This window comes from Acinetobacter sp. COS3 (genome assembly GCF_000475335.1).
In the GTDB taxonomy this organism is placed as follows: domain Bacteria; phylum Pseudomonadota; class Gammaproteobacteria; order Pseudomonadales; family Moraxellaceae; genus Acinetobacter; species Acinetobacter venetianus.
In genome coordinates this window covers 1-115343 of sequence record NZ_AXCD01000005.1, presented here as the reverse complement: position 1 = coordinate 115343, position 115343 = coordinate 1, and the positions used below count along the sequence as shown (strand labels likewise).

The 115343-nt window shown below is 39.6% G+C and carries 100 protein-coding genes, 1 tRNA gene, 2 pseudogenes and 1 riboswitch (1 of these 104 running past the window's edge); of the genes and pseudogenes, 70 read left to right on the top strand and 33 right to left on the bottom strand.

Annotated elements, in window-relative coordinates:
- On the top strand, positions 1-741 hold the 3' portion of the coding sequence (locus IO68_RS20190; protein ID WP_004878132.1) for an SDR family NAD(P)-dependent oxidoreductase. It extends 87 nt beyond the left edge of the window; the window shows 741 of its 828 coding nt (coding positions 88-828); the start codon falls outside the window, past its left edge; the stop codon is at positions 739-741.
- Between the two features lie 64 nt (positions 742-805).
- On the opposite strand, the gene IO68_RS20185 is transcribed toward IO68_RS20190, so the two are convergent.
- Both IO68_RS20185 and IO68_RS20180 read right to left on the bottom strand, forming a co-directional pair.
- On the bottom strand, positions 806-2173 hold the full coding sequence (locus tag IO68_RS20185; protein ID WP_023012720.1) for an MATE family efflux transporter: 1368 nt from the start codon (positions 2171-2173) through the stop codon (positions 806-808).
- Positions 2174-2271: 98 nt separating this feature from the next.
- Positions 2272-3426 carry a pyridoxal phosphate-dependent aminotransferase gene (locus IO68_RS20180; RefSeq protein ID WP_023012719.1) on the bottom strand — a complete coding sequence of 385 codons (1155 nt, stop codon included), beginning with the start codon at positions 3424-3426 and terminating at the stop codon, positions 2272-2274.
- 319 nt (positions 3427-3745) lie between these two features.
- Here IO68_RS20180 and IO68_RS20175 point away from each other — a divergent pair, with 319 nt between their 5' ends.
- Positions 3746-4183, top strand: a complete 438-nt coding sequence (locus IO68_RS20175; protein WP_023012718.1) for a hypothetical protein — start codon at positions 3746-3748, stop codon at positions 4181-4183.
- Between the two features lie 334 nt (positions 4184-4517).
- On the opposite strand, the gene IO68_RS20170 is transcribed toward IO68_RS20175, so the two are convergent.
- From IO68_RS20170 to IO68_RS20160, 3 genes are read right to left on the bottom strand one after another with little or no spacing between them, the layout of a single operon-like run.
- Entirely contained in the window at positions 4518-5825 is a 1308-nt protein-coding gene (locus IO68_RS20170) for a DUF445 domain-containing protein (protein ID WP_023012717.1), read from the bottom strand.
- Between the two features lie 17 nt (positions 5826-5842).
- Positions 5843-6400: a CC0125/CC1285 family lipoprotein gene (locus tag IO68_RS20165; protein ID WP_023012716.1), complete on the bottom strand. Its 558-nt coding sequence runs from the start codon at positions 6398-6400 to the stop codon at positions 5843-5845.
- Positions 6401-6437: 37 nt separating this feature from the next.
- A complete protein-coding gene (locus IO68_RS20160; RefSeq protein WP_023012715.1) occupies positions 6438-6977 on the bottom strand; it encodes a DUF924 family protein in 540 nt (179 codons plus the stop codon).
- Positions 6978-7169: 192 nt separating this feature from the next.
- Here IO68_RS20160 and gshA point away from each other — a divergent pair, with 192 nt between their 5' ends.
- From gshA to IO68_RS20125, 7 genes and pseudogenes are all read left to right on the top strand, one after another.
- Positions 7170-8747, top strand: a complete 1578-nt coding sequence (gene gshA / locus IO68_RS20155) for a glutamate--cysteine ligase (RefSeq protein WP_023012714.1) — start codon at positions 7170-7172, stop codon at positions 8745-8747.
- Between the two features lie 18 nt (positions 8748-8765).
- On the top strand, positions 8766-9263 hold the full coding sequence (locus IO68_RS20150) for a disulfide bond formation protein B (RefSeq protein WP_007481429.1): 498 nt from the start codon (positions 8766-8768) through the stop codon (positions 9261-9263).
- A 165-nt stretch (positions 9264-9428) separates the two neighbouring features.
- Positions 9429-12722 (top strand): type VI secretion system Vgr family protein, encoded by a 3294-nt coding sequence (locus IO68_RS20145; protein ID WP_023012713.1) that lies wholly within the window; start codon positions 9429-9431, stop codon positions 12720-12722.
- Positions 12712-14616 (top strand): glycoside hydrolase family protein, encoded by a 1905-nt coding sequence (locus tag IO68_RS20140; protein WP_023012712.1) that lies wholly within the window; start codon positions 12712-12714, stop codon positions 14614-14616. Before IO68_RS20145 ends, IO68_RS20140 begins: the two co-directional genes overlap by 11 nt.
- Positions 14603-15343 (top strand): lysozyme inhibitor LprI family protein, encoded by a 741-nt coding sequence (locus IO68_RS20135; RefSeq protein WP_023012711.1) that lies wholly within the window; start codon positions 14603-14605, stop codon positions 15341-15343. The genes IO68_RS20140 and IO68_RS20135 overlap by 14 nt, the downstream gene beginning before the upstream one ends.
- Positions 15344-15387: 44 nt before the next feature.
- Positions 15388-16204, top strand: a pseudogene (locus IO68_RS20130) (hypothetical protein).
- A 35-nt stretch (positions 16205-16239) separates the two neighbouring features.
- Complete coding sequence (locus IO68_RS20125; protein WP_023012709.1) at positions 16240-16695, top strand: hypothetical protein; 456 nt, start codon at positions 16240-16242, stop codon at positions 16693-16695.
- Positions 16696-16901: 206 nt separating this feature from the next.
- On the opposite strand, the gene IO68_RS20120 is transcribed toward IO68_RS20125, so the two are convergent.
- Positions 16902-18248 carry a hypothetical protein gene (locus tag IO68_RS20120; RefSeq protein ID WP_007481419.1) on the bottom strand — a complete coding sequence of 449 codons (1347 nt, stop codon included), beginning with the start codon at positions 18246-18248 and terminating at the stop codon, positions 16902-16904.
- Between the two features lie 263 nt (positions 18249-18511).
- Here IO68_RS20120 and IO68_RS20115 point away from each other — a divergent pair, with 263 nt between their 5' ends.
- The 7 genes from IO68_RS20115 (at position 18512) to urtE (ending at position 26880) form a co-directional block, all read left to right on the top strand.
- On the top strand, positions 18512-19102 hold the full coding sequence (locus tag IO68_RS20115; RefSeq protein WP_031234688.1) for a YqiA/YcfP family alpha/beta fold hydrolase: 591 nt from the start codon (positions 18512-18514) through the stop codon (positions 19100-19102).
- Between the two features lie 14 nt (positions 19103-19116).
- Positions 19117-21000 (top strand): DNA topoisomerase IV subunit B, encoded by a 1884-nt coding sequence (gene parE, locus IO68_RS20110; RefSeq protein WP_023012707.1) that lies wholly within the window; start codon positions 19117-19119, stop codon positions 20998-21000.
- Positions 21001-21260: 260 nt separating this feature from the next.
- Positions 21261-22541: an urea ABC transporter substrate-binding protein gene (gene urtA / locus IO68_RS20105; protein WP_004878113.1), complete on the top strand. Its 1281-nt coding sequence runs from the start codon at positions 21261-21263 to the stop codon at positions 22539-22541.
- A 93-nt stretch (positions 22542-22634) separates the two neighbouring features.
- A complete protein-coding gene (urtB, locus tag IO68_RS20100) occupies positions 22635-24269 on the top strand; it encodes an urea ABC transporter permease subunit UrtB (protein ID WP_023012706.1) in 1635 nt (544 codons plus the stop codon).
- A 4-nt stretch (positions 24270-24273) separates the two neighbouring features.
- Positions 24274-25344 carry an urea ABC transporter permease subunit UrtC gene (urtC, locus tag IO68_RS20095; RefSeq protein WP_023012705.1) on the top strand — a complete coding sequence of 357 codons (1071 nt, stop codon included), beginning with the start codon at positions 24274-24276 and terminating at the stop codon, positions 25342-25344.
- Entirely contained in the window at positions 25345-26172 is an 828-nt protein-coding gene (gene urtD, locus IO68_RS20090; RefSeq protein WP_007481413.1) for an urea ABC transporter ATP-binding protein UrtD, read from the top strand. It begins immediately after the preceding gene.
- A 9-nt stretch (positions 26173-26181) separates the two neighbouring features.
- Positions 26182-26880, top strand: coding sequence for an urea ABC transporter ATP-binding subunit UrtE (urtE, locus tag IO68_RS20085; RefSeq protein WP_023012704.1), 699 nt, complete (start codon positions 26182-26184; stop codon positions 26878-26880).
- 213 nt (positions 26881-27093) lie between these two features.
- On the opposite strand, the gene IO68_RS20080 is transcribed toward urtE, so the two are convergent.
- From IO68_RS20080 to IO68_RS20070, 3 genes are all read right to left on the bottom strand, one after another.
- On the bottom strand, positions 27094-27834 hold the full coding sequence (locus tag IO68_RS20080; protein WP_023012703.1) for a hypothetical protein: 741 nt from the start codon (positions 27832-27834) through the stop codon (positions 27094-27096).
- 71 nt (positions 27835-27905) lie between these two features.
- Positions 27906-28451: a GNAT family N-acetyltransferase gene (locus tag IO68_RS20075; protein ID WP_023012702.1), complete on the bottom strand. Its 546-nt coding sequence runs from the start codon at positions 28449-28451 to the stop codon at positions 27906-27908.
- 135 nt (positions 28452-28586) lie between these two features.
- Positions 28587-29312, bottom strand: coding sequence for an outer membrane protein OmpK (locus IO68_RS20070; protein ID WP_019385643.1), 726 nt, complete (start codon positions 29310-29312; stop codon positions 28587-28589).
- Positions 29313-29685: 373 nt separating this feature from the next.
- On the opposite strand from IO68_RS20070, the gene IO68_RS20060 reads away from it, so the two are divergent.
- The 6 genes from IO68_RS20060 to IO68_RS20035 all read left to right on the top strand — a co-directional run bounded on the left by IO68_RS20060 (position 29686) and on the right by IO68_RS20035 (position 35922).
- Positions 29686-30048 (top strand): HPF/RaiA family ribosome-associated protein, encoded by a 363-nt coding sequence (locus IO68_RS20060; RefSeq protein ID WP_004878101.1) that lies wholly within the window; start codon positions 29686-29688, stop codon positions 30046-30048.
- Positions 30049-30193: 145 nt separating this feature from the next.
- Complete coding sequence (locus tag IO68_RS20055) at positions 30194-30739, top strand: ankyrin repeat domain-containing protein (protein WP_004878099.1); 546 nt, start codon at positions 30194-30196, stop codon at positions 30737-30739.
- Between the two features lie 32 nt (positions 30740-30771).
- Positions 30772-31539 (top strand): transporter, encoded by a 768-nt coding sequence (locus IO68_RS20050; RefSeq protein ID WP_023012700.1) that lies wholly within the window; start codon positions 30772-30774, stop codon positions 31537-31539.
- 83 nt (positions 31540-31622) lie between these two features.
- Entirely contained in the window at positions 31623-33473 is a 1851-nt protein-coding gene (dsbD, locus tag IO68_RS20045) for a protein-disulfide reductase DsbD (protein WP_023012699.1), read from the top strand.
- Entirely contained in the window at positions 33470-34168 is a 699-nt protein-coding gene (locus IO68_RS20040; protein WP_023012698.1) for a glutathione S-transferase family protein, read from the top strand. The genes dsbD and IO68_RS20040 overlap by 4 nt, the downstream gene beginning before the upstream one ends.
- An 89-nt stretch (positions 34169-34257) precedes the next feature.
- The gene (locus IO68_RS20035) at positions 34258-35922 is read left to right on the top strand and encodes an ATP-binding cassette domain-containing protein (RefSeq protein ID WP_023012697.1); all 1665 of its coding nucleotides are present in this window, start codon (positions 34258-34260) and stop codon (positions 35920-35922) included.
- Between the two features lie 19 nt (positions 35923-35941).
- On the opposite strand, the gene IO68_RS20030 is transcribed toward IO68_RS20035, so the two are convergent.
- A complete protein-coding gene (locus IO68_RS20030) occupies positions 35942-37129 on the bottom strand; it encodes a GGDEF domain-containing protein (RefSeq protein WP_007481397.1) in 1188 nt (395 codons plus the stop codon).
- A 282-nt stretch (positions 37130-37411) separates the two neighbouring features.
- Entirely contained in the window at positions 37412-38323 is a 912-nt protein-coding gene (locus IO68_RS20025; RefSeq protein WP_004878088.1) for an alpha/beta hydrolase, read from the bottom strand.
- A gap of 155 nt (positions 38324-38478) precedes the next feature.
- On the opposite strand from IO68_RS20025, the gene IO68_RS20020 reads away from it, so the two are divergent.
- On the top strand, positions 38479-38916 hold the full coding sequence (locus tag IO68_RS20020) for a DUF2147 domain-containing protein (RefSeq protein ID WP_004878087.1): 438 nt from the start codon (positions 38479-38481) through the stop codon (positions 38914-38916).
- Positions 38917-38975: 59 nt separating this feature from the next.
- Here IO68_RS20020 and IO68_RS20015 read toward each other — a convergent pair whose 3' ends face one another.
- On the bottom strand, positions 38976-39326 hold the full coding sequence (locus IO68_RS20015) for an arsenate reductase (protein ID WP_023012695.1): 351 nt from the start codon (positions 39324-39326) through the stop codon (positions 38976-38978).
- A gap of 431 nt (positions 39327-39757) precedes the next feature.
- Positions 39758-40582, bottom strand: coding sequence for an exodeoxyribonuclease III (locus tag IO68_RS20010; protein ID WP_023012694.1), 825 nt, complete (start codon positions 40580-40582; stop codon positions 39758-39760).
- A 41-nt stretch (positions 40583-40623) separates the two neighbouring features.
- Here IO68_RS20010 and pyrE point away from each other — a divergent pair, with 41 nt between their 5' ends.
- Together pyrE and IO68_RS20000 are read left to right on the top strand one after the other, a co-directional pair.
- The gene (gene pyrE, locus IO68_RS20005; protein ID WP_023012693.1) at positions 40624-41274 is read left to right on the top strand and encodes an orotate phosphoribosyltransferase; all 651 of its coding nucleotides are present in this window, start codon (positions 40624-40626) and stop codon (positions 41272-41274) included.
- Between the two features lie 48 nt (positions 41275-41322).
- Entirely contained in the window at positions 41323-41772 is a 450-nt protein-coding gene (locus IO68_RS20000) for a hypothetical protein (RefSeq protein ID WP_023012692.1), read from the top strand.
- Between the two features lie 267 nt (positions 41773-42039).
- Here IO68_RS20000 and IO68_RS19990 read toward each other — a convergent pair whose 3' ends face one another.
- The 3 genes from IO68_RS19990 to IO68_RS19980 form a co-directional block, all read right to left on the bottom strand.
- A complete protein-coding gene (locus IO68_RS19990; protein ID WP_023012690.1) occupies positions 42040-42918 on the bottom strand; it encodes a viperin family antiviral radical SAM protein in 879 nt (292 codons plus the stop codon).
- Positions 42919-43003: 85 nt separating this feature from the next.
- Positions 43004-43201: a DUF3565 domain-containing protein gene (locus IO68_RS19985; protein ID WP_023012689.1), complete on the bottom strand. Its 198-nt coding sequence runs from the start codon at positions 43199-43201 to the stop codon at positions 43004-43006.
- Positions 43202-43654: a MarR family winged helix-turn-helix transcriptional regulator gene (locus IO68_RS19980; RefSeq protein WP_023012688.1), complete on the bottom strand. Its 453-nt coding sequence runs from the start codon at positions 43652-43654 to the stop codon at positions 43202-43204.
- 178 nt (positions 43655-43832) lie between these two features.
- Here IO68_RS19980 and IO68_RS19975 point away from each other — a divergent pair, with 178 nt between their 5' ends.
- From IO68_RS19975 to lpxC, 9 genes are all read left to right on the top strand, one after another.
- Positions 43833-44315, top strand: coding sequence for a glutathione peroxidase (locus tag IO68_RS19975; RefSeq protein ID WP_023012687.1), 483 nt, complete (start codon positions 43833-43835; stop codon positions 44313-44315).
- Positions 44316-44533: 218 nt separating this feature from the next.
- Positions 44534-45478: a glutathione synthase gene (gshB, locus tag IO68_RS19970; RefSeq protein ID WP_007481383.1), complete on the top strand. Its 945-nt coding sequence runs from the start codon at positions 44534-44536 to the stop codon at positions 45476-45478.
- 227 nt (positions 45479-45705) lie between these two features.
- Positions 45706-46803 carry an undecaprenyldiphospho-muramoylpentapeptide beta-N-acetylglucosaminyltransferase gene (gene murG / locus IO68_RS19965; protein ID WP_023012686.1) on the top strand — a complete coding sequence of 366 codons (1098 nt, stop codon included), beginning with the start codon at positions 45706-45708 and terminating at the stop codon, positions 46801-46803.
- A 13-nt stretch (positions 46804-46816) separates the two neighbouring features.
- Complete coding sequence (murC, locus tag IO68_RS19960) at positions 46817-48262, top strand: UDP-N-acetylmuramate--L-alanine ligase (RefSeq protein ID WP_004878067.1); 1446 nt, start codon at positions 46817-46819, stop codon at positions 48260-48262.
- 87 nt (positions 48263-48349) lie between these two features.
- Entirely contained in the window at positions 48350-49276 is a 927-nt protein-coding gene (locus tag IO68_RS19955; RefSeq protein ID WP_023012685.1) for a D-alanine--D-alanine ligase, read from the top strand.
- A gap of 6 nt (positions 49277-49282) precedes the next feature.
- Complete coding sequence (locus tag IO68_RS19950) at positions 49283-50140, top strand: cell division protein FtsQ/DivIB (protein WP_023012684.1); 858 nt, start codon at positions 49283-49285, stop codon at positions 50138-50140.
- Positions 50141-50202: 62 nt separating this feature from the next.
- Entirely contained in the window at positions 50203-51465 is a 1263-nt protein-coding gene (gene ftsA / locus IO68_RS19945; RefSeq protein ID WP_007481376.1) for a cell division protein FtsA, read from the top strand.
- Positions 51466-51631: 166 nt separating this feature from the next.
- Positions 51632-52813 (top strand): cell division protein FtsZ, encoded by a 1182-nt coding sequence (ftsZ, locus tag IO68_RS19940; protein WP_007481374.1) that lies wholly within the window; start codon positions 51632-51634, stop codon positions 52811-52813.
- A gap of 111 nt (positions 52814-52924) precedes the next feature.
- A complete protein-coding gene (lpxC, locus tag IO68_RS19935; protein WP_004878058.1) occupies positions 52925-53827 on the top strand; it encodes a UDP-3-O-acyl-N-acetylglucosamine deacetylase in 903 nt (300 codons plus the stop codon).
- A gap of 97 nt (positions 53828-53924) precedes the next feature.
- On the opposite strand, the gene IO68_RS19930 is transcribed toward lpxC, so the two are convergent.
- Entirely contained in the window at positions 53925-54365 is a 441-nt protein-coding gene (locus tag IO68_RS19930; protein WP_023012683.1) for a DciA family protein, read from the bottom strand.
- 107 nt (positions 54366-54472) lie between these two features.
- On the opposite strand from IO68_RS19930, the gene IO68_RS19925 reads away from it, so the two are divergent.
- The 5 genes from IO68_RS19925 to IO68_RS19905 all read left to right on the top strand — a co-directional run bounded on the left by IO68_RS19925 (position 54473) and on the right by IO68_RS19905 (position 61317).
- The gene (locus tag IO68_RS19925; RefSeq protein ID WP_023012682.1) at positions 54473-55174 is read left to right on the top strand and encodes a M23 family metallopeptidase; all 702 of its coding nucleotides are present in this window, start codon (positions 54473-54475) and stop codon (positions 55172-55174) included.
- A gap of 202 nt (positions 55175-55376) precedes the next feature.
- The gene (gene aceE / locus IO68_RS19920; protein ID WP_007481369.1) at positions 55377-58094 is read left to right on the top strand and encodes a pyruvate dehydrogenase (acetyl-transferring), homodimeric type; all 2718 of its coding nucleotides are present in this window, start codon (positions 55377-55379) and stop codon (positions 58092-58094) included.
- Between the two features lie 2 nt (positions 58095-58096).
- A complete protein-coding gene (locus IO68_RS19915) occupies positions 58097-60061 on the top strand; it encodes a 2-oxo acid dehydrogenase subunit E2 (protein WP_023012681.1) in 1965 nt (654 codons plus the stop codon).
- Between the two features lie 134 nt (positions 60062-60195).
- Positions 60196-60483: a hypothetical protein gene (locus tag IO68_RS19910; RefSeq protein WP_023012680.1), complete on the top strand. Its 288-nt coding sequence runs from the start codon at positions 60196-60198 to the stop codon at positions 60481-60483.
- Between the two features lie 34 nt (positions 60484-60517).
- A riboswitch (yybP-ykoY riboswitch) is annotated at positions 60518-60655 on the top strand.
- Between the two features lie 83 nt (positions 60656-60738).
- A complete protein-coding gene (locus IO68_RS19905) occupies positions 60739-61317 on the top strand; it encodes a TMEM165/GDT1 family protein (RefSeq protein WP_023012679.1) in 579 nt (192 codons plus the stop codon).
- Between the two features lie 86 nt (positions 61318-61403).
- Here the strand turns inward: IO68_RS19905 and IO68_RS19900 are convergent, their stop codons facing one another.
- Positions 61404-63527, bottom strand: coding sequence for a TonB-dependent siderophore receptor (locus IO68_RS19900; protein ID WP_023012678.1), 2124 nt, complete (start codon positions 63525-63527; stop codon positions 61404-61406).
- A gap of 224 nt (positions 63528-63751) precedes the next feature.
- Here IO68_RS19900 and IO68_RS19895 point away from each other — a divergent pair, with 224 nt between their 5' ends.
- The 6 genes from IO68_RS19895 (at position 63752) to recJ (ending at position 70498) form a co-directional block, all read left to right on the top strand.
- Positions 63752-64558 carry an MBL fold metallo-hydrolase gene (locus IO68_RS19895; RefSeq protein WP_007481361.1) on the top strand — a complete coding sequence of 269 codons (807 nt, stop codon included), beginning with the start codon at positions 63752-63754 and terminating at the stop codon, positions 64556-64558.
- A gap of 133 nt (positions 64559-64691) precedes the next feature.
- Entirely contained in the window at positions 64692-65057 is a 366-nt protein-coding gene (locus tag IO68_RS19890; RefSeq protein ID WP_023012677.1) for a YkgJ family cysteine cluster protein, read from the top strand.
- A 140-nt stretch (positions 65058-65197) separates the two neighbouring features.
- Positions 65198-66664, top strand: coding sequence for an IMP dehydrogenase (gene guaB, locus IO68_RS19885; RefSeq protein ID WP_004878042.1), 1467 nt, complete (start codon positions 65198-65200; stop codon positions 66662-66664).
- 127 nt (positions 66665-66791) lie between these two features.
- Positions 66792-68129 (top strand): phosphoglucosamine mutase, encoded by a 1338-nt coding sequence (gene glmM / locus IO68_RS19880; RefSeq protein ID WP_023012676.1) that lies wholly within the window; start codon positions 66792-66794, stop codon positions 68127-68129.
- A gap of 11 nt (positions 68130-68140) precedes the next feature.
- The gene (pdxH, locus tag IO68_RS19875) at positions 68141-68797 is read left to right on the top strand and encodes a pyridoxamine 5'-phosphate oxidase (protein WP_023012675.1); all 657 of its coding nucleotides are present in this window, start codon (positions 68141-68143) and stop codon (positions 68795-68797) included.
- Complete coding sequence (recJ, locus tag IO68_RS19870; RefSeq protein ID WP_023012674.1) at positions 68798-70498, top strand: single-stranded-DNA-specific exonuclease RecJ; 1701 nt, start codon at positions 68798-68800, stop codon at positions 70496-70498.
- Between the two features lie 45 nt (positions 70499-70543).
- Here recJ and IO68_RS19865 read toward each other — a convergent pair whose 3' ends face one another.
- Positions 70544-71401: a putative porin gene (locus IO68_RS19865; protein WP_023012673.1), complete on the bottom strand. Its 858-nt coding sequence runs from the start codon at positions 71399-71401 to the stop codon at positions 70544-70546.
- A 254-nt stretch (positions 71402-71655) separates the two neighbouring features.
- Positions 71656-72423, bottom strand: a complete 768-nt coding sequence (locus IO68_RS19860) for a putative porin (protein ID WP_007481353.1) — start codon at positions 72421-72423, stop codon at positions 71656-71658.
- A gap of 410 nt (positions 72424-72833) precedes the next feature.
- On the opposite strand from IO68_RS19860, the gene prfB reads away from it, so the two are divergent.
- The 5 genes from prfB (at position 72834) to IO68_RS19835 (ending at position 77627) form a co-directional block, all read left to right on the top strand.
- Positions 72834-73929, top strand: a protein-coding gene (gene prfB / locus IO68_RS19855; RefSeq protein WP_100607978.1) for a peptide chain release factor 2 whose coding sequence is annotated in 2 segments (ribosomal slippage) — positions 72834-72905 and positions 72907-73929 — 1095 coding nt in all. Because the reading frame shifts where the segments join, the coding sequence is not laid out codon by codon here.
- A 153-nt stretch (positions 73930-74082) separates the two neighbouring features.
- Positions 74083-74385 (top strand): ArsR/SmtB family transcription factor, encoded by a 303-nt coding sequence (locus IO68_RS19850; RefSeq protein WP_017196833.1) that lies wholly within the window; start codon positions 74083-74085, stop codon positions 74383-74385.
- Between the two features lie 54 nt (positions 74386-74439).
- Entirely contained in the window at positions 74440-75504 is a 1065-nt protein-coding gene (locus IO68_RS19845) for an alkene reductase (protein WP_023012672.1), read from the top strand.
- Between the two features lie 99 nt (positions 75505-75603).
- The gene (locus tag IO68_RS19840; RefSeq protein WP_023012671.1) at positions 75604-76923 is read left to right on the top strand and encodes a 3-deoxy-D-manno-octulosonic acid transferase; all 1320 of its coding nucleotides are present in this window, start codon (positions 75604-75606) and stop codon (positions 76921-76923) included.
- On the top strand, positions 76920-77627 hold the full coding sequence (locus IO68_RS19835; RefSeq protein WP_023012670.1) for a 16S rRNA (uracil(1498)-N(3))-methyltransferase: 708 nt from the start codon (positions 76920-76922) through the stop codon (positions 77625-77627). The genes IO68_RS19840 and IO68_RS19835 overlap by 4 nt, the downstream gene beginning before the upstream one ends.
- Here IO68_RS19835 and IO68_RS19830 read toward each other — a convergent pair.
- Both IO68_RS19830 and IO68_RS0116820 read right to left on the bottom strand, forming a co-directional pair.
- Positions 77607-78593, bottom strand: a complete 987-nt coding sequence (locus IO68_RS19830) for a mechanosensitive ion channel family protein (RefSeq protein ID WP_007481348.1) — start codon at positions 78591-78593, stop codon at positions 77607-77609. The two genes, IO68_RS19835 and IO68_RS19830, sit on opposite strands and share 21 nt — an antisense overlap.
- Before the next feature lie 132 nt (positions 78594-78725).
- The gene (locus IO68_RS0116820) at positions 78726-79295 is read right to left on the bottom strand and encodes a DUF805 domain-containing protein (RefSeq protein WP_031234682.1); all 570 of its coding nucleotides are present in this window, start codon (positions 79293-79295) and stop codon (positions 78726-78728) included.
- A gap of 283 nt (positions 79296-79578) precedes the next feature.
- Between IO68_RS0116820 and acs the strand changes: the two genes are divergently transcribed.
- Positions 79579-81522 carry an acetate--CoA ligase gene (acs, locus tag IO68_RS19825; protein WP_023012668.1) on the top strand — a complete coding sequence of 648 codons (1944 nt, stop codon included), beginning with the start codon at positions 79579-79581 and terminating at the stop codon, positions 81520-81522.
- A 51-nt stretch (positions 81523-81573) separates the two neighbouring features.
- Here acs and IO68_RS19820 read toward each other — a convergent pair whose 3' ends face one another.
- Positions 81574-82119: a cysteine hydrolase family protein gene (locus IO68_RS19820; protein WP_031234681.1), complete on the bottom strand. Its 546-nt coding sequence runs from the start codon at positions 82117-82119 to the stop codon at positions 81574-81576.
- Between the two features lie 104 nt (positions 82120-82223).
- On the opposite strand from IO68_RS19820, the gene IO68_RS19815 reads away from it, so the two are divergent.
- Positions 82224-82637 carry an Lrp/AsnC family transcriptional regulator gene (locus IO68_RS19815; RefSeq protein WP_023012666.1) on the top strand — a complete coding sequence of 138 codons (414 nt, stop codon included), beginning with the start codon at positions 82224-82226 and terminating at the stop codon, positions 82635-82637.
- A gap of 77 nt (positions 82638-82714) precedes the next feature.
- Here IO68_RS19815 and sfnG read toward each other — a convergent pair whose 3' ends face one another.
- Together sfnG and msuE are read right to left on the bottom strand one after the other, a co-directional pair.
- On the bottom strand, positions 82715-83818 hold the full coding sequence (gene sfnG, locus IO68_RS19810) for a dimethylsulfone monooxygenase SfnG (RefSeq protein WP_023012665.1): 1104 nt from the start codon (positions 83816-83818) through the stop codon (positions 82715-82717).
- Positions 83819-83842: 24 nt separating this feature from the next.
- Positions 83843-84583 (bottom strand): FMN reductase, encoded by a 741-nt coding sequence (gene msuE, locus IO68_RS19805; protein ID WP_023012664.1) that lies wholly within the window; start codon positions 84581-84583, stop codon positions 83843-83845.
- Positions 84584-84936: 353 nt separating this feature from the next.
- Here msuE and IO68_RS19800 point away from each other — a divergent pair, with 353 nt between their 5' ends.
- Positions 84937-85587 (top strand): response regulator, encoded by a 651-nt coding sequence (locus tag IO68_RS19800; RefSeq protein WP_004878012.1) that lies wholly within the window; start codon positions 84937-84939, stop codon positions 85585-85587.
- Positions 85588-85714: 127 nt separating this feature from the next.
- Here IO68_RS19800 and omp33-36 read toward each other — a convergent pair whose 3' ends face one another.
- Positions 85715-86581, bottom strand: coding sequence for a porin Omp33-36 (omp33-36, locus tag IO68_RS19795; protein ID WP_023012663.1), 867 nt, complete (start codon positions 86579-86581; stop codon positions 85715-85717).
- A gap of 704 nt (positions 86582-87285) precedes the next feature.
- Between omp33-36 and blaOXA the strand changes: the two genes are divergently transcribed.
- The 3 genes from blaOXA to IO68_RS19780 all read left to right on the top strand — a co-directional run bounded on the left by blaOXA (position 87286) and on the right by IO68_RS19780 (position 92153).
- Positions 87286-88119, top strand: a complete 834-nt coding sequence (blaOXA, locus tag IO68_RS19790; RefSeq protein WP_023012662.1) for an OXA-266 family class D beta-lactamase — start codon at positions 87286-87288, stop codon at positions 88117-88119.
- A 556-nt stretch (positions 88120-88675) separates the two neighbouring features.
- Positions 88676-90397, top strand: coding sequence for a GGDEF domain-containing protein (locus IO68_RS19785; RefSeq protein ID WP_023012661.1), 1722 nt, complete (start codon positions 88676-88678; stop codon positions 90395-90397).
- Positions 90398-90452: 55 nt separating this feature from the next.
- Positions 90453-92153: a P-loop NTPase fold protein gene (locus tag IO68_RS19780; RefSeq protein ID WP_023012660.1), complete on the top strand. Its 1701-nt coding sequence runs from the start codon at positions 90453-90455 to the stop codon at positions 92151-92153.
- A 24-nt stretch (positions 92154-92177) separates the two neighbouring features.
- Here IO68_RS19780 and uvrA read toward each other — a convergent pair whose 3' ends face one another.
- Complete coding sequence (gene uvrA, locus IO68_RS19775; RefSeq protein ID WP_023012659.1) at positions 92178-95009, bottom strand: excinuclease ABC subunit UvrA; 2832 nt, start codon at positions 95007-95009, stop codon at positions 92178-92180.
- A 210-nt stretch (positions 95010-95219) separates the two neighbouring features.
- On the opposite strand from uvrA, the gene IO68_RS19770 reads away from it, so the two are divergent.
- The 3 genes from IO68_RS19770 (at position 95220) to IO68_RS19760 (ending at position 97240) form a co-directional block, all read left to right on the top strand.
- A complete protein-coding gene (locus tag IO68_RS19770; RefSeq protein WP_023012658.1) occupies positions 95220-95789 on the top strand; it encodes a DUF2939 domain-containing protein in 570 nt (189 codons plus the stop codon).
- Between the two features lie 54 nt (positions 95790-95843).
- Complete coding sequence (locus IO68_RS19765; RefSeq protein ID WP_019385597.1) at positions 95844-96197, top strand: DUF1304 domain-containing protein; 354 nt, start codon at positions 95844-95846, stop codon at positions 96195-96197.
- A 308-nt stretch (positions 96198-96505) separates the two neighbouring features.
- Positions 96506-97240, top strand: a complete 735-nt coding sequence (locus IO68_RS19760; protein WP_023012657.1) for a hypothetical protein — start codon at positions 96506-96508, stop codon at positions 97238-97240.
- A 109-nt stretch (positions 97241-97349) separates the two neighbouring features.
- Here IO68_RS19760 and tenA read toward each other — a convergent pair whose 3' ends face one another.
- A complete protein-coding gene (tenA, locus tag IO68_RS19755; protein ID WP_023012656.1) occupies positions 97350-98018 on the bottom strand; it encodes a thiaminase II in 669 nt (222 codons plus the stop codon).
- Between the two features lie 171 nt (positions 98019-98189).
- Here tenA and IO68_RS19750 point away from each other — a divergent pair, with 171 nt between their 5' ends.
- The 4 genes from IO68_RS19750 to IO68_RS19735 all read left to right on the top strand — a co-directional run bounded on the left by IO68_RS19750 (position 98190) and on the right by IO68_RS19735 (position 103339).
- Positions 98190-99272, top strand: a complete 1083-nt coding sequence (locus IO68_RS19750; protein ID WP_023012655.1) for a DUF475 domain-containing protein — start codon at positions 98190-98192, stop codon at positions 99270-99272.
- A 135-nt stretch (positions 99273-99407) separates the two neighbouring features.
- Entirely contained in the window at positions 99408-100772 is a 1365-nt protein-coding gene (locus IO68_RS19745; RefSeq protein WP_019385594.1) for an MFS transporter, read from the top strand.
- A 52-nt stretch (positions 100773-100824) separates the two neighbouring features.
- Entirely contained in the window at positions 100825-101403 is a 579-nt protein-coding gene (gene ssb, locus IO68_RS19740; RefSeq protein ID WP_007482778.1) for a single-stranded DNA-binding protein, read from the top strand.
- A 493-nt stretch (positions 101404-101896) separates the two neighbouring features.
- Positions 101897-103339, top strand: coding sequence for an amino acid permease (locus tag IO68_RS19735; RefSeq protein ID WP_004877977.1), 1443 nt, complete (start codon positions 101897-101899; stop codon positions 103337-103339).
- A 66-nt stretch (positions 103340-103405) separates the two neighbouring features.
- Here the strand turns inward: IO68_RS19735 and IO68_RS19730 are convergent, their stop codons facing one another.
- The gene (locus tag IO68_RS19730) at positions 103406-104905 is read right to left on the bottom strand and encodes a PLP-dependent aminotransferase family protein (protein ID WP_023012654.1); all 1500 of its coding nucleotides are present in this window, start codon (positions 104903-104905) and stop codon (positions 103406-103408) included.
- Positions 104906-105059: 154 nt separating this feature from the next.
- Here IO68_RS19730 and gabT point away from each other — a divergent pair, with 154 nt between their 5' ends.
- Entirely contained in the window at positions 105060-106352 is a 1293-nt protein-coding gene (gene gabT, locus IO68_RS19725) for a 4-aminobutyrate--2-oxoglutarate transaminase (RefSeq protein ID WP_007482757.1), read from the top strand.
- The gene (locus IO68_RS19720) at positions 106349-107797 is read left to right on the top strand and encodes an NAD-dependent succinate-semialdehyde dehydrogenase (protein ID WP_023012653.1); all 1449 of its coding nucleotides are present in this window, start codon (positions 106349-106351) and stop codon (positions 107795-107797) included. Before gabT ends, IO68_RS19720 begins: the two co-directional genes overlap by 4 nt.
- A 73-nt stretch (positions 107798-107870) precedes the next feature.
- On the opposite strand, the gene IO68_RS19715 is transcribed toward IO68_RS19720, so the two are convergent.
- The gene (locus tag IO68_RS19715) at positions 107871-108800 is read right to left on the bottom strand and encodes a LysR substrate-binding domain-containing protein (RefSeq protein ID WP_023012652.1); all 930 of its coding nucleotides are present in this window, start codon (positions 108798-108800) and stop codon (positions 107871-107873) included.
- Positions 108801-108872: 72 nt separating this feature from the next.
- On the bottom strand, positions 108873-109499 hold the full coding sequence (gene ycaC / locus IO68_RS19710) for an isochorismate family cysteine hydrolase YcaC (protein ID WP_031234677.1): 627 nt from the start codon (positions 109497-109499) through the stop codon (positions 108873-108875).
- Between the two features lie 285 nt (positions 109500-109784).
- Here ycaC and IO68_RS19705 point away from each other — a divergent pair, with 285 nt between their 5' ends.
- The 4 genes from IO68_RS19705 to IO68_RS19690 all read left to right on the top strand — a co-directional run bounded on the left by IO68_RS19705 (position 109785) and on the right by IO68_RS19690 (position 113639).
- On the top strand, positions 109785-110648 hold the full coding sequence (locus tag IO68_RS19705; protein ID WP_023012650.1) for a pirin family protein: 864 nt from the start codon (positions 109785-109787) through the stop codon (positions 110646-110648).
- Between the two features lie 439 nt (positions 110649-111087).
- Positions 111088-112386 carry an FAD-dependent oxidoreductase gene (locus IO68_RS19700; RefSeq protein ID WP_007482751.1) on the top strand — a complete coding sequence of 433 codons (1299 nt, stop codon included), beginning with the start codon at positions 111088-111090 and terminating at the stop codon, positions 112384-112386.
- 1 nt (position 112387) lies between these two features.
- On the top strand, positions 112388-113215 hold the full coding sequence (locus IO68_RS19695) for an SAM-dependent methyltransferase (RefSeq protein WP_023012649.1): 828 nt from the start codon (positions 112388-112390) through the stop codon (positions 113213-113215).
- A gap of 7 nt (positions 113216-113222) precedes the next feature.
- The gene (locus tag IO68_RS19690; protein ID WP_007482749.1) at positions 113223-113639 is read left to right on the top strand and encodes a GFA family protein; all 417 of its coding nucleotides are present in this window, start codon (positions 113223-113225) and stop codon (positions 113637-113639) included.
- 4 nt (positions 113640-113643) lie between these two features.
- Here the strand turns inward: IO68_RS19690 and IO68_RS19685 are convergent.
- A tRNA-Thr gene (locus IO68_RS19685) sits at positions 113644-113719 on the bottom strand.
- Between the two features lie 302 nt (positions 113720-114021).
- Here IO68_RS19685 and IO68_RS19680 point away from each other — a divergent pair.
- The gene (locus IO68_RS19680) at positions 114022-114639 is read left to right on the top strand and encodes a DUF805 domain-containing protein (RefSeq protein ID WP_023012648.1); all 618 of its coding nucleotides are present in this window, start codon (positions 114022-114024) and stop codon (positions 114637-114639) included.
- Between the two features lie 423 nt (positions 114640-115062).
- Here the strand turns inward: IO68_RS19680 and IO68_RS0116815 are convergent.
- Positions 115063-115343: pseudogene (locus IO68_RS0116815) on the bottom strand (type II toxin-antitoxin system HipA family toxin); the annotation flags it as partial.

Below are 115343 nucleotides of genomic sequence, written 5' to 3'. Positions count from 1 at the left end.
GGCTGCCACTTATCGATTAGTGATATCAATGAAAAAGGCTTAGCACAAACTGTTGAGATCCTTAAAGAATATCCAGTGACAGTAACAACAAAAGTACTCGATGTTTCGAACTGCGATGCAGTAAAACAGTGGGCACAAGAAACTGTGCAAGATCATGGTTGTGTCAATATGATCTTCAATAATGCAGGGGTTGCATTAGGCTCAACAGTAGAGGGCGCGAGCTATCAAGATTTAGAATGGATCGTAGGAATTAATTTCTGGGGTGTGGTATACGGCACGAAAGAGTTCCTTCCATTTATCAAACAAACCAAAGATGGTCATATCATCAACATCTCGAGTATTTTTGGTTTAACATCACAACCAACGCAATCTGCGTATAACGCAACCAAGTTTGCTGTACGTGGTTTCACTGAATCATTACGCCAAGAGTTAGATATTGAGAAAAGTGGTGTAAGTTCGCTTTGTGTTCACCCAGGTGGTATCCGTACCAATATCGCAAAAGCTGCAAAAATGAATGACAGCTTGAAGAGCTTAGGTATGGACCCGAATAAATCAATTAAACAATTTGATAAGTTCCTTCGTACACCACCAGAAGAAGCAGCTCGTCAAATTCTCAATGCTGTATTGAAAAACAAACGTCGCCTCTTGATTGGTACAGATGCTCGCATTGTTGATACATGCCAACGTTTATTCCCAACGGGATATCAACGCATTGCTGCACTTGCAACTAAAATGATGTAAGTTGTCATCACTAAAAAAGCCATTCTCTGTGAGTGGCTTTTTTATTTTTGGTGGAAGTGAATAATTAAATCAGAACTTTAATTTTTGATTTCTTCCAAAAGAATTGATAATAACTGGCTTGAAATATACATAAGCAGACAAAGGAAAGTGCATAGGCAATCCAAATGCCCGTTAAGCCCCAACGTGAGCTAAACCAATAAGCAGATGGCACTTCGATTAAAATAATCGTGAAAATATTAATCAGCATCGGCACATTAACGGTTCCGCTGGCACGCATAATTGAAGCAAAGATCGCACTCGCGCCAAAGAATAGAATTGACCACAACACTATAAATAAAAGCTGCTGACCTAATTCAATCACACTGTGTTCAGTAATAAATAACGCCATTAAATACTTCGAGAACAGATAAGCAAGCGTGATTAAACTTCCAGTGAATAAAAGATTCATGCCTAAAGCTGTACGCGTCACTTTTGCGAGCAAATCGGATTTACCTGCGCCAATTGCCTGAGCTGCAAAAATAGAAGCCGCGATGGAAATGGATAAGGCTGGAAATTGAATATAGTTCAAGACTTGGTTCACTGCACCATAAGCAGCAGTGGCATGTGCGCCATAACGGTTGACGAGTCCAATGATGACCAGACCTGCTAAAGAGGTCGTCACCATTTGAATGCCCGTCGGGATGCCTAATTTTAAGATTAACTTACACAATTCGGCATCATAATGAATATGCTGCAAAAGTTGACGGTCAATTTTCAGTGGATGATTTTTATAGTTAAGATAAAAAGCCAAGAAAATTAGAACTGCAGCATAGCCCATAATGGTTGCGATGGCTGGTGCAATAATGCCGAGAGCAGGAAAGCCAAAATAGCCTTTGAGTAACACAGGCGTAACGGCTAAGCCAATTAAACTGGTAAGGCTCAAAGCAATCAGTGGGGTGACACTATCCCCAACACCACGCAAAATCGATGTATAAATAATATAGACAAATAATAACGGGCTACCCACGAGCATCCATTCTACATAAGGGAGTGAGAGATGCATGACGGTTGGATCTGTGCCCAATAAATTCAAAATATGTTTGGCGAAGATCAGACCAAGAACAGCAATAATACTGCCGCCGATCAAGGTCATAAATAAGGTTGAGCCTATGACAGCACGCACTTTTCCTAAGTTTAGTGCGCCCCATGCCTGACCCACTAACACCGTTGTACCTGCTGAAATCCCGATCACGAATGCCAACAAGAAGAACAAAATTGGAAAAAACACTGATACAGCAGCAATCGCATCAACCCCCATCATTTGCCCGACGAAAATGGTATTAATCGTGCCTGACAGATTTTGCAGAATGTTGGTGGCGATCAGCGGCACAAGGAAAACAAAAAAGGTTTTCCATAAATTGGGTTGCATGACGAGGGGTTGACGAGGTGTCATTCAAATTCCTTAACGCTTCATCCTAGAATGAACAGCTTTTGTTCAACATAGCACAAGCAGCGTTGAAGTGATGGTAATTCAATTTTATTTTTTGTTGATTAGCAACGCTCTAGGATTTCACCCGCTCGTTGTAAGGTTTGATCTGTCTTGGCAAAGCAGAATCGGATTAATCGCAGTGAACTCGGTGCGTGCTGGTAAAATACAGAAATTGGAATCGCAACAATTTTGTGTTGTTCGGCCAAGAATTGACACATTTCAATATCGTTTAGATCGGGGCGAATCTTACTGTAATCGAGATTTTGAAAATAAGTGCCTTGTGATGGCACAAACTGGAAACGAGAGTTTTGGATCTGTTGATTAAACAGGTCTCGTTTGTGTTGATAAAAACTTGGCAGCTCTAAAATATGCTCAGGATGCTGTTGCATATAATTTGCTAAAGCGATTTGACAGGGTGTTGTGCCACAGAAATTGGCAAATTGATAAATTTGTCTAAACAGCTGCATCAAGGCTGGAGAGGCAACACAATAACCCGTTTTCCATCCTGTAACATGATAAGTTTTTCCAAAAGATCCGATGACAAAACTACGATTACGAAGCTCTGGAAAATGAAGTGCGCTGTAGTGCTTTTGTCCATCAAAGACCAAATGTTCATATACCTCATCGGATAAGACCACAATATTTTTATCTTGAATGAGTTCAATCAGTTGCTTCCAATCGTGTTCTGACCAAATTGCACCTGTTGGATTGTGAGGAGTATTGACAATAATCATGCGAGTTTTGTCGTTAATACTGTCTTTTACTTTTTGCCAATCTACGTGAAAAGTAGGCGCTTCCAAATGGATATGGATCGATTGACCACCAGCCAGTTGAACTGCTGGGCCGTAACTGTCATAGCTTGGATCAAAGATAATGACTTCATCACCTGCATGGATACAGGCTTGGATCGCGCAAAAAATCGCAATGGTTGCGCCAGGTGTGATGGTCATCTCAGTAACAGGATCAAGTTGTTGTTGATCGCGTGCAAAGAACTGTTTCGCGAGTTGTTCTCTTAATGCCAGTACTCCATCACCAGCAGGGTATTGATTATAGCCATCTAGTGTTGCTTGGCTAAGCGCTTCAAGCAGTGCGGGTGGTGCAGGAAAATCAGGAAAACCTTGTGAAAGATTTAGGGCTTTGAGTCGCCGTGCAAGCTCAGTCATGACACTAAAAATCGTAACGCCTTGGTTTGGGAGTTTTGACTGAAGTTGCAACATGATGATTAACCTCATTCCATTTTATTTTGATGTGATTGTAGCGATAAAAAATGGCTTTTTCCAAATTGTCGATCTCAAAAATAAAAAGTGATCTGTCTCTCTCGATCTTTCGAAAAATGTGTTTCTGATCAAGAGAAATACTGGAATTGTGTCTTAATAAAAACAATACTGACGGAATTGGTCGGTTTTGATTTAAATTTGTCAAATTAATCGTTAATTTTCAATTATATACAGTGTTTTATTTTTATCTGTTAAGCGATATAATTTATAGCAAGTGATTAAAAGAAATACAAATTATTGTGAAATGGGGCATTCAGTAATGGACAGTTTCGATCTGAAAATACGCTATCCACATCATATTGATTTAAAAGATGTAGAGCAGCTTGGGGCACTCAATACCATTGGGGTGTTAACTCGTTTTGATAAAATGGGTTGGAAGCAGCAACTCAGTCGTTGGTTACAATTAGATGGTGCAAGTCCAACTTTTACCATTACAGATGGAAAGACGGAACGGACGATAGAAATTGTCTTAAATACTTATGGTTCAGAGCAAGAGCTGAAGTTTATTGTGAAAACAGATATTCCAGTACTAGTTGATAAAAAGCAGGTATTCGGATTAATTAAGCGTCAGAAAAAAGAAAAGATTCATTTTAATCAATTGTCATTAGTGCAAGTGAAAGCTTATCTCACAGCATTTTTAAAGCAAGACACAGATGCTTTAGCGCGTTATTACCAAGAAAGTAAATACGTGGTCTGATCTTCTGAAAGGGGGAGAAGTATCACTTCTTTAAATTTGGTCTAATTCTCATTGTATTTTATTTAAGTTACGCCAATCTCAACTTTAAGTGAAAATCTATAGAATCCCCCTAAATCCCCCTTTGATAAAGGGGGACTAATTCTGAAATTACTAGAGGTATTGAATTTTTGATGTTCCTCCCTTTTTAAAGGGAGATTAGGAGGGATTTTTAAACATATCAAAAAGTATGTATGTAATTGATATTAAATTATTTTTATATAAGGGTAAGATTGGCTTTTAAATTATAAAAAAGAGCGGCAAAACAGTGATATCTTGCCGCTCCTGAGTAGATCATTTACAAAACATTTTCCACAATCGCGCGAATAACTCCGAGCGCCAAACCGATAAATGCACCTACGATCACACCATTCACACGAATCATATGTAAATCACCACCAACCTCACTTTCGATTTTGGCAATCATTTCTCTTGAGTCCCATTCATGGATGCGTTCGCTGATATAACGAATAATCTTGTCGCTATATTGCTCACTAAAATTGATCGCTAAGCCGACCATTTTTTCATTCAAAACTTGGCGAACTTTTTCATTCTGAATCAAGCTTTCTCCAAGCTGTTGAATCGCAGCCTGCAAGTTGGTTGCAATGCCTGAATCTTCCTGCATTAAATCAGTTTTGATCGCATCACATAAAATAGCGATGGCACCACTGATAAAGTTGAGTACTTGTGGACTATCCAAAAGTGCATCTTTACCATCATTTAAACGCTGGCTCGCTTCACTATTGCCATCTGCAAGTTGTAACATCAGTGAATGCGTTGTCGCTTCAATGTCTTGTCGCCACGGATGCTCTGGATTCGCCAACATGGATTCCACTTTTTCAATCAGTGAATCAATGGTTCTTTGTTGTACATCAATACCGATCCAACTTGCACCTTTTGCCAGTTTCCAAACCCCCAATTCTTGAAAGAGTTTACGGGATAAATCGCGAGCTTCTTCTGGATGTGAAACCATCCATTCATGTGCAAGATCAAGACCTCGTTGTAGAACATCTTGATGGAAATCATTTTCCAAAACGGCACGTAACATTTCGCTGGCAAGCATATTGATTTTGGTACTACGCACCCATTGCACACTGTTATTTTGAACGAAATGTGCGATTTGATCTTGGCTGACAAATTCAAAAATTCTGGGCACAGTATGTTGGATCATCTGTACCACTTGTTTATTATTCTTTGGATTAGCAAGCCATTCGCCCACAGCCAAACTTAAATCTGCATTTTGCAAACTACGTTGAACGACTTGTGGTGATAGGAAATTTTCCTGTACAAAGCGACCCATAGATTCAGCGATACGTGCTTTGTTACGTGGAATAATTTCAGTATGGTCACGCAACAGCTTCGGTAACGGCATTTTCCCAAATGGGTTACGAAATAGAACGGTAACGGCATACCAGTCAGCTAATCCACCAACAACACCTGCTTCAGCGGCAAGCATGAAAATATGGATGATCCATTTATATTCAGGGAGAAAATGTGCCGCGACCATTAAGCCAATCCATGACACCACAGCGATGATTAAGGCCATAGTGGCAAAGTATTTACTTCTTTGCAGGCTAGGTACGTGGATCTCTTCAGCTGAACTCATCTAGTCATCCTTTAAATTCATTTTTTGTTTTCAGGTGGCACAGGTGGTTGTAGAACTTCACCTGTTGGACTCAACCCGTATTTTTGTCCCAAGGATTGCAAGATCAACTGAGCATCAAATGCATCAGGGGATTGTTCCTGAGTCTTGAAACATTCAATAGTATACGACACTTGGATTGGATCAATATTGACCACTTGTGGCATATCATAGAATGGATCAGGCCAAAAGGCTGGATGACGACGATAATAACCATAAGGGTAGTAATTAGGTGTTGGATAAATAACGGCCTGACGTTGAGCCTTGTGGCGTGCATTACTTGGGTCATCCATAACGGTGAAGTAACGGAAGCCATTTTTCACCGTGGTTTGTGCAGCTTTTAATAAGGTAATTTCCTCTGCTGTACCATAACTCAAATTATTATCAGCTTGAAAACCGACTCGGAAAGTTTTGTTATTTAATGGATAAGCGGTAAATTGCCCGAGCTGATCAAAGGTTCTCGGTTGAGTGGGTAAGCTTGCACATCCTGCCACTGTCAAAGCAACAAGGAGTGGGGTGCACATCAATAAACGTTTCATATGCAATTCCTATGGTTTAAAGCCGTGGGAGTAAGGCTTAAAAACTACTATTCGGTTGTGTTAAAAACTCAAGTTCTTCTGCTGAAGAGTCGCGACCTAAAATTTTATTTCGATGTGGATATCGACCAAAACGGTCAATAATCACCTTATGTTTTTTTTCAAAACTGAGATTAATTTCATTGCCTAAGCGTTGAAACAGTTGCAATGCAAATTCATGAATGACTTTTGATTCACTATGCATAAACGGCATATATAAAAAAGAGCGCTGTTCAGGGCTTAACTGAGCATCAAGTTGTAAACTAATTGCTTCTTGTGCCAGTATCAGGGCAATTCCATCATAAGCAAAGGCTTGAGCCTGATCTCGATATAGATTACGAGAGAACTGATCAAGGATAATAATTTCAGCGAGCCGTCCTTCTGCTGTTTTGCGCCATGACCAAAGTTCCCCTTGGCTTGCTTGTTGGTGAATTGTTTGAAAAAGCGCATGAATTTTTGCATCAAATTCATCACTTTTCGCATACCAAAGTGAGCGATGATCTGGATCAAACCAAAAATCTAGAATATCTTGCGCTTGCATGGGTGAGTACTCTTCGGAAGGTTTATTTTCAATAAAATCACAATTTCAGCGTGTCTTATGTAACAAGATTGTGATAAAAATTGCCAAACTAAATCAGATGACTAGCGCAGAATTGTCGTTATAATTGGCATCACAATGCAGTCGTTCCCTTTGATTTGGTCGGCTGATCTTGAATAAGCGAGCATATAAATTATGAATCAACCCAGCACACATTCTTCCTCTGTGATACCAAATTGGGTAGATGCTTCGCTATTAACAGGGATGCTGCGTGGTATAGAGCGTGAAAGTTTACGCATGCAAAGCAATGGATTTTTATCACAAAAAAATCACCCTAAAGCTTTAGGTTCAGCGCTGACGCATCCACATATCACCACAGATTATTCTGAAGCGTTGATGGAGTTTATTACCACGCCACACAACACCATTGCTGCTGCATTAAATGAATTACGTGATATTCATACGGTTGTACATCAACATTTGGAAGCAGGTGAAAAGCTGTGGCCATTATCAATGCCATGTATGCTGGATGATGATGAAGAAAATATTAAATTAGCCCAATACGGCACGTCTAATATTGGGCGTTTTAAGACCTTGTATCGTTATGGTTTAGGTGTGCGTTATGGTCGCCGTATGCAGACAATCTCAGGCGTACACTATAATTTATCTTTCCCTGAAGAATTATTTGCCGAATTAAAGCAACATGAAAGCAATCCTGAGCTAAAGCAACTTAGCCTACAAGATTATCGCAGTCATCGTTACTTTGGTTTGATTCGTAACTTTATTCGTTTAACGCCATTGGTTATGTATTTATTGGGGGCAAGTCCTTCAGTTTGTCGTTGTTTTTTAACCAATCGCCAACATCATTTACAGCCGTTGGTCAAAGGTACACTTTATTTACCAGAGGCAACGGCATTGCGAATGGGGCGTCTGGGGTATCAGAATTCAGCTCAGAAACAATTAGGAATTCATTATAACGACTTGCATGATTATTTAGAGGGATTGCAAAAGGCAGTGCATACGCCGTATCCACCCTTTACTGATTTAGGTTTGAATGATCAAAATGGCGAACCTATTCAGATTAATGACCATGTTTTACAGATTGAAAACGAGTACTACAGCCTTGTCCGTCCAAAGCAAGTGCCTGAAGCTGGAGAGACACCGTCACAAGCATTGAAAAATCGTGGCGTGGGATATGTCGAACTTCGTGCAGTAGATGTGAACCCTTACAGTGAAATTGGGATCGACGAAATAACTGCAGGTTTCTTGGAAAGTTTAGCGCTTTATTGCTTACTGCAAGATAGTCCAGATTTGTTTGATGAAGAACAAGAGCAAGTTGATCGTAACCAAACTGAAGTGGTCAATCGTGGTCGCGCAGCGGATGCCAAAATTGAAGAAGGGCATACAACAACTTCATTACAAGCTTGGGCGCAAAAGCATTTAGATGCCATCAAAGATTGTGCTGTTTTATTAGATCAGATGTCGGCGACATCATTGTATCAAGATGCGCTGAATATTATGCAACAGCGTTTAGATCATGTTGATGAAACACTTTCATCGCATGTGATTGAAGATACTTTGAAGCATGGCGGTACTTGGAATTTTGGTAGCATGATGGCTGAGCAGCATGTCCATCGTTATGATCAACATCAGTTAAGCCAAGAACGAGCTGAATATTTTGAACAGTTAGCGCAAACTTCTTTGCAAAAACAGTCGCAACTTGAACAAGATAACGACACGAGTTTTGAGCAATATCTTGCACAATACCGTTAAAATTTTAGAGGACTTCCCATGCGATGGAATTACCGTTTAGTTAGTGCACTTCTGGTACTGACCAGCATTATTGGTATCTCGTTTGCGTTGTATTTAGAGCATGTTCAAGGTTTAGAACCTTGCCCGCTGTGTATTTTCCAACGTATTGGTCTCATTGGAATGGGGCTAGTGGCGCTGATTGCATTTATTCATAATCCTATTTCAAATGGTTTTAAGCGGTTTTATGCATTATTGGCAACTTTATCAATTGGTTGGTCTGTTGGTGTTGCCGCTCGCCATGTTTGGTTGCAGCATTTGCCACCAGATAAGGTGCCTAGCTGTGGTCCAGGCTTAGACTATTTAGTTGAAGCATTGCCAATGAAAGCAGTTTTCCAAGAAGTGCTTTCAGGTTCTGGTGAATGTGCTGCAATAGATTGGACTTTCTTAGGTCAATCGCTACCTGTTTGGTCGTTTATCTATTTCCTTTTGATTTTATTGGTTTGCTTATGGCAGTTATTTAGAAAGTATCCAAAATAAATATGATTTAGATATTTTAAAGCCCTAGAGATCATGGTGTTTCTAGGGTTTTATTTTTGGTTGAAGATTGAGATCCAGAATTAAAAAAACTACGCATAAGATGTAGACAGATAGGTCTGTTTTTTGTAAAGTGCCGCTGATTATTTACACTATTGATTATAAAAAATGCTTTTTAATATATTTAATGTATTAGAAAAAATGGGGCTAAGTGCACAGAAGCGTGCGATACACGTACAATTTTCTAATAACCTTCTGAATAGTCAGATTTTTCTTCAGAGAATACAAGGGCAGCATCAACTTAATTCAGGTTTAGAGGCTGAATTAATTTGCCTTTCAACCAATGCTCTAATTCCCTTAAAACAATTTATTGGGACGCAGGTTGCAGTTGATCAGGTTACCGACTCAGGACAACTGTTTCGAACCACGGGAATTGTGACAGAGGCCAGTTATGGACAAAGTGATGGTGCTTTAACGCTATATAAATTGACTATAAAAGATGCGACTAGTTTATGGTATAAACGTCGTAATAGCCGAGTTTTTATGAATAAAACGATTGTGGAAATCACAGAAGTTTTATTCAAGGAGTGGCAAGGACGAAGTCCACTTTTTGCAACAAGTTTAAGTCTTGATTTGAGTGGCTTAAGCCAAAATTACGACATTCGTCCATTTGCGATGCAACATAATGAGTCAGATTACGACTTTCTTACACGTTTATGGCGCAGTGAGGGTGTGAGTTGGCTCGTTGATGAAGCTGAACTTTTTGTACTTCATTCGAATATACCTATCAAAGCCCAAAAGCTGCGATTGATTGATGATAATAGTCATTATGAAGCTTTAGCTCGACGTAGTATTCGTTTTCACCGTAGCAGTGCAACAGAATTCCAAGACAGCATTACGGATTTTGTTGCGATACGCAGCTTGCAACCGACTGCGGTGCATGTGCAACGTTGGCAGCCCGATGCTTTAGCACAAGACGAAGGTGCAGGCTCAGTGGATACAACTCATAATCATTCGGAAAGCTTTGATTCTGCCAGCTTAAGCCTTGAGCAAGCATGGCATATTAGCCCAGCTTGGATGCAAGACTTGCAGGGGGAAGACCAAGCCACTCCTTCTGGGAACAGCCAGTTAGAAAAACTGAATCAACAATTCAATGACATGTATGCCAGCCAAGCCAAATACTTTAAGGCTTATAGTACGGTGCGGGATAGCCAAGTTGGTTATTGGTTCAATTTTAGGGAGCATCCTGAAATTGATCTGCATAATGGGGTTGATCAAGAGTTCCTAATTATCGCCAAAAATTTCTATAACCAAAATAATTTACCGAAAGATATTCAGCAACAAGTTAACCAATTATTAAGTCATAGTCGTTGGGAACAACAACGTTATGTGGACGCTGAACGTCAAGGTAATGAACTGACTTTAATTCGTCGTCAAATCAAAATTATTCCTGAGTATGATCCAGAACAGCATCGTGCTATAGCCTATCCACAACGTGCCAAAGTGGTTGGCCCTGAAGGCGAAACCATTTATGTAGATGAGTGGGGGCGTATCAAAGTCCGCTTTCTATTTACCCGTATTGACGATCATGGACATGATGGTGGGGCAGGTAGCAATGACAATGACACTGATTCAGCATGGATCGATGTCCTCACGCCTTGGGCTGGGGAGGGGTATGGTGCACGTTTCTTACCGCGTATTGGTGAGGTGGTAGTCATAGACTTCTTTGATGGCAATATTGACCGGCCTTTTGTCACCGGGCGAATCCATGAAGCGCAGCGTTCACCGACCAAGTTTGATATTAAAGGACAGCTTCCAGATACCAAAAAACTCAGTGGTATCCGTAGTCAGGAAGTTAATGGTAGTGGTTTTAACCAGTTACGTTTTGACGATACGACAGGGCAAATCAGTACGCAGTTACAAAGTAGTCATGCTGCGACACAATTGAATTTAGGTAATTTAAGTCATCCTAAAATTCAAGAAACTAGTAATGGTCGTGGAGAGGGCTTTGAGCTTAGGACCGATGCTTGGGGCGCTGTACGTGCTGGCAAGGGTATGCTGATTAGTACTTATGCCCAAGAACAGGCAATTGCTGATCATTTGGAAGCTGCTCAAGCACAATCATTGCTTTCACAGGGCTATGAAAGCATGAAAATGCTCAGTGAAGTCGCCACTAAGCAGCAGACAGATGCGCTCAATGTCATTAACCGCTTACCGAAGTTTATTCAGTCTTTAGAACTTAAAACCACAGGTCAAGCTCTCGGGAGCACCTTAAATCTATTTAAAGAGGGAATGAGTAATGATCCGATCCATGCCTTGAAGGATTGTGGTGGTTTTATTGAGGATATTGGCGCTCTTGGGGGTGATGCTAAAGGTGTGGTAGAGGAGTTTAATTCATTCTTTAGTGATGCCAAAGATGCGATTGAAAACCTAAAAGAATTTATCGAAAACGTAGAAGAACATGGTGCTGATATTGTCAAAGGTCAGCTTGCTAGTATCAAAGATCGGATTCAGCAAAATCCGTTTGAGGGCATTAAGGAAGTTGGAAAAGTCTTGGCCAATGTCGATATTAAAGATTTTGATCTGATGAGTACTTGTGGGACTTTTAGTAAAGGTAGCAAGCTAGACATCACGCCATCTAAAGCGTTTAGCTCGTTACAGGGCTTTATGGAGGGTTATACCCAAGGCTTAGAAAGTAGTTCTGACGTCAAACAACAAGAGCAGGGCAAGATTTTTCGACAGGCGTTGATGTTGTTAGCATCGCCAAATGGCATTGCTTTGACGACACCTGAAAATATTATTCTGCAAGCTTCGCAAGATATTGCTGAAAGTGCCAGCGGTTCAATTAATTTGAGTGCGCAGAAAAATATTATTGGGCATGCACAAGACAAAATCAGTTTGTTTGCTGCGCAAAAAGGTTTGCGTGCTTATGCAGCAAAAGGAAAACTCGAACTACAAGCGCAGGATGATGCGATTGAAGCAATTGCGAAAAAGGTCATCAAGCTCATTTCTACAGAAGATAAAATCGAGCTTACGAGTCCAAAAGAGATTGTATTAACAGCTGGTGGTTCTCAACTCAAAATTAATGCGAATGGCGTATTTTCAACAACAGGGGGTAAGTTTGAAAGTAAAGCTGGGCAGCATTTGTTTGCGAGTGGAGCCAAGGTTTCTTATGAGGTTCCACAGCTTCCAAATACTGCTATGTATAGTAATAAGTTAGATGTTTATGATTTATTTTGGGAGAGCGGTTTTAGTCAGTTTACTTATAAAGCCTTTATTCAAGAAACAAATTCATTTATCTCAGGAGCCTTAGATGAACATGGACGAACAGGGAAAATTACAAAAGAAGATCCTTACAATATAAAATTTTTAGTTGGAAAAGAGCAAGAACTGTGGGATGTAATTGTTGATGAATGGGATAGTGAGGATTTTACTTTAGGAGTAAAAAATAATGAAAAATAAGTGTTTAGTAACCTTTATTTTATTAGACTTACTAGGGCATCCCATTAAAAATGCTAAATATCAAATAAAAAATGGTAATAATCTCATTGCTGAAGGATTAACAAATTCTAAAGGAGCGATTGTTGATATAAGTAGAGATAAAGGAGTTGTACTTGATGTTTATTTCCAAAATATTTTAAATCAGATGCAACTTATCAGCAGAGTTTGTCTTGAAAAAAGCCATGCTATCGTCAAGTTATATAGTCCATCAGTTTTAATAAAAACTCAGCTGAGAGAGAAAGGGAAAACTGGTCAATATAGTAGAAAAACATATAAAGTGAAAAAGGGTGATACTTTATTAAAGATTTCAAAAGATACAAATTGTAAAATTGAAGAAATTCAAATAATAAATAAAATTAAAGATGCAAATAAAATTTCGGAAGGACAAATACTAAAGTTACCTTTAAACAAAGTAAATAATGGAGAACCAAAGAAAGTAAATAATAGTCCTAACATTAATAATAAAGTTGCTATAAAGGATAATCATGATGATAAAGATGACCATTGGTTTGGTACAATAGTGAAAGCTCCGGATTGGATGCCAGATATTAGTGCAGATAAGATCTATAATCATATCAAAGATCAGATTCTTAATAGTACTGCACCGGAATTAAAAAATATGAATGCTGAAAGTCAAGATACAGGGAATCCAAAACAGAATATATCTAATTATAAACCAAGTGTTATTTTCCCTTTTAAAGTAAAACCTATCAATGATATTGATGGAGAGCTATCAAATTATTATTGGGGTGCTAAACTCAATGATACTAATGCTTCAATGGCAATCTTTGGAAGAAATAGAAGTGGTAATAGAAAGCATGCGGGAAGAGATTTATATAGTAATTGTAAACCTGTCAGCAAAGCAGAAAGTGGCTTTGAAGTAGTTGCTATAGCATCAGGTAAAGTAATAGCTTCGCAAGGATTCTATCTACAAACTAATCAAGTAAGTATTAGGCATAAAACTGATGATGGTAGAGAGTTTGTAATTAGGTATGGTGAATTAGATCCAAAATCAATAACATTAAAAGTGGGTGATCCCGTTAAGCAAGGTCAAATATTGGGCAAAACAGGTGTAATGAAAAATAAGAATGGACCAGCTGCTATACCTATTGCTGGAAAGACAGCACATAATGTTTCAATGCTACATTTTGAATATTTTACAGGCAATGGTTTTTCATTAGATGATGCGTCAAATCTTACAATAAAAGAACATGGACTTTATTCGAGACGTGATGATGTAGCTGATCCTTTAGCAATATTGTTAGAAGGATATAGAAATAGTTTTGATTTACAGTTGCCTCAAACTACTTCTCAGAAATCAATTGGAAATAGAATACCTATAAGCAATTTAACAACAAGTGCAAATGCAAGATTATTTATTCAAGAATGGGAAGGAAAATATTTAACTCCTGATGGGCAAGGAACATACTATTACGATGATTCTAAAGGATATTGTACAATTGGCTGGGGGCATCTCGTTGGTCAATCATCATGTAAAGCTTTAGGTAAAAAGGCTTTAAAAGATTTTATCTCAATATCTCAGGCTAAAACTTATTTTGAAGAAGATGTTTTGAAACATGAAGCTTATGTGAAAAAAGCTATTCAAGTTCCTCTATATCAATATGAATTTGATGCTTTAGTATCGTTAGCATTTAATATCGGGAATATTGCTATTAAAGCTCCAAATTTATGTAAGCTTATTAATGAAAGTAATTATAAAGATGGGCCTAAAGAAATGTTAGATATAAATAAAATAACTGTAAATGGAAAAAAAGTTCCAGATCTCGGTTTAACGAAAAGACGTAATAGTGAATATCAACTGTTTATTAAAGGAACGTACGATGCAAGGCATTAATTTCAATTTTGTTAGTGTGCTATTTGTCTTTAGTTTGAGTTCTTGCTCAAATGCTGCAGATTATAAGCCACAACGGTTAGATGAGAAAACAGCATATAAAAATAGTGAGTATGACCTGAATAGTACATATTCTGATATAAAAAGCTATATTAGTGATAATAAAAACGAAGTTAAGTATCTTGTTGATAATCAACGTTCTTGGTTGAAAAATAGAAATTTAAAATGTAATTTTAATGGGAGAGAAGCAAATAATGAAAATTATGAATGTCTGAGTTATTTTAATAATTCTAAAATTAAAGATTTAAGAATATCATACCTAGGCTTTGATAGTTTAGAAGGCAACTTAATAAAGCCATTTAAGTATAAGGATGGTGTTATAAAAGAGTTAGAAGTAGGTGGGTGTTATTGTAGTGAAAGTACAATTAAAATTTTGAAAAATAAGATTTATATATATCAAGCTTGTAATCAAAAGTTAAATGAACCACGTATATATAATGTGGTTGGTAAGAAAAAAGGTGAATTTTCTGTAGAGTATCAAATTGATACTAATAATAATAACGTACCAGAATTTAATTTAGTTTTTGTTACTAATGGGAAAAATGTTTGGAATATTGTTCCAAAAGTTTTTAGAAAAGAAGACTTGTTGAATTTAAATTTTACAATTGGCTATACAACTGATAAAAATTTGAAAAACAAGAAAATCGATTGCAGTGATTATGAGGAGTAATTCTCTAAATTTTAATTTATTTTGTCTGAGATATAATGAATTTTATGATTAAATATACATGGTGCTTGATCAGTTTGTTAGCTTTTTCAACAGGGGCTAATGCTGAATTTAATATAGAAAATAATAAGAATCAGCCTGCCTATATAAAAATAGGATATAGGAATGTTTTGAACTCAAGCTTTATTTATCCTGATAGTGATAAGAATGTTAACTTAAAAAGGAATACAGTTAATATTCCATGTGAAGATGTTTTAATTGTATTTCAGCCACTATTGAAAAATGATAATAAAATAAAAGGATTGGATTATTATTTTTTAAACTACGAATGTTTTTTGCAATTTGGTGGTGTTAAATACAAACTCCCCTTTATTATTTCTGATGTGGCTGCTGTTGGTGCAAGTATACTTTTTAATGATGATAATATAATTATCTTTTCAGTAGAAAGTTATACAAATCCAGTTTCAAATAATAATTCAAAAAAATTTAAAAGTGATGTTTATGTCCTGAATAAGAAAAATTCAGGCTTATACGCACCTTCTTTTTTGTCTTTAAATAAAAAATTAAAAAATTTGAATGATGTTTCTACGGAGTTTAGTAGATTTATTTCTGCTAAATATGATAAGAATGAAAAAAAATATAATATTTTGTATGAAATTAATAATGCTTTAGAAGATTTTAGCTCCACTGGGAGGGTGGTTTATGAAAAGGCTCCAATTGAATATTCATTCATACTAATTCCTGATAAAAAAACCATTTTTGATAAAAAAATTTTCTGAAAAGAAAAAGGGTAGTAATAATGTTATTTCAAATGATGATAGAGGTGGAATGTATTCTTCTTTTTTAAAGAAAGATATTAATTGAGTTTTTGAAAATTGTTGGTGGTTTTGAGGTAAATAATGAATAAGAAAATAATTTTTCCACTATGCTTAATTTTTATTAGTACTTTACTAGCATGTAGTGATAAGCAGGATACACCACAAATTGATTTAAAGAGCGAACAGAATGTAATGCGTATAGAGGATAATGAAAAACTTCCATTCGCCACAAGTGAACCAAAGGTAACTAATGATAAGTGGTTTGAGAGTAATGATAGTTCTAAAATTGATCAAATATCATGTTCAAATAAGAATATTAAAGAATGGTATACTTTTGATGAAAAGTTAGAACAACCAAAATGTAAGAGTTTAAGTGGTTATAAAATAAAGAATTATCAATGTTCTGTTGAAAAAAATGTATTAGGTTTAAATTCCGATGCAATTAGAATTACCTTAAAAGATAATAGAGTTTTTGCATTCCATTCTCTTGAGCAATGCCAAGATGCTGTTGAAATGTGGGAATCAAATGGGATATAAAATTATAAAAACTGATTAAGGTTTTTAGTTAAAATATTTATATAGAAAATATAATATTATTTATTAAAAATCAAGATTTTAAAGCTTGCCCTAAAATGCATATCCGCAATGCTGTATTGTGAATTATTGTTACTTAATCAGCTGTAAAAATAAACTTTATTTAAAAAGCCCAACTATTTCTTGTTTAATAGATGGGCATTCTCATTTTAAGTCTCAACAATTCCTTCTAGATCATCAAAGGTATAATTATTTGGGACATTGATCATATGTGTTTGAACGCCATCCTCAATAACTTCACCGACTTCTGGATACAACCAACGGGTGATTTGTTCAGCTACACTTGAATGATATTGAATTTCAAAATGATTCAAACCATAGAATACGGCTTTATGCGTGTCAGGTAATTTCAGTTGGAAACGAGGATTAGGGTGTTCACCTAAAGCGCTTTTTACACTGACGAGATAATCCCCAATTACTTTAAGTGCTTTATTTTTTACCTTTTCAAACTCTAAAGTTCCAGCAATCAGGAATGTGTTGATATGTGAGGGTAATGGCGCTGGCTTACGATTGTCATCTGCAAAGCCGATACGTGCGTCATTATGTTCCCAATCATCATCACGAACACTACCATAACGCAGATCGAGTATCCCATTACTACGGACATTCACCAATTGACCGATCAGACTAATAAAAGGGAAAGCACCCAGTTTATCTTGTAAAATAAATCCAAAGCGTTCAAGTACCGCACCATGATGAGGTGAACCGATACAAACGAGGTTCTCAACCATGTGAACCCATTGATATAAGTTCTGTTTTCCATAAAACAATGCACTACGAGAGACTAATCCACCCATACTGTGACCGATTAAATCGATACTGGTAATACGTGGATTTCGTTGTACTAAGTCTTCCAAAACATTTGCAAAACTACGACCATTCGCAGAAATACGACGACCTGTGTTGTAGTTAAGGTACAGCATCGTATTATTGTCACGTTGTGCTAAGAGGCGTTCACCAATCCCACCATAACGTTGATTTGACCAACTTAAATGGTTCATACATAAACCATGTGTCAAAATCACAATACGACCCGTGAGTTCACCTTGTTGTAATGATCCATAATGATCATAAAGCACCATTGGTAAAGCCATTGGATTGTGTTGTTTTAAAAAGAAATCACCAAAGATTCCATTGAGTGCACCAACTACAAAATGAAGGGTTGGATTCAATGGTTTATCATGCAAAACAGGAAATTTCTCAACGATATGGCGTAAACTTGGTGCAAGAAAACTGCTACCGTATTTTTGCAGTGCATCATAAGAAAATTGATAAAATTTCTGTAGTTGCGGCAATTTTTGTAATTTTTTTGCTTTTTGTGCGCTTAAACCAAGTGTAGTCCTTAACACTTCAGTTTGCACCAATTGCACCAATTCGTGAACACCGCTTAAACTTGTGCTCACAAGTTGTGCCAAACCTTCCAAAACATCTGCCTGACTTGGGGGCGTACTGTCCCATTTGCAGTAGGTTTCATGCAGAGGTGTTAAACTTGGCATTTTTATTTCCCCATCCTTGATATATATACCGAAGGTTTGAAGTTATTAACTTATCATTGTTTAGATAAACTACAACAAACTCTTACATCTTATGTCTTTCATAAGTAATTTTTTTAGAATACTGATGAACGGAGTACAGTATCGTTATTTGTGTCGGACAATATTGAGCTTAAATGTAATTTATATTGTTATATGTTTATCTGTTAAGCAGAATAATGTGATTTATTTCACAGCAAGTCAAGTTGTTGTCTATTTTGGTGCGTATGGAAATTATATATTTACACGGCTTCCGTAGTAGTCCGATGTCTATAAAAGGGCAACAATTGAAACATTATTGTGCAAAATTAGGCGATGTGCATGTTCATCTCCCTGATTTAAATCTTTCTCCAGATCAAGTGATTAAACAAGTTTCTGCCTTGATTGAGACATTACAAAATCAAAAAGTTGTGTTGGTAGGGAGTAGCTTGGGAGGTTTTTATGCGACATACTTTGTCGCCAAATATGCTTGTCCAGCTGTACTGATCAATCCTGCTATGCAACCATGGCAATTATTTCAAGATTTATTTGGGATTGAGCAAATACCACTCAAAGTCACCGAATCATGGACACTTGATCATGATCAATTGCAGCAATTACAATCGATTGCTGACACGAAGTTACATCATGCTGATAAAATTCTCGTGCTATTGCAGCAAGGCGATGAGGTCTTGGATTATCGTCAAGCACAACGTTATTATAGTGCAGCACGTCCATCCTCATTGATTTTAACCGACGCTAATGGTAATCATGCAATGGATGATTTTGAAGAAAAATTACCCTTAATTCTCGAATTTTTATCGGCAGCCATCCAATAAGGAAGTCAGACCCAGTGACACAATACACGGCACAATCCCTTGAAGTTCTTTCTGGTTTAGATCCTGTTCGTCGTCGACCAGGCATGTATACCGATACCTCGCGTCCAAACCATTTGGCGCAAGAAGTGATCGATAATGCTGTGGATGAAGCACTCGCAGGACATGCAAGCCAGATTTGTGTCACGGTTTATGAAGATGGTTCTTTATCAGTAGAGGATAATGGGCGTGGCATGCCTGTTGATATTCATCCTGAATATGGGCAAAGTGGTATTGAGATTATTCTGACCAAGCTGCATGCAGGTGGCAAATTTAGTACCGATAATTATCAATTCTCGGGTGGTCTACACGGTGTTGGGATTTCCGTGGTCAATGCTTTATCTACGCGTGTTGAAGTTGCCGTTCAACGACAAGGCAATTTGTATCAGATGGCCTTTGAGCAAGGCGAACCTGTTGCCCCTTTATCCGTATTGGAAGGTAAAGTTGCAAAACGTGCGACGGGAACAACAGTACGTTTCTGGCCAGAAGCCAAATATTTTGATAGTCCAAAATTTGCATTAAAAGCACTAAAACATAATTTAAAGGCCAAAGCCGTTTTAGCGGCAGGTCTCAAAATTACTTACGACGATAAGATTAATAAAGAAAAGATTGAGTGGCAGTTTGAAAATGGTCTAGTTGACTATTTAATGGATGAGTTGGAAGACCGAGAGATTTTACCAAGTCCTGCATTTGTGAGCAGTGGGCAAGCAGAACGTGCTGCATGTGAATTTGCGATCTGTTGGAATGTCGAAGGTGGTGAACAAATTCAAGAAAGTTACGTCAACTTGATTCCAACAGCACAAGGTGGTACTCATGTGAATGGGTTACGTTCAGGTGTAACCGAAGCTTTACGTGAGTTTTGTGAGTTACGCAGTTTGTTACCACGGAACGTCAAACTTTCTGCTGAAGATGTTTGGGATGGTGTGAATTTCATTTTATCTTTGAAATTTCAAGAACCTCAGTTTTCGGGTCAAACCAAAGAGCGTCTATCGAGTCGTGAAGCATCGAATATTGTTTTGAATATTGCCAAAGATGCCTTTGCTTTATGGTTAAACCAACACCCCGAGATTGCGACACAATTGGCTGAGATGGCGATTGCTAAAGCTGGGCGTCGTCTAAAAGCTGCAAAGAAAGTTGAGCGTAAGAAAATTGTTGCAGGGCCAGCCTTACCTGGAAAATTAGCAGATTGTGTGGGCTTAACGCGTGAAGACAGTGAATTATTTATTGTCGAAGGGGATTCTGCGGGTGGCAGTGCCAAGCAAGCGCGTGATAAGAATTTCCAAGCGATTATGCCGATCCGTGGAAAAATCTTAAATACATGGGAAGTATCTTCAGATGAAGTATTAGCTTCACAAGAGGTACATGATATTGCCATCGCCATCGGTGTTGATCCAGGCAGTGATGATCTTTCGGAATTACGTTACGGTAAGATTTGTATCCTTGCTGATGCAGACTCGGACGGTTTACATATTGCGACGTTGCTTTGTGCCTTATTTGTGAAACATTTCCCTGCCTTAGTCGAAGAAGGTCATCTTTTTGTGGCGATGCCACCGCTGTTCCGTATCGATATTGGTAAAGATGTGCACTATGCCTTGGATGATGACGAACTTGAAACCATCTTGAAAAAGATCAAAGGCAATAAGAATCCACAAATCACCCGATTTAAAGGATTAGGTGAGATGAATGCCAGTCAGCTACGTGAAACGACAATGGACCCGAATACACGTCGTTTGGTGCAATTGGATTTAGATGATGCACATTTAACTGCTGGTTTGTTGGATAAGTTACTTGCGAAAAAACGTTCAGCCGATCGTAAGCATTGGTTAGAACAAAAGGGTAATTTAGCGGATATCGTGGTGTGATACCGGATCAAAAATAACTTTTAAGAGCCAAGCACATGCTTGGCTTTTTTTCTTATTAATATTATTGAGTCTTTTATTGAATAAATTTGCATCATTTTAGTTCATCACGTATTTTTTGTATGCAGTGTTGTATACAAGATTGGATTTTCATCCAAAAATTATAGTTAATATTAATATAAAACAATAATTTAAATTGTTGGCATAGAAATTGAATAACTCCATTCAGTAAAGATCAAAATATCAATGGGTGGAGAAAAAAGATGCAAAATAAATTCATGTCAATGTCTGTGTTAATGGCAGCGATGATGGGGGTAGGCTTGGTCGGTTGTTCTAAGCCAGCGGAAAAAACAGAACAAACAAAAACAGAATCCACAGCGACACCAGCAGCTGATGGTGACACGATTAAAGTGGGTATTCTTCATTCACTTTCAGGCACGATGGCAATTTCTGAGACATCACTTAAAGATACTGCCCTCATGACCATCAATGAAATTAATGCCAATGGTGGGGTATTAGGCAAAAAATTAGAACCTGTTGTTGTTGATCCTGCATCTGATTGGCCTTTGTTTGCTGAGAAAGCACGTCAGTTAATTACTCAAGATAAAGTGGCTGTAATTTTCGGTTGTTGGACTTCAGTTTCTCGTAAATCTGTTTTACCTGTTGTCGAAGAACTCAATGGGTTGCTGTTCTATCCAGTGCAATATGAAGGTCAGGAACAATCTAAAAATATTTTTTATACAGGTGCTGCGCCGAACCAACAAGCGATTCCAGCTGTTGAATATTTAATGAGTGACGAAGGTGGTAAGGCTGAGCGCTTTGTATTACTCGGTACGGACTACGTTTATCCGCGTACCACCAACAAGATTTTACGTGCTTTCTTGAAGTCTAAAGGCGTTGCCGATGCAGACATCATGGAAGAATACACACCATTTGGTCATAGCAACTATCAAACCATTGTTTCAAATATCAAAAAATTCTCTGCGGGTAAAAAGACTGCGGTGATTTCAACCATCAATGGTGATTCAAACGTTCCTTTCTATCGCGAGTTGGGTAACCAAGGCATTAAAGCATCAGATATTCCAGTGATGGCATTCTCTGTCGGCGAAGAAGAGCTACGTGGTATTGATACTAAACCGTTAGTCGGTCATTTAGCATCATGGAACTATTTCATGTCAGTTAAAAATCCGAAAAATACGGATTTTGTGAATAAATTTAAGCAATACGCAGTCGAATATAAATTGCCAAACGCAGACAAAGTTGTGACCAACGATCCAATGGAAGCGACTTATGTCGGAATTAATATGTGGAAACAAGCGGTTGAAAAAGCAGGCACAACCGATGTTGATAAAGTTCGTGATGCAATGGCTGGTCAAACCTTCGCAGCACCATCTGGCTATACCTTAAAAATGGATGAGAGCAATCACCATTTACACAAGCCAGTGATGATTGGGCAAATCCGAGCAGATGGACAATTTGATGTGGTGTATAAAACCCCTGAGACCATCAAAGCAGAGCCTTGGAGTCCTTACATCCCTAAATAATTTCTTTCAAACCTGCTGTTTTAAGCAGCAGGTTTCTTTATTTTTATTTTCCGCTTCAATCATTTCAAAAATACAGTAAATAAGGGGAGTCATATGGCGAAACAATATGTTTTGGCGCTGCTCTGTGTCATGGCGCAAGTGATTTTTAGCCCTGTATGGGCAGAGCAAGCCACATCGACGATAACACCAACAACAGTGACGCCTACAGCTTCTCAAGATGCAATTCAAACCTTTGTTCAAGCAGATTTTGCAACACGCCGAGCGATGTTGAATCAATGGCCTGCAAGTATTGAGGAGCTTGATCTATTGGTTGCTTATATTGATCAAAATCAGCTCTATACTGATAGCGCAGGACATACTTATATTCTGCAAGATGATGAAAAATTATTAAGCTACCCACAACAACAAGTCATTGAAAATTGGCCTGCGGACTTATCACAAGTGACGCTGGTCAATACTTTACGCAAAGCTTTAAATTTCGGACAAGCTAAAGTTAAGCTCAATTCAAATGACGCATCGCAACGTTTAGCAGCGGTTGATATTTTAGAAAATAATTTGGATGAGCTAGATATTGCAACGGTAAAACAACTTTATCTGAATGAGAAAAATGATCAGGTCAAAGCACGTTTGGCGCAATTGAAAGCGCGTTTAGATTTTAACAGTACCGATGAGTTCACCAAGATTGAAGCAGTTAAAGTTCTTTCAGATTCTAATCGTCCTGATGTGTTGGCATTGATCGAACAGAGCTTAGCTCAACCCCAAAGTAATGCTGTATTAAAAACAGCTTTAGTCGATGCGCAAAAGAAAATTAAAACACGTATTCAAATGAGTGAATGGTCTGGGCATGTATTTTCAGGTTTAAGTACTGCAAGTATTTTACTTCTAGCGGCGTTGGGACTTGCGATTACTTATGGTTTGCTTGGTGTCATCAATATGGCGCATGGTGAGCTGATCATGATCGGCGCGTATACCACTTATGTAGTGCAAAGCTTCTTTAAAACCCATTTTGCTGGCTTAGTCGATTGGTATTTATTGGCTGCGATTCCTGCTGCATTTTTAGTGAGTGCTTTAATTGGTATGTTGATTGAACGCACTGTGATCCGTCCGCTTTATGGTCGGCAACTCGAAACATTATTGGCAACTTTCGGGGTCAGTCTGATCCTCATGCAAGCGGTACGCATGATTTTTGGTGCTCAGAATGTTGAAGTTTCCAATGTGGCATGGCTCAGTGGCGGGATTGCCGTTACTCCAAGTTTAATGCTGCCATATAACCGTATTGCCATTATTGGCTTTACTATTGCGGTGTTGCTGTTGTTGCTGTTCTTACTCAATAAAACCCGTTTCGGATTATTTGTCCGTGCAGTGACGCAAAACCGTCAAATGGCGCGTGCGGTGGGGATTCGTTCAGCGCGTATCGACATGATGGCATTTGGTTTGGGTTCTGGTTTAGCAGGTCTTGCTGGTTGTGCTTTAGCTCAAGTGGGCAATGTCGGGCCTGACTTGGGGCAAAACTACATTATTGATGCCTTCCTTGTTGTTGTGGTGGGTGGTGTCGGTCAAGTTTGGGGTGCAGTACTTGCTGCGTTAGGTCTTGGGATCAGTGGTACGGTCTTGGAGATCGGTCTAGGTGCTGTTCTTGCAAAAATTATTCTCTTGGTTCTTGTGATTTTGTTTATCCAAAAGCGTCCACAAGGTTTGTTTGCCATCAAAGGTCGTTTCGTGGAGTAAGCCAATGAAAATCACTTCTCTCTTTGCAGATAAACCGTATAGCGCCATAGCGATTGCAATTTGTTTTGCAGTGTTGATGGCACTACCGTGGTTACATTTACTTTCTCCAGATTCTGCATTTTATTTGTCTGCTTACTGGATCACCTTGATTGGCAAAATCATGTGCTTGGCCTTAGTCGCATTGGCATTGGATTTGGTTTGGGGTTATGCAGGCATTTTGAGCTTAGGGCATGGTTTGTATTTCGCTCTAGGTGGTTATGCGTTTGGCATGTACTTAATGCGTGAATCGGCAGGTGATGGCTTGCCTGATTTCATGCGCTTTTTGAGCTGGACAGAATTGCCTTGGTATTGGATCGGAACAGAGCATTTTTTATGGGCCTTGGCTTTAGTCGTACTGGTTCCAGGCTTAATTGCTTTTATCTTTGGCTTCTTTGCTTTCCGCTCAAAAATTAAAGGCGTGTATTTCTCAATTATTACCCAAGCCATGACCTTTGCGGCAGCGTTATTGTTCTTCCGTAATGAAACAGGCTTTGGTGGCAATAATGGTTTTACTGGTTTTAAAACGATTTTAGGTTTTGACATCACCTCAGCACCGATGCGTGCCAGCTTATGTTTTATGACTGCTTTGGTTCTGATGTTGTGTTTTATTGGTTTACGTCAATTGATGAATCGCCCTTATGGTCGTGTGCTTGGCGCGATTCGAGATAGTGAAAATCGTTTGCAATATCTGGGTTATCGCACGCTTTGGTACAAGCTGTCTGCATGGGTGCTTTCTGCGGTGATTGCAGGCATTGCAGGGGCGCTGTATGTCCCGCAGGCAGGCATTATCAATCCAAGTGAAATGAATCCTGTGAATTCGATTGAAATGGCAGTTTGGGTGGCAGCAGGTGGTCGTGGCACATTGATTGGACCAATCTTAGGTGCTGGTTTGATTAATGCAGTGAAAACTTATTTTACCGTGGCAGCACCAGAAGCATGGTTACTCATCCTTGGCGGATTGTTCATTGTGGTGACTTTATTCTTACCAAAAGGTGTGATTGGTTTATTTGACCGTTTTAAAAAGGAGAGCAATTAAATGAGTGATTTATTAACAAACTCTGCTCAACATGGCGGTCAACTCGGTGAGGGCTATGGTCGTGCTAAACCTCAAGGCGCTGACTTTAGTCATGGTATCGCACTTTATTTAGAAAAAGTCAGTGTTTGGTTTGATTCGTTTCGTGCCTTGAATGATTTATCGCTGTATATCGCAGAGGGTGAATTACGCTGCATCATTGGCCCAAATGGTGCAGGCAAAACTACCTTAATGGACGTGATCACAGGCAAAACTCGTCCGACGACAGGCACGGCCTTTTTTGGGCAGAATTATGATCTTGCCAAAATGAGTACTGAACAGATTGCGGAAGCAGGAATCGGTCGTAAATTTCAAAAACCAACGGTATTTGAAAATTTCACGGTGATGGAGAATTTACTTCTCGCAGCGCCGCGAGACAAAAGAGTGAAGAAAAGCTTTTTTAGTCGTTTAGATCCAGAAGCGCAGTTGGCATTAGATGAGAGTTTGCAGCAAATTCGTCTGCAAGAATTCATTCATAAACCCGCAGGCTTATTGTCACATGGTCAAAAACAATGGTTGGAAATCGGTATGTTGTTGATGCAACGTCCGAAACTGATTTTGTTAGATGAACCCGTCGCTGGCATGACCGATGCAGAGACAGAGCGTACTGCTGAACTCTGTTTAGAATTAAAAAAGAATCATACCTTGGTGGTGGTGGAGCACGATATGAGCTTTATCGACACCATTAGTGAAAAAGTCACAGTCTTGGCACAAGGTGCAATTTTGGCAGAAGGCACATTGGCAGAGGTTCAAGCCAATGAAGATGTAATTGAAAAATATTTAGGACGATAGGAGACTGCCATGTTAGAAGTTAAACAAGTCAACCAGTTTTATGGTGGCAGTCATATTCTTCGTGATGTGTCTTTGTCAGCCCCAGTCGGTGAATGTAGCGTTGTGCTTGGACGTAACGGGGTGGGAAAAACCACATTGCTCAAGTGCTTGATGGGAATTCTGCCGATTAAGTCGGGTGAAATATTATTGGATGGTAAAGACATCGCAAAAATGACACCTGAGCAACGTGTTCGAGCGGGTTTAGCTTATGTCCCCCAAGGTCGTGATATTTTTTCGACATTAACCGTTGAGGAAAATATTTTAATTGGTATGGCTAAATTTTCAGGGGCTAAAACACGTAAAGTTCCAAGCCATTTATATGAGATTTTTCCTGTTCTTGATGAAATGAAACATCGCCGTGGTGGTGATTTATCGGGTGGTCAGCAACAACAACTTGCGATTGCGAGGGCTTTGGCATCAGAACCTCGTGTGTTGATTTTGGATGAACCCACAGAGGGTATTCAGCCATCCATCATTAAAGATATTGGTCGAGTGATTCGTAAACTCGCCGATCAAGGGGAAATGGCAATTATTTTGGTTGAGCAATTTTATGATTTTGCCGAAGAGCTCGCGGATGCCTATATGGTAATGGCGCGTGGGCAAGTCGTTGCTCATGGGAGAGGTGAGGAAATGCCTGAAAAAGGGATTCGGGAGTTGGTGGCGATTTAATATTCTTCAACTAATGATTTTTTAGCTGTTTTCTAAGTCATGTGCCTGAGTGATATATTTTACTTTTGAAAGATCAAAAGTAACAAAAATCTTTTGTTCGACTGACGGTACGTCCTTGTAACCGCAGGCGAACAAGGCGACATCCATGTCGCCTGTCACAATAGTGAATGGTGGGTAAATACAATTTAGAAAATTAAATGGTTGGTACTAGATTTATTTGCTTTCAACCTTATAAAACGTGCCACCAGCATAAACATTGTGTCCAAAGCCACAGGTTGAATCACCATTATTTTGTTCAACCTCGATTTTTTGACCATTTTGTAGGTCATTTAAAAACTGTAGTTTGATGGTGCAATCTTCATAACGATAGCTGGCTTGCTTTGATGTAACAGGCATGTTGGTGTCAAATTGTCCCATATTGGGACCATAAATTAGACCTCTAAGCCCAAAGTAATAACCATCAAAATCGATTTCATATTTATTTTGCTTTTTACTCACCTTGATGTAGTCCCATTGCCCAAAACCATTGGCTCGGACATAAGTACCTTGTAAGTCTTTGGTGATCTGAGGTTTTGGGAGCTGTTTTAAGTTGTATTGACTGGTTTTCGAGTCTTTATCTCTTAGAAACCAAACTCTGGCCCATTGTGGTTTTCCAAGTTTGGCATAGCTTAAACCGACATTATTATTGGCGATTTCTATATCACGATCATTGACTTGGATACCACTTTCATCTGCATTTAATTTACAGAAATGTGCCCACGCTGCTTGGTCTTCAAATTGCTTTACTGCCTTAGCATACTGCTTTTGATCGTAGAACTTCTTACCTTGCTGGGCGTATTGTTTTACTTTGGCACAACCTTGCTGTAACTCTTCTGTAAAAGAAGATTCAGCAAAACTGCTTGCGGAAATAATGGCAGTGATGGCGATTAAACTGAGCTGAGATATTTTAATCATTTTCAATATTTTTAAAGTTGCTTTGGCAATAGTTTATCCAATGATGATGGATTTGCGCTGTGATGAAATTGTTAGTTGCTGAGCTGTAGTTGCATCCAAACTAAGTCTCGCCAAGTTCCCTTTTTTTGTCCAACTTGGGGCATATAACCCGTTTGTACAAAACCAAGCTGTTCGTGTAGCACAATTGAACCCATATTTTCACTATCAATTGCGGCAACCATGATATGCATCTGTTGCTGTTTTGCCAGATGAACCAATTGTTGCATGAGCGCTTTTCCCATTCCTTTTCGGGCATAATTTTGATCGATAAACACAGAGTGTTCAATTGTTTGACGATAGCCCGAAATATTCCGAAAACTTGCATAATAGGCATAGCCTGCAATTTTTTTGAGCTTTAAATCTTCAACCACAATCATTGGAAATTGTTGTTCTTGTAAGGTTAGAAAACGTTGTCGGTAGTCTACAAAGGAAACCGCTTGATCGTTCCAGTTCGCTGTTCCATTTAAAATCTCTGCATTATATATCGCGAGAATTTGTTCGAGATCATGCAAGTTAGCAAAACGAATTTGATAATCTGATGAGAGTGTTGTTGGAGCAAGTGAAAGCAGAGCTGACATGGGTGAGACCATCAAAGCAGATTAAAAATATAGATTAAATCATATTTCAATACGAGAAATATCAAGTGATTCCAATATGATGGATACAAACAAAAACAGCAAGGAATCCCTTGCTGTTTTTTCATTCTAATTGGCTTAGAAATGATATTTGATCAAAGCACTGACGTTGTTTTCGTCACGGTTTTTAAGACCAAATTTGTTATTCCAAACAGAATGTTCAATACCTAAATATAAACGAGTGTCTGGTGAAATGTGTTTACCGACATTCCACTTATATTGTGTTGTCCAGTTGAGTTCGCTCGCGTGATCTTTCTCACCCGTAGACCAGTCAAGGAAACCATCAACCAAGAAATCTTCGTTAGATACTTTGAATGGCAATGCATATGCGATCGTCATTTGATAGTCATCAGCAGTTTTTTCGTTGTTTGCACGATAGAAATTTACATTCGCATATTGGAAATATGGAATTGCAAGATCGAAACCTACGCCGTATAAGAAGTTATCAAAACTAGAGAAATCATCATTGTTGCTTTCCCAAGTTGTTGAGATTAAAACATCTTTCACTGGACCAAAAGCAAGTTTTTGACCTGAAATTTCGCCTAGGCTTAAACGTGGAGAAAGTTCGAAATAAGTGCTTTTATGATCGTCGCTACCACGCATGCGATCCATAAAAAAGAATACATCGGCATATTTAACTTTTGCCGCATATTCAACAGTCAAAGTTGTTTGTTTTTCATCAACAACTTCGTAATTTTCACCATATAAACCAGTTAAGCTGAAATCCTGCCAAATTGGTTTCGCCTGAGCGAAAGCTGCTGTAGATACCAATAGACATGTAGCCGCAAGTTGCTTCAATTGCATTTAAAAAATCTCCCCCACAAAAGGCGTGTAAAGCATACAAGTTATGAAGCAAAAATAAAGCCAAATTTGACCAAATGCTCAAAAGAATTGTATACGACAAAAATCAACTTAAAAGACAAGGCTTGAGCGCTGACATTTTAATCATATTTCGATGAAAATCTGCAAAATCAGCTTGCATATTTATAAGGAAAGACAGATATTGGAATGAGAGAAGATCTTCTAAATGACTGAAACGCAACAGATGTGAAGCAAGGAGACGACAAGCATTTACATAATCAAAATATACAACTGCACTGAATGAATGCATGCTCAAAGTGTGCTGAATAAATAAAGTTTCGTAGAACCGTCTCACAGAAAAGAGAGGAAGATATTTATGAATATTGAAATCCGTACAGATAAAAACATTCAAGGTAGCGAACGTTTAATTAGTTATGTCCGTGCAGAACTTACGCAAGAATTTCAACGCTATAGCGAGCGTATTACACATTTTTCGGTTCATATTAGTGATGAGAATGGGGAGAAAACGGGCGATCATGACAAACGCTGTATGATCGAAGCTCGTCCAGCTGGAATGAAGCCAATTGCTGTGACTCATAAAGCAGCCAATATTGATGCATCTATTCATGGTGCAATCGATAAGCTGAAACGTAGTTTGGAACATTTATATGAGAAAAAAGACCATCATCGTGGTGGTTTACCAGAATATGTCGATGTTGAGGTCGATGACGAAGCGTAAATGTCGGTAAAGACATAAAAAAAGCCCTTAGCTGGGCTTTTTTTATGTGTGTATCAAATTTATACATGATTTTTGGGTCGTTTTATAAAAACCTGTCAGGATATTCGGCATAATAGAACCATTAAAAATATTGAGAGAATTGGTCATGTTAAGTAACCAACAGCAGACCTTGGTGCAAGCCATACAACAACTCGACTTAAACCAAGTGCAATCTTTGCTTGCTGAAGGACTCGACCCAAATTTTATTGATCCTGAACAAGGTCCTCCTGTCTCAATGATTTGTGATGGTTTATTTGCTTGGTGGGAAAAGATTTGCGAAGCATATGAAGCTGGTGAACCACTCAGTGAGACAGAAAAACAACAAGAACTCCAAGTCTATTTAGATATTTTAGATGCACTGATTAAAGCAAAAGCAAACCTGCATTTATGGGATGCCGAAGAGTTTTATGGCCCACTTTGGGATGCAGCAAGTTCAGCATGTGTACCAGTTGTACAACGTTTGTTGGATGAAAAAGTTGATCCAAATACCCGCGATGAAGAGGGCTTAACTATTTTATCGTCTATTAGTCAGCTATTCTTTGATTGTGAATTTGATGAAATTGATTGGTCAGAGTCATTAAAAGAAGAGCGCGAAACGCTAGAGTTGCTCCGTCAAAATGGTGCGAAAATGTCAAAAGAGCTAACGGCATAAGCTTAGCCAACAGAATGAAACAGGGGATAATGATGAAAAAAATTCAGACATTGGGCGTCGTAGCCGTATCAATGATGGCAAGCACAGCTTTTGCGGCAGACTTTTCTTTTGACCGTCCAGGTTCAGGGATCAGCACGGGCATTACACCTGTAGGTCAACTCGCTTGGGAGCAAGGTCTACCATCTGCGAGTTACCAAGAAGATACGATTGATGGTGAGAAAACCAAAACAGTTACTTTAAATGGCGATATGTTGCTGCGTACAGGTCTTGCGGATGGGCTTGAGTTACAACTTGGTTGGCAGGGTCCAGTTTGGCAGCAATATAAACGTGCGGGTAAAACTAAAGAAACGAATGGTTTAGGTGATGTAAGTGTTGGTTTAAAAAAGGCAATTGATTTAAAAGATGATCGTTTAACGATGGCTTTGTTGGCTGAAGCAATTATTGCGACAGGGAACGATGAATTTACAGCGCATGATGACATTTATAGCTTAACGTCTGCGGTTGCTTATAAGTTTAGCGATCTCATCGGAACATCAATTACCATGCGTTACGAAGCACAAAATAGTGATTGGGCTGTAACCGCAATTCCAACGATTGATTATAAAATTGCAGGTAAATTATCAGGTTATTCTGAATTTGTTTACCGTAAAGCTGAAAGTCAAGACTATGAATATGGCTTAGGTACAGGCCTTGTTTACGCGATTAATGACCGTGCACAGTTAGATGCAAGTGTTGGTGTCGATTTAAATGGTGATGCACGCAGCTACAACGGTGGCTTAGGCGTATCTGTTTTATTTTAATGAAAAAATGCTCTGAGTTATTCCTGTTTCTATGATTTTTGAAGCACTGAAATGAGGTCTCGGAGCACATCAGAGAGAAAATAATGAAAATGTGTGTTCAGGGTGAACGCAGTTCCCAATGGATAAGTTATTTTATTGGAACGTTGCTATTACTCTGCGGGTCTTTGACCTATGCGCAAGACAATTCAGCAACCTTACTAAGCCCTGAAGATGCATTTACATTTTCAGTTGAATCGACCAAGACCAATCAAGCGCGTTTACATTGGACGATTCAGCCGAACTATTATTTATATCAGCACAAATTTGAAGTACAGCAAGGCAATCAAGCGGTTGCACTTAATTTTCCAAAAGCTGTTGATCAATATGATGAAAACTATGGTCATAGCCAAGTTTATTATCAACAAGTCGAATTTGATATTCCCACTCAAGCATCACAACACTATCGTGTCACATGGCAGGGCTGTGCCAAAGATCGTATTTGTTATCCTCCGCAAAATATTGAATTTCAAACTGATGTAGATGGTTTGGTCAGTGTACAAAATACCAATCCAAATGCACAAAAACGATTTTTGGATCTCGCACGATCGTCCAATGCTTTAGACACTCAAACCACTTCGTTAGAAACAACTGAACAAGCACCGAATGTAACCTCATCTGAGCAAGTCGATGGTGCGGTTATGGCTCAAGACCAAAAATGGTCAAGCCGTCTGGAACAACACTCTTTGGCTTATAGCCTATTATTATTTCTTGGCTTAGGCATATTGCTGGCTTTTACCCCATGTTCATTGCCGATGCTGCCAATTCTCACGTCGTTGCTTGTTCGTGAGCATAGAGGCGTTCGCGCTTGGTCGATTGCACTTACTTTTGTGGTGAGTATGGCGCTGGTTTACGCTGTTTTAGGTATGATCGCATCAGCAGCAGGTTTGAATTTTCAGCGTTGGTTACAGCAACCCGCAACCCTCATTGCTTTTAGCTTATTGTTTGTGGTGTTTGCACTAAATTTGTTTGGTTTGTTTGAAATCAAATTACCGCAAAAATGGGTCAATCGACTGGATCAAATGCAGTCAGCACAACAGGGTGGTACCTTGGTGGGCGCAGGCATCATGGGGATGATTTCGGCGCTATTGGTCGGACCCTGTATGACCGCACCTTTGGCAGGTGTACTGCTCTTTATTTCCCAAACTCAAAATCAATGGCAGGGAGCTTTACTGCTTTTTGCACTGGGTTTTGGAATGGGGATTCCTTTGCTGTTGGCAAGTGTGCTTGGCTCTCGTGTGTTGCCAAAAGCAGGCGATTGGATGAACCAAATCAAGATCATTTTTGCCTTTTTGATGTTGGCGCTCAGTCTCTATTTCATTCGTCCAATCCTGCCAGAATTAGCGATCCAAATTTTGAGTCTGATTTTAGGCCTCGCCTTTATTATTTATGCGGTTTATCGCTTATTTGGTCAAAAAAACAAACTACAATGGCTGTATGTTGTATTGCTGGTTTTAGTAATTCCAGCGCTCGCATTCAATCAATATCAACATTACCAAAATCTGAGTTCGGTACAAGCAGACAAGTTAGCCGAATGGCATGTTGCCAACAGTGCTGATCAATTTAATCAAATTCTTGCTTCAGCACCGACTGATCGTATGATTGTGATTGATGTTTATGCAGATTGGTGTGTGGCATGTCAGCCGATTGAGCATCGTATTTTAAAAGATGCAGAAGTCCAAAACGCGCTTGCGCCGTATTATCTGATTAAGCTTGATCTGAGCCACTATGATGCATCACATCAAGCTTTATTGAGTCAGTGGGATATTCTAGGACCACCTACTTATTTGTTCTTGGATCAGCAACATAAAGAAATACGTACTTTACGTTTAACAGGTGCATTTCAGAAATCTGAATTACTGCAACAGCTTGCACAATTAAAAGAGAAATCATCATGAGTTATCAGCTATTTATAGGAAATAAAAACTACTCAACATGGTCGATGCGTCCGTGGATTTTATTGACACAAGCCAATATTGCATTTGAAGAACATTTAATTCGCTTTGATAGCTTTGAGCCAGACAGTGAATTCAAAACGGAAATTTTTAAGCTTAATCCAACAGGTAAAGTGCCCGCTTTGGTTGATGGTGACATAGTAGTTTGGGATAGTCTGTCGATTTGTGAATATGTCGCAGAACAAAATCCTGAAAAAGCATTATTACCAACAGACCAAAAATTACGTGCAAGAGCGCGGACAATTAGCGCTGAAATGCACAGCAGCTTCCAAAACCTACGTAATTTCTGTCCGATGAATGTCGAAGCTGATTTGGCGCATATTGGACAACAATTGTGGAATGAGAATGCTGAATTACGCGCAGAAGTTGCACGAATCGACCAAATTTGGTCTGAACGTCCAAGTGAAGATAGCTTCTTGTGTGGTGATTTTAGTATTGCCGATGCATTTTATGCACCAGTGGTCATGCGTTTCGTGTGCTATCAGCTACCGATTTCTCAGTCGAGCCAAATGTATATGCAAAAAATATTAGCGCTTGCATCAGTGCAACAATGGATTGACGAAGCCAAACAAGAGCAAATGTACGTACCTTTTGACGAACCGTATCGTCAGAATCGTGAGGAATATCTACAAAAATAGATAAAATTACATAAAGGTTCAGGTCTATATTTAAAAACTAAAATACTATTATGGTTTAAAAATAAGCCAATAATAGGAGAGGTTACGCGATGTTTTTTAAGATATTTAAAGAAATATGGCGTGCTTCTAATTTATTTTATAAAAATGAAAGGCAACATTTAATTTTTTTGAGTATTTTGGTTGCACTAACAAGTTTAGTGAGTGCAATTCTGCCTTATTTTATAAAATTGATTATTGATAATACCCACCAGAATCAGAATATAAGTTTTATTTATCTTTTAGTGATTTCTTATTGTTTTGCATGGTTACTTTCACAAGTGTTGGAGTGGGTTAAGAATGCTTTAGCAGGACTGATTACAGCAAAACAAGAAACTTCTATTTTAATTACAGGATTAAGTAACTATTTAAGAATAGAAAAGACACAGCAAGATAAGATTGATATCGGTATTTTTAATGCAGAGGCAGTCCGTGCAAGCAAAGCATTTTCCATGATTATCTTTGCAATATTGTTGGTTTTTGTGCCTGTTATTCTTCAGTTATTTTTTATAAGTTATATCTTATTCTTAAATATTGGCTTTGCTTTTTCTGTTGGATTTATTAGTGCAGCGGTATTACTTTTCTTTATTTCAAACTTTATTAATCGTAAAAGTAAAGCTTACTATGAACCGTTATATTCGATTGGAAACACCTTACAGGGACGGTTTCTAGAAAAGGCTAATCATGCTTATGAAATTAAAGTGAATAATGCTGTTGATTTTGAGGTTGCTCATTTTGAAAAGAGCGTAAAAAGATTTGTTGACCAAAGTTTTTATAGCCACTCACGAATTGCGGCATTAATGGTGTTGCAAATTGGTTTTATTTTCTTATTTTTATTAGGTTTTCTCTTGCTTTCAACCAAATTATTTTCAATAGGAGCAATTACCACTGGAGACATGGTCATGATTAGCTCTTATATCATGATGCTCACAACGCCTTCTCTAATGATTTCTCAGCAAATTAATTTGCTCGCTGGAAATATGGTGGCGATTGAAAAATTTTATCACTATTTCAAATTGGATAAGGATCAATTGAATGATCAACGCTTCGCAGAAGCAGAGAAAGAAAGATTATTTTATTTTGATCAAGCCATCTTGCAAATTGGCGGAAAACCAACCCAAGCAATCAATCTCAAATTCTATAAGCATAAAATGTACGCTGTGGTTGGCAGAACGGGTACGGGTAAATCAACTTTAATTCACTATTTACTAGGCGCTTATAAGCCGCTCAATGGGAAACTATTTTATAAAGATCTTGATGTTACTGGTGGTTATTCAAATAAAATTTTTGATGAAGTTGCTTTTGTTGGTCAGAGTGCAACAATTACAAGTGGCTCTCTTAGAGAGAACTTAATTTATAACTCCACCCATCAATATACAGATCAAAAGCTGATTGAATTAATACGTTACTTTGATTTGGAAAACATTTTAATTGATCACAAACTATCGCTTGATAGCGAGATTGATGAATGTATAAAGAGTTTCTCTGGTGGGGAAAAACAACGCTTGAATATCCTACGGGCATTTTTAAAAAAGCCTAAGCTCATGATATTGGATGAACCAACCTCAGCTCTAGATACTAAAACTGCGATGAAGATTTTAAATTTTCTCCATGATCAAATAGAGACCCTTATCGTGATTACACACTTCAAAGGGTGTATTGACTTAGCTGATGAGGTCGTTAATGTTGAGAAACTGTTTAAAATTGAGTCATCATAACTTGGTTTATATATCATTTTTAATTCGCCACTAAATCCGTAAATATTTTTACTTGATTACGCCCAGCGGCTTTTACCGCATAAAGGGCTTGATCTGCCTGACTGATCACTAAATGTGGCTCGTCTGCACTCAATGAGCTACTAATACCAAAACTGGCACTCACTGAAAACTCCTGATGATCTTCGGTAGTGAAAATCAGCTGAGAAATCGCCATGCGGCAGCGCTCAGCAACATTTTGTGCATGGGGTGTGGTGGTATTGGGAAGCAATAAAATAAATTCCTCACCGCCAAAGCGACCAATCATATCCTGATCACGAATATTATCTGAAAGACATTTGGCTACTTGGACCAACACTTGATCTCCCATATTGTGACCAAAATGATCATTAATACTTTTAAAATGATCTAAGTCCAACAGAACAACGGAATACAGTTGATCTGGCTGTTGATATAGCTTCTCTAAGTGATTGCTAATACTTCTCCGATTCATCACGTTGGTCAGTGGATCAAGGCGACTTAACACCTGAATAGCTGTTTCGCGAGTACGCCACTGGGTGAGTAAGCTTTCAAAAAGATATAAACAAGCAATTAAAATAGGCAGTAAAAAGAAAAACATGCTGCCGACCCAAAATGGGTGCATTTGCGCTTGATTTAACACTTCAGGCTTAAAGATTGGCGCGTAAGTTAATATGCCAAAAATACTTAAAAAACTACAAAATAAGAGCGCTATAGTTGCAGGTACGAGGGCGCAATAAATCATTCTACGATCAAACAAGACCAATCCAACACCCACTACACTGACATAAGCAACCATGGTTGCTGGACTAAAACTACCGATTAAATAGCCTGTGTGGCAGAGCAGTACCGTAAAAACCTGTACGCTTAGAATAGGAATAATATTCTGAACCCATTTTTTGTCTTTATAGAAATAACAAGGGATAATCATGCTCAGAAATACGCAGAGCATAATAAGATTGGTCCATAATTTAGAACGAACCAAAGGTAAATTAACCCATTGCCATGTCGCAGAATTCAGTAGAACAAAACTGTCCCAAATAATCCCAAAAAGGCTCATTAATGAAGCAAGGATTAGCAGCAAAATTGTTTTTCTTAACATGTTCCAATTGATTAATGGTTCATGTTCCCAAAGCTGCGAAAAATTCCATTTTTCTGTATTTGCTAAATCCTTAAATCGAATCTTTATCATTGGCATGCATCCTTATATGCAATGAGATTCCTAAGAAACTTTATAAGTGTAAATTCGTCATCAAAATTATCGAGAAATGACTGTTAAAATAACAATAACATCTTTGGAATGAGAATGAAGTCTAGCTAAAGACTTTTTAATGCAAAATAGAAAGGGAAAAATTCTTTGAAAAACGGTCTATTATCTAAATATCCGATGATTTTTATTTTATTATGACAAAAATGAATTAAGAGTGACAATGGTCAGACATAGCTGACCATTTTTGCATATATTTTGATCAGCTTAGTCTAGGTCAAGCGAATGTGCGAATTCCGCAATATCTGCCAATGCTTGCTTAGCTTCAGGAAACCATGCATTAAACATTTGGAAGTTGTGCCACATCCCTGTGTAGAGTTTGAAGTGAACTTTGACATCTGCTTGTTCAGCTTTTTCTCTAAAACGCTTTGAGTCATCCAGCAGAATTTCTTTAGAACCGACCTGAACCAGTGTTGGTGGTAAGCCATCAAGATCATCAAACAGGGGAGAAACTCTCGGATCGCCAGGTTGGATATCATCGGTTAGATAATGCTTGATACCTGCTTGTAGAGCTTCAATCGATAACAATGCATCGTGTTTCTGATTGAAACGTAGCGATTCACTGGTCAGTGTCAGATCCAAATAAGGCGACATCAATATCAAACCACTCGGCATGAGTTCGGGTTGCTGTTTCAGGCGTAGACAGAGTGCAAGCGCGAGATTGGCACCACAAGAATCACCTGAAATAATAATATCCTTTGGTTTAATCCCTTGAACGAGTAGTGCTTGATAGACATCAAAAATCGCATCAATCGCTTCAGGGTAAGGATGTTCAGGTGCAAGAGGGTAATCCACATGAATCACTTGCATCTGAGTACGCGCAGCAAGATCAGTCATCAGAGCACGATGAGTATTTAAGCTACCAAGAAAAAATGCACCGCCATGAATATGAAAGATCAATTGCGTTGCAGATGCTTGAGCTTTAATTTCTTCACCACGTACACCAGCCAAACGAATTGGTCGAATTTGTACTGTTGGATTTTGTGGAAATAAGCGACAAAGTTGATCGAGAACTGGTCGTAAAGCATTCGGTGCTAAATTCAACTGACTTGGCGTGCGAATGGTCGCCTTTAGTAACGATTCAGTAAAATAATATTTCCAAACAGTACCAAATTTCATAATTTTTCCATATTGTTAGATCAGTATAATAATAAGTAGAGTTAGTTCATGAACTCGTCAGGTTATACCAAATAGTCATAATCAAGAATTGCAATATTGATTGAAGTTCCCAATACTCTTGGTCTTGAAAAGACCCCCTTAAGGATATTACAAAAATGAAGAAAATTGCTTTAGCATTTGGATTGCTCGGTTTAACAACTTTTGCCAATGCGGCGGATGCGCTGAATGGTACAGTTTGGCAAACAATTGATGATGAAACAAAACAACCAAAGGCAATTGTAAAGTTTACGGAACAAAAAGATGGATCGTTAACCGCATCGATTCAAAAATATTTAGTTGCTGGTCAGGAAAATGCCTGCTCTAAATGTGAAGGCACTTACCATAACAAACCCCTAAAAGGCGTGACGATTGTTCATAGCTTGAAAAATGTCGGTGGTACGAACTACGACAATGGTTCAATCATTGATCCTAAGAATGGTAAGACATACAAGTTAAAAGCTGAAATGATCGAAGGCGGTAAAAAACTGAAACTACGTGGTTATATTGGTATTGCGGCTTTAGGTCGTAACCAAACATGGATTCGCGTGAACTAAGATTTCATAGCACTAAAAACCGAGCTAAAAAGCTCGGTTTTTTTATCTTTATATTCAGCTTAGGCTGATAATGTCTCATAGCTCGCCTCATCAAAGCCAATCACAAAACCTTGTGGGGTTTGTAATACAGGGCGTTTGATTAGGCTTGGCTGAGCCATAAGCGTTTCAATGAGGTTCTGTTCATTGCTGGTAGCGTGAGCTTGCTCATCTGCTGTGAGTTTACGCCATGTCGTGCCCTTTTTATTCAGAACTTTGTCAGCGCCAATCTCTTTTAACCAGACCGCTAAAGTGCCTGCATCAATGCCTTGCTTTTTATAATCATGAAATTCGTAGTTGATGCCTTTTGCCTGCAATGCATCAAAGGCTTTTTTCATTGAATTACAATTTTTAATACCATAAATTTTAAACATGCGAAAACCATAGAAAATAACAAAAGATATGCCCAAAGCCTAACGTAAAAAGGCTGCGCTGTGCCAGTTGAAATTTTTTATTCAGTTGATCGATGAAAGAGATAAAAGGGGTGACCAAATTGATCAGTTGAATTGAATAAAAATGCGATGGATAAAGTCAGTAAAAAATATTTAGTATCTAAAAAAGAGAAAACCCGCATTTAATCTTCCTGATCATGCGGGTCTCATTTCAACGTCCAATGTCTCATCCTTGCAAATAAACTTAAACTAAGTTTATTTTTCCTTCCTACGGCGTCCTATCCCTTTGTGGTCATCCTGACCGCTTCCCTGTGCCGTGGTGCTATAATGCCGTTACAGGGGGTAAATAAAAATACACAAAAAACGACACGGGATGTAAGCTAAAGAAGCGGTCAAAGTGAACACTTGTTCACTTATTCGTGTATTTTATAGTCGATAATCACGGGTGCATGGTCACTAAACCATTGTTCTTTATAGACCCACGCATTTTCAGTACGTGATTTCCAGTCTGGTGAGCAAGCATGGTAGTCGATACGCCAACCTACATTTTTCGCACGCGCTTGACCACGATTTGACCACCATGAATACAATTCCGCTTCAGGTCGTACTTCGCGGAAGGTATCGACATAGCCTAACTCATCATAAATGTGGTCGAGCCATGCACGTTCATGTGGCAAAACACCTGATGACTTCTGGTTGCCTGACCAGTTTTTAATATCGATACGCTTATGTACGATATTGTAGTCACCACACACAATGATTGATTTATTTTCATCTCGCCATTTTTTTAGTATTTGCGCATATTCTTGTAGAAATAAATCTTTGCGTGCTTGTGCTTCATCACCACTTGAACCTGATGGCAAGTATAAAGAAGCAATATGAACAGGATGTGACAGTCCTAAATCAAATTCTGCAGTAACAAAACGACCTTGAGAGTCCGCAAGTTCAAAACCTAAACCATTTTTGACTGAGACAAAGGGCAAGCGGCTATAAATCGCCGTACCTGCATAGCCTGCACGTTCAGCAGGGAAGAGGTGAGTGTACCAACCTTCAGGTTTAAATTTATCAGTCCATTGTTCGTGGGTAATGCGGCTTTCTTGCATACATACCACATCGGCACCAGACTGTTCTAACCATTCGAGCAAGCCTTTGGTGACTGATGCGCGCAAGCCATTTACGTTAATTGAAACGACTCGAAGAATTTTTACATCACTTGGATAGCTATCCTTTGGTATCATACGTCTGTTTAACCTCAATTGAAGAATTTGGAGCACCTTATATGACAACGCCTGTGTCATTTCATCCGCAAGCTTTTATCGAACTCGCATTATCACGTGGAGTGCTTAAATTTGGTGAGTTTACCTTAAAATCAGGCCGTGTCAGTCCTTATTTCTTTAACGCAGGTTTGTTAAACGATGGTGAAGCATTGTCTTTGTTGGCACAAGGCTATGCCGATAAATTGGTTCAGTGTGATAATGTTGGCGTGATCTTTGGCCCTGCGTATAAAGGTATTCCTTTTGTTGCAGCGACTGCGGTGGCGTTGTCTCAAGTACATTGCAAGAGTGTTCCTTGGGGTTTTAACCGTAAAGAAGCCAAAGATCATGGTGAAGGTGGTGTGTTGGTGGGTGCATCGGTTGCAGGTCAAAAAGTGTGGATCATTGATGATGTGATCACTGCGGGGACTGCGATTCGTGAAGTTGTGACTATCTTAAAAAATGCGGGTGCGACGATTGCAGGGGTGTTAGTTGCGCTAGATCGTCAAGAGCGTGGTCAAGGCGAGCTTTCTGCGATTCAGGAAGTACAAAAAGAACTTGAAATCCCAGTGCATGCTTTAATCACGATGAAAGATTTGATGGATTATTTGGATGCAAAAGGCGAGAAAGAAGCTTTGGCAAATATGCAGGCTTATCGTGAGAAGTATGGTATTTAAATTATTCTTTCTTGTATAAAATAGGGTGTTTAATCACCCTTTCTTATTATGTCTGAATTAGAAAAGTATGCTTACATACGTTGCCCTGAGTGTGGGCGTGATAATAGGTTAATCATTGACTCTCAAAAAACAGGTCGTTATCAATGCGGTGATTGCCAATCTCATTTAATGTTTTATGGTACAGAAAAACAACACAAGTATAAACATTGGATCTGGGCTACATTAATCGGACTACCAGTAGCTTTTATTGGATATAAAAGTTTGATGGATAACAATTCGTGGACGGATAAAAATTTTAAAAAATTCGAAAAAGCATGTGAGGCTAAAGTATTTCAAACGTCTAATTTAAGTTTGGCAGAAACAGAGCAATATTGTGGGTGTGTAATGAACAAGCTTGTTCAAATTGATTATGATAAGGTGATTAAATCCACACAATACTATATGAATCGATCAAAAGGAGAGTGTCGTAGTGGTATGCAGCAGTATAGAGGTTACTGATAAATTTAATATTCTTCTAGAGCAATGTTATAAAGGTAATTTGAGAGAATTCTGTTCTGAATTTGATATAAAAGATCGAGGCGAGAGTTTCTATAAACGAGTACAAAAAGCTAGACATCGTATGATGAGCCAGAGTGTAAGTCAGGAAACAATTGATGAGTTTAAAAAATATATCATATTCATGGAATCAAAATTATTAGAACGTGAATGCTCTTGGGAAGAAAAAAAAGCTCTTATGGAATTTAAGAGTTTTTTTATGAAAAGTTACTAAATAATCCTGCTATAACGGGTTATAAATTTCTGGCAATCGAAGTTAATTTGCTGTAAAGCCTTTTCTGCTGATATTTCATGTAATGGTGAACTATAGTGATAACCTTGATCTAGACCATTTTGAAAAAATCTACCTAATGGGTCGATCATCAAATATGATTCGGTCATATCATCATTATTTTCTGCACTAATTATGCATTTAAAATTTGAGTGTTGGATTATAAATTTGGAAAATTCTTCATCCAAAATTTCTAATTTGCTCGAATAAATTGGCAATAGTTTAAAGATTTTCCACTTAGTTGGTTCTATTTGCTTTATAAAAGTACTCAAATCCTCTGAAAAATTTAGTTTACTTACAACAGTATTAATTTTGATTTCAATATTTGGATTTATATTTTTAATTTGACTAATCGCAGTTAGGACATTTGAAGGGTTAAAAATATTTCTTTTAGATGCACGTCCTATTGATAAATTGGTTTGTTCATTTAAAGAGTCAACACTAACTCCTATAGAGGAAAAATTTTGAGCAATTAGTTCTATATTATTTGGATTAAAGAGACTGCCATTTGTAATAGCTGATAATTTAAAGCCATATTTTTTTGAAAGATTGACAATTTTTTTTAACTGTTTTTCATATAGAAAAGTTTCTCCTCCTACTAAATTTAAGCGTATTGTCTCAAAGAAAATAGTGCTAGATTTTTCATTTAATAAATGTCTAATATTTTCAATTTGTCTAAGTAGAGCATCGATTTTCCACTCAGAGTGAATGATATCTTTATCATTACGATTCCATTTTGCAAAGCAATAGTCACATTTGTAGTTGCAGGCTTCCGTAATATGCCAATTGACAACAAGCTCTTTAACTGTATTCATCATTTCAGTTTCCTTTTTAAATTGTTTCTGATAGAAAAAATTTAATTGAGAAAACTGAGTTATTAGGAGACACTTTGGAGACAATAATTCAGTTAAAATATTGTTTCATGCACTTCTTACATTCTAACATTACTCCTAATTTTTCATTTCGCCCTTGTTCGGTTAACACCCAAGGGCGATTTTGCCACGGTGGGTCATGGCGCACATGTTGCGTATGACCACAAGCGAGATCAGCAACCCAATGGTTTTCTTCATCGAGATGAAAAGCTACAATCGCTTGTTGCATTTATTCACTCAAACTATCAAGCTTAGAATCCTCTAAACCCTTTAAAAAACGATGGCATAGATTATGAATCGCCACCAAATCATTTGGATCAACACCCAAAGAGCAGGCGAGTTTAAACGGAATTAAGGTAATTTCATCTTTTTCAGACAGTGCTTTTTCCAGCAAGATCACCTTTTTCATACGCTCATCTTCTTTGACCGCAACGCGCTTTAAGAACTGCTTTTCTTCAAGTTTTTTAATAATTGGCGTCAGCGTTCCCGAATCAAAAAAGGTCTTTTGACCAATTTCGGACAAAGTCACATTGTCTTTTTCATACAAAGCCAACAGTACGATAAATTGCGGATAGGTCAGGTCGTATGCCTGAAGCAAAGGACGATATTGACGAATCATCGCATTGGTCGCGGAATACATGGCAAAACACACTTGATTATCCAAGTAAGAAAATTCAGTCATGCTTTGCTCCTCAACGTCATTTTTGCTAGCTCACAGTATAGTTTGATTAATTGCAAAAGTATATTGTGCATAATAAGCTTGCACACAAGATAATTGTGTGCAATATTAAATAAGCAAGCTGAATGATTAAGCAAACTATTTTGAGCAATCCCACAATTGGATAGTTGAGAGAACACCTATGAGCAAAATTTATGATTTTCAGGCTGAACTTTTAGAAGGCGAGCAAAAGAACCTAGCCGACTATCAAGGCAAAGTTTTATTGGTGGTGAACACTGCAAGTCAATGTGGCTTAACCCCACAATTCGAAGGTTTGGAAAAGCTATATCAGGACTATCAACATCAAGGTCTGGTGATTCTCGGTTTTCCATGTAACCAGTTTGCTAACCAAGACCCATCAAGCAATGAAGAAATTGGCAGCTTCTGTCAGCGCAACTATGGCGTATCATTTCCAATGTTTGCCAAAGTCGATGTGAATGGTTCAAATGCGCATCCTATTTATAAATATCTCACCTCGGAAGCTAAAGGCATTTTAGGTAGTGAAAGCATCAAATGGAATTTTACCAAGTTTTTGATTAACCAAAATGGTGAAGTCATCAAACGCTATTCACCAACGACTAAACCTGAAAAAATTAGCAAAGATATTGAAAAACTTTTGGCTTAATTCGATGCTGAAATTGAATGTTGCACGAATTACTGGTGATGGATTCATTTGCCAGTAACTTTTTTAATCAGTGATAAAATGCATTATTTAAATAAAATTAGTCTAGTTGTTTGAATAATTTATATTTTTTTAGATCGAAGAATTACACAACTAGTTTAAACATCATCCTTAAACTTCGCTATACTTTTTGCCAAGATTAAGAATACGAGCGTCAGATTATGCGTGTACTTGTAGTGATGGACCCGATTGAAACTGTGAATCTCAAAAAAGATTCAACCATGGCAATGTTATGGGCGGCAAGCCGTCGTGGGCATGAATTGGGTTATGCATTACAACACGATTTATATATTGATCAAGGTAAAGCCTTTGGTTTGATTTCGCCGCTTAAAGTCTTTGAAGATTACGATCATTATTATGAGTTGGGTGACAAGCAAAAAGAGTCATTGGCGGATTACGATGTGGTGTTGATGCGCAAAGACCCACCGTTTGACATGAATTTTGTCTATACCACTTATATTTTAGAACAAGCCGAACGTGAAGGCGCATGGATTATTAACAAACCACAATCGCTACGTGACTGTAATGAAAAGCTGTTCGCAACCCAGTTCCCAGAGTTACAAGTACCCACTTTGGTCACGTCTCAACAAAGCCTAATTCGTGAATTCATCAAAGAACATGGTGATGTGATTGTAAAGCCGCTTGATGGTATGGGCGGAATGGGGATTTTCCGTTTGTATCAAGATGGGGTAAACATTGGTTCGACTTTGGAAATGCTCACTGAAATGGGCACACGTCCAATCATGGCACAACGTTATATTCCTGAAATCGTGGAAGGTGATAAACGCATTTTGATGGTCAATGGTGAGCCGATTCCATATTGCTTGGCGCGAATTCCACAAAATGGTGAAGTGCGTGGAAACTTGGCGGCGGGTGGCTTAGGTCAAGCACGTCCACTGACTGAAAATGATAAATTAATTGCTGCAAAAGTGGGTCCTTTTTTACGTGAAAAAGGTTTGGTCTTTGTTGGTTTGGATGTGATCGGTAACTATGTGACGGAAATTAACGTGACTAGTCCTACCTGTATCCGTGAGATTGATGCCCAGTTTGGAACATCGATTGCGGATGATTTATTTAATGTGTTAGAAGCAGGTCGCTCAAGCTAAATAAGAATCATTATTTGACCGAATTGCCCGTTTGAATTTGTACCAAATTGACAATCAAATGGGCAATTGGATATCGACAGAACCTTGTTTTTAACAAAGAATCGAAAAAAGCACTGCTTTCTGTTGTAAACAAGTGAAATTCGCTTTTCGTGAATGAAGCTTTAGGATTAAAATAACTCCCGAAAACAATAGACGATAACCTTCTTTTTGAGTTGAAGAATTAGACCGTGACCAATTCACCACAGAACAAACCCAAACATGTCATGATGATGGCCGCTGGTACAGGTGGGCATGTTTTTCCTGCGCTTGCTGTTGCCAAACAACTGCAACAAGAAGGCTGCCAAGTGTCTTGGTTAGCGACGCCTACAGGAATGGAAAATCGGTTACTCAAAGATCAAAATATTCCGATTTATCAGATTGATATCCAAGGTGTGCGTGGCAATGGTTTATTACGTAAACTGAGTGCACCCTTTAAAATTTTAAAAGCCACTTTAAGCGCGATGCGCTATATGAAACAACTTAAGATTGATGCTGTTGCTGGCTTTGGTGGTTATGTCGCAGGGCCGGGTGGTTTAGCTGCACGTTTATTGGGTATCCCTGTATTGATCCATGAACAAAATGCTGTTGCAGGATTTACCAATACCCAACTGGCGCGTGTTGCAACAACAGTTTGTCAGGCTTTTCCAAATACTTTCGCAAATAGTGATAAAGTCGTGACCACAGGCAATCCTGTGCGTGCGGAAATCACTGCGATTTTAAATCCATCTTGGCGTTATCAAACGCGTGAACAAGCGCAGTTGCCGTTGAATATTTTGATTGTAGGCGGTTCATTAGGCGCTCAAGCGCTCAATGAGCGTTTGCCAGAAGCCTTGAAAAAGGTCAATTTGCCACTGAATGTTTTTCATCAATGTGGTCAAAATCAGCAAGAGATTACGCGTGAACGTTATCAGGGTGCATCTGCAAATTTAAATATTCAGGTTGAGCCATTTATTCACGATATGGCAAAGGCCTATAGTGAAGCAGATTTAATTATTTGTCGTGCTGGTGCTTTGACGGTGACAGAGGTTGCAACAGCAGGTTTAGCCGCTGTGTTTGTACCTTTGCCGATTGCCGTAGACGATCACCAAACTGCAAATGCAAAATTCCTTGCCAATGTCGGCGCTGCAAAGATTTGCCAACAAGCAGAAATGACACCCGCTGTTTTAGATGAGTTGTTAGCCACATTATTAAATCGCCAACTGCTCTCTGAAATGGCAATCAAAGCACGCCAACAAGCACAACCGAATGCAACTCAGCATGTGGTTGATCTGATTAAAAAATTGTAATTCGAGTTTATCTATGTCTCCAACGAATCCAAACCAAGCCAAAAAGCTGATCAAAGTGCCTGAAATGCGCCGTATTAAACATATCCACTTTGTTGGTATTGGTGGTGCGGGGATGTGTGGTATTGCCGAAGTATTAAGTAACCAAGGTTATAAAGTTTCAGGTTCTGATATTAAAGCGTCAAAAACCACAGCTCAGCTTGAAGCAAATGGTATTAAAGTATTTATTGGACACTCTGCTGACAATATTAAAAATGCCAATGTACTGGTTGTTTCAACGGCAATTGACCCTGAAAATCCAGAGATTAAAGCGGCCATTGAGCAACGTACTCCAATCGTGCGCCGTGCAGAAATGTTGGGTGAGTTAATGCGCTACCGTCATGGTATTGCAGTTGCGGGAACGCATGGTAAAACTACGACTACAAGTTTACTAACAACCATGTTGGCAGAAGAAAACCTTGATCCAACTTATGTAATCGGTGGTTTGCTGAATAGTACAGGTGTCAACGCTGCATTGGGTGAGAGTCGTTTTATCGTGGCTGAAGCGGATGAATCAGATGCTTCTTTCTTGTATTTGCAACCGATGGCTGCGATTGTGACCAATATCGATGCAGATCACATGGATACCTATGAAGGTAGCTTTGATAAATTAAAAGATACTTTTATTCAATTCTTACATAACTTGCCATTCTATGGTTTGGCCGTAGTGTGTGGTGATGATGCCAATATCCGTGAAATCTTGCCGCGTGTAGGTCGTCCAGTATTGACCTATGGATTTGATGAAGGCAATGACATTCGTGCGGTCGATGTTGAACAAGAAGGCATGCGTTCGCACTTTACGGTATTGCGTAAAGATCGTGAGCCATTACGTGTCACGATTAATCAACCGGGTTTACACAATGTCCTAAATGCACTTGCTGCGATTGGTGTTGCGACAGATGAAGGTGTTTCTGATGGTGCGATTTGCCGTGCTTTAGCAGGCTTTAGCGGTGTTGGTCGTCGTTTCCAAGTTCAGGGTGAATTTGAAGTCGGCGAAGGCTTAGTGAAATTAGTCGATGACTATGGTCACCATCCAAAAGAAGTTGAAGCAACAATTAAGGCAGCGCGAGCAAGCCATCCAGATCGTCGTTTGGTGATGATGTTCCAGCCACACCGTTTTAGCCGTACTCGTGACTGTTTCGATGACTTTGTCGATGTGTTATCGCAAGTCGATCAGCTATTATTGCTTGAGGTATATCCTGCGGGCGAAAAACCGATTGTGGGTGCGGATAGTCGAGCATTGGCACGCAGTATTCGTCTACGTGGTCAGGTTGAACCGATTCTTGTTGATCCAGTTGAAGGCAATTTGCCAAGTGTTTTACAAAAAGTGTTACAAGCGAATGACCTGTTATTAACACAAGGTGCAGGTAACGTTGGTGCAATTTCGGTAGAATTGGCTCAGCATCGCTTGTATGCCGAATAGTTTTAGAAAATCTCTCCCGATCTTCCTTTAATAAATAGGGAATAGGGGGAGATTTAGAGAATTTAGAAAAGTTTTAAGGATATAAACGTGTCAAATGCTGCAAAATTCGGCAAAGTTGCCGTGTTATTGGGTGGGAAGTCGGCTGAACGTGCTGTGTCATTGGACAGCGGTCAAGCCGTATTAGAGGCATTATTGCGCTCGGGTGTGCAAGCAGAAGCATTTGACCCTCAAGATCGTAGCGTGACAGAGCTGGTTGCTTATGACCGTGCTTTTATCGTGTTGCATGGTCGCGGTGGTGAAGATGGCCAAATCCAAGGTGTCTTGGAATGGTTGAACCTACCTTATACAGGAACAGGTGTGCAAGGCTCTGCGATTGGTATGGACAAAGTCAAAACCAAGCAAATCTGGCAGGGTAGTGATTTACCAACAGCGCCGTATCGTATTATTACCAAAGAAACTGATTTAGATTCAGTGATTGCCGATCTTGGTCTACCTGTGATTATCAAACCTGTTCACGAAGGCTCAAGTGTGGGCATGAGCAAGGTTGAGAAAGCAGAAGATTTTGCTGCTGCGATTGCAAAAGCGACCGCACATGATGCTGTGGTTATGGCAGAAAAATGGATTACAGGGCGTGAATTTACGATTTCATTTTTAAATGGTCAGCCATTGCCAGTCATTCGTTTACAGCCACCAGCAGATGTTGCTTTTTATGATTATGAAGCAAAATATCAACGCAATGATGTCGAATATGGTATTCCTTGCGGCTTGAGTGAAGCTGAAGAGAAAAACTTGCAAGCATTATGTCTACGTGCATTCCAAGCAGTCGGTGCAGAGGGCTGGGGACGTATCGACGCGATGCAGGATGAACAAGGGAGTTTCTGGTTATTAGAAGTAAATACTGTACCAGGTATGACCAGTCATTCTTTGGTACCGAAGGCAGCACAAGCAGTTGGTTATAGTTTTGATGAGCTTTGTGTTGCGATCTTAGAGCAAACATTAACTGAGTCGGTCTAACTATTTATGGCTCAACTTCCTGCATCAATGCGTCGTAAAACACGACCAGCGATTAGCTCGATTCACGAGAAACCGCCTTCGCCAAAACAAAAAATGGTGAATGCGGGCGGCTGGGCATTGTTGATTATTGCATTTGCTGTTCTTGCCATTGGTCTTTATGGTTTATATAAAGTCATGACTGATGCAAAAGTGGCGGAATTGCAGGTGGTTGGTACCCATTCAGATGTTGAAAATCAACAGATGATTCAACATTTGGATCCAGTCATTAAAGATAACTATTTCACTTCTGATTTAGAACAAATTCGAGATCAAGCATTAAAGGTCTCATGGGTTGATCGAGTGGTTGTATCACGAGCTTGGCCAAATGCAATTCGAGTGCGCGTCATGCCGCGCCATGCGATTGCACGTTGGGGAACAGGGCGCTTGCTCAGTGATAATGGGGATGTATTTAGTGAGGCTGTGTTAACCGCACATCCAAACTTGCCGCTTTTACATGGTCCAGTCAGCCAATCCAAAATGATGATGCGTCGCTATAATGAAATTAATCAGCTTTTTCATCCTGCAAATTTGCGTTTAAAAGAGTTGTATTTAACTGAGCGTATGACGTGGTTTATGCAGTTTGATTCTGGCTTGCGTATTATCGTTGATCAGGATCAGACCATGAATAAATTACAACGCTTAAGCCATTTGGCACAAACAGATCTAAAACCTGTATGGTCAAAAATTTCGTCGATTGATTTGCGATATCGGAATGGCTTAGCGATTCAATGGAAAAATGCAGCACCGCCCAAGATTGTGAATGGTCAGTTTGTTGTAACGATTGATGACACAAGCCTTGCAGGTGCAATTCAGGCAAAGCCATAATACGTGGCTTGAAAATAATAGGCAGTGGTCCTAAACAACATTAAAGAAATGGTATTTAAGTAATGAGTGAAGCTGTTCCCTCAGTTGTTGCGATTGATATTGGGACTCATAAAGTCTCAGTTTTGATTGGTAAGATCCATGCACCGGATAAGATCCAAGTCATTGGCATGGCAACTGCTCGCAACCGAGGTATGGTTAAAGGCAAGATTGTCAGTTTAGACAAGGTGATTGCTGCGATCAAAAATGCAGTCTCCGAAGCAGAGGATATGGCTGAATGCCGTATTCATAGTGCGTGGGTGTCGATTCCAAGTACAGAATTACAAAGTTTTTATGCTTCAGGTCGTACGCCTGTTGCTAACCATGATCATATTATTACAACAAATGAAGTGGTTAGAGCATTAGAATTGGCGAAAGCAAGTCATGTTTCGCCTGATTATTATTTGGCGAGTGCAGTTCCTTTAGGCTTTGAACTTGGTGACTCTGCTGAATGGGTACAAAACCCAGTCAATATGTCTGCACATAGTATGACGGGTCATTATCAGTTAATGATGATGCCAATTAGCACTATGCAAAACCTTGATCGCGCCATGAAAGGTGCCAATATCGGGGTGGAAAAAATGGTGGTGTCTTGCTTGGCAACAGCTGAAGCAAGCCTGCTTAAAGATGAAAAAGAATATGGCGTTTGCCTTGTAGATATTGGAGCGGGTATTACCAATCTCGCTGTGTATTTAGATGGTCGATTAGCTTTAGCACGTACCCTCGCGCGCGGTGGTGAAAATGTAACGCGCGATATTGCAGCGGTGTTACAGACTACAACCGAAGAAGCTGAGCGCATCAAGATTTTACATGGTTGTGTTGACCTGAGTGTTGTGAAACCAGATCACATGATTCAAGTTCAAGGGATTGATGGTACTCAAACCATCAGTCGTATTGAGCTTGCAGAAATTATTATTGCGCGTTATGAAGAGATCTTTGCATCAATTCGTGAAGAACTAGAGCATAGCGGTGCAATTCACGGTTTATATCATGGGGTGGTTTTAACTGGGGATGCATGTCAGATTGAAGGTATGGTCAATTTGGCACGTCGTATGCTTGGGGTATCTGCACATTTAGGAAATCCACCATTACAGGTTTATGCTGATGATCAACATTTACCAGCATTACGTCGTTCGATGTATGCAACGACGGCTGGATTGTTGATGTTTAGCCAAAGTGATCTACAAGATGCAGTAGAAGAGCCAGAGGAGGCAAGTGATCGTAGTTTTATTGATCGTGTCTCAAATGGCTGGAATGCATTAAACAGTAAGCTGAAGGCGATATTCTAAGTTGTAGGCATTTTGGGGAAAAATTGTTAGGAAGTTGTAATACTAAGTCACTGGACTTGACAAGCTGACGAATATTGAACAGCATCCTAAACATCAGGTGTTTTAAAAATCAAGGCAGTAACGGGCTGAAGTAACTGCCATTTATATATTAGGAAATCTAAAGGTCATGGCCTCATTTGAATTTATAGAAGATGAACTAGACGATGGCAACGGTCAAGCCCGTTTCACAGTATTTGGTGTTGGTGGTGGTGGTGGTAATGCTGTCCAGCACATGGTGCAATCTGATATCCAAGGTGTGAAATTTGTTTGTGCGAACACCGACAAACAAGCTTTAGATAGCATGAATGCGCCATTTAAAATTCAATTAGGCGAACAAAGTACGCGTGGCTTAGGTGCTGGTGCAAACCCAGAAGTGGGTCAAATTGCAGCGGAAGAAAGTCGTGAAGTCATCCGTCAGCATCTTGAAGGTACTGATATGGTATTTGTCACTGCTGGTATGGGCGGTGGTACGGGTACGGGTGCGGCACCCGTAGTTGCTGAAGTTGCCAAAGAAATGGGTATTTTGACTGTTGGTGTGGTGACAACACCATTCAATTTTGAAGGTCGCCGTCGTCAAAAGTCTGCAGAAAAAGGTATTGATGCTTTAGAAGCACATGTTGACTCGCTTATCATCATTCCGAACCAGCGCTTACTCAGTGTTTATGGCGATATTTCAATGAAAGATGCCTATAAAAAGGCAGATGATGTATTGCTCAATGCGGTACGCAGTATCTTTGACTTGGTTGTAAACCGCGGTCATATTAACCTTGACTTCGCAGATTTGAAAACTGCAATGAGTACTCGTGGTTACGCAATGATGGGTGCTGGTTTAGGTCGTGGTGAAGATCGTGCTCGTCAAGCAGCTGAACAAGCGATTCGTAGTCCGTTGCTTGATAACGTCAACATTATCAATGCCAAAGGCGTGTTGATTAATATCACGGGTGGTGATGATATTACCCTACGCGAAACTGAGATTATTACGGATGTCGTTAACCAAATCGTTGATTTGGATGAAGGTGAAATCTTCTACGGTACCGTATTTGATCCTGATGCACGTGATGAACTTCGCGTAACTGTTATAGCGACAGGTTTAACGCGTAATGCAACTGAAGTTGAACATAAGAAACGTACTGTTCCTTCACATCACGCATCAGCTCAAGTTGCACAGCAATCTGTTGATGAAGATGATGTACCAGCGATCAGTAAACGTACAAATACTGAAGCACCAGTTAGCTCTGCACCAAGTTCTACGCCACGTTCGTCTCCGATGAGCATTCAGGACTATCTAAAAAATCAACAGCGTAAATAATAAAATCAATTATTTATGAAAAGGGGGCAAGTAATTGCCCCCTTTTTTATTTTTTTAAAATGGCAAAATATGCTAAGTTATATCGGTTTTTGCAAATGAAGTTAGCATGGCATGGTGAAACAACGAACTCTAAAACGTGTGGTGAAAGCGAGCGGTATTGGTCTGCACAGTGGTCAAAAAGTGCTGATTAATTTTGTTCCGCATCATATTGATGGAGGAATTGTATTTCGCCGTATCGATCTCAACCCACCCGTTGATATTCCTGCCAACGCTTTATTGATTCAAGAAGCTTTTATGTGTTCCAATTTGGTTCGAGAAGACATTAAAGTCGGCACAATTGAGCATGTCATGAGTGCGATAGCTGGTTTAGGCATTGATAATCTCATTGTCGAAGTCTCTGCTTCTGAAGTACCGATCATGGATGGTAGCGCAGGACCATTTATTTACTTACTCATGCAAGGTGAGTTAGCGGAACAAAATGCCCCAAAGAAGTTTATTCGTATTCTTAAGCCTGTCGAAGCTTTGATTGAAGATAAACGTGCGATTTTTACCCCTCATTCAGGTTTTCAACTGAACTTTACTATTGATTTCGACCATCCTGCCTTTGCTAAGGAATACCAGTCTGTCACCATTGATTTCTCCACTGAAACATTTGTCTATGAAGTCAGTGAGGCGCGTACCTTTGGTTTTATGAAAGATTTGGATTATTTGAAAGCCAATAATCTTGCATTGGGTGCAAGTTTAGAGAATGCAATTGGTGTAGATGATACGGGTGTCGTCAATGAAGAGGGTTTACGCTTTGCTGATGAGTTTGTGCGCCATAAAATTTTAGATGCTGTGGGTGACTTATATTTGCTTGGGCATCAAGTTATTGCCAAGTTTGATGGCTATAAATCTGGACATGCGCTAAATAACCAGCTTTTGCGCAATGTTCAAAACGATCCAAGCAGCTATGAAATTGTAACATTTGTTAACGAGAATGAATGTCCAATTCCATACGTGAGTGTGACATAAGTCATTGTCTTTCAGTGGGTATGTTATATTATAACAATATAATCTGAGATTTTTGTCACAAAATTTGTGTACGTTTTCTTACTGTAAAGCTAGGTTATTATTTTTTATTGCTTGCCAAACGTAGTAAAGCTTGGCTAAGCTTAGGGTCGCTCACATATTCAGCGGCACTGCGTAATAGCTCTTGTGTCTCTGATGAAAGTGCTTTAGATGGGGGAGAGGGTTCACGAGAGACTGTGGTTTTGTTTCTCAACCGGACTTGTATTTTTCGTAATTCCTTGAAACCTTCAAGCTGAGCTAACTGCGCAACATAGTGACTTTGTAAATAACTCAGTTGACTGATCATTGCTTGATTTTCACCTGTTATGATCAAAATACCATGTTGATAACAAACAACCTGCCATTGCTCTGGTTGGGGCAGTAATGGTTGAATAATTTTCGTAAGTTGTTTCCATTGTGTGACTTGCGTAGTGAGAAACGTTAAGTTTCCAGTTTTTATGTGTTGTCCTTTCTGTTGAAAAACGTTGGTAGGTTCAGACATGTTAACTTCCTCAGAGGTTATGTGTTCATCTTAAGCGTTCAGTTCAACTGTTATCAAGGAAGAGATGATAAAGGAACTTTAGTAAGGACGGTTTCAAGAGGTTTTTTATGCATCATACGCGTCGTATTTTACTCGCATTTTCATTGGCTGCGTCAGCTGCTTCGGTTGCTTTTGCAGATTATCAAAATATCAGCCAAACAACGGACACTGACCGTTTAGAACAGTTATCTAAAACCTTAGCTCAAGGTTCTTATAATCACCCAGATGATATTGATCTGCCAGCAGTTTCAAATGTTTCAGTTCAATTCCGTGAAAAAACTATTGAATTGAATAATGCGACGATTGAAAAGAAATACGGCCGTTCTGCAATTTCAAGCAAAGACAATGCACCGTCATTCTCTGCGAATACAGGTTATTCTTGGTTGGTGAGCCATCCTTTACAAGAAGGTCGTGTAAGCTCTTCTTGGGGTAATCGTACGCTACTTGGTTCAACGCGTCATCATTCTGGTCTTGATCTTGCTGCACCATCAGGCACGCCGATTTATGCGACTGGTCCAGGTGTTGTTACCAAATCAGGTTGGGGTACAGGCTACGGTCAATATGTTGAGATTGATCACGGCAATGGTTACATCACTCGTTATGCACACGCATCTCGTTTAATCGTGAATGCTGGTGATCGTGTAAGCGCTGGTGAGCATATTGCGAATGTTGGATGCACAGGTCGCTGTACAGGTCCGCATTTACACTTTGAAGTTGTAAAAGATGGTCAACGCAAAAATCCTTCACCGTACTTAGCGATGTTGCCATAATATAATTTGTTAACAGTTGTATAGAAATATTAAAAAATCGCCTTTATTGGCGATTTTTTGTATTTTTTGTTTCATTTGGGTCAATGACTATTTAGTGAGAAAATATTAAGGGATTTTGTATTCATTTGGGGCAATACCTTTATGAAGTGAAAACATGATAAATATATAACGTCAAAATAACTTAAGGGAAAAGGTGAATTGTATGGCGTTTTATGGCGACTCCGACGCGCAGGAAACCCAGGAATGGCAAGAAGCATTTGATTCAGTATTACAACATATGGGCACGGAACGCGCTGCATTCTTACTCGAAAAATTGTATCAAAGAGCAATTGCGAAACATGTTCCAATCCAACGCTTAAATACACCTTATCTCAATACCATTTCAGTTGAAGAACAACCTGCAATGCCGGGTGATCAGGACATGGAGCGTCGTATCCGTGCTTTGATTCGTTGGAATGCACTGGCAATGGTATTGCGTGCGAATAAAACCGGTGATGACCTAGGCGGACACCTTGCAAGTTTCGCTTCTTCTGCGACTTTATATGATGTTGGTTTTAACCATTTCTTCCGCGCTGCTTCAGATAACTTCGGCGGCGATATGATTTATTACCAAGGTCATTGCGCCCCTGGTATTTATGCACGTTCTTTCTTAGAAGGTCGTTTAACTGAGGATCAGCTCAATAATTTCCGCCGTGAAGTTGGTGGCAATGGTCTCCCAAGCTATCCACATCCTTATTTAATGCCTGATTACTGGCAGTTCCCAACGGTATCGATGGGTTTAGGCCCTATTATGTCGATTTACCAAGCACACATTCAAAAGTACTTGATGAATCGTGGTTTGATTAAAGAGGAAGATCGTAAAGTCTGGGCATATCTGGGCGATGGTGAGATGGATGAGCCAGAAAGTACGGGTGCAATTTCACTAGCAGGTCGTGAAAAATTAGATAACTTGGTTTGGGTGGTGAACTGTAACTTACAGCGTTTGGATGGTCCAGTACGTGGTAACGGTAAGATCATCCAAGAGCTTGAATCATTGTTCCGTGGCGCAGGTTGGCGTGTGATTAAAGTGGTGTGGGGCCGTCATTGGGATCCATTGCTTGCACAAGACGCTTCAGGCGCTTTAAAAGCGGTCATGGAAGAAACGGTTGATGGTGAGTACCAACGCTATCAAGTGAAAGGTGGTGCATATACCCGTGAGAAATTCTTTGGTAAGTACCCAGAAGCTGCGGAACTTGTAAAAGATTTAAGCGACGAAGACATCGATAATCTTAATCGTGGTGGCCATGATCCGTACAAAGTTTTTGCTGCTTATGCAGAAGCGATGAAAGCCAAAGGCCAACCGACCGTTATTCTTGCGAAAACGGTTAAAGGTTACGGTTTGTCTGAAGAAATTGAAGCGGTGAACAAAACGCACCAAATCAAAAAAATGCAGATCGACTCTTTGAAATATGTACGTGACCGTTTTAATCTGCCATTTACAGATGACAAGTTAGAAGAGCTTCCGTTCTATCGCCCAAGTGAAAACTCTCCAGAAATGAAGTATATGAAGGCGCGTCGTGAAGCATTAGGTGGCTACCTACCTGCACGTCGTAAGGAGAGTGAAACTTTACCGATTCCTGAATTATCTGTATTTGATGCTGTGTTAAATGGTTCAGGTGGTAAAGAGCAATCGACTACGATGCTGATGGTGCGTTTAATTGCTGCCTTACTGAAAGAAAAAGCCATTAAAGATCGCGTTGTACCAATCGTTCCAGATGAAGCACGTACTTTTGGTTTAGAAGGGATGTTCCGTCAGCTGGGTATTTATGCCGCTCACGGGCAAAAATATACTCCAGAAGACCAAGAACAGTTAATGCATTATCGTGAAGCAAGTGATGGCCACATGCTTCAAGAAGGGATTAACGAAGCGGGTGCGATGAGCGCTTGGGCTGCGTTGGCAACTAGTTATTCAACCAATAACTTGCCAATGATTCCAATGTACATGTACTACTCAATGTTCGGTTTCCAACGTATTGGCGACATTGCATGGGCTGCTGGTGATGCACAGGCACAAGGTTTCTTGTTAGGTGCTACTGCTGGCCGTACCACTTTGAACGGTGAAGGTTTACAGCACCAAGATGGTCATTCACATATCTTGGCGAACACCATTCCAAACTGTGTATCTTATGATCCATGTTTTGGTTATGAATTGGCTGTGATCGTACATGATGGTTTGCAACGTATGTATGTGAACCAAGAGCGAGTGTTCTATTACTTAACTGTAATGAACGAAAATTACGAGCATCCTGCAATGCCAGAAGGCGCTGAGGAAGGCATTAAACGTGGTATGTACTTGTTCGAAAAAGATGAAAAAGCAACGGTTCAATTACTTGGTTCAGGTGTCATTCTGCGTGAAGTGATCAAAGCAGCGAAAATCTTACGTGATGAATACCAGATCCATTCAAACGTTTGGAGCGTAACAAGCTTCAATGAGTTGTCACGTGATGGTATGGCATGTGAAGAATACAACCGTTTACACCCACTGACTGAAGAAGTGAAAGAGTCTTGGGTATCTAAACAGTTACGTGGTACAGAAGGTATCGTTGTTTCAGCAACAGACCATATGCGTGCATATAGCGAACAAATCCGTGCATATCTTCCAGATGGTCGTCCATTTGTTGCATTAGGTACAGATGGTTATGGGCGTTCAGATACTCGCGCAAACTTACGTAGTTTCTTTGGTGTTGATGCTGCACATATCGTTGTTGCGACTTTGAAAAAATTAGCTGACGAAGGTGAAGTAGACGCACGTTTAGTCAAAGATGCAATTTCTAACTTTGAGTTAGATACGGATCGTCCAGTGGCTTGGGCGCCACAAGCGCATCCAGAAGTTCAGGCCGTTGCTGAATACCATGAAACACAAACAGGTGAGGGGAAATAATCATGCAAATCCAAGCACCTGATATTGGCGTAGATAAAGCGCTCGTTGCAGAAATCTTGGTCAAAGTAGGCGACCATGTTGCAGTTGACGATAGCCTTCTGGTGTTAGAGTCAGATAAGGCAACGGTCGAAGTACCAAGCACTGCGGCAGGGATCGTAAAAAGTATTCTGGTGAAACAGGGTGATGAAGTTACCGAAGGCGTAGCATTGATCGAACTAGAGTCTGAGACTGCTGCTGAAGCGCCTGCGAATGACGCACCGAAAGCAGAAGCGCCAAAAGCAGAAACAAAACCTGTTGAAGCTGAAACAAAAGCACAACCAGCTGCCGCTCCAACAGCGACAGCAAGTCAGATTGTGGATGTAAAAGTTCCAGATATTGGTGTAGAAAAAGCATTGGTTGCAGAAGTACTGGTCAAAGTCGGTGATCAGATTGAACCTGAACAAAGTATTGTGGTGGTTGAATCGGACAAGGCGACTGTAGAAGTACCAAGCTCGGTTGCGGGGATTGTCGAAGCGATCCAGATTAAAGAAGGCGACAGCATCAAAGAAGGCGTGGTATTGATTCAGGTCAAGACTGCGAGTACTGCAACCTCATCTGAACCGCAAGCAGCCCCAGCTCAAACAGAAGCGCCAGTCGCAACTAAAGAAGCATCAGTTGCAAGCAATACCTCAACAGGTAATGTCGAAATTGAAGTGCCTGATCTAGGTGTAGAAAAAGCACTTGTTTCAGAAATTTTGGTCAATGTCGGTGATCGCGTTGAAGCTCAACAAAGCCTATGCGTGGTTGAGTCGGATAAAGCGTCTGTTGAAGTGCCAAGTTCAGTGGCGGGGATTGTAAAAGCAATCCATGTGTCTGCGAATCAAGAAGTTCGTCAAGGTATGGCTTTGGCAATGATCGAGGTAAGTGGTCAGGCTGCTGCTCCAGCAGCACCAAAAGCTCAACCAGCCGCTGCGCCTGCTACGCAAGCAGCACCAGCAAAACCGCAGGCAGCAACGACAGCAGCACCAAGTGCGCCAGCGCAAGCTGATAAGCTGACCAAAGAGCAAGAAGCAGAAAATGCGAAGGTTTATGCAGGCCCTGCCGTGCGTAAACTGGCGCGTGAATTAGGCGTTATTCTCGGTCAGGTCAAGGCTTCTGGTGAACATGGTCGTGTGATGAAGGACGATGTTTTTGCTTATGTAAAAGCACGTCTCACGACGTCACAGCCAGCACCTTCTGCTCAAGCAGCACCAGTAGCTTCGGGCTTACCGAAGTTGCCAGACTTTGGTGCATTTGGTGGTGGTGAAGTGAAAGCAATGACGCGTTTACAGCAAGTGTCTGTACCACAGTTGTCATTGAACAATTTCATTCCGCAAGTCACCCAGTTCGATGTGGCGGATATTACTGAACTCGAAGCGTGGCGTGGTGAACTCAAAGATGGCTTTAAAAAGCAGGGTCTGAGCTTAACAATTTTGGCTTTTATTGCCAAAGCGGTTGCACACTTGCTCAAAGAAGAGCCTTATTTTGCTGGGCATTTGGCCGATGATCAGAAGTCAGTGTTATTGCGTAACGAAATTCATATGGGGATTGCAGTTGCGACTCCAGATGGCTTAACCGTTCCGGTATTACGTAACCCAGATCAAAAATCGATTAAGCAGATTGCGACAGAACTGGCTGAATTGAGCCAGAAAGCACGTGACCGCAAATTGTCGCCGAAAGATTTACAAGGTGCCAACTTTACCATTACCAGCTTGGGTAGTATCGGTGGCACAGCATTTACACCATTGGTGAACTGGCCACAAGTTGCGATTTTGGGTATTTCACCTGCAACCATGCAACCTGTATGGAATGGTAAAGACTTTGATCCGCGTTTGATGTTGCCATTGTCATTGTCTTATGACCACCGTGTGATTAATGGTGCGGATGCAGCTCGCTTTACCAATAAGCTGACCAAACTGTTGAAAGACATTCGCACATTACTACTGTAAGTGTTTAAATTATATTTGGAATAACCTCGCAAATGCGGGGTTTTCTTTTCAGTGATACATCAAAACTTAAGCTTTATTTGTAGCCAATTTTATTTAGAATAATTCTCAGTATTGAGATTAAAACAGGAGCAAGGATGTTTGCCATTTATCGAGTGATGCTACCGATTTTGCTGGTCGTATTTGTAGCGATGGGGCTGTGGGTAAGTTTTTTGCACTTTCCTTGGGAATGGGTAATGTACGCGGTGATGGGTTTAGAAGTATGCGTTGCTACAGTGGTGATGGCTGTTGAATATCAAGCTCAGCATGTAGGAAGTGCGAGCGGTTGGGTAAGTTTTGGTTTTCTTGGCTTGAGTGCCTATTTTGCATTTCTTCTAGGTATATTCCGTTTGCTGTTATGGGGTTATCAAAAATTCTGGGTCTAAAGATTCAAAATGATATCTTTATTTGTTAGAATAGTATCACTTCATTGGGGAGTAGCCGCTCTTTACGCAAAGTAAAGAGGTGATGATCAACATAATTGTTCAACAGAACATGGTCATCATAGCAAAGAACCAAAGCAGCTTAGGCTGTGCTTTTGTTGGCAAGACCTTTGATTTATCACTCTGCATCAATCTATTTGATTTTGGCTAGCAGGAGGGATAAGTCATCGGTATATATGCTAGCCAGAGCATTCAATTATGTATGAATTTCTCATCTCAACTTCAATTGTTGCCCTTGCAGAAATGGGTGATAAAACTCAGCTTCTTGCCTTACTCCTTGCCGCACGTTTTCGAAAACCTGTTCCAATTTTAATTGCCATTTTACTTGCAACAACCATTAACCATGGTATTTCTGCGGTGTTTGGTCAATGGATCACAACTGTATTAAGCTCTGAGATTTTGATCTGGATTCTTGCACTTGGATTCATCGGTATGGCGATTTGGATGCTGATTCCTGATGAGCTTGGCGATGAAACTGAAAGCATTAATAAGTGGCAACGTTTTGGTGTATTCGGTGCGACTTTTATTTTATTTTTCTTAGCGGAAATCGGTGATAAAACTCAAATCGCAACTGTCGCACTCGCTGCTCGTTTTGACAGTGTATTTTGGGTGATGTGTGGTACGACTGTGGGGATGATGATTGCCAATGCGCCTGCTGTTTTTATTGGTAATAAACTTGCTGATCGTTTGCCAATTTCTTTGATTCATAAAATTGGCGCTGCGATTTTCTTAATTGTCGGTGTTTCAACATTGGTTCAGCATTATTTCTTTGCTTAACCGCTGCATCAACGAAATCTAAGTTAAATAAATGCCAAGTCTATTTTGATGAAATTCAAAGTAGGACTTGGCATTATTCTTTAATTTTAGTAGTTAAATTTCACTGTAAAATTGATTTGGCGTGGGTTGCCTAGCGTAATCAGATTTTCATTGAGTGCGCCAGCATAGTAGTCTTTATCAAACATATTGCGGATTGAAAGTTGTGCACCCCAATGTTCTGTATCATAGCCTGCTTCAGTATCAAATACTGTGTAGCTCGGAATATCCAACGTTAAACCATCAACGCTTTTTTTCGTTTCGCCTCGAAGTCCTGCACCCACATACCAGCCTAAATTTGAATTTGGTTCAAAGCGATAGCGTGTCGATAAGCTATAGCTCTGTTTTGGAATATTGTCGATGCGAATACCAATATTTTCAGCTGTTGTATCCTGAGTAGTTTTTGCATCAGGTGTATAGGTATATGCTGCGGTGAGTTTGAGCTGATCAAACAAATGCGCCGTGACTTCTGTTTCAATCCCCCGTGTCATTTGCTCACCACGTTGTACTTTAAATCCACTGTTGATTGGATCTGATACTGAGACATTTTGGCGACGTAAATCAAACCATGCGATGCTACCTTGGATGCGTTGATCTGGGCTTTGTAGTTTTAAGCCGACTTCAACTTGCTTGCCTTTCTCTGGTTTAAATGCATTGTCATTAGCATCTGTTCCGCTGACAGGAAGAAATGATGTTGCATAGCTAACATAAGGGGCTGCAATATCATTGATGATATAGAGGAGAGACGCATTGCCTGTAAATGCATTATCTGATTGGGTTGATTCTGTATTTTTCACCAAATTTTTATTTTGTGTTTCAGCCCAATCGTGACGACCTGCTAGATTTAAAACCCATTGATCATTGAGTTGAATTCGATCACGTAGATATAAGCCTGTATATCTGAGGCGATTGATATCATGATTTGTGGGTGACTCAGGACAACTCACCTTGGTGTTGTATTGCGGATGATATAAATTTAAATTGCCCACGGTACAACGGTTATTGATGTAATCGCTTTTTTCTTGCATGGCATCGACACCAATCGTGAGTTCATGCGACATATTGGCAAGGTTAAAGCGTCTTTGTAGTTGATTATCGATTGAAAAACTTAAATTATCGACATCTTGATAACGTCCTTGACGTTGGATTGTGGTGTAATCGATCGTCCCATCAGAATTTTTCGCCCAAAAGTTCTTGCCTGTTGCAGCAAATACGGCAGGACCAACCATTTCTGTTTTTTGTACGGCAAAATTTTGTTTGAACTTCCATTCATTTTCAAAAGTATGTGCAAAATTATAGCCACTCCGATAAACATCCGCATTGTAGCCGCCATGAGCTGGTTCGCTCATGAATAATTTTGAGTCTAATGCGCCATTTGGATTTGTTAGCAATGTACCTAAGATAGGTAAGCCTTGTTGGCGCATATATTCACGATGTTGATAGCTTGCAATGACCGAAAGATCAGTATTGTCACCTAAGTCAAAATTATAAGAAGTTGAAATATAGTAATTTTTAAAATACACGAAATCGGTTGGATCATTTTGATCTGCAACACGCCCGTTAATGCGGAAAGCGCCTTTTTCACTGTCATTCGGACTATAGTTTAAATCGAAAGTGCCTTGTTTAAGTTGATTAGAGCCGTAGGTCACAGATCCTTGGTAGAATGAGTCAGCTTGAGGTCGTTTAGTGACCATATTGACCATGCCACCGGGTTGAACGAGGCCGAAATTAACCGATGCAGGCCCTTTGATGACTTGTACTTGATCCATACCAGAGAGTTCTGTTGCAACAAAAGTACTTTGCCCTTGCCGTAAACCATCAATAAAAACCTGATCCGATGAATTTTGTCCACGGATAATAAAATCGTCCCAACCCCGTCGTCCAAGTTGTCCCGAAACAACACCTGCAACACCATCAATCGCTTCTGCTAAAGTCTGTGCTTGTTTTTGCTCTAGCTGTTCTTGAGTAATTACACTGACGGATTGTGCTGTTTTAAAAAGTGGAGCATCTGACTTTAGTGCTGAAGTTGCTTGAGTAGCAACATAAGTGTCAGTTTGATCTTGCTCTGCTTGAATTGAAATGGTGGGAAGGGTATTGGTTGTATCGTCTGCATAAGCGGTTGTCATAAAGCCTAAAACAAGTGTTGCTAGCAGCGTTCGATGTGGAGGGAGCATAGAAGATTCCAAAACTGAGAGATATCTCAGATCGAGGTGATATTAATGAGAATGGTTATTATTTTAATTGATGTAAATAAAGATACTCAAGTTTTAAATCAGTAAAATTTACATAGATAAATTACGATAAAAGTCCAATATCTGATTGAAACAGCGACTAAATCCCATTATTTTATTATGGAATTAAAAATATTTCATATTTAAAGAATTTTTCTGGGGTTGCTATGAGCTTTGATCGGACTACATCACAAATATTATTTGATAATGGTACTCATAAATGCATTAGTTTTACCAGTTTGGTAAAGGGCGAGGGTATTCAAGCCAATCAATTTTTAATTATTGATCATGATCGTGCTGCTGTTTTAGATCCAGGTGGGGACTTAACGTATGTTCCTTTGACGATGGAATTGAATCGATATACGAAGCTTAAAAATTTAGATTATGTGATGGCTTCGCATCAAGATCCTGACATTATTACCTCGATGCCGCGTTGGTTGGTTTATACCGACGCAAAAGTTGTCGCTTCAAAATTATGGGCACGATTTTTACCACATCTGAATTCAGCTTTTATGAGTGATCGTATGAAGGGCAATTGGGAGGAGCGTCTGATTGAATTGCCTGACACAGGACAAGTAATTCCACTGGGTGAATCATCTATTGTTGCCGTACCTGCACACTTTTTACACTCGGTTGGCAATTTCCAATTTTATGATCCAACGGCAAAAATTTTATTTTCTGGTGATATGGGGGCATCGATTGTTGAAGATGCCAGTCTACCGATCACTGATTTTGAAGCCCACATCAAAAAAATGAAAGGCTTCCATCAACGCTATATGTGCTCAAACAAAGTGATTCGTTTGTGGGTCAATATGGTTCGTCAAATGGATTTGGATATGATTGTTCCTCAACATGGCACGGCATTTGTCGGTAAAGAGATGATTAATCAATTTTTGGATTGGATTGAAAATCTAGAATGTGGCGTAGACCTTATGAATGAGTATGTTTTCAGCATTCCAACGGAAATAAATTAAAGCTTGATAAATCCTTAAAATTTGAACGAATAAATCTATCGAAAACAGATAAATATATATTGTTTTCGGTAGTGAATTTTCTTAGGATTCGCGCTATAAAAAATTTGATTTGGTCGCGAGAATTTTAATAAAAATGTTGTCTCAAATTGCTACGCCAGATGCATGCATTAGTTGTGGTGCATGCTGCGCAAATTTCCGTGTCTCATTCTATTGGGCTGAAGCTGAAAGCATGCCTGAAGAAATGGTTGAACCTCTTACAGCGGTTTATTCTTGCATGAAAGGAACCAATCAATCACAACCTAGATGTGTAGCCTTACAGGGTGAAGTTGGTGTCAATGTAAGTTGTTCTATTTATGAAGCGCGTAGTTCCAGTTGTAAAGAAGTACAAATTGCAGATGAACAATGTAATAAAGCACGAATGAAACATAATATGATTCCACTCATTTGTGTCGAACCACAAGATTCTGAAAATAATGATAATTTTGATCAGGTCTGTTAATTCTGTTTTGATAAACTCAATGTAAAAAGCATTTATTCTGATGAAGAAATGCTTTTTCTCAAATTATTTTCTTCATAGAAAATGAAAATCACATCGAAATTTGTTTATAATAGCTCACGGAAATTACCAGTGAGATTGTTATGCTGACCATCGTTCAAGAAGCCTTGACCTTCGATGATGTCTTATTACTTCCTGCCTACTCTACTGTTCTCCCAAAAGATGTCTCCTTAAAGACACGTTTAACTCGCGGAATTCAACTTAATATTCCTCTCGTTTCTGCTGCAATGGATACGGTGACTGAGTCTCGTATGGCAATTGCGATGGCGCAGAATGGTGGTATTGGTATTTTGCACAAAAACATGGACATCTCAGCACAAGCCGCTGAAGTTCGTCGTGTGAAAAAATTTGAAGCAGGGATGGTGAAAGATCCTATCACTGTGACACCAGAAACAACTGTTCGTGAATTGATTGCAATCACAAGTGCCAACAACATCAGCGGTGTGCCTGTTGTTAAAGATGGCAAAGTTGTCGGTATCGTAACAGGACGTGATACACGTTTTGAAACGAACTTAGAACAGCCTGTGAGCAACATCATGACAGGTCAAGATCGCTTAGTTACTGTACGTGAAGGCGAATCTAAAGAAAATATTCAAGCATTATTGCAAAAACATCGTATTGAAAAAGTCTTAGTTGTTGGTGAGCACAATGAACTTAAAGGCTTAATTACGGTCACTGACTTCCGTAAAGCTGAAAGCTATCCAAACAGTTGTAAAGATGACCTTGGTCGTTTACGTGTAGGTGCTGCTGTGGGAACAGGTGCCGAGACACCAAGTCGTGTAGAAGCATTGGTTGATGCTGGTGTTGATGCGATTGTTGTAGATACTGCACATGGTCATTCGGCGGGTGTAATTGAACGCGTTCGTTGGGTAAAAGCAAACTACCCACAAGTTCAAGTGATTGGTGGAAATATTGCGACAGGCGATGCGGCATTGGCATTGCTTGATGCTGGTGCAGATGCCGTTAAAGTCGGTATCGGTCCTGGTTCGATTTGTACAACACGTATTGTGGCAGGTATTGGTATGCCACAAATTTCTGCGATTGACAGTGTTGCAAATGCATTGAAAGACCAAATTCCTTTGATTGCTGATGGTGGTATCCGCTTCTCTGGCGATATGGCAAAAGCAATTGGTGCGGGTGCGAGTACGATCATGGTGGGTTCACTGCTTGCTGGTACTGAAGAAGCGCCGGGTGAGGTTGAGTTCTTCCAAGGTCGTTATTACAAAGCATATCGCGGTATGGGTTCTTTAGGTGCGATGGCAGGTGCGACTGGTTCAGCTGACCGTTATTTCCAAGACTCGAAAGCAGGTGCTGAAAAATTAGTACCTGAAGGCATTGAAGGACGTGTTCCATATAAAGGCCCAATGGGCAATATCATCCATCAAATGATGGGCGGTCTACGTTCTTCTATGGGTTATACAGGTTCATCGACCATTGAAGACCTTCGTCAAAATGCGAAATTCGTGAAAATTACTTCAGCAGGTATGTCTGAATCACACGTACATGACGTAACGATTACTAAAGAAGCGCCAAACTATCGTGTTGGTTGATTTTTGGTAATTTTACCGATAGAAAAACCGTCAGTTTACTGACGGTTTTTTTGTTTTTGGTGTAAAGTGAGCGTGATGAGAAATATATGGTGATAGACCATATAAACGATAAGAAAGTGAGTAGAAGATGAGTTATTTTGGCACTGATGGCATTCGTGGAAAATTTGGACAAATGCCAATTACCCCTGAGTTTGCATTAAAACTTGGCTTCGCCGCAGGAAAAGTACTAAAAAGAAATAGTCCGAAAAATAAGCCAATCGTGGTATTAGGTAAGGATACACGTTTATCGGGATATATTTTAGAAGCTGCACTACAAGCAGGTCTAAACGCTGCGGGTGTTTATGTTCATTTATTAGGTCCATTACCAACACCAGCGATTGCTCACTTAACTCGTGCACTACATGCCCATGCGGGGATTGTGATTTCTGCGTCGCACAACCCTTACTTTGATAATGGGATTAAGTTCTTCTCAAGTGAAGGTAAAAAACTTCCTGATACCTTACAGGATGAAATTAACCAAGAATTAGAAAAAGATCTTGTCATTGATGACACGGCAAACCTTGGTAAAAGCGTACGTGTAACAGATGCCAATGGTCGTTATATCGAATTCTGTAAATCCACTTTCCCATACCATTTCAACTTACATAATTTGAAAATTGTCGTAGATTGCGCCAATGGTGCAGCTTATAGCGTAGGACCTTCTGTATTCCGTGAGTTGGGTGCGAAGGTAATTTCATTATTCAATGAACCAGATGGTTTAAATATTAATGAAAATTGTGGTTCAACTCATCCTGAACAATTACAGAAAGCAGTTGTAGAACATCAGGCTGATCTTGGCATTGCTTTTGATGGTGATGCTGATCGTGTAGTGATGGTGGATAAAAATGGTGATCTGATTGATGGTGACCATATCTTGTATATTTTAGCGACGCAAGCTAACCACAAGCCAAAAGGTGTCGTGGGTACAGTCATGAGTAATATGGCGCTTGAACTGGCATTGCAAAAAGCAGACGTTGGTTTTGTCCGTGCCAAAGTAGGTGACCGTTATGTGTTACAAGCACTTGAAGAAAACGCTTGGGTAACGGGCGGTGAGCCATCAGGGCATATTCTCACCTTGGATAAAAGCACAACAGGTGATGCGATTATTGCTGCATTACAAGTGCTGACGGTTATGGTTGAGCAGGGTAAAGCCTTACATGAGTTAGTGGAAGGTTTTGTTTTATTCCCTCAAGTTCTCGTTAATGTGCGTTTACAGCAAATGATCGAACCGTATTCTATTCCAGCTTTAGTGGCTGAATTTGATAAAGCAGAGCAGCAACTCAAAGGCCGTGGACGTATTTTAATTCGTAAGTCAGGTACTGAGCCTGTGATTCGTGTGATGGTCGAAGGCGATCAACAAGAAGAGGTTGTGAGTCTGGCAAATCATTTAGCTGATGCAGTACGTGCACAGGCGCAAGTTGCTTAAGGAGATAAATAATGAGTGATGTCATTAAGGATCTCAGCGAGCTACGTTTAAGTTACGAACAAGGCGAATTACACGAAGCGCAAATCAGCAATGATCCACATGTGCAATTTTTAAACTGGTTTAATCATGCGCTTGATGCAAATCTGCATGAACCCTATACCATGTCACTTGCGACAGCAAATGCACAAGGTCGTCCGCATGTTCGAACCGTCTTGTTACGTGGTGCGACTGAGGCGGGTTATGATTTTTATACCAATTATGACAGCCAAAAAGGTTTAGATCTTGCTGAAAATCCTTTTGCTGAGTTGTTATTTTATTGGCCGAGCTTAGAACGTCAGGTGCGTATCAGTGGTAAGGTACTTAAGATTTCTGAACAAGAATCGACTGATTATTATCATAAGCGCCCTCGTGATAGCCAAATTGCAGCGCACATTAGTACTCCACAAAGTGGTGCGATTTCGAGTCGTGAAGAATTGCAACAACGCTTTCAACAACTCCAGCAGAGCATTGGTGATCAAGGTGAGTTAGCTAAACCTGAATTTTGGGGCGGTTATCGTCTCGAAGCAGATTATTATGAATTCTGGCAGGGGCGACCAAACCGCTTGCATGATCGTTTAAGTTATGAAAAACAGAATGATCTCTGGACGATTCAACGTTTGATGCCATAAATGACACAGATACTTATTCAAAAGAGACCATTACTCACACGCCCTGAACAGTTTCAGGGCGTGCCTCTGTTTATCGCAGAGATTTTGGCAAGACGAGGTGTTCAGTCTGAACAAGAGCTTGAATTAAAGCTTAAACATCTACTTGCTCCGCATTTGAAAGGTTTAGATCGAGCAGTTGAACTGATTGATCAAGCGATTGATCAGCAAAAGAAAATCATCATTGTAGGTGACTACGATGCAGATGGTGCAACCAGTACCGCGCTGATGGTATTAGTCTTAAAAGAAATGGGTGCATTGGTCGACTATCTGGTACCTGACCGTTTTAAATATGGCTATGGGTTAACTCCCAAAATTGCTGAATTGGCACACGCAACCTATCAACCTGATTTATTGATTACTGTCGATAATGGGATATCAAGTCATGCGGGTGTTGAAACGGCGCAGTCACTTGGGATGCAAGTGATTATTACGGATCACCATTTAACGACTAAGCCAACACCATTTGCTGAAGCTGTGGTGAATCCAAACCAATTGGATTGTGAGTTTTCGAGTAAGGCCTTGGCAGGGGTTGGAGTCGCATTCTATGTCTTGGCAAAACTGGCAAGTTTTCGCAGTCAGCACAATAAAACGAGCAGTAAAGTCACTCAATATTTAGATCTAGTTGCTTTGGGTACTTATGCTGATGTTGCAACTTTAGATTATAACAATCGCATTTTGATTGATGCGGGTGTTAAACGCATCCAACAGTATCAGTGTCGTGCTGGAATTTTAGCGTTACTCGATATTGCTGGTCGTGATGCAGCTCATCTACGTGCGCAGGATTTGGGTTTTGTGCTTGGTCCGCGGATTAATGCCGCAGGTCGTATGGAAAGTATGCGTATCGGAATAGAATGTCTACTTGCTGAAGACATGGCAACTGCTTATCCGATTGCTCAGCAGCTCAATCAACTGAATGTTGAACGTCGACAAGTTGAAAATGAAATGAAGCAACAGGCTCTCACGGCTTTGCAACAAATACAATTAACAACCGAACATATTCCTCCTGCTTTGGTAATGTTTGAGGAACAATGGCATCAAGGGGTGATCGGTATCGTTGCAGGCCGCTTAAAAGAGCAGTTTCATCGACCAAGCTTAGTGTTTGCGCCCGATGAAGATGGGATACATATCAAAGGTTCTGCTCGTTCAATCGAAGGAATTCATATCCGAGATATGATTGAGCAGGTTGCTGAACAGTATCCGCATTTGGTCAGTCATTTTGGTGGGCATGCAGCAGCAGCGGGTTTAACACTAAAAAAAGAACATTTTGAAGAATTTAAAACCGTGTTTACTCAAATGATTGCGGAAATGGATTCTGATTTATTTCAAGCAACTTTATGGACGGATGGTGAGTTAGATGACTCCGCTTTGCATTTAGGAACTTTAGATTGGATAGAGCAACTTGGCCCTTGGGGGCAAAAATTTCCTCTACCTCAGTTCGAGGGTCGGTTTAAAGTGATTGATTATCGTTGGCTCAAAGATCAGCACTTAAAATTAAAACTTGCTGTAGGGCAACATGTGATTGATGCGATTGCTTTTAATGCCATCGATCGTTATGAATTTAATCCAATGTTGGGTTATGTCGATTTGGTGTACACCTTAGAACGTAATGTTTTTAATGGGAATACCAGTTTACAATTGCAGGTCGCCTATTTAAAGCAATAAAAAATCCGCTCTGTTGAGCGGATTTTTTGTTTTATAGAAACTCAATTAAAAGCGGAATGTACCGTTGATGCCATAAGAGTCAGCACCATCAGTTGTCGTGTATCCCACACCTAAAGCAAATTGAGGGTTAAAGAATTTTTGTGCACGAATGTTGAAAATACTATCCGAGTCGTCAGCTGTAGAGTCTGCAAAAGAAACACCAACGCTTAGTGTTTGATCTAAATACAGATCAGCAGCTAAACGATAAGATGTTTCGTCACCGATGTAAGTTACACCTTCAAAATTTGTATAGAAGCCAGCGACTTCTGAAACATATTTTGCACGAAGTGAAACGGCTGTATCGTCGTTATCACCAGAAACAACGGCAGCATTACTGACATTAGTAACAAAACCATATTTTGCGACTTTTACAGGGTTGATACTTTCTGAAAAATCAGCCACACCTACAGCAAGTAATAAGCCATTTACTGGAAGGAAACCTGCTTCAAACTCGTATCCATTGCCATTATCTGACTCTGAACCAAGTCCATTAATGGTGGCTTTAATATTCGTGCGGTGTAATGCACCAGAAACATAAAACTGAGTATCAGGAATAAAAATTTCGCCTTCTACACCAATAATATTAAATTGCAAATCACCAAAATCTTCATCATCTTGAAGTTTGCTATACGCATATCCACCGCCGATACTTGATGCTTTATCAAGGAAAGCTGCTTCTGCAAGAGGCGCATTACGAGTTTGCACAGGATTAAAGTAATATTTACCGCTGATTGCTGCGCTATTCGTTTTACCACCGTCCATGTCGACGTATTCATAAGCACCAGTCGCTTCGGTTTGATATGCATTCGCATTTAAAGCAACACAAGAACTTAAAAGTGCTGTAATTAAGCTTAATTTTTTCATTTAATAACTCCCCTTTATTAAAATAATGCATCGTAATAATTTGTTGCGAGTTGTAGTGTAGTCAAAATTTGAGAGTCGTCAATTATTAAATGAATGATCAAAATATTTAGCTGTTTCTGTTTAAATAATCAGATATTGAATTCAATATGAATCAGGGTGCTTATTTTTATATTTATAAATATTCATTATAAAAAAACCGCCCTGAAAATTGATTTCAGAGCGGTTTTTTGAATCTAAAAGTTAGGATTTAACAATTAGAAACGGTATGCAGCACGAACACCATATGTGTTGTAATCATCGCCAAAACCGACACGACCTTCTAAGCTTACTTGCTGATTTAGGAATTTCTTCGCAGAAATACCCCATTCATCACGATTCGTAAGATCGTTATTGTAGTAATCTGCACCTACACTGAGTGTTTTATCTAGGTAGTAATCACCTTTTACTCGGTATTCATCTAAATCACCGAAAGCACCATATGCTTCTAAGTTAATGTCATTTCCACCAACTTGAGTGACGTATTTTGCGCGAACGGTTGGGTCTGCACCGTCTTTACCATCTTTTTCGTCATACCCTTTTACACCTAAAGCAAGTAATAAACCTGGTGCAGGTAAGTAACCCACTTCAGCAGCATAAGTTGTAACTTTTTGATCGATAGATGTATTGTCTACTTCTAACTCATTACGACCCAAATTACCGCTTAAGTAAAAGTCACTATTCGGGACATAATATTCTACACCTACGCCATATTGTGAATCTTTTATACCGTTATTGTCTGCGTAATTCACTTTTGCACTAACATTACTTGCGCGGTTTACAAACGCTGCTTCAGCAAGAGGTGCATTACGGGTTTGCACTGGGTTGAAATAGTATTTTCCATCTACACCAAAGCTATGTGTTGCATCGAAATCATCCCAATCAGAATAAGTATATGAGCCGCCTACTTCAGCTTGATAAGCATGTGCAGTACCTGTCACTGCCAATGCAGATAAAAGTGCCGATGCAATTGCTAATTTTTTCATGGTTACTTCCCTCTGAAATAATGAGAACTAGCTAAATCTTAATTACATGTTTTGTTACAAGTCCCAGTCTATTTAAAATTTGATGAGGGTCAATCATGAGAAAGTAATTAAACAGTACGAATGTAATTAACTTGTAATTTTGACATTTTATATATTTGATTTTTATTTAAAAAAATGGATTGTATTGATTTATTAAAACTTAGGAGGGATTGTGTATTTTCGTATATTTAGTCTAATTTTTACCCAATTTAAGTTTAAATTGTTTTAGTGAAATCGTTGGACAAGTATGAAAAGATGAAAGTGAAACATTTGTCTTCGTTTTCCATGACGTACAAAATAAGACGGCTGTGTCGTAAAAACACTTATGTTAAAATAGTCGATTAAGTGAAAAAGAGTGTAGGAAAAGACACGTGGAAATTAATCCGTATTTAGTTCAATTGAAAGATTTATCTGATCGTAGCCAAACACTACGGGGGTATCTTTGACTACGATCTAAAAGTTGAGCGTTTAGAAGAAGTTTTAAGAGAATTAGAAGACCCTGCAATTTGGAATGATCAAAATCGTGCTCAAGCGATTGCCAAAGAAAAGGGCAGTTTAGAAAATACCATTAGTGTATTTGATCGTTTGGCTGAACAGCTTGATGACGCGAAAGCGATGCTTGATTTGGCTGTTGAGGCTGATGATGAAAGTTTATTGGTCGATGTACAAGCTGAACTGGATAGTGCTGAACAGGCTTTAGGTAATCTTGAATTCCGCCGTATGTTTAGTAATCCAATGGACCCAAATCCATGCTTCCTTGAAATCCAATCGGGTTCTGGTGGTACAGAGGCACAAGATTGGGCATCGATGCTGTTACGTATGTACCTGCGTTGGATTGAACGTCATGGCTTTAAAGCTGAATTGATGGAAGTTTCTGACGGTGATGTTGCAGGAATTAAATCTGCAACGATTCGTGTGGATGGTGAGTTTGCTTATGGTTGGTTACGGACAGAAAGTGGTGTACACCGTTTAGTGCGTAAATCGCCATTTGATAGTAACAACAACCGTCATACATCATTCTCGGCAGTATTTATCTCGCCTGAGATTGATGACAATATTGAGATCGATATTAATCCATCGGATGTTCGAACAGATACTTATCGTGCTTCGGGTGCAGGTGGTCAGCACATTAACAAAACTGATTCTGCGGTACGTTTAACCCACGCACCAACAGGTATCGTGGTGGCGTGTCAGAACCAACGTTCACAACATGCTAACCGTGATCATGCATGGAAACAGTTACGCGCCAAGCTCTATGAATTAGAGATGAGTAAACGTAATGAAGCGGCTCAAGCTTTGGAAGATTCAAAGTCAGATATTGGTTGGGGCAGTCAAATTCGTTCTTATGTCTTAGACGATTCACGTATTAAAGATTTGCGTACAAGTGTAGAAACATCGAATACCAAAGCAGTCTTGGATGGTGATTTAGACAAGTTCATTGAAGCAAGTTTGAAACAAGGTTTATAAGTTTAAAACGGCAATTTCGTTCAGCATCTTTTGGTTAATCGGAAAAATATGATATTAATATCGATAAAAACAGATATTAATATTTATAAAATTCGATATACTGAGTTTAGATGCTGAACAAAGCTTTTGCCTGTTGAGAAACGTGGTGAGTCTATGGATATTGATGTTATAAGCAAAGCCTTAGCCAACCCATTACGTCGACAAATTTTGCAGTGGTTAAAAGAGCCAGAGCAATTTTTACCTGTACAGGAATGTGGTGGTAGTTTTGAGCGTGGTGTATGTGCTGGGCACATCGAACGTTTAGGCAAAGTTGCGCAATCGACGATGTCGAATCATTTGTCTGTGTTACAGCAAGCGGGTTTGATTAATGTTGAAAAATATGGGCAATGGTCTTATTTCACACGTAATGAAGCTTTGATTCAGCAATACATCGAACATTTAAAACAAACACTCTGACGGCGAGGATAAGGGTAATCTTAACCCGCTGAATAGAGTGAAGTTGAGGCGATCATGGCTGAATTAAACTCTACCTTACAAGTAGGTGACTTTAAGATTAAAAACCGTTTGGTTTTAGCTCCTTTAACGCGTGCACGTAGCGATGCGTCTCGTGTTCCAAACGATTTAATGGTGGAATACTATCAACAACGTGCCAATGCGGGTCTAATCATTACCGAAGCAACGGTGATTAGTCCAAAAGCCGCAGGTTATGCCAATACCCCAGGCTTATGGTCACAAGAACAAGCACAGGCTTGGAACAAGATTGTTGATGCAGTGCATTCACAAGGCTCAAAAATCGTGGTTCAGCTTTGGCATGTTGGTCGAATTTCACATCCCGATTTGTTAGATGGTGATACGCCTGTTGCGCCAAGCGCAATTCAGCCTGCTGGTGAAGTGAGTTTACTTCGTCCAAAACGCCCATTCGTTACACCGCGTGCATTATCCCATGAAGAAATTCAGGAAATTGTTGCACAATATAGAAATGCTGCTGAACAAGCGAAAGCGGCAGGTTTTGATGGTGTAGAGTTGCATGCTGCCAACGGATATTTGATTGACCAGTTCTTGCAAAGTTCAACCAATCATCGTGATGATGAATATGGTGGTTCAATTGAAAACCGTGCACGTTTACTGTTACAAGTCGTTGATGCATTTATTGACGTGTGGGGTGCGGGTCGAGTGGGTGTTCATTTAGCGCCACGTGGTGATTCACATGATATGGGCGATGAAAATCCATTGGCAACTTTTGGCTATGTTGTTGAGCAATTGGATCAGCGCAATGTTGCTTTTATTTTCACGCGTGAATACCAAGCCGAAGACAGCTTAATGCCTGCACTACGTTCGAAATTTAAAGGTGTATGGATTGCAAATGAAGGTTTAACGGCTGATTCTGCAAAACAAATGTTGGCAACAGGTCAAGCAGATGCAGTGTCATTCGGCAAAGCTTATATTGCCAATCCAGATTTGTTAGAACGTTTACAAAATGATTTACCTTTAAATGCTATTCAGCCTGAAACTTTATATGGCTCAGGTGCAGAAGGTTATACAGATTATCCTGCTTTTGAACAGTTAGAAGCTTAATCTGATCTAAAAGACTCATGCTATTTACCAAAATGGCATGAGTTTTTTATTGAAATTCCGCATAATAAGCTCACATCAAATCGTGAAATATGGTCTAGGATGGCGCAGAAAAACGCAGTGCAGCAAACACCCTTTTGGTATAACTTTTTATTAACCTGTATCAAGCCGTTATATCGTTGGAAAATAAAACAACGCGCTGAAAATGATGCGGCATTTCAACAAGAGTGTATCGAGCGTTTTGGCCCTTTTCAGCCACCCCAAAACTTAGAAACGATTTGGTTTCATGTGGTGTCTGTTGGGGAAACTAATGCAGCACAGCCTTTGATCGAGCATTATTTAAAATTAGGCCATCCTGTGTTGGTAACCAATACGACGAAGACGGGTCAGGCGCGCGCCAAATCGCTGTTTCTGAAAGCACCTTATCTCGATTTATTTCAAGCGGTTTATTTGCCCGTTGATCAAAAGCGATTGCTCAAGCAGTTTTTTGATGTATATCAACCCAAACTTTTGGCATTGGTTGAAACTGAAATCTGGCCAAATTTGATTGCGGAAGCCAAGCAACAACAGATTCCCTGTATTTTATTGAATGCCCGCCTTTCTGAAAAATCGGCGAAAGGCTATGGCAAAGTGGCACGATTGACCAAGCCGATGTTACAACAACTGACGTGGATGCTGGCACAAGATCAAGCGACGCAGCAACGTTATGTCGCTTTAGGACTTGATCAAAACAAAAGTCAGGTAGTTGGAAATATTAAATTTGATATTACCGCACCAGAGCACTTTGTAGTGCAAGCACAGCAACTTAGACAAGATTGGCACTTGGCGGATCGTCAGATCATTACTTTGGCCAGTACGCATGCGCCCGAAGAACAAAGTTTACTCAAACAATTGCAGCCGCATTTAAATTCAAATCCAGCTTTGCTGTGTATTGTGGTGCCTCGTCATCCGGAACGTTTTGATGAGGTGTACCAAGTTTGTCAAAGTTTAAATTTAAATACGCAACGCCGTAGTCTTAAGCAAACGATTCAAGCGGATACACAAGTTTTTCTTGCTGATAGTATGGGGGAAATGTGGTTGTGGTATGGCTTGAGCCAAGCGTGTTTTGTTGGCGGTTCATTGAATGAACCGGGTGGTGGTCATAATATTTTAGAACCTATGGTACTCGATGTGCCGAGTGTCATTGGACCGCGCTATTTTAACTTCCAAAGCATTGTCGATGAGTTTGTTGCAGAGCAAGGCATTTTGATTGGAGATGATGCAGCACAGATTGTGCAACAGCTGTTGAGCTGTTTAGAAAATACTGCTCAAAAACAACGTTTAGTTCAGCAAGCTCAGTTGGTTTTACAACGAAATACGGGTTCTTTACAAAAGCATATTCAGTTAATTGATCATTATTTACAGCAAACCGCATCCTCATGAATATTGTGTTACTTAAACCAGAACAGACACAATCTGAGCTTTGGAATATTGAAAATCCAAGACAATTGCAACATTTACGTCAGCATTTACAACTTCAAGTAGGTGATTCGCTGAAAGTCGGTATTCGACACGGTCTACGCTATTTGACAGAAGTTGTTGCATTGAATGAGACGCGAATTGTGGTGCGCCCGATTGAGACCGAAGCTGTACCTGCTAAGCATCCTGTACATTTGATTCTTGCCTTACCTCGTCCCAAAGTGTTGCGTCGAATGATGATGGATGCAGTGACTTTAGGGGTAGAGCGCATTAGTTTGATTCATAGTTATCGCGTAGATAAAAGCTATTGGCAGACGCCTTTTATACAGCAATTGGATGATTATGTAACTTTGGGCTTAGAGCAGGCGGGAGACACCATTGCGCCAGAGATACAATTGTACAAACGCTTTAAACCTTTTGTAGAAGATGTTTTGGCAACTTTAATCACAGAGCAGCAGCCAGCTTATGTGGCACACCCGTATGCTGAGCATGTGATGCCTCACGCAATACAACATCCCTGTATTGTGGTGGTCGGGCCAGAAGGCGGATTCATTCCTTATGAAATTGAATTGCTCAAAAAAAATGGTTGCCAAGCTGTGAGCTTAGGCAACCGAATTTTGCGAACTGAAACTGCTGTTCCGTCTATTTTAGGAAGGCTGTTTATCTGAGTTTTGTGTATCAAAAGGCAATTGAGCATTGTTCTGCTGTACTTTAAGCTCTTGAATTGGATATGGAATATTAATTCCTTGAGCATTAAAGGCTTGTTTTACTTGAGCTTGGATTGAACTGGTCGATGATAAAATATCGGTTTCAGTGGTATTAATCCACCAACGAACCGTTAAATTGACAGAGAAATCGGCTAAAGCAGTAACATTGACTGAGAATGTCGGTTGACTGAGCACATTACGGTCATTATTCAAGATATCCAAGACAATTTGCTTGGCTTTTTGTTCATCGTCATCGTAACCAATACCAACAATAAACTCACAGCGACGCTGCTGATAAGCGGTATTGACGGTTACAGGACTGGTATAGACCGTTGCATTGGGAATCACGATACGACGACCATCATAAGAACGTAAAAAAGTCGCTCGAATCTGAATATCTTCGACCACACCTTCCATGCCATTCACGATGATTGCATCACCGATACGGAATGGTTCACCAAGTAAAATCAGAACACCTGAAAGTAAATTTTGGAAAATATCTTTAAATGCGAAACCAATGGCAACAGAACCAATTCCTAGAGCACCGATGAGTTGGCTCGGTGTAAATCCTGGAATTGCAATCACCAATGCGATTAGGAAGCCAAAGAATAAGATAAATGTTCCACCGACACGGTGTAGAACTAAAACCAAATTCTGTCTTGCATAAGAGCGATTGGTTAATGTTTTATTCACAAAAAATTTAAATAATTTAGTGAGTAACCAGAAAATGATAAAAACAACAATCGCAATACAGATATAGGGAACACGTTCCCAAAAGCTGTCGATGATTTTATCAATCGTTGTATAGGCATCGTGATATTTCTCAGTATGCGCAAGTACCGTCTGTGTGGTTTTCGCACTGGCCTGATGCAATAGTTCGCCTGTATCTTTCGCGACATTTGTCAATGTTGTTTGTTCGTTAGCCACTAGAAATCTCTATTTCGCAAAGAAAGGAGTAATAAGGTGTTGCATGATAATGAAATTATTGTAAACACGCTTGGCAAATTCAGTAATCAATTGATTTCATTAATGCTACAAACGCATAAAAATTACTCACAATCAAAAATACTCCGTTGTGTTTTGAATAATCTGTGTTGGTGCATCCCAAATATCGGGACTAGCGAAGTAATACATAAAGACAGACATACTAAATAGTATGAAAATACTCAGAATAATCATGATCCAAGCCAATAATTTTTCCCATGCTTTGGATGGACGTACATCTCCATAGTCATTGCGATACGGTGTGCCCGGCGCAAGTAATACATATAAAGTGAAAAAGAGTTGTATCAATGGCACAAGTAACAGTAGGCATAACCAACCTGTTTTATTGAGATCATGTAGGCGTCGAATCAAAAAAACAATTTGAAAATAAAACCCTGCAAACCACAGCGCAATAATGGCAAATGTTGCAATACCTGAAAATGCTGAGAACATTGGTTCGTTCATATTGACATTGTTTATGCTGACATTGCCTGCGATTGATACCAATAGCACGAATATAAGTATGAATCCGATACTGATTAGTCCATGCCAGCCTAAGTAGCTAAGTCGATTAAAACGTCCTCTCGATGAGAGCGGATGATCTTTGCTGGGTTGCGTCTGCGGTGCAATTGTAAAATCTGACATAGATGGATTCCTATTTTTCTGCTTATTAAATCTTTTAAAGAGTTTACATTGATCAAAATAATCACTTATTTTAAAAACAAAAAGCATAGACAAGCAGTTAAATTTTAAATTATTTTGAGTAAAATTTTGAAAATATGCGAATCGTAAAATTGCAACAGTTCTACGACCAAAGCCGCATTGTTTGCTCTTGTTGTTGGTGACCATACTGCAAGAGACAACAAAAAATACCGAAGCATTAGATGGTATATCTACGGTATGAGATAAAAAACCAAGGAAGTGAACTATGAAAGAAATCTACCCAGTGCCTGACAAATTCAAAGAAACAGCAAGAATCTCTGAAGCAGACTATTTCAATCGTTATCAGTATTCAATTGAACACCCTGAAGCATTTTGGGCAGAAGAAGCGAAAAAGATTGATTGGATTAAACCTTTTACGCAAGTTAAAAACACCAGTTTTCATCCAGATAATTTCAAGATCGAATGGTTTGCAGATGGCGAACTGAATGTTTCTGCTAACTGTTTAGATCGTCATCTTAAAGATAATCCTCTCAAGCCAGCAATTATTTGGGAAGGTGATCATCCATCACGTCATAAAATTATTTCATTTGCAGAATTGCATGATGAAGTGTGTCGTTTTGCCAATGTCTTGAAAAAGCAAGGTATCAGTAAAGGTGATCGCGTAGTTCTATATATGCCAATGGTGCCTGAAGCAGCAATTGCTATGTTGGCATGTGCGCGTATCGGCGCAGTACATTGTGTGGTGTTTGGAGGTTTCTCACCAGATTCATTGGCCAGTCGTATTGAAGATAGCCAAGCAAAATTAGTCATTACTGCTGATGCGGGAATGCGTGGTGGGAAAATTATTCCACTCAAAGAAAATGTAGATGCTGCATTGGAGATTGATGGTACAAGTAGTGTTCAGAATGTGATTGTGGTGCACCGTACAGGTAATCCTATTCAGTTTAACCCTGAGCGAGATGTTTGGTATCACCTTGCCATTATGGAAGTGGATGAGCACTGTCCACCAGAACCGATGAAAGCAGAAGACCCATTATTCATTCTGTATACCTCAGGTTCAACAGGTAAACCGAAAGGCGTGCTACATACCACAGGCGGTTATCTAGTATATGTCAATACAACATTCAGAGAGGTCTTTGATCTTCGTGAAGATGATGTGTACTGGTGTACTGCGGATGTCGGTTGGATTACAGGGCATAGTTATTTACTTTATGGCCCACTGAGTAATGCAACGACGACGGTAATGTTTGAAGGGATTCCACAATATCCAACTTGGGCACGTATTGGTCATGTCATTGATAAGCACAACATTACTATTCTCTACACTGCTCCAACCGCAATTCGCGCCATGATGCGTGAAGGTGATGCCTATGTCCGTGAAAGTGATCGCAGTAGCTTACGTCTACTGGGTTCGGTTGGTGAACCGATTAATCCTGAAGCATGGAATTGGTATCACGAGGTGGTTGGTGAAGGTCGTTGCCCAATTGTGGATACTTGGTGGCAAACAGAAACGGGTGGTATCTTAATTTCACCATTGCCGGGTGCAACCGCTTTAAAACCAGGTTCAGCAACACGTCCATTCTTCGGTGTTCAGCCAGCCTTGGTTGATGGTGAAGGCAATGAGTTAGAAGGTGCAACCGAAGGGAATCTGGTGATTAAGGATTCATGGCCGGGTCAGATGCGAACCATTTGGGGCGATCCTCAACGTTTTATCGAAGCATATTTCTCGACCTTTAAAGGTTGCTATTTCACGGGTGATGGTGCACGTCGAGACGAAGATAATTATTATTGGATTACAGGACGTGTTGATGATGTGTTGAATGTTTCTGGTCATCGTCTAGGAACTGCCGAGATTGAAAGTGCGCTAGTGGCACATGAGGCAGTTGCTGAGGCTGCGGTGGTTGGGATGCCGCATGATATTAAAGGTCAGGGTATTTGTACCTTTGTGACTTTACAAGCTGATGTGGCAGAATCTGAAGAGCTACGCAAAGAGTTAGTGAATTGGGTGCGTAAAGTTCTTGGACCTGTGGCAACCCCAGATGCATTGCATTGGGCGCCTGCTTTACCAAAAACCCGTTCAGGTAAAATTATGCGTCGTATTTTAAGAAAGATTGCGGCAAATGAATTGGATAGCTTAGGTGATACCTCAACATTAGCTGAACCAGCTGTGGTCGAGCATTTGATTGCGACGGTTTATCCAAACAGATAATCGTTTTTTACTAAAAGAGCGTTCTGTAGAACGCTCTTTTTTTTATATGGTTTATTTATGTGAGGCTAAAAAATCTGCCGTGTTTTGTACTGTAGCGAAGAAGCCTAGTGCTGATAAAAAAGCAGTTTGTACATCTGCTGCTTTGACTATTTTGCCCTCATGTTCTAAATCGCGAGTTGCAGTCGCATCTGCAATCACAATCGGCTGATAGCCGAGTTCTTGTGCCGCTCGTGTTCCTGCATCAATGCACATATGTGTCATCATGCCTGTAATCACTAATTGCTCAACTTGATGTTGTTCAAGGATGGCTTGAAGTTTGGTTTCTAGAAAGCTATTTGGAAAATGTTTTTCAACAATCAGAGAATCATCAGTGATTTGAAGTTGTGGGTGTAATTCAACACCAACGGTATTCTCCTCAAAGAAACTGGCCGAGGCTGGACTAATGTGCTGGATATAAATGATTGGTAAATTGTTTCGAATAAAATAGTCTTCTAGTTGATTGGTATTTTGCAAGGCAAGTTCAGGATTGACCAACTCCATTTTGCCATTTTTAAAATAATCATTCTGTACATCAATAATTAGTAAAGCCTGTTTCATCATATTTAGCTCTAAGGTTAAGATAAAACAAGCGTAGGGTGAAACTGAAAAATGGGCTATATTTTGGTGAAAGCATTGTTGCTGGTTTTCTTTCGTAATGAAAAATGAATATTGAACTTGATTCCATCGACTTAAAAATTCTTGAATTATTGAGACAAGATTCTCGTCTGAGTCATAAAGAAATTGGACAATTCGTGCATCGTACAGGACAGGCAGTGGGGGCACGTATTGCTCAGTTGATGGATGCAGGTATTATCAAAAACTACACTGTGGCGATAAAGTATGAGCATAAACAGTTCATCCAACTTTTTATGAATGATCAGCAAGCTTTTATCGAGGTTGAGCGTTTAGTCAAACAATATGAGCAAGTGGATGAATGTTTTAAGGTTCTCGGCAATGCTTGTTATATGATCGTCAGCCACTTTGATCCGCCACAATTAAATGAATTCATTGAGCAGCTGTCGCAGTGGTGCCGTTATTCGGTTGAAACCGTCATGCGAGAAATTGAGACCCGTTAAAATAAAAAAGCCCCAAGCCGAGCCTTGGGGAAGTATCTGCTATTAGTTTTGTTTTTCTTCTTATTTAATGCTGAAAACTACGCTGATTTTGCTGAGAGATGATGCTCCTGTTGTTCAAGTTGACGGACTAGCGGTAAAACTTTTTCTCCAAAATATTCAACTTCCTCAATGAAATGAAGAAAGCCAGAAAGAACTAGATCTACCCCCACATTTTTTAAAGCAAGAATGCGTTCTGCAATTTGATTTGGTGTACCAATCAGATTAGTTTTAAAGCCATCGTTATATTGCACCAAATCATCGAAGGTCGATTTTGCCCAATTTCCTTCACCTTCTGGAGCTGCTGCACCCGCTTCACGAGTTGCATCACCGAAGGCATTCACCGCTTCGATATTGGCTTGCGCAATGATCTCATTCAGTACGGCTTTAGCTTCTTCTTCTGTATCACGGGCGATAATGAAAGCATTAACCCCGATCTTGACGTGTCTATTAGATAACTTCGCTTTGCTGCGAATGTCATCAATCTGTTTCTTAATTTCTTCGACACTATTGCCGTTGGTAAAATACCAGTCGGATACACGTGCTGCCATATCACGAGCGGCGCGAGAACTACCACCTTGAAACACTTCGATGGACGGTTTTTGCAATGGTTTTGGTTTAAGTGTGTAATTTTGAAATTGGTAATATTTACCATCAAAGCTGTAATGGTCAGTCGTCCAAATCCCTTTGAGAGTACGAATAAATTCTTCCGAGCGAACATAGCGTTCGTCATGCTCAGGCCAAGGTTCGCCAATCGCATCAAATTCACCACGGAACCAACCACTGACCACATTAATTGCAATGCGCCCTTGAGTAAGATAGTCAATGGTCGCCAATTGCTTAGCAGCCAATGCGGGCTTCCAAGGGCCGGGTAGGATCGCTGCAATTACTTTGAGTTTTTCAGTCTTTGCTAATAAAGCATGACTAAAACTGACAGATTCATGTTGGTTCTCTGCACCATAGCCAGCGGTAAAACGAATTTGAGTGAGAGCATATTCAAAGCCGCTTTGTTCCGCTGCTTGAGCTAAGCGCACATTATAGTCATAGCTCCAGTCAGTACGTTGTTCAATATTGCTGACAACGAGACCGCCACTCACATTGGGAACCCAGTAGGCAAATTTAATTGCGGATGCTGTTGTTGTCATTGTTGTATCCTCCATTAAATCGGTTTATGCAACGTGAGTTAGATTCTTAGTTGATTTGGAATGCAATCGAGATTCCGCTGCATCCAGATCAGGAACTGCTGCGGATGGAAGTACCTCCGCTTGTTCAATCTGTTTATTGATACCAAGATTTTGATTAGCTTGTTCGGTTTTGGTTTTAATGGCAGCCGCACGCTGACCTTTGGCTGGTGCCCATTCTAAAATTGGTAAAGCACGTGCAACAGCGAGCTTCACGCGATCAGATAATTGCTCGCTTTTTACCGTATATTCAGGGGTGAAGTCGCGGTCTGTGGCATAAACGCCAATGGGTAAGGTTTGTGCTTGAAAGAAACTGAATAGTGGACGTAATTGATGTTCTAAGACCAATGCATGGCGGTCACTGCCACCTGAGGCTGCAAGTAAAACTGGCACATCAACCAAAGCAGTTTGTTCTACAAAATCAAAAAAATGTTTAAATAAACCTGTAAACGAAGCACGATAAACAGGAGTGCCGACAATCAGTGCATCAGCTGCTTCTACTGCTGCGAGGTCATCTTGAACACGTTGTGGCAGTTGATTACGGTAAATTGCTCCACCAAGCAAAGGCCCAATTTCACTGAGTTTGACAAAATGTACTTGGATGTTGATGGCTTCTGCTAGTTCATCGAGAATGGCTTGAACTAAACTTTCTGTTTTCGAAGGGCTATTTAAACCACCAGATACAGCAACAATATTCAGTGGAGTTGATAAAGTATTACGATTGGACATAGTCACAGCCTAAAAGGTCATTACGAATTACTATTTATTTATCTATAGCTCGACCACAGCTGTAAAATAAGGAAAAGCTGCAAGCTTATCTGTTTTGTAGATATATCTGTTCTAAGTATTACGAGAAAAATTAAATGAATTTAATACTCTGTTTCTTCTCGTTATTTCTGTATAGTGTTTATTGATTAGTTGATGTTATGTGACTTATATCAATATTTGTATTGTTTTGCATTTATGCTGAAATACACAACTCTTGATGCTTGACCAACAGTTTATTTTAAAAATACGCTAAGATAGAGTAGATTTGAATAAACTCCGTACAGTGACGTACTTGAAGACTGCATAAAGCGCTTATGAATATTTTAATTGTAGATGACCATCCTTTATTTAGACATGCTTTGATTCAAGCGGTTCGTTATAGCATTCCTCAGGCTCAAATTCAGGAAACTGCGGATGTTGATGAATTCTATGAACGATTAGAGCATGGTGCAGAACCAGACTTAGTGCTGTTGGATTTAAATCTTCCAGGTGCTTCTGGATTTTCAGCCTTAGTGTATGTTCGCGCGCAATATCCAGCGATTCCGATTATCGTTGTATCTGCACATGAAGAACTTTCAATTATTCAACGTGCAATTGCACATGGTGCGATGGGATATATTCCAAAGTCTTCACATCCTAGCCATATTGGTGAAGCGATTAAACAAGTGTTGGAAGGTGAGATTTGGTTACCACCAAATTTACCAACACATGCAGGCTTTGATCCTCGTGCTGCGGATGAAACGGCTCTTGCTGAGCGATTACAGTCTCTTACACCACAACAATTTCGTGTATTAATGATGGTTGCGGAAGGTCTATTAAATAAACAGATTGCTTATGAGCTGGATGTATCAGAGGCAACGATCAAAGCGCATGTGACTGCGATTTTCCGTAAACTTGGCGTACAAAACCGTACTCAAGCAGTATTGGCGATTAGTGCGCTTAATATTGAAGATAAAAAGATGTAAGTAATGACTTGAGTTTCTTTTATAGATGAAAGTTAATCAATGTTGTTAAAAACAAAAAAACCAGTTCTGATGAACTGGTTTTTTTGTTATGAATTAAGGGTTCTAGGTTTAGAGCCCGAATTCAATATTAGAAACGGAACTTCGCGTTCACGCCAACAGTTTGCATATCAGCTGCATTAACACCATTAGCATTTAAGTAGCTTGCACCTACAGCAACAGCTGGAGTGATGAAGTAATTCACGTTCACGCCCCAAGCTGAGTCTGGTGAACCAGCAAAACTAGATTTAGCGTAAGAAACACCAGCGCTAAGCTGAGAGTTTAAATACAAATCAGTTTTTAATTCGTATGCAGTGTCTTCACCATAAACGATACCTGTTTCGAAACCGATTGACATTGGTGTACCATCGATTGCACCAACGTACTTCGTACGTGCAGTAATCGCATCTTGGTCTTCAGCAATAGTAGCTGTTTCACCAACTGCTTTGCCAAAACCTTTATTCAAAATTTTAAAAGTATCTAAAGAAACTTGTTCAACAGTATTTGTATAACCTACAGCAACAAGGAAGTTTGGAGCGATTACCGAACCAAATTCAACAGCCCAACGTTGACCGCGGTCATCATTAAGACCATATTTACCGTCATTGTCAGTCGCACTGTAGCTTAAGCTTGCATATGCTGGTGTATATGGTGTTGGTACATAAGCCTCAGCTTTAACACCTACGTTTTGAGATTTAACTTCGTCAAGATTAGCAAAGTTATAACCAAGAGATACGTTAGACGCTTGGTTAACAAAAGCTGCTTCAGCTAAAGGACCTTTAGAAGCATCTACATTTTTGAAGTAGTAAGTTGCTTGTGCGCCAACTGTGTAACTATTAAAATCTCTGTTCTCGTCATTCGAATCTAGAGCTTCAGACTGACCTTGTAATTCAAATTGGTAAGCGTGAGCACCGGTCATGGCTAATACTAAAGCAGTGGCTAAACCGAGTTTTTTCATAGTAATTTCCAGCATTGATATAAAAGAAATATAAATCTGGTGTCATTCTATTGTAACAAAATATGAAGTCAATGTAATAAATTCTATGATCCGACAAACGTGTGTTTGATTTATATGGTGTGTATAAAAAATAGACAAACGTATTTTATTTTGTCAACCAATAATGAAAATTATAATTTACAGTGAGATAGAAGCATTTTTGATATTCTGATTTTATTTAATAATAGGCTTTTATCTATATCTTTTAATTGTTTTATACGATTGTTTTGATCGGTTTTTTCTTTTTTATTGGTCTTAAAATTGTAATATTTTGAGTTTTCAGCTGATAAATACATCTCATTTTTTTAATTTTTTGTAGGGTATATCTGGTTTTATTTAGTAGTAGTCTTAAAATTTGTGTAATTGTAACGTATAAATAATCAACAAAAACGATAAAAAACACAATTCCGATCTATTTAATCAACTTTACTTTTTGAGACTTAGTTCGCATAATTGGTGTCAAGAGGTATTTAATTTGCATTATGCCTTTATAACATTTTCTTGAGTATTCGATGTTTATACATCTCTGTTTACTAGCTCGGCTTTCCCCAAGGCTGAGCTTTTTTTTGCCCTTTTTATAGTAAATGAAAATAGAATAATAATACAAATTTGATGAATAAATAGGCTTATATTAAAACTCCATACTCTGCCACATTCCTATCATTATGCGAAAAAAACTCAAAGTTGCTCTGCTATGTAGTTCGTTATGCTTAAGTTTAGGCTTGGTTGCTTGTCACAGCTTAAATTCAGAGCTGCAGATTGCAGAACAGCAAAAGCAACAACAAAAAATTTCTGAGCTATTTGTGAATGCCAAAACAGAAGGCGTATTTGTCACTTATGACGGTCAAAAGATACATGAATATGGGAATGCCTTAAATCGAGCTCAAACCTCTTATATCCCTGCATCTACTTTTAAAATGCTCAATGCTTTGATTGGCATCCAACATCATAAAACGACACCCAATGAAGTTTTTAAATGGAATGGAGAAAAGCGCAGATTTAAGAGCTGGGAAAAAGATTTGACCTTAACTGAGGCGATTCAAGCATCCGCTGTTCCTATTTACCAAGAATTAGCCAGACGAATAGGTTTAGATTTGATGGCATCTGAAGTTAAAAGAATAGGCTTTGGAAATTCAGATATAGGCAATCAGGTCGATAATTTTTGGTTGGTTGGCCCATTAAAAATCACACCGATTCAAGAAGTCAGATTTGCCTACGCGTTGGCAAATGAGCAATTGGCGTTTGACATTCCTGTTCAGCAGCAAGTTAAGCAAATGTTATTGGTGGATCAGGTGAATGGGACAAAAGTTTATGCGAAAAGTGGTTGGGGAATGGATGTTGAGCCACAAGTGGGATGGTGGACAGGATGGGTAGAGCAACCTAATGGTAAAGTAACTGCATTTTCTCTAAATATGGAGATGAATAAAACTGAACATGTGGAGGCTCGGAAAACGATTGTTTATGAGGCATTGCAGCAGTTAGGTTTAATTCAGCATTAGATTAATATTCACATAAAAAAAGACCCAACCGTTTTATTTGGTTGGGTTGAAAAGGATGTTTAGCTTGGGGGAGAAAACATCCTAGAGGGTTAACTAAAATCTATAAGTCTGTGCTTTAGTAAAGTATTACTCTTTTTAATAAACGTGTGAAATTGATAATTTTTATCTAAAAGATTTGGTTTTTCGATTAGACGTGGAATGATTTTATGTGAAAAAAGTGTTATATCTCTAATAATTAAAGATAATTTTGAATATATAGCAATTTATTTAGCTCATAAATCATTTATTTATTCTTTTGGCTAATTTAAATAATACAAAAGTATTTTATAATTCTTCGAAAGATCAATTTGATGAAAATTGTTTTAATTATTATTAATAATTAAAACAAATAGATAAATATAAATTAACAAACCAAAAGGAAAATTGGTTTTGCTTGTATTTTATCTGTTTAAAAAAACAGCTTTAATTATGACGGTATAATTTTAAAAATCAGGTAAAATTACATACTGTTTGAAAATCAATCTGGATGAGTTTTTGAAACAAGCAAGGTGTGTGCATGGGACGTAGTTTAAAAAGTGCGAAATTACGTTCTGAGCAAATCAGTCTCCGGCTTTTTCTATGTATGGTCGTTATTATTTCTTCGATCCTATATATCTCTATCCCTCTGATTATTCAAAGCTATCAAGAATATATTAAGACAAATCAAGTATTAACAGAAATTACGAGCCTGCGTGCCTTAGTAAAAACAGCCAATAAAATTTCTCGAGAACGCGCACCTGCCAATAAGGTTATGTCGAGTACCGTTGAAGAATTAGCAGCCAATCAAAAAGAGTTAGCTGAGTTTAGATTGGTTGTGGATGATCAGATTGATCAGACCATAGCGACGTTAAATCAAGGTGGATTTGAGTCGATTGCGACACATTTACAAACTGATTTCAAAGCAAAGTTGAATCATGGTCGTGAGGTTGTAGACGCTTATGCAAATATTCCCCATGCTCAGCGAACGTCTGCTCAATTTAATCATGTAATTTTTACGATGTTTGATGTTTGGGATGAGAGCCGAAAATATTTAAATGATTTGATGAAACAATCCAAAAGTAAAGACAGCAAAATGTCGAATTATTTTATTTCGATTTTGGTTCTTACGGATATGCGAGATCAAGCAGGGCGAGTTGCTTCAAATATTATGGCACCTGTGACGTTTGGTGAAAAAATCTCAGATATTAATCGAGCACGTTGTTTACAAACCCAGCATCAATCTCAATATTTATGGGCTTTGGTTGATACGATCCAACCTGAACAAACCAAGACAGCTGAATATGTCCATTTACATCAACGAGTAAAAACAGAGTTTTTAGATCAAGGTTTGCCTTTAATTACGAAATTACTCGATCAAAGTCAAAATAATCAAACTTATTTTCTCACGGGTACGCAATTAACGAATCGGATTGTAGATAAATTTACAACGGTTATGGATTTGCAGAACTATATTTTAGATTACAGTATTCAAGTTGCGCACGAACAGAATAAAAAAGCCAAGCAACAATTCATTTTTACTTTGTGTATTTCTTGTCTGTCCTTGCTGACAGCTATTTTTATTATGATTTATACAAAGCGGAAAGTATTTAGTCCGTTAATCAAAGCACGAGAAATGATTCTACGCTTATCAAATGCGTCAAAAGAAGAGTTAAAAACCAAACAATCCAGACAGGAGTTTTTATCTTTATTTGAGGCGATTGATCGTCTAAAAGTGATGTTGAATCAACGTGACATGATGGAGACGCAGCTTAAAAAGATTGCCAACTCGGATGTGTTAACAGGTGTCGCGAATCGTTTGGCTTTGGAAGAATATGTTCATGCTCTGGAGCGTAAGCCGAGTGGTTTTTTAAACACGGGTGTGGTTGTGGCGGATATTGATAATTTTAAATTTGTGAATGATCAGTATGGGCATATTGTGGGTGATCAAGTCATTTCCACGATTGCCGATCATCTCAAACATAATGTCCGAGCATCTGATTTAATTGTTCGTTATGGTGGTGATGAGTTTTTGGTTGTCATTGAAAATATTACGATAGAGGCTGCAAAGGTTATCGCAGAAAGTATCCGTTCAGAAATTGCGAAAGAGCCTATCGCTATTTCCAACTCTGATGAATTGCTTTGGATTTCGGTCAGTATTGGTGTAGCTGTTGGGGCAGAAAATTGGTTGGAATTGTTAGAAAAAGCGGATCAGTCAATGTTAAGAGCGAAGGCAAAAGGGAAGAATATTGTTGAGACTTGATTAGCTCAATTATTTAATTATTATAGAGTTTTATAACTATAGTGTTTTAAAGCTAATGAATCTCGTAGAGAAAGAAGAAAGATTAAAAGACATATTAGAACATAATATAAAAAATGAGAAAATTGGTACCGCAATTGCGATTACTGGACCTTGGGGTGTTGGTAAGACTTTCTTTTGGAAAAGATTTATCGACGGATGCAATTTTAAAAAGAAGTACGTCTATGTTTCTCTATTTGGTCTTGAGTCACTAAGTGATTTGAAAACGCACATTTATAGCAATATTGAAAATAATCATTCAAATTTAGAGATTCCTCGATGGATTAGGGGTTTGCCATCTATTTTAAAGGACACACGAGTTTCACAGTTCGGTTTAAGTGCTTCTACTAAGATTTTTGATAGTCTAATGTTCAATCAGGTCAAAGATGCGATTATTTGTTTTGATGACTTTGAAAGAATGTCAAAGAAGCTAGAAATAAAAGATGTTATGGGTTTAGCCAATTACTTAAAATTAGAAAAAAATTGTCAAATCATTTTAATTTTGGATGAAGATAAAGCTGAAGGAGACAATAAGAAAAAGTATGCTGAATACAAAGAAAAATTGGTTGATGAGACAATTATTGTACATTCTGTTGAACCTTTAATCCGAGAAAATACCAAAGATATTGATGATCAACTTATTGATTTGATGATTGAGTTTGCTAATAAATTAGAGATTCATAATTTTCGATTTTTTCAAAAAGTAATTAAGTTATATCGAGAGTTTAAGGATTCCTTGCCTCCTGCAATCGCTGACTCAACAAAAAAAATAATTTTAGTTCGTATTCTTCAAGGTTTTTTCATTCTTGATTTTGGGGCGAAATATGAGGTTACATGGGAAGATTTCACTATTAAAAGCTCGGTTAGAAATCTTATAAATGAGAAATATCATCCTGAGAAAGCAAAAAGTGAAAGCTTAGTTTTAGATAAGCTTGAAAAAGTCTCTTACTTATTTGTAACAGATGACTTATGGTCAATCGAGTTTAGAAAATGGTTTGATCAACGAGATAGTATCAATTTCTTTGAATTAAATAGAGTTGCTAACTTAGAGCTAATATCAGAACAGAATAATAAAAACAAAAATGATTTGTATGATTTAATGAAAATATGGCGAAATTTAGAAGTTAATGAATCTTATTGTGAGCAGATCTTTAGCCTATCAAAAGCACTTGTAGGTGTAGAAATTTTAGAAAATTTATACTTTTATAGTGATTTGCTGAAAAAATTTGGTAGACATGATTTGTCACGAGCATTGAATCTAATAGTTAAAGAAAATTTAAAGGACTCTTTAAATCTAGATGTCATAGGAACGATTAATCAAGCCTTTGATTCTGGTTTTAATAAGAAAAACTTATTTCATCGATATCTTAAGTATTGGCAATATCACAACCATGATCTAGTTTTACCTAGTCTATTTAATGTTATGAGCAACTATTTGCTAAGTAAAAGTTGGAATGATAGCGATGCCGTGATTCTAAAAAATGCAACTAAAAATGATTGGGAGGATTTGATATGGAACAAAATTCCTAATGATCCTAGATTTTTCCAAACTCATAAAATGTCATTAATCAAAAAGATATTTGAACAACGGATCGATAGTAGTCTAACTCCTCAAATTAAAAGCATGATTTTTGAGGTTTTAGAAGAGAAAGCATTTAACGGTGATATTTATCTTAGAAAAAATATTGAATTTCTAATAACGATACTCAAGGAAAATTAATGGGCTCTTCCGAGCCCATTAAAATCACTTCAACATTGCTTTTAAGAACTTACCTGTATGTGAAATTTCAACTTTAGCAACTTGTTCAGGTGTGCCTTCCGCAATAATTTGACCACCACCAGAACCACCTTCTGGGCCGAGATCAATCACCCAATCGGCAGTTTTGATCACATCCAAATTATGCTCAATCACCACAATGGTATTACCCTTATTACGCAGCTCATGCAAGATGTCGAGTAACTTCGCAATATCATGGAAATGTAAACCTGTGGTCGGTTCATCCAAGATATATAAAGTTTTACCCGTATCACGTTTTGCTAACTCACGCGCTAACTTCACGCGTTGTGCTTCGCCACCTGATAACGTTGTCGCAGCTTGACCCAAACGAATATAACCAAGTCCAACTTGAGTCAACGTCTCTAAACGACGATGAATGACAGGAATGGCACTAAAGAATTCAGCGGCATCTTCCACAGTCATTTCGAGCACATTAGAAATATTCTTGCCTTTATAGCCGACTTCCAACGTTTCACGGTTATAACGCTTGCCATGACAAGCATCACAAGGCACATACATATCTGGCAGGAAGTGCATCGCGACCTTGATCATGCCATCGCCTTCACACGCTTCACAGCGACCACCTTTTACGTTAAATGAGAAACGACCTGCGCTATAACCACGCGCTTTGGCTTCAGGTGTCTGAGCAAATAATTCACGAATCGGCGTAAATAAACCTGTGTAGGTCGCTGGGTTTGAACGTGGTGTACGTCCAATAGGACTCTGGTCAATATCCACCACTTTATCCAAATGCTGTAAACCATCAATCGAGTCAAACTTTTCAGCAGTCAGTGTGGTTGCACCATTCAATTGTGTTGCTGCTAAAGGCAATAAAGTACGGTTAATCAGGGTTGATTTACCAGAACCTGAAACCCCAGTCACACAAGTCATGATGCCGAGAGGAATCGTTAAATCGACATGTTGTAGATTATGCCCATTTGCACCAGAGAGTTTGATGACTTCATCAGGACGTGGTGATTGAGTACGCTGTTTTGGCACTTCAATTTTAAGTTTGCCTGATAAATATTGACCTGTGAGTGAATCGGCATGATTGGCGAGTTCATCATAAGTACCTTCGGCAATGACTGCACCACCATGAATACCCGCACCTGGACCAATATCAATAATATGATCAGCAGCACGAATCGCATCCTCATCATGCTCAACCACCAGTACAGTATTACCCAAATCACGTAAGCGAATTAGGGTTTGCAGTAGGCGATCATTGTCACGTTGATGTAGACCAATCGACGGTTCATCAAGCACATACATGACGCCCATCAAGCCAGCACCAATTTGTGATGCGAGGCGGATACGCTGTGCCTCACCGCCTGAAAGTGTTTCAGCCGAACGTGCTAAGCTGAGATAATTGAGACCAACACTGACCAAGAAGTGCAAACGTTCACGAATCTCTTTAAAGATTTTATCCGCGATTTCGCCTTTAGCACCTTCGAGATTGAGATCCTGATAATAGCTTTCAGCATCACCAATCGACATTTTGGTAATTTCAGCGATGGTTTTATCTTTGACGCGAACATGACGAGAAATTTCATTCAGACGAGAGCCACCGCAGGCATCACACGCGGCATTCGACAGGTATTGCGCCAAATCATCACGCACATAATTCGATTCAGTCTCGCGATAGCGACGTTCTAAATGCGGCAAAATTCCTTCAAAGGCTTGTACACGACTGTGCTTGCGACCACGTTCATCAATATAACTGAGGTCAATTTTCTCTTTGCCAGTGCCTTGTAAGAATTTCTTTTGTGTATCTTTGTCGAGGTGATTCCACGGTGTATCAAGTGGAATATCAAAGTGATCAGCCACTTTCTGCAACATCGTGTAGTAATAAGGACGTTGTCTGTCCCAACCACGAATTGCGCCTTGGCTAATTGAAATTTCAGGATTTGGAATGAGTTTATCTGCACTGAAATGGCTACGCGTTCCCAAACCATCACAGACAGGACAAGCACCGAATGGATTGTTAAATGAGAATAAGCGTGGTTCAAGCTCCGCAACAGCTCGATCACATTCAGGACAAGAGTGTTTTGCTGAAAATACGCGTTCTGGGTGTTCGCCATTCATCCACGATAAAATTGCAATATCACCACCTAAACGTAAAGCCGTTTCAAAGGATTCTGCGATACGATTACCGAGATCATCACGGACTTTAAAGCGATCGACGACTACTTCAATCGTATGTTTTTTCTTTTTGTCTAATTCTGGTGGAGTATCTATATCAATGATTTCACCATCGACACGGGCACGAACAAAACCTTGACCTTGAAGTTGCTCAAACAGTTGAGTGTATTCACCTTTACGCTCACGCACGACGGGTGCGAGCAGCATGAGAGCAGTTCCTTCTTCAAGCGCTTTCACTGCATCGACCATTTCTGAAATGGTCTGCGCCACCATGGGTAGATCATGTTCAGGACAATACGGTGTCCCTACACGCGCATACAACAAACGTAAATAGTCATAAATTTCGGTAATGGTGCCCACGGTTGAACGTGGGTTGTGGCTGGTTGACTTTTGTTCAATGGCAATCGCAGGAGAGAGGCCTTCAATCGAATCAACTTCAGGTTTCTCCATTTGTGAAAGGAACTGACGCGCATAGGCAGACAGTGATTCAACATAACGGCGTTGACCTTCGGCATACAGTGTATCGAAAGCAAGTGATGATTTGCCTGAGCCTGAGAGTCCCGTAATCACCACAAACTTGTCACGTGGAATATCGAGTGACACATTTTTTAAATTATGGGTACGTGCGCCTCGAATACGGATATGACTTTGACTCATAAATACATCTCGGAATTGTGCGAATAAAACGTGTATATAATAGCGATTTAAAATTGTTCAAGCTGTAACAAAACGATTTTAAACGTCAGATTGTGTCGGATTAGTGATTTTAAGTAAGTTTTAACATGAATTTTCTATATTGCCCAAGCCTTTATCAATGCAATTTAAATACCATTAAGTAAAAAATAAATTCCTGAAATCGAGGATCGTATGTCGAAAACGTTGAAGATTTCTATCTCGGCTATTGTGCTGACTGCTTTAGCTTATTTAATTTTGTCGCCATATTTTGTGATTTATCAAATTCGACAAGCGGTAGAACGAGATGATGCGAATGCTGTCGCAAGTTATGTGGACTTTCCCAGTGTACGCCAGAGCTTCAAGGATCAATTCAATAATGAGCTGTTGCAAGAGTTTCCATCACGAGAAAATGAAGGCAGTTTTGTTGCATTAGGGGCCATGTTGGCATCTTCGATGGTCGATAAAATGGTGGATTTGATGGTGACACCTCAAGGCATCTCTTTATTATTACAGGGCAAAAAGTTCAAAGAAGGCTTGTCTTTTCAAGGCGAATCGGCACGACAACCTCAAAATAAAGCACTGACAAATCATCAAGATGATGCTGAGAAAGTGACTTATCACAGTCGTTATCAGTCATGGAATCAATTTAGCGTTGAAATAGATGATCCAAAAACTCAATCTTCAGTCAATTTAATCTTACATCGAGAGGGTTTGAGCTGGAGAGTCACGGAAATCATGTTACCTATCACGCAATTCAAATAGATCAGTGATAAATTGGAAAGCATTGCACGATAAATAAGATCAGGAATAAGTAAAATGTTAGGAACGACTCTCGTTGCGTTGATTGCGGTATTACATGTTTATATTTTAGTGTTGGAAATGTTTTTATGGGATAAACCTTATGGTTTGAAAGCATTTGGCAATACACCCGAAAAAGCACAACTCACCAAAGTTCTGGCTCAAAATCAGGGTTTATATAATGGCTTTTTGGCGGCAGGTTTATTTTGGTCGCTCTGTGCTCCTGAAACGTATGCATTAGCGCTCGCCAATTTCTTTTTAGGTTGTGTATTGGTTGCAGGGATTTACGGTGGACTCACTGCCAGTAAAAAGATCATCTATATCCAAGCCGTACCTGCGTTGCTCGCGTTAATTGTGGTGAATGTTTTTTAGTCCAAAGATAAAAGTAGGCAGCGTCTCTAATTTATGCTTTAATGCGCCCAGTTTGAGATGAGCCTCATACAGTATATTGGCGATACAATATACGACTAAGCCCCTTAATTGGGGCTTTTTTACGCCCTTAATAAAGAGAGTCAAAGATTTATCAATATCAATTTGACGACGTAATTTGTAAGCATCGCAAGTGTTAGGTTAGAAGCTGTCATTTTCAGTCAGTTCAGCGAAATTAGTGCAAGAAATGCTTTGTTGATAATGAAATAAGTAAATTAAAATTAAAGACTTATAAATACAGAGTAATAATAATGTTAAAAAATCTGATTTTATTGTGCTGGGGGATCTGTGCAAGTTTTAGTCTATATGCGCAAGAAACAAAGATTACGGGATTTGATCAATTCTTCAATTTAGATGTGGAACATCATTATGAATTGGAATTAAAAAACTTAAATCCTAGCGCGCAAATCTGGACGGCATTTTATATTGTTGGCGTGCCTAAATCGGCAGGCATGCAGACCAAAGCTGATTTTACGGTAATGGGTGATGGTTTACTTTCACAAGCGCATCCGACAAATCCAACTGAAGTCATGAGCTTGATGGCAAATGATTTACCGATTCGTCAGAACTATTCTCTTAAAGTATTTGATGATTTAGCCAGTGAAATTGAAAGCCAAACAGGTGTTAATATTCAAGATCCTGACGTAAATGGTGCAGCGAATGTCCGCGTATATGGGCGCATTTTGGACTGGATTCCTGAATATAATTTGCAAAAGCCCGCTGTGATTTCTTTCGGTATTACAGATGCACAAGATTTTGATATTAAGGCAGCTTATGTCATTGTTGGTGAAGGAGAGAAAACCCCGCAGTTAATGCAGCTGAATATTCAGGAAAAAGTTGATCCAGAGCAAGTTCAGCAAGCATTTCAAGAGACCACCAGAAGTTCAGCGTTTAGATTAGCTCGCTTTGAGACCAAATTTTTAATCTTCTTTGTGATACTCGCAGCGACAATCTTTTTAAATTGGCACAGATTCCGCAGAGGTTAAGACAGAAAAAGTGCTTAAAAAGAAAAATATTAGGTGGTTGAATCTTTGGCTGATAGCAATTCGCTATTTGCACCTCGCTTGTTGAAGTGAGGTGCAATTTATGACTCGCTTAATCCAATCCTAACCATTGACGTTGTTGGTAAGCACTGTCCCAAAATAGCCATTCTAGTTTGGCTCCCATGGTATAAGCAGCGTGCATTTTGGCTAAGGTATCTTCATCACAACGCGCGGCCACTTTATCAATGGTTGCAATCACATTGCTTACGGCTGTATTGAATTCCTCTCCAGCATAGGTATCAATCCAAGCTTGGTATGGGTTATTGGAAACTGATTTATCGACGATGTCTTTACCAACTTCTGCATAAATCCAGAAACAAGGTAACAGTGCTGCCAAAATCACAGGATAGCTTTCTGACCAAGCTGTTGCGGTGAGGAATGAAGTGTAGTGATGACAAGCGAGTGTTAATGGCGTTGATTCAAATTCTGTTTTGCTGACATTAAATTCCTGCATAAAATCACTATGCAAACTACGTTCTACGATAATTGCGATTTTAGCGGCTTCAGAAAATTGAATAATATCATCAGCGTCATAGGCTTTTGCAGCAGCTACAGCAAGTGCACGACCATAAGCCACAAGATAATGCGCATCTTGAATTACATAATGACAAAAGACCTCACGGTTCAATGTGCCTGCTGTAAGTTCTTGATTAAAAGGAAGTGCAAGAATTTTTTGATATAAGTCTTGATTTCGTTGCCATACATCTTGTGAAAAAGTCATGTTTTGAACCTATGAAAAACATAAAAACGATTTTGGCAAAACTATAGCAGAGATCGTTGCAATCTCTATTCTTCTCACAACAACAGCAACAATCTTTTCTATCTTTCAGTCAAAACTCGCCTACAATAGTCTCATTTTTATCACTCGACGATTTCGAATAAAAGGCTGCTCATGAAGCATTTTCGTTTTTCAATTTTCTTTACAGTGGTGTGTTTAGCACTATCTGCCTACTGGGGTTATACGCATGGCCCAGAAGCAGGCGTGGCAACGATGCTGAAAGCATTGACGATTACTGCAATTTTGGCGGTGATGGAAGTTTCACTTTCTTTCGATAATGCGGTTGTGAATGCTTCAGTTTTACGTAACTGGGATCATTTCTGGAAAATGATTTTCTTAACGGTAGGTATTTTGGTTGCCGTCTTTGGTATGCGTTTAATTTTCCCTGTTGTGATTGTCGCAGTGACAGCAGATATGGGCATGATTGAAGTTGCGAAATTGGCTTTGAATGATCCAAAAACATATTCGGAACGTTTAATGGCACATCATGCTGAAATCTCAGCTTTTGGTGGTACTTTCTTACTGATGGTGTTCTTAAACTTCTTCTTTGATGACGGTAAAGAAACCCATTGGTTTAAATGGTTAGAGTCTAAACTTGCGCATCTCGCAAGTGTCCCTGCGATGTCGGTATTTCTCGCTTTGATTGCCATGATTATCATGGCGGCAAATGTTGATGAGTCTGCACGTTTAGCCGTGACGATGTCGGGTATTTGGGGAATTGTGGTCTATATTGGGGTACAAGTCCTGAGCCATTTATTAGGTGGCGAGCCAGAAATTGATGACAATGGTAATGCGGTTATGCATGATTCTAATGGTGCAGCTTCTGGGGTAGTGAAAGCCGGAATCGGGGGGTTCTTGTACCTCGAAGTACTTGATGCATCGTTTAGTTTTGATGGTGTGATTGGTGCATTTGCGATTACCAGTGATGTCGTGATCATCATGTTGGGTCTTGCGATCGGTGCGATCTTTGTGCGTTCGATGACGATTTATTTGGTCGAGAAAGGTACGCTCGATGCATATATCTTCTTAGAACATGGTGCGCATTATGCTATCGGTGCTTTGGCATTCATTATGATTGCCAGTGGTACGGGCGTGCATGTTCCAGAAGTGGTGACGGGATTAATCGGTGTTGCATTCATTGTTTGGGCCGTGATTGCGTCCATTCAATATAGTAAGCATGAACAGCGAATCTCTTAAGCTTGCTTTCAGTTTAATGATCTAAGATCAGAAAAAGGGACGGAAACGTCCCTTTTGATTTTTTAGCTTGTGATTTTTCAGCGCATTCTAAGCGAATGGCTTATAATTCGCTGAGCCAGTAATAGTGTCTTGCCAATGATGAATGCTTTAGAACGCCGTTCAACCTTTGCCTTAAGTAGCATTTTTGCCTTACGCATGTTGGGCTTGTTCATGATTATTCCTGTCTTTTCAGTTGCAGGACAGTCTTATCAATATGCAACGCCAGCATTAATTGGTTTAGCTGTGGGGGTTTATGGTTTAACGCAAGCCATTTTGCAAATCCCATTTAGCTTGTTGGCAGATCGTTTTAGTCGTAAACCTTTGGTGGTGTTAGGACTATTACTATTCGCGATCGGCGGTGCGATTGCTGGGATGTCGGATACGATTTATGGTGTGATTATCGGGCGTGCCGTTGCGGGTGCGGGTGCTGTTTCTGCTGTGGTGATGGCACTACTTGCAGATGTTACTCGTGAGGAGCAACGTACTAAAGCGATGGCTGCCATGGGGATGAGTATTGGTCTGTCATTTGTGGTGGCATTTAGTCTAGGGCCTTGGCTCACCAGTTTGGTTGGGATTTCTGGACTATTTTTCGTGACTACGATTATGGGCTTGGCTGCAATTTTAATGTTGTTGCTGGTGCCGAAAGTGACACGCCATCATAAGAACTTTCAGCAAGGCTATTTGTCTCAACTCAAACAAATCATACAAATTGGCGATCTGAATCGTTTGCATGTTTCTGTCTTTTCGTTGCATTTATTATTAACAGCGATGTTTATTTATGTGCCTTCGCAGTTGATTGAGTATGCGCAGATTCCACTGGCAAAGCATGGTTTAGTGTATTTGCCATTGTTGTTAATTAGTTTATTTTTTGCGTTCCCTAGCATCATCATTGCTGAAAAATATCGCAAGATGCGTGGCATTTTCTTAACCGCGATTGCAGGCATTATTGCAGGTTTATTGATCCTGATTTTTGGCTATGAATCTAAATATGTACTACTGGCGGGATTAGGTATTTTCTTTATTGCATTTAATGTGATGGAAGCACTTTTACCATCATGGTTATCGAAATCTGCACCCATTCAATCGAAAGCAACTGCGATGGGAATTAACGCAAGTAGCCAATTCCTAGGTGCATTCTTCGGCGGTACGTTGGGTGGACAATTGTTAATGTTACACAACACCTCGCTTGGGTGGAGTGTGTTGGCTGGTATTGCTATAATTTGGCTGCTCGTAAGCTTTGGTCTGGCTCAGCCGAGGTATTTGTCTTCGATTGTATTGCGTTTACCTGAAGCGCAACAAACAGATGAATGGACTTCAAAATTACTGGCGATTCGTGGTATTGAAGAAGTGGTGGTGATGTCTGAACAGCAAGTTGCTTATATAAAGGTCGATAAACATCAAATTGATGATTCTGCGCGACAAGATTTAACGCACTTGTTAGGGAAAGAGGTAGCCATTTAAGCATAACTCTTATAAAGTAAAACATAGAAATAGATAGGACGTAGATAAGCTAATGCGTGGTGTAAATAAAGTAATTTTAGTCGGAACTTTGGGCCGTGATCCTGAAACAAAAACTTTTCCAAATGGTGGATCTTTAACCCAGTTTTCGATTGCAACAAGTGAGTCTTGGACAGATAAAAGCACGGGTGAACGTAAAGAACAAACGGAATGGCATCGTATCGTGTTGCACAACCGTTTAGGTGAAATTGCACAACAATATTTACGTAAAGGTTCGAAGGTTTATATCGAAGGTTCATTGCGTACACGTCAATGGACAGACCAAAATGGTCAAGAGCGTTACAGCACGGAAATCCGTGGTGATCAAATGCAAATGCTTGATTCACGTCAACAAGGTGAGCAAGGTTTTGCTGGCGGTAACGACTTCAACCAACCGCGTTTTAATAACAACAATAGTAATCAGGGCGGTGGTTACCAGAACACAGGTTATAACAACAATAATCAAAATGGTTATGGTCAACAAGGCGGTAACTACGCAGGTAGTCCGCAAGCTGGAAATGGTTTTAATACACCTAAATCATCGCCACAGCCTGCGGCAGCACCAGCTGATTTAGATGATGATTTACCGTTCTAAGACTTGGAACTAAATCTAAAAAGCCTCTTTTCAAATCTTGGAAAGAGGCTTTTTTATGTGCATCACATTTTTATCCTAAAACAAAATAAGACTTAAGTTATGGATCAATAATGATTCGCTTTCAATAAAAAGAACCAATCTATAGATCATAAAATATGTAATAAATTTTGATTTTATCGGTATTTAGTTGGTTGATTTTAAATATAAAAATAGCTACCCATTATTTCATTGAAAAATATAAAGCTAGCCAGTGTTGCACATAATTTTTACAATTGGCTCTCTCCTTTATCATAAAAATGGCTCTCGTTTCTTCAGGGCCAAAACGACAAATTAAAGCCATAGGAAGTATGCATACGGAAGCGTTGTTTGGATCACTCTAGTTTTTCTGTGAGAACAAGAGCAATTCAGCGACACAATTTTTAGGGGGATATATTGAGCAGTGAGGCAAGAAGCCTCGGATTGCTGGTATCCCTCATAGGTTAAGGAAAATGATATGGCAGCACATCAAGATGGTTCTGAAGCCAATCCCTCCCAAAATTTAAAACATGGTCTGCAATCACGACATTTGACGATGATCTCTATCGCTGGAGTGATTGGTGGCTCTTTATTTGTCGGTTCAGGCAGTATTATTTATAACACAGGCCCCGTGGTCTTTCTTACCTACGCTTTGGGTGGTTTGTTGGTCTGGTTCATTATGCGTATGCTCGGGGAAATGGCCGTTTTAAACCCTGACAGCGGTTCATTTTCGACTTATGCGGACCGAGCGATTGGTCGTTGGGCTGGTTTCTCGATTGGTTGGTTATATTGGTGTACTTTAGCCATGCTGATGGGGTGGGAAGCTTATGTTGCAGGTAAAATTTTAAATAATTGGTTCCCGTTTATCCCGATTTGGGCTTATATGGTTTTAGTGATTGGTGGGTTGGTCGCGGTCAATTTACAGAACGTTAAGAACTATGGTGAGTTCGAATTTTGGTTTGCATTGATCAAAGTCATCGCAATTGTGATATTCCTCGTAATTGGTAGTCTTGCGATCATGCACCTATGGCCGTGGGGTGATGTTTCAGCCGCAGGTGTGACCAATCTAACTGCCCAAGGATTTATGCCAAATGGCGCATCGTCCGTTATCACGGCTTTACTTGGGGTCATGTTTGCCTACATTGGTGCTGAAATTGTGACTGTAGCAGCGGCAGAGTCAGAAAATCCGTCGAAAGAAATCCGTAAGGCATCTAATTCAGTCGTGTGGCGAATTGTCTTATTCTATGTCGGATCGATGTTTGTCGCGGTATGTTTGATTCCTCACAACAATGAGCTTTTAAAAGATTCAACTTGGGGAACCTATAGTGTCACGCTCAGTGCGCTTGGCGTTCCTGAAGCACGTCATATCGTCAACTTTGTGGTACTGACATCGGTTTGTAGCTGTTTTAATTCCGCGTTATATACTTGTTCCCGTATGCTCTTTTCACTTGCGAAGCGTGGTGATGCGCCGAAAAGTTTTGCTTCTGTGAATCGTAAAAGCAGCCCATGGGTGGGTGTATTGGTGTCGTGTTTCTTCTCAGTTATTGCTGTGATTTTAACAGCGACCAAGAGTATGGATGTCTATGATTTCTTCATGTTAACCACTGGTGCAGCGACCTTGTATGTATATTTGACCATTGCTTATTCACAGTTGTGTATGCGTAAAAAGCTTGAGGCTGAAGGTGTTAATATTGAATTTAAAATGTGGATGTTCCCTTATTTAACTTATGTGGTGATCTTTGCAATTATTGCTGCCATCCTGACCATGTTGATCGAAGGGACATATTTTAAAGAGGTGATCTATACCACAGCATTGTTTGGCATCATCGTGGTTTCAGGATTATTGTCGCAAAAACTCGGTTGGGGGAAGGAGCGTAGAGAAACGCATTTAGCCCAAATCCATGAAGAAAAATTAGTCTAAAGTTTAAAAAAAGATAAGAGCCTCAATCTGGAGGCTCTTTTTTATCTATGCTTAAAAATATAGGACTCAATTGAGTGTTGGTACGCCAGCTTCACGTAGACATTGCAGCAATGTCCCAAATGCCATCACCATATCTTTCTCGTTGACGCAGGCAAATCCCATCAGTAAACCACGTTGAGCATGGGCATGTGAGCGCATGTAGTATTGAGACAGCGGACGGACTTTGACTCCGCGCTCTAATGCAGTCGCGGCAACTTCGACATCATCACACGTAGCAGACAACTTTAAAACCAGATGCAGACCCGCTGCTTCATCATATTCATGTAGAAATTCAGGTCCTAAATAGCGATGAATCAGACTGACTAAATAGTCCCGTCTTTTGCCATAGAGCAATCGCATTCGGCGAATGTGGGCTTCATAATGGCCTTCACGAATAAATTCAGCCAGTGCTTTTTGTTCTAATAGATGCCCGCCACGATATAGCTCTGCTGCAACTATACGCAGTGGTGAAAACAGTGGCTTAGGCACAACTAAATAACCAATCCTCAAAGAGGGATAAATCGTTTTGCTAAACGTACCCATATACAGGACTGGGGCATTATTTTCCAAGCCTTGTAGGGATGGATAAGGCTGTCCAGAGAAGCGGAATTCACTATCGTAATCATCTTCCACGATCCAAGCGTTGTGTTGGCGCGCGATTTGAAGCAGTTGCTTACGACGATTTAAGCTCAGATGTGAACCTAAAGGATACTGGTGTGATGGCGTGACAAAAATCAGTTTGGGTGGTTGGGTTGGATTTTGCTCAGGAATGATCCCTTCTGCATCAACAGGCATTGGCTGAATATCTACGCCGTTAATTCTTAAATTATTACGCATTCCCCAATATGCAGGGTCTTCGATCCAGACGCGATCGCCAATGTCACTCAGTGCGCGTGAGACTAAATCTATCGCTTGATGAATGCCTTCCGTAATAATAATTTGATCAGCATCGCATTGAACTGAGCGCGCTACCCGTAAATAATCAGCTAAGGCACTGCGTAGCTCAAGACATCCCCCAGCATTGCTATAAATCAATCGGTTAATATCAGGTTCACGGCTTAAACGGGCTTGGATACGACTAAAAATATGATGAGGAAATTCGGTGACATCTGGTGCACCAGGCACAAAAGCACCCCATTGATGTGGTGAAGCTGCGGCATAACCTAATAGGTTGGAACCTCGCTGTGATAACGCATATGAACTTTGAGTAACTGGTAAATCGGGTTCTTTCTTTTTATTTTTGGTATTTAAAAATTTTTCAGGTAATTGCTCCGCTACCCATGTGCCGTGACCTGTACGTGCCTCTAAATATCCTTCAGCCTGTAATTGTTCATAAGCACTGAGGACGGTATTTCGAGAGACATGAATTTCGCTTGCTAAGTCACGAGAAGCAGGTAGGCGAGTCATCGGTTGAACCACACCATCAATGATTGCACCACGCAGACAACGGAACAGGCGTTGATGTAGTTTTCCCTCAGTGTCCTGTTGGAGTCTTTGTAACAAATGATCCCCAAGTAAACTGCGCAATTGGCTCTCTCCTACAGTTTAAAAATGGCTCTCGTCAGTTGTCATCAGACGAGCGAAATTACAGTTATAGGCAGTCATTGTATCGCATCCTAAAAATCGACCCCTAGGATGTACGACCAAAGCTGTAACTGATGATGAGATATGAGGGAATAAAATGGACACTCAACATTCTGCACTGAATACACGTAAACAGCAAGCAACTCCACGTGGCGTGGGTGTGATGTGTCAGTGGTATGCAGAGAAAGCTGAAAATGCAACGATCTGGGATAAAAACGGTAAGCAATATACAGACTTCGCTGGCGGTATCGCAGTGCTAAATACAGGGCATCGTCATCCTAAAGTGATTGCAGCGGTGACAGAACAATTAACCAAGTTTACGCATACGGCTTATCAAGTTACCCCATATGAAAGCTATGTGTCGCTTGCTGAACGTATCAATGAGCGTGCTCCAATTGCAGGTGCTGCGAAAACAGCATTTTTTACGACAGGTGCAGAAGCAGTTGAGAATGCCGTGAAAATTGCACGTTCTCATACAGGTCGTCATGGCATTATTACCTTTGGTAATGGTTTCCATGGTCGTTCATTTATGACTATGGCAATGACAGGTAAAACTGCGCCTTATAAACGTGATTTTGGTGTGATGCCAGCAGGTGTATTCCATGCGCGTTATCCAGTGCCAGAAAAAGGGATTTCAGTTGCAGCAGCGATTGAAAGTGTTGAGGATATTTTCAGTGAAGATATTGCTCCGCATGATGTGGCTGCGATTGTGCTTGAACCTGTACAAGGCGAGGGTGGTTTTAACGTTGTTCCTGCTGAGTTTTTAAAACGTTTAAGAGCTTTGTGTGACAAACACGGGATTTTATTGGTTGCTGATGAAGTGCAATCTGGTTTTGCACGCACAGGCAAATTATTTGCGATGAATCATTATGAAACCAAAGCAGATTTGATCACTATGGCGAAAAGCTTGGGTGGGGGGTTCCCAATCTCAGGTGTAGTGGGACGTGCCGAAGTGATGGATGCACCAAACCCGGGTGGCTTAGGCGGAACATACGCAGGTAGCCCAATCGCAGTGGCTGCTGCGCATGCAGTGATTGATGCAATCGAAGAAGAAAACTTATGTGAACGTGCCAATGAGCTTGGGGCTGAACTGGTATCGGTTTTGAAAGACATTCAGCAGGCTTCAGGCGATGTTGTGACTGAGATTCGTGCGTTAGGTTCGATGGTTGCTGCCGAGTTAGAAACAGCGGAACAAGCAAAAGCTGTACAAACTTATGCAATGGACAATGGTTTATTGATTCTAACTTGTGGTAAATACGGTAACGTAATTCGTTTCCTTTACCCATTAACCATTCCTGCTGAGCAATTCCGCCAAGGTCTTGACATCTTGAAGCAAGGTTTTGCAACTTTAACAGCAGACAGTGTGAAAGCAGTGGAGCAATCTGCATGATTCAAGACAATTTGCAGTATTTATTAAAACATCCTGATATTTCATTCGATGCACCGACCTCGAATGACTATATCCAAGTCAATGATGCTGCGACAGGTGATACGTTAGCATGGGTAAAAACCTATGACCAAGCGGGTGTTGAAGCTGCGATTCAACGCTCAGCCGATGCCCAATCTGCTTGGAAAAAGCAAACAGCTTTAGCTCGCGCAGATATTTTACTGGCATGGTACAACCTGATGCTTGAGCATAAGGAAAACTTGGCTCAGATTTTGACTGCTGAGCAAGGCAAACCTTTAGCTGAAGCGCGTGGTGAAATAGGGTATGCGGCATCATTTATTCGTTGGTTTGCAGAGCAAGCACGTCGTATTGATGGTGAGGTTTTAACTCCGACATTGCCAAATCAACGGTTACTGGTGATTAAGCAGGCGATCGGTGTCACTGCAGCGATTACACCGTGGAATTTCCCAGCGGCGATGATTACGCGTAAAGCAGCACCAGCAATTGCTGCGGGTTGTTCAATGTTGGTGAAACCTGCGGAACAAACACCGTTAACGGCGTATGCATTGGAAGTATTGGCATTACAGGCAGGCTTACCTGCCGATGTACTCCTCAATATTAGTGGTGATGCGATTGAAGTGGGTCAAACGATTTGTGCGAGTGATATTGTTCGTAAATTGAGTTTTACGGGTTCAACTCAAGTGGGTCGTATTTTGATGCAGCAATGTGCACCAACCATCAAGAAACTTTCTCTTGAGTTGGGTGGTAATGCCCCTGTTCTGGTATTTGAAGATGCCAATTTAGATCAAGCCGTTCAGGGCATCATGGCAAGCAAGTATCGTAATAGTGGGCAAACTTGTGTCTGTGCCAACCGTATTTATGTGCAAGATGGCATTTATGATGCATTGGCAGAACGATTAGTTGATGCTGTATCTAAATTACAGGTAGGTGATGGTCGTCATGAGGGTTCAACGCAAGGACCATTGATTGATGAAGATGCGATTGCCAAAGTACAGTCGCATATTGCCGATGCGACTGCTCAGGGTGCGACTGTACGAATTGGTGGTCAGCGTTCAGCATTGGGTGGTACATTCTTCGAGCCAACAGTTCTCACAGGTGTAACACAGGCAATGAAGGTAGCGAAAGAGGAAACTTTTGGGCCGCTTGCACCATTATTCTGTTTCACATCAGAAGAAGAAGCGGTTGCGATGGCAAATGACACCGAGTTCGGTCTCGCTGCTTATTTATTTACTCAAAGTACTGCGCGTCAATGGCGAGTGGGTGAAGCACTTGAGTATGGTATGGTCGGAATCAATACGGGAGCCATTTCAAATGAAGTTGCACCGTTTGGTGGTGTAAAGCAGTCTGGTTTAGGTCGTGAAGGCTCTAAATTTGGTATTGAGGAATATCTGGAAATGAAATATCTCTGTGTGGATTTATCTGAATAATCTGATGATCTAGCCGCGATCATACCCCAGCTTTATTAAAACGGTCATGCCCATTCATGACCGTTTTTTTATTTTAAGTTGCGAGATAGCCTTTATGACTTTCGGGTAAGCGTCGTAAGGTCTCAACCAAGGTTTCAATCAATTTTTCCACGACTAATCGCTGTCCTTTTCTTGAACCATAAACCAGTTGTAAGGTTCCGATATTGGATTTCCATTCAGGTAGAATATGAATGAGTCGACCTTTTCGAATGTCAGCTTCTACAGTTAAAAAAGGTAGATCGGCAATCCCTAAACCATCGGCAACCGCATAGTAAACTCCTGCCAAATCATTACTTTTCACTCGAGGCTGATAGGGAATCTCCATGGTTTCACCAGTGCGTGTATTACACAGATGCCAAAGATAGTTTTGCTTTTGATTGCCCAAACTGATACTTGGATAATTTTGTAATTCTGATGCATCCAAAATGGTGTGCCCTTGTAGCAACTCAGGTGCGGCAACTAGACAATGATCGGTTTTAATTACATCACGAACAATTAAACTGGAATCTTCATTTGGTTCGAAATTGGTACGGATTGCCAGATCAATATCATCATGCAAAATATCCACTCGGCGACTGGTTAGCTCTAGTGAAATTTCGACTTTGGGATAGGCTTTAAGAAACTGATTTAAAATTTTTCGAATCTGAAAATGCATCATCAGCGGTGGGCAACTGATTTTTACGACACCTTGTGGCTCGCTCTTTTGCTTTAATAAAACATTTTCGGCGCATTCCACTTGAGCAATGACTTTGCAGCATTCTTCATAAAATTCTTGCCCTAATTCAGTCACCTTAAAATGCCGTGTTGTGCGTTGTATTAGGCTGACATTAAATTTATTTTCTAAATCAATAATTCGACGGCTGAGTTTTGATTTACTGATATTTTCAGCCTCACTTGCAGCACTAAATCCGCCATGTTTAACAACGAGATAAAAGTAATAGAAATCATCAAATGAATTAATCAAGGTCGATAAATCCTGTCGTGAGTAATCAGCTCAAAATAGCATTAACGATTTTGAGCTGATTGTGCAAGTAGTTTACTTTTGCGAGGTATTTTGATTGTAACTATTGATCAGGTTGCGATAATCAGGAATATGATTTGAGAATAATGCACCTAAACCTTCAATATCATTACGCCAATCACGATGTAGCTCACATGCCATACCAAACCATGTCATCAATTGAGCACCTGCTTTTGACATACGATCCCATGCCGCATCACGGGTGAGTTCATTGAATGTGCCTGAAGCGTCTGTGATGACAAATACTTCAAATTCTTCTGCAAGCGCTGATAACGCTGGGAAAGCAACACATACTTCGGTCACAACACCTGCGATGATGAGTTGCTTTTTGCCAGTCGCTTTAACGGCTTGAACGAAGTCTTGATTATCCCAAGCACTGATTTGACCAGGACGAGCAATGTACGGTGCATCAGGAAACATGTCTTTAAGTTCTGGGACAAGAGGGCCATTGGGACCATTCTCAAAGCTCGTGGTTAAAATGGTTGGTAGATTAAAATATTTCGCAGCATCAGCCAGTGCCAACACATTGTTTTTGAATTTATCAGGATCAATGTCTCGAACGAGGGACAATAGACCAGTTTGGTGATCAACCAATAACACCGCGGCATTATTTTTATCTAAACGAATATAGTCTTGGCTCATGATTTTATCCTCATGTTTTTGCATTTCTTTCTAAAAAAGATGAGTCGGATGAAACACCTTGTAGATGCATGCTATTGAAAATTTTCATGAGCCAGAAGATCAATAAACGAGATTAACAATACTAAAAATAGGACGATCTTGATCAAATGTTTCAGTGAATAAAAGCAAAAAGTTGATTGTCCTATTTCTAGAATAATGTGTTGTGATCCTGTAGCTATAAGCTGAAACGTTGCAAGCGTAAAATGAATTTCAAGATCAAAGCTTCTACCTTATAGGAGTACATAGATGAAACAGATTGTTGGTATTTATCAAAACAAACATATGCATTGGGTTGGAGATGGTTTTCCTGTCTATAACCTGTTTTCATATGATCGTTTAGGCCAAAGCATCAGTCCATTTTTACTGTTGGATTATGCAGCGCCGTATCGCTTTGAGCCAACTCAAGCACAACATGGCGTAGGCTCACATCCACACCGTGGTTTTGAAACGGTGACAATCGCTTATCAAGGTGAAGTCACACATAAAGACTCGACAGGTGGTGGCGGAACGATCAAAGCAGGTGATGTGCAATGGATGACCGCAGGTGGTGGTATTTTGCATCAAGAATTTCATTCGCCAGAGTTTGCACAGCAAGGTGGTTTATTTGAAATGGTGCAGTTGTGGGTGAATTTGCCAACGCATTCCAAAATGACCCCAGCAAAATATCAAGCGATTGACTCCGAGCAGATACAGCGTATTGCTTTAGATGATCAGGGCAGTGAGTTACGTATTATTGCTGGTCAATATCAAGAGACAGCGGGTGCTGCAACTACATTCAGTCCAGTCAATGTTTGGGATGGAACATTAAGTGCTGAGCAAACTCATACATTTTATGTGACAGAAGGGCATACCACTTTATTTGTACTACTGTCTGGCGAAGTCACTTTAAATGAGCAGGTGATCGGAGCGCCAAGTTTAGTGGTTTTGAGCCGTGAAGATATTGATTTTACTGTGACAGCGACGCAAAACAGTAAGTTTTTGATTTTAACAGGTCAGCCACTCAATGAGCCGATTGAAGGCTATGGTCCGTTTGTGATGAATAACAAAGCCGAGATCATTGATGCAATCAACGATTTCAATAACGGTAAGTTTGGTGTGATGGAAAGTTAATGTTCATTATTCCACTTAGTCATTGATAAATATAAGAAAGCCCATAACTCCTTTAGAGTTATGGGCTTTCGCTATAAGGTCCTCTATTGATTTTTTTAATATTAGGTCACTTATTATTGTACAGTTTATTATGTGACTGCTTTCTCATTCTTGTTCGATCAGAATAGCGCTAATTTTTTGCTTTGCAAACCCTTTCAAGCCGCAAAAATGGAAAAATAAAGAATGTTCTGTATATTTTTGTGATTAATAATCTAATAAAATTAATTTTTTCATGTGCTTAAGCTTAAAAAATGCAGTATTCTAAAATGTAACAATAAATGAACAACAGCATTACGACAAAAGTCTGACTTTAATGCTGAATCTGGTATTTTTTAATACGGCGTTTGAGTTAAGGATCAGTCATAATCAAGAAAAATCATCAACTGATGGGACATAAATTTTGGATATTGCAATTATTGGCAGTGGAATGGCAGGACTCGCTGCCGCCAGAATCCTACATGATGCAGGACATAAAGTTACTATATTCGAAGCACTCGCTGGTCGGGGCATGGATAGTCATAGTATTGATTTTGATGGTGGCATAATTGATGCTCCATTGCGGGTGATGAATCCGAAACTTTGGAAAAATACCTTAAGCTTGGCAAGTTATTTGGGCATTGAAACTTTTCCAGTGCGTACATTTATGGCTTGCAGTTGGTTATTTGAAGATAAAACAGATACATGGTTAACGACTTCACGCAGCCGTATCGGTAATTTTCCAATTATCAATAACCGTAAAGGTATCCAGCAATATGGTTGGCGCTTAGTTAAAGGCATGTTGCAGTTAAAAACAGCGGTGAATCAGTTCTTTAAATCTGAAAATCAAGATATCACCCTTGCGGAATTCATGAATCAATATCATATTGAGGAAGTCTTTTGGCATGGTACGGTGATGCCTGTGCTTTATACAATTTGTACATGTCATCCAAAAACTATTGGTGAATGGCCAGCTAAGCCTTTGCTTGAGTTCATTCGTCAGCTCACTGAAGGTGAAGCACTATTACGAATGAAGGGTGGAACGCCTGCACTGGTAAATCGTCTGATTGATGGTATTCATATTTTTAGCGGTTCTCCTGTGAAAAACGTTGAAGAACAAGGTGATAAAGTCTTGGTCGAAAATGGTCAAGGTGAGAAAAAGCTATTTGACCGTGTCGTGATTGCAACACCAACCCCTGTCATTGAAAATTTCTTGAAGCAACCACAGTTCGCTGAGGATCTGGCTTTATTGAGAAAGTTTAGATTTGAAGAGGGTGATTTGGTGATTCATACCGATCCAGTGGTGATGCCACCACGCCGTAAAGATTGGGCTGTGTTGAGCTACATGATGGACCGTAAATTTATTCGTCAACAATTCACGGTATGGATTAACGCCATTGAGCCAAGTTTAGTCGGCAAAAATGCCGTATTCCAAACATGGTGCCCAGTGATTGATATTGATCCGAAGAAAATTATTTCTAGAGTCAAACTCACACGTGCAGTTGTGGATTCTGAGACGGTAGCTTTAAATAAACAAATCCAGCAGCGCCATTTAGAACAAGACCGTAAAGTATTCTATTGTGGTTCGTGGTCATGTGATGGTTTGCCAATTTTAGAATCAGCCGTGACCTCAGCAATGCATATTTCTGAGATTTTAGGTGCGCCGTCGCCGTTTGTTGGTTTAAAACCTAAAGTGAAAGTTGCACCAGAACTCGGCTACTAAAATGGCCAACTTCAAGCAGGCATTAATCGAAAAAGTCATTGGGCATAAATATGCAATTGATGCTAAACGACTAGGTGATGATGCTGTGCTTGCTTGGAGTAATCTCGGATATTGGCATAATCAATATCATGATTATCCTCTCGCTTGTCAGCATTTAGCTGATCAAATCGCGGGTTCAATTCAACTCAAAAAATCCGATCGCGTTTTAGATTTAGGTTGTGGACAAGGTGCCAGCCTATTGCGTTGGTTACAACATTATCAAATCGAAAATCTTACGGCTGTCGAGCTGCAATCCGACTGTGTAAAACGAATTCAAAAACAATTGCCGCAAGTTGCCATATATTGCGATTCATTTTTGAATTTAAAACAAATCAATTTTTTAAATTCATTTGATGCCGTGATTTGTATTGATGCTGCATATCACAGCAATTTGAATTCATTTCTTAGTTCCACACATTCTATTTTGAATTCAAAAGGACGTTTAGCTTTTCACTATTTAGTTTGGGCTGATCTTTGGCAAAGTTGTAGTTATGCACAGAAGCAACGTTATCAATATTTATTAAAAGCTGCCGATGTGAAATGGCAGCATATGATGAACGAGCAGCAACTTGACCATGCGTTAGTAGAACATGGCTTTACTGAAATTGAAATTCAGGATTTTTCAAAGCCTGTGTTTGATGGATTCGCTCGATATATCGAAACAAGAGAAATGCAAAAAAAAGCTTTCGACTTTGCTCAATTAAAAATAGAGATGACTGCCAAGTTGTGTCGAAAACTCTATCAAGATGGTTTAGTGCGCTATATTCAAGTAAGTGCAGTTAAAAAGTGAATATAAAATGCCAAATCAATATAAAGGGTCTTGCCTATGTGGGGCTGTGACTTATTCTGCGGATGTAGAACCACGTTATCAATTTAATTGTCATTGTCGAGACTGTCAGAAAGCTACAGGTGGAGGCTATGCGCCGATTGCTTTTTTTCAGCAATCTGAACTCAATATTCAAGGCGAATTACACTATTTTGAATCTTTAGGTTCATCTGGAAAACCTATACGCCGTGCTTTTTGCCCAAACTGCGGTTCACAAATGTTTGGTTTGCCGGAGCTTGTACCAGATATGATTTCTATACGTGCAGGAACACTCGATGATCCAAATATGTATCAACCGAAAGCAGAGATTTTTGTCAGTCATGCAAATAAATGGGATGTGTTAAATCCGAATATTTCGCACTTTAAAGAAATGATGAAGAAAAGGTAGGAAATGGTGCCGGCACACGGATTCGAACTGTGGACCTACTGATTACAAGTCAGTTGCTCTACCAACTGAGCTATGCCGGCAACGTGGCGAGAATTTTACAGAATCTAATTAAAAATACAAGCGAAAAAATGAGCAAACAGATAAATTTAATTTAAATGTTAGATTTTCGCCAATCTCAATTATTTTTCATGAGTGCATATACATAAGAGTCAATGAGTTCGTCTGTATTTAAATAGGCTGTGATAGGAACGCCTTGATAATCAGCTCCCTCAAATTCTTATAGTACTAGACAGAACTGTCTGAAATTTCTTTTTATATATCATTAAGTCGATTAATATTCTGAATCCTAACTATAAATTTGAATATCAATAGGTAATATATAATGAAAGGTACAGTATTAACTTTTAACGCGCAGCTTGATGAGGGAGCAATTTCAGGGGAGGATGGAAAACGTTATAGCTTCTTTGGTTCTGAATGGAAAGAGCAATTGGCACCTGCACGAGATTTACAAGTTGATTTTGTCGTGAATGAATTAGGGCAGGCAACGGCGATCTATTTAGTGAGTTTTTCGCAGCAGACCGCAAGAGAGAAGTTATCTTCTAAAGTGCAAACTAATAGCCAACTGGATGAAGAAGCAAATTATGGTTTTTTTGATTGGGCAATGAAATGTCTAAGAAATTATGTCAATTTTTCAGGTCGTGCGCGTAGAAAAGAATATTGGTACTTTTATCTGTTTCAAATATTAGTTGGTTTTATTCTAGGTGTTGTCTTCGGCATAATTGGAATAAGTGATAGCGGAATGGATGCGATCTCTGGGCTAGTCTCTTTGGCATTCTTTTTACCAGGTCTTGCTGTGGGTGTACGACGTTTACATGACGTTGATCGTTCAGGATGGTGGGTGTTAATTGCATTTACGATTATTGGTCTTATTCCTCTCCTTATTTGGATGGTCAGTGAAACAAAGCCAGAACGAAATCAATGGGGTCAGCCTGCAAAATAAATATAACTTATTTTTTTCAAATTTTATTCTTTTACGTCACTTGTAAAAAGTTTGGGGGTATAAAAATGAGGGTAAATTATTTTACCCCTAGTTATACCCCCAACTATCGTATGATTCAATAGTCATTATTGGAAAGCATAAAGCAATAAAAAAAGCTTAAACCCTTTAGATTTAAGCTTTTAGGACTCTATGAGACATCATAGAAATTAAATTTGGCGAGAGAGGGAATCACATTTTTTGATTAATATATTGATAATATTTAAATAAAATATAAATAGTCTTATTTGATCCCCCAATCGTCCCCCAGTTAGAAAAAGCTGAATTCAATGAAATGAATTTTCTCAATTGATTGGCAGAAAGATGACAGCAAACTTTCGTTGTCCTTCATAGTACATCAATTTCTATTCTATCTAAATACAACCATTATACGTTAAAAGCTTCCTGTTTGATTAGCTGTTCACTACGACTAATGCCCAACCGATTTGCAATGCCTTGCCATTTTTTTACCGCCAATAATACTTCATCATAAATCTGAGTCGCTTCCTCTTGAGATAAGCGGAAAAAATCAATCACCTCAAATGCCAAGTTGTAATCAAGTGCATTAGCTGTATCTGTAATATTAAGGTGTAAACCTCGGTTCCCTACAATAGGGTTAAGATCATATGCAGGTGATAACTTCCATCCTTTGATATGTGCTGAATTAG

Bases quoted from the DNA above. Each gene is read 5' to 3' on its own strand.
- IO68_RS20185 (WP_023012720.1), bottom strand. From the start codon at position 2,173: ATGACACCTCGTCAACCCCTCGTCATGCAACCCAATTTATGGAAAACC.
- IO68_RS20180 (WP_023012719.1), bottom strand. From the start codon at position 3,426: ATGTTGCAACTTCAGTCAAAACTCCCAAACCAAGGCGTTACGATTTTT.
- IO68_RS20175 (WP_023012718.1), top strand. From the start codon at position 3,746: ATGGACAGTTTCGATCTGAAAATACGCTATCCACATCATATTGATTTA.
- IO68_RS20170 (WP_023012717.1), bottom strand. From the start codon at position 5,825: ATGAGTTCAGCTGAAGAGATCCACGTACCTAGCCTGCAAAGAAGTAAA.
- IO68_RS20165 (WP_023012716.1), bottom strand. From the start codon at position 6,400: ATGAAACGTTTATTGATGTGCACCCCACTCCTTGTTGCTTTGACAGTG.
- IO68_RS20160 (WP_023012715.1), bottom strand. From the start codon at position 6,977: ATGCAAGCGCAAGATATTCTAGATTTTTGGTTTGATCCAGATCATCGC.
- gshA (WP_023012714.1), top strand. From the start codon at position 7,170: ATGAATCAACCCAGCACACATTCTTCCTCTGTGATACCAAATTGGGTA.
- IO68_RS20150 (WP_007481429.1), top strand. From the start codon at position 8,766: ATGCGATGGAATTACCGTTTAGTTAGTGCACTTCTGGTACTGACCAGC.
- IO68_RS20145 (WP_023012713.1), top strand. From the start codon at position 9,429: ATGCTTTTTAATATATTTAATGTATTAGAAAAAATGGGGCTAAGTGCA.
- IO68_RS20140 (WP_023012712.1), top strand. From the start codon at position 12,712: ATGAAAAATAAGTGTTTAGTAACCTTTATTTTATTAGACTTACTAGGG.
- IO68_RS20135 (WP_023012711.1), top strand. From the start codon at position 14,603: ATGCAAGGCATTAATTTCAATTTTGTTAGTGTGCTATTTGTCTTTAGT.
- IO68_RS20125 (WP_023012709.1), top strand. From the start codon at position 16,240: ATGAATAAGAAAATAATTTTTCCACTATGCTTAATTTTTATTAGTACT.
- IO68_RS20120 (WP_007481419.1), bottom strand. From the start codon at position 18,248: ATGCCAAGTTTAACACCTCTGCATGAAACCTACTGCAAATGGGACAGT.
- IO68_RS20115 (WP_031234688.1), top strand. From the start codon at position 18,512: ATGGAAATTATATATTTACACGGCTTCCGTAGTAGTCCGATGTCTATA.
- urtA (WP_004878113.1), top strand. From the start codon at position 21,261: ATGCAAAATAAATTCATGTCAATGTCTGTGTTAATGGCAGCGATGATG.
- urtB (WP_023012706.1), top strand. From the start codon at position 22,635: ATGGCGAAACAATATGTTTTGGCGCTGCTCTGTGTCATGGCGCAAGTG.
- urtC (WP_023012705.1), top strand. From the start codon at position 24,274: ATGAAAATCACTTCTCTCTTTGCAGATAAACCGTATAGCGCCATAGCG.
- urtD (WP_007481413.1), top strand. From the start codon at position 25,345: ATGAGTGATTTATTAACAAACTCTGCTCAACATGGCGGTCAACTCGGT.
- urtE (WP_023012704.1), top strand. From the start codon at position 26,182: ATGTTAGAAGTTAAACAAGTCAACCAGTTTTATGGTGGCAGTCATATT.
- IO68_RS20080 (WP_023012703.1), bottom strand. From the start codon at position 27,834: ATGATTAAAATATCTCAGCTCAGTTTAATCGCCATCACTGCCATTATT.
- IO68_RS20075 (WP_023012702.1), bottom strand. From the start codon at position 28,451: ATGTCAGCTCTGCTTTCACTTGCTCCAACAACACTCTCATCAGATTAT.
- IO68_RS20070 (WP_019385643.1), bottom strand. From the start codon at position 29,312: ATGCAATTGAAGCAACTTGCGGCTACATGTCTATTGGTATCTACAGCA.
- IO68_RS20060 (WP_004878101.1), top strand. From the start codon at position 29,686: ATGAATATTGAAATCCGTACAGATAAAAACATTCAAGGTAGCGAACGT.
- IO68_RS20055 (WP_004878099.1), top strand. From the start codon at position 30,194: ATGTTAAGTAACCAACAGCAGACCTTGGTGCAAGCCATACAACAACTC.
- IO68_RS20050 (WP_023012700.1), top strand. From the start codon at position 30,772: ATGAAAAAAATTCAGACATTGGGCGTCGTAGCCGTATCAATGATGGCA.
- dsbD (WP_023012699.1), top strand. From the start codon at position 31,623: ATGAAAATGTGTGTTCAGGGTGAACGCAGTTCCCAATGGATAAGTTAT.
- IO68_RS20040 (WP_023012698.1), top strand. From the start codon at position 33,470: ATGAGTTATCAGCTATTTATAGGAAATAAAAACTACTCAACATGGTCG.
- IO68_RS20035 (WP_023012697.1), top strand. From the start codon at position 34,258: ATGTTTTTTAAGATATTTAAAGAAATATGGCGTGCTTCTAATTTATTT.
- IO68_RS20030 (WP_007481397.1), bottom strand. From the start codon at position 37,129: ATGATAAAGATTCGATTTAAGGATTTAGCAAATACAGAAAAATGGAAT.
- IO68_RS20025 (WP_004878088.1), bottom strand. From the start codon at position 38,323: ATGAAATTTGGTACTGTTTGGAAATATTATTTTACTGAATCGTTACTA.
- IO68_RS20020 (WP_004878087.1), top strand. From the start codon at position 38,479: ATGAAGAAAATTGCTTTAGCATTTGGATTGCTCGGTTTAACAACTTTT.
- IO68_RS20015 (WP_023012695.1), bottom strand. From the start codon at position 39,326: ATGTTTAAAATTTATGGTATTAAAAATTGTAATTCAATGAAAAAAGCC.
- IO68_RS20010 (WP_023012694.1), bottom strand. From the start codon at position 40,582: ATGATACCAAAGGATAGCTATCCAAGTGATGTAAAAATTCTTCGAGTC.
- pyrE (WP_023012693.1), top strand. From the start codon at position 40,624: ATGACAACGCCTGTGTCATTTCATCCGCAAGCTTTTATCGAACTCGCA.
- IO68_RS20000 (WP_023012692.1), top strand. From the start codon at position 41,323: ATGTCTGAATTAGAAAAGTATGCTTACATACGTTGCCCTGAGTGTGGG.
- IO68_RS19990 (WP_023012690.1), bottom strand. From the start codon at position 42,918: ATGATGAATACAGTTAAAGAGCTTGTTGTCAATTGGCATATTACGGAA.
- IO68_RS19985 (WP_023012689.1), bottom strand. From the start codon at position 43,201: ATGCAACAAGCGATTGTAGCTTTTCATCTCGATGAAGAAAACCATTGG.
- IO68_RS19980 (WP_023012688.1), bottom strand. From the start codon at position 43,654: ATGACTGAATTTTCTTACTTGGATAATCAAGTGTGTTTTGCCATGTAT.
- IO68_RS19975 (WP_023012687.1), top strand. From the start codon at position 43,833: ATGAGCAAAATTTATGATTTTCAGGCTGAACTTTTAGAAGGCGAGCAA.
- gshB (WP_007481383.1), top strand. From the start codon at position 44,534: ATGCGTGTACTTGTAGTGATGGACCCGATTGAAACTGTGAATCTCAAA.
- murC (WP_004878067.1), top strand. From the start codon at position 46,817: ATGTCTCCAACGAATCCAAACCAAGCCAAAAAGCTGATCAAAGTGCCT.
- IO68_RS19950 (WP_023012684.1), top strand. From the start codon at position 49,283: ATGGCTCAACTTCCTGCATCAATGCGTCGTAAAACACGACCAGCGATT.
- ftsA (WP_007481376.1), top strand. From the start codon at position 50,203: ATGAGTGAAGCTGTTCCCTCAGTTGTTGCGATTGATATTGGGACTCAT.
- ftsZ (WP_007481374.1), top strand. From the start codon at position 51,632: ATGGCCTCATTTGAATTTATAGAAGATGAACTAGACGATGGCAACGGT.
- lpxC (WP_004878058.1), top strand. From the start codon at position 52,925: ATGGTGAAACAACGAACTCTAAAACGTGTGGTGAAAGCGAGCGGTATT.
- IO68_RS19930 (WP_023012683.1), bottom strand. From the start codon at position 54,365: ATGTCTGAACCTACCAACGTTTTTCAACAGAAAGGACAACACATAAAA.
- IO68_RS19925 (WP_023012682.1), top strand. From the start codon at position 54,473: ATGCATCATACGCGTCGTATTTTACTCGCATTTTCATTGGCTGCGTCA.
- aceE (WP_007481369.1), top strand. From the start codon at position 55,377: ATGGCGTTTTATGGCGACTCCGACGCGCAGGAAACCCAGGAATGGCAA.
- IO68_RS19915 (WP_023012681.1), top strand. From the start codon at position 58,097: ATGCAAATCCAAGCACCTGATATTGGCGTAGATAAAGCGCTCGTTGCA.
- IO68_RS19910 (WP_023012680.1), top strand. From the start codon at position 60,196: ATGTTTGCCATTTATCGAGTGATGCTACCGATTTTGCTGGTCGTATTT.
- IO68_RS19905 (WP_023012679.1), top strand. From the start codon at position 60,739: ATGTATGAATTTCTCATCTCAACTTCAATTGTTGCCCTTGCAGAAATG.
- IO68_RS19900 (WP_023012678.1), bottom strand. From the start codon at position 63,527: ATGCTCCCTCCACATCGAACGCTGCTAGCAACACTTGTTTTAGGCTTT.
- IO68_RS19895 (WP_007481361.1), top strand. From the start codon at position 63,752: ATGAGCTTTGATCGGACTACATCACAAATATTATTTGATAATGGTACT.
- IO68_RS19890 (WP_023012677.1), top strand. From the start codon at position 64,692: ATGTTGTCTCAAATTGCTACGCCAGATGCATGCATTAGTTGTGGTGCA.
- guaB (WP_004878042.1), top strand. From the start codon at position 65,198: ATGCTGACCATCGTTCAAGAAGCCTTGACCTTCGATGATGTCTTATTA.
- glmM (WP_023012676.1), top strand. From the start codon at position 66,792: ATGAGTTATTTTGGCACTGATGGCATTCGTGGAAAATTTGGACAAATG.
- pdxH (WP_023012675.1), top strand. From the start codon at position 68,141: ATGAGTGATGTCATTAAGGATCTCAGCGAGCTACGTTTAAGTTACGAA.
- recJ (WP_023012674.1), top strand. From the start codon at position 68,798: ATGACACAGATACTTATTCAAAAGAGACCATTACTCACACGCCCTGAA.
- IO68_RS19865 (WP_023012673.1), bottom strand. From the start codon at position 71,401: ATGAAAAAATTAAGCTTAATTACAGCACTTTTAAGTTCTTGTGTTGCT.
- IO68_RS19860 (WP_007481353.1), bottom strand. From the start codon at position 72,423: ATGAAAAAATTAGCAATTGCATCGGCACTTTTATCTGCATTGGCAGTG.
- IO68_RS19850 (WP_017196833.1), top strand. From the start codon at position 74,083: ATGGATATTGATGTTATAAGCAAAGCCTTAGCCAACCCATTACGTCGA.
- IO68_RS19845 (WP_023012672.1), top strand. From the start codon at position 74,440: ATGGCTGAATTAAACTCTACCTTACAAGTAGGTGACTTTAAGATTAAA.
- IO68_RS19840 (WP_023012671.1), top strand. From the start codon at position 75,604: ATGGCGCAGAAAAACGCAGTGCAGCAAACACCCTTTTGGTATAACTTT.
- IO68_RS19835 (WP_023012670.1), top strand. From the start codon at position 76,920: ATGAATATTGTGTTACTTAAACCAGAACAGACACAATCTGAGCTTTGG.
- IO68_RS0116820 (WP_031234682.1), bottom strand. From the start codon at position 79,295: ATGTCAGATTTTACAATTGCACCGCAGACGCAACCCAGCAAAGATCAT.
- acs (WP_023012668.1), top strand. From the start codon at position 79,579: ATGAAAGAAATCTACCCAGTGCCTGACAAATTCAAAGAAACAGCAAGA.
- IO68_RS19820 (WP_031234681.1), bottom strand. From the start codon at position 82,119: ATGAAACAGGCTTTACTAATTATTGATGTACAGAATGATTATTTTAAA.
- IO68_RS19815 (WP_023012666.1), top strand. From the start codon at position 82,224: ATGAATATTGAACTTGATTCCATCGACTTAAAAATTCTTGAATTATTG.
- sfnG (WP_023012665.1), bottom strand. From the start codon at position 83,818: ATGACAACAACAGCATCCGCAATTAAATTTGCCTACTGGGTTCCCAAT.
- msuE (WP_023012664.1), bottom strand. From the start codon at position 84,583: ATGTCCAATCGTAATACTTTATCAACTCCACTGAATATTGTTGCTGTA.
- IO68_RS19800 (WP_004878012.1), top strand. From the start codon at position 84,937: ATGAATATTTTAATTGTAGATGACCATCCTTTATTTAGACATGCTTTG.
- omp33-36 (WP_023012663.1), bottom strand. From the start codon at position 86,581: ATGAAAAAACTCGGTTTAGCCACTGCTTTAGTATTAGCCATGACCGGT.
- blaOXA (WP_023012662.1), top strand. From the start codon at position 87,286: ATGCGAAAAAAACTCAAAGTTGCTCTGCTATGTAGTTCGTTATGCTTA.
- IO68_RS19785 (WP_023012661.1), top strand. From the start codon at position 88,676: ATGGGACGTAGTTTAAAAAGTGCGAAATTACGTTCTGAGCAAATCAGT.
- IO68_RS19780 (WP_023012660.1), top strand. From the start codon at position 90,453: ATGAATCTCGTAGAGAAAGAAGAAAGATTAAAAGACATATTAGAACAT.
- uvrA (WP_023012659.1), bottom strand. From the start codon at position 95,009: ATGAGTCAAAGTCATATCCGTATTCGAGGCGCACGTACCCATAATTTA.
- IO68_RS19770 (WP_023012658.1), top strand. From the start codon at position 95,220: ATGTCGAAAACGTTGAAGATTTCTATCTCGGCTATTGTGCTGACTGCT.
- IO68_RS19765 (WP_019385597.1), top strand. From the start codon at position 95,844: ATGTTAGGAACGACTCTCGTTGCGTTGATTGCGGTATTACATGTTTAT.
- IO68_RS19760 (WP_023012657.1), top strand. From the start codon at position 96,506: ATGTTAAAAAATCTGATTTTATTGTGCTGGGGGATCTGTGCAAGTTTT.
- tenA (WP_023012656.1), bottom strand. From the start codon at position 98,018: ATGACTTTTTCACAAGATGTATGGCAACGAAATCAAGACTTATATCAA.
- IO68_RS19750 (WP_023012655.1), top strand. From the start codon at position 98,190: ATGAAGCATTTTCGTTTTTCAATTTTCTTTACAGTGGTGTGTTTAGCA.
- IO68_RS19745 (WP_019385594.1), top strand. From the start codon at position 99,408: ATGATGAATGCTTTAGAACGCCGTTCAACCTTTGCCTTAAGTAGCATT.
- ssb (WP_007482778.1), top strand. From the start codon at position 100,825: ATGCGTGGTGTAAATAAAGTAATTTTAGTCGGAACTTTGGGCCGTGAT.
- IO68_RS19735 (WP_004877977.1), top strand. From the start codon at position 101,897: ATGGCAGCACATCAAGATGGTTCTGAAGCCAATCCCTCCCAAAATTTA.
- gabT (WP_007482757.1), top strand. From the start codon at position 105,060: ATGGACACTCAACATTCTGCACTGAATACACGTAAACAGCAAGCAACT.
- IO68_RS19720 (WP_023012653.1), top strand. From the start codon at position 106,349: ATGATTCAAGACAATTTGCAGTATTTATTAAAACATCCTGATATTTCA.
- ycaC (WP_031234677.1), bottom strand. From the start codon at position 109,499: ATGAGCCAAGACTATATTCGTTTAGATAAAAATAATGCCGCGGTGTTA.
- IO68_RS19705 (WP_023012650.1), top strand. From the start codon at position 109,785: ATGAAACAGATTGTTGGTATTTATCAAAACAAACATATGCATTGGGTT.
- IO68_RS19695 (WP_023012649.1), top strand. From the start codon at position 112,388: ATGGCCAACTTCAAGCAGGCATTAATCGAAAAAGTCATTGGGCATAAA.
- IO68_RS19690 (WP_007482749.1), top strand. From the start codon at position 113,223: ATGCCAAATCAATATAAAGGGTCTTGCCTATGTGGGGCTGTGACTTAT.
- IO68_RS19680 (WP_023012648.1), top strand. From the start codon at position 114,022: ATGAAAGGTACAGTATTAACTTTTAACGCGCAGCTTGATGAGGGAGCA.